At 67.6% G+C, this 111,640-nt stretch carries 113 protein-coding genes, 1 tRNA gene and 1 pseudogene; 45 read left to right on the plus strand and 70 right to left on the minus strand.

Going from position 1 to position 111,640, the window contains the following annotated elements; genetic code table 11:
* From AC3EO7_RS10760 to AC3EO7_RS10770, 3 genes are all read left to right on the plus strand, one after another.
* Positions 1–258 (plus strand): hypothetical protein (locus AC3EO7_RS10760; RefSeq protein ID WP_435591099.1); only part of this gene is annotated, 258 nt, incomplete at its 5' end.
* A gap of 126 nt (positions 259–384) precedes the next feature.
* On the plus strand, positions 385–906 hold the full coding sequence (locus AC3EO7_RS10765; protein ID WP_431968146.1) for an excisionase family DNA-binding protein: 522 nt from the start codon (positions 385–387) through the stop codon (positions 904–906).
* Positions 906–1,475: a PIN domain-containing protein gene (locus tag AC3EO7_RS10770; RefSeq protein ID WP_435591100.1), complete on the plus strand. Its 570-nt coding sequence runs from the start codon at positions 906–908 to the stop codon at positions 1,473–1,475. The genes AC3EO7_RS10765 and AC3EO7_RS10770 overlap by 1 nt, the downstream gene beginning before the upstream one ends.
* Positions 1,476–1,488: 13 nt before the next feature.
* Here AC3EO7_RS10770 and AC3EO7_RS10775 read toward each other — a convergent pair whose 3' ends face one another.
* Both AC3EO7_RS10775 and AC3EO7_RS10780 read right to left on the minus strand, forming a co-directional pair.
* Positions 1,489–2,637, minus strand: coding sequence for an acyl-CoA dehydrogenase family protein (locus AC3EO7_RS10775; protein WP_435591101.1), 1,149 nt, complete (start codon positions 2,635–2,637; stop codon positions 1,489–1,491).
* Positions 2,637–3,866: an acyl-CoA dehydrogenase family protein gene (locus tag AC3EO7_RS10780; RefSeq protein ID WP_435591102.1), complete on the minus strand. Its 1,230-nt coding sequence runs from the start codon at positions 3,864–3,866 to the stop codon at positions 2,637–2,639. Before AC3EO7_RS10780 ends, AC3EO7_RS10775 begins: the two co-directional genes overlap by 1 nt.
* A 224-nt stretch (positions 3,867–4,090) precedes the next feature.
* On the opposite strand from AC3EO7_RS10780, the gene AC3EO7_RS10785 reads away from it, so the two are divergent.
* Complete coding sequence (locus AC3EO7_RS10785) at positions 4,091–4,399, plus strand: hypothetical protein (protein WP_435591103.1); 309 nt, start codon at positions 4,091–4,093, stop codon at positions 4,397–4,399.
* Here AC3EO7_RS10785 and AC3EO7_RS10790 read toward each other — a convergent pair.
* The 3 genes from AC3EO7_RS10790 to AC3EO7_RS10800 form a co-directional block, all read right to left on the minus strand.
* A complete protein-coding gene (locus AC3EO7_RS10790; RefSeq protein ID WP_431968154.1) occupies positions 4,386–4,793 on the minus strand; it encodes a type II toxin-antitoxin system VapC family toxin in 408 nt (135 codons plus the stop codon). The genes AC3EO7_RS10785 and AC3EO7_RS10790 overlap by 14 nt on opposite strands.
* A complete protein-coding gene (locus tag AC3EO7_RS10795) occupies positions 4,790–5,047 on the minus strand; it encodes a hypothetical protein (protein ID WP_431968156.1) in 258 nt (85 codons plus the stop codon). The genes AC3EO7_RS10790 and AC3EO7_RS10795 overlap by 4 nt, the downstream gene beginning before the upstream one ends.
* A 129-nt stretch (positions 5,048–5,176) precedes the next feature.
* Entirely contained in the window at positions 5,177–5,713 is a 537-nt protein-coding gene (locus AC3EO7_RS10800; RefSeq protein ID WP_431968158.1) for a YdcF family protein, read from the minus strand.
* Positions 5,714–5,854: 141 nt separating this feature from the next.
* Here AC3EO7_RS10800 and AC3EO7_RS10805 point away from each other — a divergent pair, with 141 nt between their 5' ends.
* Both AC3EO7_RS10805 and AC3EO7_RS10810 read left to right on the plus strand, forming a co-directional pair.
* Positions 5,855–7,177, plus strand: coding sequence for a UDP-glucose dehydrogenase family protein (locus AC3EO7_RS10805; RefSeq protein ID WP_435591104.1), 1,323 nt, complete (start codon positions 5,855–5,857; stop codon positions 7,175–7,177).
* 146 nt (positions 7,178–7,323) lie between these two features.
* Positions 7,324–8,751: a DUF7159 family protein gene (locus AC3EO7_RS10810; protein ID WP_488186265.1), complete on the plus strand. Its 1,428-nt coding sequence runs from the start codon at positions 7,324–7,326 to the stop codon at positions 8,749–8,751.
* A gap of 207 nt (positions 8,752–8,958) precedes the next feature.
* Here the strand turns inward: AC3EO7_RS10810 and AC3EO7_RS10815 are convergent, their stop codons facing one another.
* The 3 genes from AC3EO7_RS10815 to AC3EO7_RS10825 all read right to left on the minus strand — a co-directional run bounded on the left by AC3EO7_RS10815 (position 8,959) and on the right by AC3EO7_RS10825 (position 13,435).
* Positions 8,959–10,236 (minus strand): YibE/F family protein, encoded by a 1,278-nt coding sequence (locus AC3EO7_RS10815; protein ID WP_431968164.1) that lies wholly within the window; start codon positions 10,234–10,236, stop codon positions 8,959–8,961.
* 570 nt (positions 10,237–10,806) lie between these two features.
* Entirely contained in the window at positions 10,807–12,054 is a 1,248-nt protein-coding gene (locus tag AC3EO7_RS10820) for a pyridoxal phosphate-dependent aminotransferase (protein ID WP_431968166.1), read from the minus strand.
* 43 nt (positions 12,055–12,097) lie between these two features.
* Positions 12,098–13,435 carry a helix-turn-helix domain-containing protein gene (locus AC3EO7_RS10825; RefSeq protein WP_488186266.1) on the minus strand — a complete coding sequence of 446 codons (1,338 nt, stop codon included), beginning with the start codon at positions 13,433–13,435 and terminating at the stop codon, positions 12,098–12,100.
* 277 nt (positions 13,436–13,712) lie between these two features.
* On the opposite strand from AC3EO7_RS10825, the gene AC3EO7_RS10830 reads away from it, so the two are divergent.
* Complete coding sequence (locus AC3EO7_RS10830) at positions 13,713–14,162, plus strand: hypothetical protein (protein ID WP_431968170.1); 450 nt, start codon at positions 13,713–13,715, stop codon at positions 14,160–14,162.
* Between the two features lie 115 nt (positions 14,163–14,277).
* Here AC3EO7_RS10830 and dcd read toward each other — a convergent pair whose 3' ends face one another.
* Positions 14,278–14,877, minus strand: coding sequence for a dCTP deaminase (gene dcd, locus AC3EO7_RS10835; protein WP_431968172.1), 600 nt, complete (start codon positions 14,875–14,877; stop codon positions 14,278–14,280).
* Positions 14,878–14,997: 120 nt separating this feature from the next.
* On the opposite strand from dcd, the gene AC3EO7_RS10840 reads away from it, so the two are divergent.
* Both AC3EO7_RS10840 and AC3EO7_RS10845 read left to right on the plus strand, forming a co-directional pair.
* A complete protein-coding gene (locus tag AC3EO7_RS10840; RefSeq protein ID WP_435591106.1) occupies positions 14,998–15,726 on the plus strand; it encodes a phosphatase PAP2 family protein in 729 nt (242 codons plus the stop codon).
* Positions 15,672–16,175 carry an SRPBCC family protein gene (locus tag AC3EO7_RS10845; RefSeq protein ID WP_435591107.1) on the plus strand — a complete coding sequence of 168 codons (504 nt, stop codon included), beginning with the start codon at positions 15,672–15,674 and terminating at the stop codon, positions 16,173–16,175. The genes AC3EO7_RS10840 and AC3EO7_RS10845 overlap by 55 nt, the downstream gene beginning before the upstream one ends.
* A gap of 12 nt (positions 16,176–16,187) precedes the next feature.
* Here the strand turns inward: AC3EO7_RS10845 and AC3EO7_RS10850 are convergent, their stop codons facing one another.
* Positions 16,188–16,859: a TetR/AcrR family transcriptional regulator C-terminal domain-containing protein gene (locus AC3EO7_RS10850; protein ID WP_435591108.1), complete on the minus strand. Its 672-nt coding sequence runs from the start codon at positions 16,857–16,859 to the stop codon at positions 16,188–16,190.
* A gap of 69 nt (positions 16,860–16,928) precedes the next feature.
* On the opposite strand from AC3EO7_RS10850, the gene AC3EO7_RS10855 reads away from it, so the two are divergent.
* Both AC3EO7_RS10855 and AC3EO7_RS10860 read left to right on the plus strand, forming a co-directional pair.
* A complete protein-coding gene (locus AC3EO7_RS10855; RefSeq protein ID WP_431968180.1) occupies positions 16,929–18,413 on the plus strand; it encodes an FAD-dependent monooxygenase in 1,485 nt (494 codons plus the stop codon).
* Positions 18,414–18,539: 126 nt separating this feature from the next.
* Positions 18,540–18,610 (plus strand) — tRNA-Gly (locus AC3EO7_RS10860).
* A gap of 564 nt (positions 18,611–19,174) precedes the next feature.
* Here AC3EO7_RS10860 and AC3EO7_RS10865 read toward each other — a convergent pair.
* Genes AC3EO7_RS10865 through AC3EO7_RS10875 form a run of 3 tightly spaced genes read right to left on the minus strand, consistent with a single transcriptional unit; the run spans position 19,175 to position 20,845 of the window.
* Positions 19,175–20,014, minus strand: coding sequence for a helix-turn-helix domain-containing protein (locus AC3EO7_RS10865; RefSeq protein WP_431968182.1), 840 nt, complete (start codon positions 20,012–20,014; stop codon positions 19,175–19,177).
* A complete protein-coding gene (locus AC3EO7_RS10870; RefSeq protein WP_431968184.1) occupies positions 20,011–20,535 on the minus strand; it encodes a DUF6879 family protein in 525 nt (174 codons plus the stop codon). The genes AC3EO7_RS10865 and AC3EO7_RS10870 overlap by 4 nt, the downstream gene beginning before the upstream one ends.
* Entirely contained in the window at positions 20,513–20,845 is a 333-nt protein-coding gene (locus AC3EO7_RS10875) for a hypothetical protein (RefSeq protein WP_431968186.1), read from the minus strand. The genes AC3EO7_RS10870 and AC3EO7_RS10875 overlap by 23 nt, the downstream gene beginning before the upstream one ends.
* Positions 20,846–21,102: 257 nt before the next feature.
* Here AC3EO7_RS10875 and AC3EO7_RS10880 point away from each other — a divergent pair, with 257 nt between their 5' ends.
* Positions 21,103–21,351: a MarR family transcriptional regulator gene (locus AC3EO7_RS10880; protein WP_431968188.1), complete on the plus strand. Its 249-nt coding sequence runs from the start codon at positions 21,103–21,105 to the stop codon at positions 21,349–21,351.
* Positions 21,351–21,557: a hypothetical protein gene (locus AC3EO7_RS10885; protein WP_431968190.1), complete on the plus strand. Its 207-nt coding sequence runs from the start codon at positions 21,351–21,353 to the stop codon at positions 21,555–21,557. Before AC3EO7_RS10880 ends, AC3EO7_RS10885 begins: the two co-directional genes overlap by 1 nt.
* Before the next feature lie 30 nt (positions 21,558–21,587).
* On the opposite strand, the gene AC3EO7_RS10890 is transcribed toward AC3EO7_RS10885, so the two are convergent.
* Together AC3EO7_RS10890 and AC3EO7_RS10895 are read right to left on the minus strand one after the other, a co-directional pair.
* Positions 21,588–22,112: a flavin reductase family protein gene (locus AC3EO7_RS10890; RefSeq protein ID WP_431968192.1), complete on the minus strand. Its 525-nt coding sequence runs from the start codon at positions 22,110–22,112 to the stop codon at positions 21,588–21,590.
* A 133-nt stretch (positions 22,113–22,245) separates the two neighbouring features.
* A pseudogene (locus AC3EO7_RS10895) lies at positions 22,246–22,737 on the minus strand (NADPH-dependent FMN reductase); the annotation flags it as partial.
* A gap of 312 nt (positions 22,738–23,049) precedes the next feature.
* Here AC3EO7_RS10895 and AC3EO7_RS10900 point away from each other — a divergent pair.
* Positions 23,050–23,352 carry a DUF1905 domain-containing protein gene (locus AC3EO7_RS10900; protein ID WP_431968194.1) on the plus strand — a complete coding sequence of 101 codons (303 nt, stop codon included), beginning with the start codon at positions 23,050–23,052 and terminating at the stop codon, positions 23,350–23,352.
* A 230-nt stretch (positions 23,353–23,582) separates the two neighbouring features.
* Here AC3EO7_RS10900 and AC3EO7_RS10905 read toward each other — a convergent pair whose 3' ends face one another.
* The 3 genes from AC3EO7_RS10905 to AC3EO7_RS10915 all read right to left on the minus strand — a co-directional run bounded on the left by AC3EO7_RS10905 (position 23,583) and on the right by AC3EO7_RS10915 (position 24,560).
* Complete coding sequence (locus AC3EO7_RS10905) at positions 23,583–23,987, minus strand: hypothetical protein (protein WP_431968196.1); 405 nt, start codon at positions 23,985–23,987, stop codon at positions 23,583–23,585.
* A 65-nt stretch (positions 23,988–24,052) separates the two neighbouring features.
* Positions 24,053–24,349: a hypothetical protein gene (locus tag AC3EO7_RS10910; protein WP_431968198.1), complete on the minus strand. Its 297-nt coding sequence runs from the start codon at positions 24,347–24,349 to the stop codon at positions 24,053–24,055.
* Positions 24,336–24,560, minus strand: coding sequence for a hypothetical protein (locus tag AC3EO7_RS10915; protein WP_435591109.1), 225 nt, complete (start codon positions 24,558–24,560; stop codon positions 24,336–24,338). Before AC3EO7_RS10915 ends, AC3EO7_RS10910 begins: the two co-directional genes overlap by 14 nt.
* 96 nt (positions 24,561–24,656) lie before the next feature.
* Between AC3EO7_RS10915 and AC3EO7_RS10920 the strand changes: the two genes are divergently transcribed.
* On the plus strand, positions 24,657–25,448 hold the full coding sequence (locus tag AC3EO7_RS10920; protein ID WP_431968202.1) for an alpha/beta fold hydrolase: 792 nt from the start codon (positions 24,657–24,659) through the stop codon (positions 25,446–25,448).
* A 265-nt stretch (positions 25,449–25,713) separates the two neighbouring features.
* Here AC3EO7_RS10920 and AC3EO7_RS10925 read toward each other — a convergent pair whose 3' ends face one another.
* From AC3EO7_RS10925 to AC3EO7_RS10935, 3 genes are read right to left on the minus strand one after another with little or no spacing between them, the layout of a single operon-like run.
* Positions 25,714–26,355: a TetR/AcrR family transcriptional regulator gene (locus AC3EO7_RS10925; RefSeq protein ID WP_431968204.1), complete on the minus strand. Its 642-nt coding sequence runs from the start codon at positions 26,353–26,355 to the stop codon at positions 25,714–25,716.
* A 4-nt stretch (positions 26,356–26,359) separates the two neighbouring features.
* Complete coding sequence (locus AC3EO7_RS10930; protein ID WP_431968206.1) at positions 26,360–27,124, minus strand: crotonase/enoyl-CoA hydratase family protein; 765 nt, start codon at positions 27,122–27,124, stop codon at positions 26,360–26,362.
* The gene (locus AC3EO7_RS10935; protein WP_435591110.1) at positions 27,121–28,653 is read right to left on the minus strand and encodes an acetyl-CoA acetyltransferase; all 1,533 of its coding nucleotides are present in this window, start codon (positions 28,651–28,653) and stop codon (positions 27,121–27,123) included. Before AC3EO7_RS10935 ends, AC3EO7_RS10930 begins: the two co-directional genes overlap by 4 nt.
* Positions 28,654–28,774: 121 nt before the next feature.
* Between AC3EO7_RS10935 and AC3EO7_RS10940 the strand changes: the two genes are divergently transcribed.
* The 4 genes from AC3EO7_RS10940 (at position 28,775) to AC3EO7_RS10955 (ending at position 32,990) form a co-directional block, all read left to right on the plus strand.
* The gene (locus tag AC3EO7_RS10940) at positions 28,775–29,551 is read left to right on the plus strand and encodes a crotonase/enoyl-CoA hydratase family protein (RefSeq protein WP_435591111.1); all 777 of its coding nucleotides are present in this window, start codon (positions 28,775–28,777) and stop codon (positions 29,549–29,551) included.
* A 194-nt stretch (positions 29,552–29,745) separates the two neighbouring features.
* On the plus strand, positions 29,746–30,801 hold the full coding sequence (locus AC3EO7_RS10945) for a glycoside hydrolase family 183 protein (RefSeq protein ID WP_431968212.1): 1,056 nt from the start codon (positions 29,746–29,748) through the stop codon (positions 30,799–30,801).
* A 132-nt stretch (positions 30,802–30,933) separates the two neighbouring features.
* Positions 30,934–32,169 carry an erythromycin esterase family protein gene (locus tag AC3EO7_RS10950; RefSeq protein ID WP_435591112.1) on the plus strand — a complete coding sequence of 412 codons (1,236 nt, stop codon included), beginning with the start codon at positions 30,934–30,936 and terminating at the stop codon, positions 32,167–32,169.
* 125 nt (positions 32,170–32,294) lie between these two features.
* The gene (locus AC3EO7_RS10955; RefSeq protein WP_431968216.1) at positions 32,295–32,990 is read left to right on the plus strand and encodes a class I SAM-dependent methyltransferase; all 696 of its coding nucleotides are present in this window, start codon (positions 32,295–32,297) and stop codon (positions 32,988–32,990) included.
* Positions 32,991–33,046: 56 nt separating this feature from the next.
* On the opposite strand, the gene AC3EO7_RS10960 is transcribed toward AC3EO7_RS10955, so the two are convergent.
* Positions 33,047–33,643: an alpha/beta hydrolase family protein gene (locus AC3EO7_RS10960; RefSeq protein WP_435591113.1), complete on the minus strand. Its 597-nt coding sequence runs from the start codon at positions 33,641–33,643 to the stop codon at positions 33,047–33,049.
* A gap of 231 nt (positions 33,644–33,874) precedes the next feature.
* Here AC3EO7_RS10960 and AC3EO7_RS10965 point away from each other — a divergent pair, with 231 nt between their 5' ends.
* Entirely contained in the window at positions 33,875–35,710 is a 1,836-nt protein-coding gene (locus tag AC3EO7_RS10965) for an acyl-CoA dehydrogenase (RefSeq protein ID WP_431968220.1), read from the plus strand.
* A gap of 167 nt (positions 35,711–35,877) precedes the next feature.
* Positions 35,878–36,963, plus strand: a complete 1,086-nt coding sequence (locus tag AC3EO7_RS10970) for a glycoside hydrolase family 183 protein (RefSeq protein ID WP_431968222.1) — start codon at positions 35,878–35,880, stop codon at positions 36,961–36,963.
* A gap of 159 nt (positions 36,964–37,122) precedes the next feature.
* On the opposite strand, the gene AC3EO7_RS10975 is transcribed toward AC3EO7_RS10970, so the two are convergent.
* The 6 genes from AC3EO7_RS10975 to AC3EO7_RS11000 all read right to left on the minus strand — a co-directional run bounded on the left by AC3EO7_RS10975 (position 37,123) and on the right by AC3EO7_RS11000 (position 40,749).
* The gene (locus AC3EO7_RS10975) at positions 37,123–37,500 is read right to left on the minus strand and encodes a hypothetical protein (protein WP_431968224.1); all 378 of its coding nucleotides are present in this window, start codon (positions 37,498–37,500) and stop codon (positions 37,123–37,125) included.
* A 420-nt stretch (positions 37,501–37,920) separates the two neighbouring features.
* Entirely contained in the window at positions 37,921–38,247 is a 327-nt protein-coding gene (locus AC3EO7_RS10980; protein ID WP_431968226.1) for a hypothetical protein, read from the minus strand.
* 714 nt (positions 38,248–38,961) lie between these two features.
* Complete coding sequence (locus AC3EO7_RS10985) at positions 38,962–39,261, minus strand: hypothetical protein (RefSeq protein ID WP_357411214.1); 300 nt, start codon at positions 39,259–39,261, stop codon at positions 38,962–38,964.
* Positions 39,262–39,471 carry a hypothetical protein gene (locus AC3EO7_RS10990; RefSeq protein WP_431968228.1) on the minus strand — a complete coding sequence of 70 codons (210 nt, stop codon included), beginning with the start codon at positions 39,469–39,471 and terminating at the stop codon, positions 39,262–39,264.
* Positions 39,471–40,244, minus strand: a complete 774-nt coding sequence (locus tag AC3EO7_RS10995; protein ID WP_435591114.1) for an N-acetylmuramoyl-L-alanine amidase — start codon at positions 40,242–40,244, stop codon at positions 39,471–39,473. The genes AC3EO7_RS10990 and AC3EO7_RS10995 overlap by 1 nt, the downstream gene beginning before the upstream one ends.
* 133 nt (positions 40,245–40,377) lie before the next feature.
* Positions 40,378–40,749 carry a hypothetical protein gene (locus AC3EO7_RS11000; protein WP_431968232.1) on the minus strand — a complete coding sequence of 124 codons (372 nt, stop codon included), beginning with the start codon at positions 40,747–40,749 and terminating at the stop codon, positions 40,378–40,380.
* 393 nt (positions 40,750–41,142) lie between these two features.
* Between AC3EO7_RS11000 and AC3EO7_RS11005 the strand changes: the two genes are divergently transcribed.
* Entirely contained in the window at positions 41,143–41,532 is a 390-nt protein-coding gene (locus AC3EO7_RS11005) for a hypothetical protein (protein WP_435591115.1), read from the plus strand.
* Between the two features lie 97 nt (positions 41,533–41,629).
* Here the strand turns inward: AC3EO7_RS11005 and AC3EO7_RS11010 are convergent, their stop codons facing one another.
* From AC3EO7_RS11010 to AC3EO7_RS11070, 13 genes are all read right to left on the minus strand, one after another.
* A complete protein-coding gene (locus AC3EO7_RS11010) occupies positions 41,630–42,376 on the minus strand; it encodes a hypothetical protein (protein WP_435591116.1) in 747 nt (248 codons plus the stop codon).
* Positions 42,276–42,740: a DUF6630 family protein gene (locus AC3EO7_RS11015; protein WP_431968238.1), complete on the minus strand. Its 465-nt coding sequence runs from the start codon at positions 42,738–42,740 to the stop codon at positions 42,276–42,278. Before AC3EO7_RS11015 ends, AC3EO7_RS11010 begins: the two co-directional genes overlap by 101 nt.
* A 315-nt stretch (positions 42,741–43,055) precedes the next feature.
* Positions 43,056–43,802: a hypothetical protein gene (locus AC3EO7_RS11020; protein ID WP_435591117.1), complete on the minus strand. Its 747-nt coding sequence runs from the start codon at positions 43,800–43,802 to the stop codon at positions 43,056–43,058.
* A gap of 182 nt (positions 43,803–43,984) precedes the next feature.
* On the minus strand, positions 43,985–46,504 hold the full coding sequence (locus tag AC3EO7_RS11025; protein ID WP_435591118.1) for a hypothetical protein: 2,520 nt from the start codon (positions 46,502–46,504) through the stop codon (positions 43,985–43,987).
* Between the two features lie 447 nt (positions 46,505–46,951).
* Positions 46,952–47,803 carry a hypothetical protein gene (locus AC3EO7_RS11030; RefSeq protein WP_435591119.1) on the minus strand — a complete coding sequence of 284 codons (852 nt, stop codon included), beginning with the start codon at positions 47,801–47,803 and terminating at the stop codon, positions 46,952–46,954.
* A 288-nt stretch (positions 47,804–48,091) separates the two neighbouring features.
* Complete coding sequence (locus AC3EO7_RS11035) at positions 48,092–48,592, minus strand: hypothetical protein (protein WP_431968246.1); 501 nt, start codon at positions 48,590–48,592, stop codon at positions 48,092–48,094.
* A 22-nt stretch (positions 48,593–48,614) separates the two neighbouring features.
* A complete protein-coding gene (locus AC3EO7_RS11040; RefSeq protein WP_431968248.1) occupies positions 48,615–48,965 on the minus strand; it encodes a phage tail fiber protein in 351 nt (116 codons plus the stop codon).
* Between the two features lie 78 nt (positions 48,966–49,043).
* On the minus strand, positions 49,044–49,379 hold the full coding sequence (locus AC3EO7_RS11045) for an LtfC-like domain-containing protein (RefSeq protein ID WP_435591120.1): 336 nt from the start codon (positions 49,377–49,379) through the stop codon (positions 49,044–49,046).
* Between the two features lie 146 nt (positions 49,380–49,525).
* On the minus strand, positions 49,526–50,911 hold the full coding sequence (locus AC3EO7_RS11050; RefSeq protein ID WP_435591121.1) for a hypothetical protein: 1,386 nt from the start codon (positions 50,909–50,911) through the stop codon (positions 49,526–49,528).
* A complete protein-coding gene (locus tag AC3EO7_RS11055; protein ID WP_431968254.1) occupies positions 50,908–51,345 on the minus strand; it encodes a phage gene 29 protein family protein in 438 nt (145 codons plus the stop codon). Before AC3EO7_RS11055 ends, AC3EO7_RS11050 begins: the two co-directional genes overlap by 4 nt.
* A gap of 86 nt (positions 51,346–51,431) precedes the next feature.
* On the minus strand, positions 51,432–53,111 hold the full coding sequence (locus AC3EO7_RS11060; RefSeq protein ID WP_431968256.1) for a Gp37-like protein: 1,680 nt from the start codon (positions 53,109–53,111) through the stop codon (positions 51,432–51,434).
* On the minus strand, positions 53,108–53,992 hold the full coding sequence (locus tag AC3EO7_RS11065) for a phage tail protein (RefSeq protein ID WP_435591122.1): 885 nt from the start codon (positions 53,990–53,992) through the stop codon (positions 53,108–53,110). The genes AC3EO7_RS11060 and AC3EO7_RS11065 overlap by 4 nt, the downstream gene beginning before the upstream one ends.
* Before the next feature lie 78 nt (positions 53,993–54,070).
* Positions 54,071–55,933, minus strand: coding sequence for an amidase domain-containing protein (locus AC3EO7_RS11070; protein WP_435591123.1), 1,863 nt, complete (start codon positions 55,931–55,933; stop codon positions 54,071–54,073).
* A gap of 85 nt (positions 55,934–56,018) precedes the next feature.
* On the opposite strand from AC3EO7_RS11070, the gene AC3EO7_RS11075 reads away from it, so the two are divergent.
* Positions 56,019–56,792, plus strand: a complete 774-nt coding sequence (locus tag AC3EO7_RS11075; RefSeq protein ID WP_435591124.1) for a hypothetical protein — start codon at positions 56,019–56,021, stop codon at positions 56,790–56,792.
* A gap of 68 nt (positions 56,793–56,860) precedes the next feature.
* Here the strand turns inward: AC3EO7_RS11075 and AC3EO7_RS11080 are convergent, their stop codons facing one another.
* From AC3EO7_RS11080 to AC3EO7_RS11115, 8 genes are all read right to left on the minus strand, one after another.
* On the minus strand, positions 56,861–57,250 hold the full coding sequence (locus AC3EO7_RS11080) for a hypothetical protein (RefSeq protein ID WP_435591125.1): 390 nt from the start codon (positions 57,248–57,250) through the stop codon (positions 56,861–56,863).
* Positions 57,250–57,687 carry a hypothetical protein gene (locus AC3EO7_RS11085; RefSeq protein WP_435591126.1) on the minus strand — a complete coding sequence of 146 codons (438 nt, stop codon included), beginning with the start codon at positions 57,685–57,687 and terminating at the stop codon, positions 57,250–57,252. The genes AC3EO7_RS11080 and AC3EO7_RS11085 overlap by 1 nt, the downstream gene beginning before the upstream one ends.
* Before the next feature lie 38 nt (positions 57,688–57,725).
* Positions 57,726–58,058 (minus strand): hypothetical protein, encoded by a 333-nt coding sequence (locus AC3EO7_RS11090; RefSeq protein ID WP_431968267.1) that lies wholly within the window; start codon positions 58,056–58,058, stop codon positions 57,726–57,728.
* Between the two features lie 25 nt (positions 58,059–58,083).
* Positions 58,084–58,245, minus strand: a complete 162-nt coding sequence (locus AC3EO7_RS11095) for a hypothetical protein (RefSeq protein WP_431968269.1) — start codon at positions 58,243–58,245, stop codon at positions 58,084–58,086.
* Between the two features lie 138 nt (positions 58,246–58,383).
* The gene (locus AC3EO7_RS11100; protein ID WP_431968271.1) at positions 58,384–59,046 is read right to left on the minus strand and encodes a phage tail tube protein; all 663 of its coding nucleotides are present in this window, start codon (positions 59,044–59,046) and stop codon (positions 58,384–58,386) included.
* A gap of 101 nt (positions 59,047–59,147) precedes the next feature.
* On the minus strand, positions 59,148–59,597 hold the full coding sequence (locus AC3EO7_RS11105; protein WP_067835979.1) for a hypothetical protein: 450 nt from the start codon (positions 59,595–59,597) through the stop codon (positions 59,148–59,150).
* Positions 59,597–59,821, minus strand: coding sequence for a hypothetical protein (locus AC3EO7_RS11110; protein WP_431968275.1), 225 nt, complete (start codon positions 59,819–59,821; stop codon positions 59,597–59,599). The genes AC3EO7_RS11105 and AC3EO7_RS11110 overlap by 1 nt, the downstream gene beginning before the upstream one ends.
* A 292-nt stretch (positions 59,822–60,113) precedes the next feature.
* Positions 60,114–60,758 carry a hypothetical protein gene (locus tag AC3EO7_RS11115; RefSeq protein ID WP_431968277.1) on the minus strand — a complete coding sequence of 215 codons (645 nt, stop codon included), beginning with the start codon at positions 60,756–60,758 and terminating at the stop codon, positions 60,114–60,116.
* A 1,127-nt stretch (positions 60,759–61,885) separates the two neighbouring features.
* Here AC3EO7_RS11115 and AC3EO7_RS11120 point away from each other — a divergent pair.
* Positions 61,886–62,359 carry a hypothetical protein gene (locus AC3EO7_RS11120; RefSeq protein WP_435591127.1) on the plus strand — a complete coding sequence of 158 codons (474 nt, stop codon included), beginning with the start codon at positions 61,886–61,888 and terminating at the stop codon, positions 62,357–62,359.
* Between the two features lie 320 nt (positions 62,360–62,679).
* On the opposite strand, the gene AC3EO7_RS11125 is transcribed toward AC3EO7_RS11120, so the two are convergent.
* From AC3EO7_RS11125 to AC3EO7_RS11140, 4 genes are all read right to left on the minus strand, one after another.
* Entirely contained in the window at positions 62,680–62,877 is a 198-nt protein-coding gene (locus AC3EO7_RS11125) for a hypothetical protein (protein ID WP_431968281.1), read from the minus strand.
* Positions 62,878–63,732: 855 nt separating this feature from the next.
* Positions 63,733–64,437: a hypothetical protein gene (locus AC3EO7_RS11130; RefSeq protein ID WP_435591129.1), complete on the minus strand. Its 705-nt coding sequence runs from the start codon at positions 64,435–64,437 to the stop codon at positions 63,733–63,735.
* The gene (locus AC3EO7_RS11135) at positions 64,434–65,225 is read right to left on the minus strand and encodes a hypothetical protein (protein WP_435591130.1); all 792 of its coding nucleotides are present in this window, start codon (positions 65,223–65,225) and stop codon (positions 64,434–64,436) included. The genes AC3EO7_RS11130 and AC3EO7_RS11135 overlap by 4 nt, the downstream gene beginning before the upstream one ends.
* A gap of 283 nt (positions 65,226–65,508) precedes the next feature.
* Positions 65,509–65,730 carry a helix-turn-helix domain-containing protein gene (locus AC3EO7_RS11140; protein ID WP_431968287.1) on the minus strand — a complete coding sequence of 74 codons (222 nt, stop codon included), beginning with the start codon at positions 65,728–65,730 and terminating at the stop codon, positions 65,509–65,511.
* 141 nt (positions 65,731–65,871) lie between these two features.
* On the opposite strand from AC3EO7_RS11140, the gene AC3EO7_RS11145 reads away from it, so the two are divergent.
* A complete protein-coding gene (locus AC3EO7_RS11145; protein WP_431954146.1) occupies positions 65,872–66,126 on the plus strand; it encodes a helix-turn-helix domain-containing protein in 255 nt (84 codons plus the stop codon).
* Between the two features lie 107 nt (positions 66,127–66,233).
* Here the strand turns inward: AC3EO7_RS11145 and AC3EO7_RS11150 are convergent, their stop codons facing one another.
* Together AC3EO7_RS11150 and AC3EO7_RS11155 are read right to left on the minus strand one after the other, a co-directional pair.
* Positions 66,234–66,476: a hypothetical protein gene (locus tag AC3EO7_RS11150; protein ID WP_431968289.1), complete on the minus strand. Its 243-nt coding sequence runs from the start codon at positions 66,474–66,476 to the stop codon at positions 66,234–66,236.
* Positions 66,477–67,634: 1,158 nt separating this feature from the next.
* Positions 67,635–69,185, minus strand: coding sequence for a VanW family protein (locus tag AC3EO7_RS11155; protein ID WP_431968291.1), 1,551 nt, complete (start codon positions 69,183–69,185; stop codon positions 67,635–67,637).
* A gap of 103 nt (positions 69,186–69,288) precedes the next feature.
* Here AC3EO7_RS11155 and AC3EO7_RS11160 point away from each other — a divergent pair, with 103 nt between their 5' ends.
* From AC3EO7_RS11160 to AC3EO7_RS11185, 6 genes are all read left to right on the plus strand, one after another.
* Positions 69,289–69,459, plus strand: a complete 171-nt coding sequence (locus AC3EO7_RS11160; RefSeq protein WP_435591131.1) for a hypothetical protein — start codon at positions 69,289–69,291, stop codon at positions 69,457–69,459.
* Complete coding sequence (locus AC3EO7_RS11165) at positions 69,456–70,190, plus strand: hypothetical protein (protein WP_435591132.1); 735 nt, start codon at positions 69,456–69,458, stop codon at positions 70,188–70,190. The genes AC3EO7_RS11160 and AC3EO7_RS11165 overlap by 4 nt, the downstream gene beginning before the upstream one ends.
* Positions 70,191–70,551: 361 nt before the next feature.
* Entirely contained in the window at positions 70,552–71,580 is a 1,029-nt protein-coding gene (gene gnd, locus AC3EO7_RS11170; protein ID WP_435591133.1) for a phosphogluconate dehydrogenase (NAD(+)-dependent, decarboxylating), read from the plus strand.
* 283 nt (positions 71,581–71,863) lie between these two features.
* The gene (locus AC3EO7_RS11175; RefSeq protein ID WP_431968299.1) at positions 71,864–72,064 is read left to right on the plus strand and encodes a helix-turn-helix transcriptional regulator; all 201 of its coding nucleotides are present in this window, start codon (positions 71,864–71,866) and stop codon (positions 72,062–72,064) included.
* Positions 72,061–72,420: a HipA N-terminal domain-containing protein gene (locus AC3EO7_RS11180; RefSeq protein ID WP_435591134.1), complete on the plus strand. Its 360-nt coding sequence runs from the start codon at positions 72,061–72,063 to the stop codon at positions 72,418–72,420. Before AC3EO7_RS11175 ends, AC3EO7_RS11180 begins: the two co-directional genes overlap by 4 nt.
* 136 nt (positions 72,421–72,556) lie before the next feature.
* A complete protein-coding gene (locus AC3EO7_RS11185) occupies positions 72,557–73,162 on the plus strand; it encodes a type II toxin-antitoxin system HipA family toxin (RefSeq protein ID WP_488186267.1) in 606 nt (201 codons plus the stop codon).
* A 73-nt stretch (positions 73,163–73,235) separates the two neighbouring features.
* On the opposite strand, the gene AC3EO7_RS11190 is transcribed toward AC3EO7_RS11185, so the two are convergent.
* Positions 73,236–74,558: an acetyl-CoA C-acetyltransferase gene (locus AC3EO7_RS11190; protein WP_431968303.1), complete on the minus strand. Its 1,323-nt coding sequence runs from the start codon at positions 74,556–74,558 to the stop codon at positions 73,236–73,238.
* A 249-nt stretch (positions 74,559–74,807) separates the two neighbouring features.
* Here AC3EO7_RS11190 and AC3EO7_RS11195 point away from each other — a divergent pair, with 249 nt between their 5' ends.
* Both AC3EO7_RS11195 and AC3EO7_RS11200 read left to right on the plus strand, forming a co-directional pair.
* Positions 74,808–76,205 carry a 3-oxoacyl-ACP reductase gene (locus tag AC3EO7_RS11195; RefSeq protein ID WP_435591136.1) on the plus strand — a complete coding sequence of 466 codons (1,398 nt, stop codon included), beginning with the start codon at positions 74,808–74,810 and terminating at the stop codon, positions 76,203–76,205.
* Positions 76,205–77,071: a MaoC/PaaZ C-terminal domain-containing protein gene (locus AC3EO7_RS11200; protein WP_431968307.1), complete on the plus strand. Its 867-nt coding sequence runs from the start codon at positions 76,205–76,207 to the stop codon at positions 77,069–77,071. Before AC3EO7_RS11195 ends, AC3EO7_RS11200 begins: the two co-directional genes overlap by 1 nt.
* 61 nt (positions 77,072–77,132) lie before the next feature.
* On the opposite strand, the gene AC3EO7_RS11205 is transcribed toward AC3EO7_RS11200, so the two are convergent.
* The 4 genes from AC3EO7_RS11205 to AC3EO7_RS11220 form a co-directional block, all read right to left on the minus strand.
* Positions 77,133–78,362 carry a DUF5685 family protein gene (locus AC3EO7_RS11205; RefSeq protein ID WP_435591137.1) on the minus strand — a complete coding sequence of 410 codons (1,230 nt, stop codon included), beginning with the start codon at positions 78,360–78,362 and terminating at the stop codon, positions 77,133–77,135.
* A 102-nt stretch (positions 78,363–78,464) separates the two neighbouring features.
* Positions 78,465–79,064: a TetR/AcrR family transcriptional regulator gene (locus tag AC3EO7_RS11210; RefSeq protein WP_141808227.1), complete on the minus strand. Its 600-nt coding sequence runs from the start codon at positions 79,062–79,064 to the stop codon at positions 78,465–78,467.
* Positions 79,065–79,370: 306 nt separating this feature from the next.
* The gene (locus tag AC3EO7_RS11215) at positions 79,371–80,531 is read right to left on the minus strand and encodes a glycoside hydrolase family 3 N-terminal domain-containing protein (protein ID WP_435591138.1); all 1,161 of its coding nucleotides are present in this window, start codon (positions 80,529–80,531) and stop codon (positions 79,371–79,373) included.
* 152 nt (positions 80,532–80,683) lie between these two features.
* The gene (locus AC3EO7_RS11220; RefSeq protein WP_435591139.1) at positions 80,684–82,150 is read right to left on the minus strand and encodes an ADP-ribosylglycohydrolase family protein; all 1,467 of its coding nucleotides are present in this window, start codon (positions 82,148–82,150) and stop codon (positions 80,684–80,686) included.
* 130 nt (positions 82,151–82,280) lie between these two features.
* On the opposite strand from AC3EO7_RS11220, the gene AC3EO7_RS11225 reads away from it, so the two are divergent.
* The 4 genes from AC3EO7_RS11225 to AC3EO7_RS11240 all read left to right on the plus strand — a co-directional run bounded on the left by AC3EO7_RS11225 (position 82,281) and on the right by AC3EO7_RS11240 (position 88,551).
* The gene (locus AC3EO7_RS11225) at positions 82,281–82,766 is read left to right on the plus strand and encodes a universal stress protein (protein WP_431968316.1); all 486 of its coding nucleotides are present in this window, start codon (positions 82,281–82,283) and stop codon (positions 82,764–82,766) included.
* A 63-nt stretch (positions 82,767–82,829) separates the two neighbouring features.
* On the plus strand, positions 82,830–83,918 hold the full coding sequence (locus AC3EO7_RS11230; protein ID WP_431968318.1) for an isochorismate synthase: 1,089 nt from the start codon (positions 82,830–82,832) through the stop codon (positions 83,916–83,918).
* Positions 83,919–84,032: 114 nt separating this feature from the next.
* Positions 84,033–84,203, plus strand: a complete 171-nt coding sequence (locus AC3EO7_RS11235) for a DUF2613 domain-containing protein (protein ID WP_084501446.1) — start codon at positions 84,033–84,035, stop codon at positions 84,201–84,203.
* Positions 84,204–84,249: 46 nt separating this feature from the next.
* Positions 84,250–88,551, plus strand: coding sequence for an alpha-(1->3)-arabinofuranosyltransferase domain-containing protein (locus tag AC3EO7_RS11240; RefSeq protein ID WP_435591140.1), 4,302 nt, complete (start codon positions 84,250–84,252; stop codon positions 88,549–88,551).
* 296 nt (positions 88,552–88,847) lie between these two features.
* Here the strand turns inward: AC3EO7_RS11240 and AC3EO7_RS11245 are convergent, their stop codons facing one another.
* Positions 88,848–90,080, minus strand: coding sequence for an acyltransferase family protein (locus AC3EO7_RS11245; RefSeq protein WP_431968322.1), 1,233 nt, complete (start codon positions 90,078–90,080; stop codon positions 88,848–88,850).
* Between the two features lie 205 nt (positions 90,081–90,285).
* On the opposite strand from AC3EO7_RS11245, the gene pgfA reads away from it, so the two are divergent.
* Positions 90,286–91,440 carry a cell envelope lipid trafficking protein PgfA gene (gene pgfA / locus AC3EO7_RS11250; protein WP_431968324.1) on the plus strand — a complete coding sequence of 385 codons (1,155 nt, stop codon included), beginning with the start codon at positions 90,286–90,288 and terminating at the stop codon, positions 91,438–91,440.
* Between the two features lie 431 nt (positions 91,441–91,871).
* Here pgfA and AC3EO7_RS11255 read toward each other — a convergent pair whose 3' ends face one another.
* A complete protein-coding gene (locus AC3EO7_RS11255; RefSeq protein ID WP_435591141.1) occupies positions 91,872–93,089 on the minus strand; it encodes a polysaccharide biosynthesis protein in 1,218 nt (405 codons plus the stop codon).
* Between the two features lie 223 nt (positions 93,090–93,312).
* Here AC3EO7_RS11255 and AC3EO7_RS11260 point away from each other — a divergent pair, with 223 nt between their 5' ends.
* Positions 93,313–95,217: an MmpA family trehalose lipid delivery protein gene (locus tag AC3EO7_RS11260; protein ID WP_431968328.1), complete on the plus strand. Its 1,905-nt coding sequence runs from the start codon at positions 93,313–93,315 to the stop codon at positions 95,215–95,217.
* A gap of 402 nt (positions 95,218–95,619) precedes the next feature.
* On the opposite strand, the gene AC3EO7_RS11265 is transcribed toward AC3EO7_RS11260, so the two are convergent.
* Positions 95,620–96,789 carry a glycosyltransferase family 4 protein gene (locus AC3EO7_RS11265; protein WP_431968330.1) on the minus strand — a complete coding sequence of 390 codons (1,170 nt, stop codon included), beginning with the start codon at positions 96,787–96,789 and terminating at the stop codon, positions 95,620–95,622.
* 245 nt (positions 96,790–97,034) lie between these two features.
* Here AC3EO7_RS11265 and AC3EO7_RS11270 point away from each other — a divergent pair, with 245 nt between their 5' ends.
* Both AC3EO7_RS11270 and AC3EO7_RS11275 read left to right on the plus strand, forming a co-directional pair.
* Positions 97,035–97,169 carry a hypothetical protein gene (locus tag AC3EO7_RS11270; RefSeq protein WP_431968332.1) on the plus strand — a complete coding sequence of 45 codons (135 nt, stop codon included), beginning with the start codon at positions 97,035–97,037 and terminating at the stop codon, positions 97,167–97,169.
* A gap of 140 nt (positions 97,170–97,309) precedes the next feature.
* The gene (locus AC3EO7_RS11275; RefSeq protein WP_431968547.1) at positions 97,310–98,074 is read left to right on the plus strand and encodes a class I SAM-dependent methyltransferase; all 765 of its coding nucleotides are present in this window, start codon (positions 97,310–97,312) and stop codon (positions 98,072–98,074) included.
* 7 nt (positions 98,075–98,081) lie between these two features.
* On the opposite strand, the gene AC3EO7_RS11280 is transcribed toward AC3EO7_RS11275, so the two are convergent.
* Positions 98,082–98,375, minus strand: a complete 294-nt coding sequence (locus AC3EO7_RS11280; RefSeq protein ID WP_431968334.1) for a hypothetical protein — start codon at positions 98,373–98,375, stop codon at positions 98,082–98,084.
* 239 nt (positions 98,376–98,614) lie between these two features.
* Between AC3EO7_RS11280 and AC3EO7_RS11285 the strand changes: the two genes are divergently transcribed.
* Positions 98,615–100,060 carry an aldehyde dehydrogenase gene (locus AC3EO7_RS11285; RefSeq protein ID WP_435591142.1) on the plus strand — a complete coding sequence of 482 codons (1,446 nt, stop codon included), beginning with the start codon at positions 98,615–98,617 and terminating at the stop codon, positions 100,058–100,060.
* Positions 100,061–101,051: 991 nt separating this feature from the next.
* On the opposite strand, the gene AC3EO7_RS11290 is transcribed toward AC3EO7_RS11285, so the two are convergent.
* Positions 101,052–101,255, minus strand: a complete 204-nt coding sequence (locus AC3EO7_RS11290; protein ID WP_431968338.1) for a hypothetical protein — start codon at positions 101,253–101,255, stop codon at positions 101,052–101,054.
* Between the two features lie 179 nt (positions 101,256–101,434).
* Positions 101,435–102,388 (minus strand): GlxA family transcriptional regulator, encoded by a 954-nt coding sequence (locus AC3EO7_RS11295; protein WP_435591143.1) that lies wholly within the window; start codon positions 102,386–102,388, stop codon positions 101,435–101,437.
* A 247-nt stretch (positions 102,389–102,635) separates the two neighbouring features.
* Between AC3EO7_RS11295 and AC3EO7_RS11300 the strand changes: the two genes are divergently transcribed.
* Positions 102,636–103,370: an HD domain-containing protein gene (locus tag AC3EO7_RS11300; RefSeq protein ID WP_435591144.1), complete on the plus strand. Its 735-nt coding sequence runs from the start codon at positions 102,636–102,638 to the stop codon at positions 103,368–103,370.
* 203 nt (positions 103,371–103,573) lie between these two features.
* Here the strand turns inward: AC3EO7_RS11300 and AC3EO7_RS11305 are convergent, their stop codons facing one another.
* The 4 genes from AC3EO7_RS11305 to AC3EO7_RS11320 all read right to left on the minus strand — a co-directional run bounded on the left by AC3EO7_RS11305 (position 103,574) and on the right by AC3EO7_RS11320 (position 109,168).
* The gene (locus AC3EO7_RS11305; RefSeq protein WP_431968344.1) at positions 103,574–105,406 is read right to left on the minus strand and encodes a phosphoenolpyruvate carboxykinase (GTP); all 1,833 of its coding nucleotides are present in this window, start codon (positions 105,404–105,406) and stop codon (positions 103,574–103,576) included.
* Between the two features lie 242 nt (positions 105,407–105,648).
* Positions 105,649–107,193 carry a hypothetical protein gene (locus AC3EO7_RS11310; protein WP_435591145.1) on the minus strand — a complete coding sequence of 515 codons (1,545 nt, stop codon included), beginning with the start codon at positions 107,191–107,193 and terminating at the stop codon, positions 105,649–105,651.
* Positions 107,180–108,319 (minus strand): hypothetical protein, encoded by a 1,140-nt coding sequence (locus AC3EO7_RS11315; protein WP_435591146.1) that lies wholly within the window; start codon positions 108,317–108,319, stop codon positions 107,180–107,182. Before AC3EO7_RS11315 ends, AC3EO7_RS11310 begins: the two co-directional genes overlap by 14 nt.
* Before the next feature lie 66 nt (positions 108,320–108,385).
* Entirely contained in the window at positions 108,386–109,168 is a 783-nt protein-coding gene (locus AC3EO7_RS11320) for an SDR family oxidoreductase (RefSeq protein ID WP_435591147.1), read from the minus strand.
* Positions 109,169–109,315: 147 nt separating this feature from the next.
* Between AC3EO7_RS11320 and AC3EO7_RS11325 the strand changes: the two genes are divergently transcribed.
* Positions 109,316–110,698, plus strand: coding sequence for a lipase family protein (locus AC3EO7_RS11325; RefSeq protein WP_431968352.1), 1,383 nt, complete (start codon positions 109,316–109,318; stop codon positions 110,696–110,698).
* A gap of 59 nt (positions 110,699–110,757) precedes the next feature.
* Positions 110,758–111,567, plus strand: coding sequence for a tRNA (guanosine(46)-N7)-methyltransferase TrmB (trmB, locus tag AC3EO7_RS11330; protein ID WP_431968354.1), 810 nt, complete (start codon positions 110,758–110,760; stop codon positions 111,565–111,567).
* Positions 111,568–111,640: the final 73 nt, after the last annotated feature.

Raw genomic sequence — 111,640 nt, forward strand, 5'->3', positions numbered from 1 at the left:
GTCGCCGCCAAGGGCCTGGCCATGAAGTCCGGCTTCAAACGCCCCGGCCCCAAGGCCCCCGGCGCCGCCGCGACCTCGACCCCCGCCGAGCCGGCTCCGGCCGACCCGGCCCCCGCCGCGGAAGCCCCCGCCGAACCCGCACCGGAGCAGCCCACCAACGGCACCTCCGGCAACGGCTCCGTCGCCGCACCCCCGGCCGCCAAGCCGGGCGGCCTCGGCTTCAAATCGGGTGCGAAGGCCCCCGGCCGCAAGAACTGACGCGGCTCCCAACTGAACACAAGCCTCGGCCCGGGTTCGATCAGAACCCGGGCCGAGTGCTTTCGAAGAGTTGCTATGCGAAAAATTCGAAACGCGTTACGCTTCCTTTGAAAGGAGGCCACGTAGATGTCGTCCGAAGCCTTGCAACAGCACACCTACCTGCCTGAGCCGACTGAGGAACTAGCCCCCGTCGTGAGCTTCCTCGCGGCCCACGAATCGCGTCGCGGCGACCGCATTCGCCCCCGGTATCTGCTGGTCGGCGCGGACGAGCACGACCAGGTCGAGGTGCCTGAATCGGTGCACCGCGTCCTGGTCCAGGTCGTCGCGGCACTTCGCGAGGGCAAGGCCGTCACCGTCGCGCCGCAGAGCATGACGCTGACCACTCAACAAGCCGCCGACCTGCTCAGCGTGAGTCGGCCGACCGTGGTGCGTCTCATCGATGCGAACGAAATCCCAGCGGAGCGAACCGGATCCCGCCGCCGCGTCCTGCTGACCGATGTCCTCGCCTACCGAGACGAGCGCCGAAAGCGGCAGTACGAGGCTCTCGCCGCGAGCTCGGTCGAGCTCGACGACGAAGACGATCCGGATGCCGTGCGCGCTCAGCTACGCGAGATTCGCAAGGAGGTCGCGCGAAGACGGCGCGGCTGATGTTCGGCGCGGTGCTGGACACCTGCGTCCTCTGGCCGAGCCTGCAGCGCGACTTCCTGCTGTCGTTGGCCGTGGAGAACCTCTACCGGCCGCTCTGGAACGACGCCATCCTGGCCGAACTCGAACTTCACGAGGAGCGCAAGCTCGTCCGCCGCGGCACGGATCCGCAGACCGCGAAACGGCGAGCATCCGGTCTTCTCGCGGTGATGACGCGCGCCTTCGACGACGCGCTGGTATGCGGTTGGGAACCGCTCGAAGGCTCGTTCGGTCTGCCCGATCCGGACGACGAGCACGTCGCCGCGGCGGCGGTCGTCAGCAATGCCGGAGCCCTCGTCACCGAGAACGTGCGCCATTTCCCGTCGCACCTGATGCCGACCGGCTTGCAGGTCGGCGGCGCCGCCGAGTTCGCCGCGAACACTTGCGCTGTCGACCCGGTCCGCGCCCTGGCCGCCATCCGACAGATCTCATCGCGTCACCGCGACCCACCGCAGACGGTCGATCAACTTCTCGACATCCTCGCCACCCGCTACAAGATGCACGAGGCCGTCGAACTGATGCTCGGCGCTTGATCCGCGCCGCCGACTACGGCCTGGTCAGCTGCGCGTACCGGGCGCGGTGGTAGTCGGTGGTGCCGAATTCGCGTTCCAGGGCGGTGAGGCGTTTGAAGTAGTGGCCGATGGCGAGTTCTTCGGTCATGCCCATGGCGCCGTGGAGTTGGACGGCGTTCTGGCCGATGAAGCGGGCAGCGCGGCCGACGGTGACCTTGGCGGCGGAGAGGGCGCGGGCGCGGTCGGCGGGGGCGGCGGAGAGGGCGTGGGCGGCGAGGTGGGATGCCGCGATGGCCTGCTCCAGTTCCATGTACATGTCGACCATGCGGTGTTGCAGCGCCTGGAAACTGCCGATGGGCACGCCGAATTGCTGGCGCTGCTTGGCGTATTCGACGGTGTCGGCGAGCACCTTGCGCAGGCAACCGACCGCTTCGGCGCAGATCGCGGCGATCGCCGCGTCCACGGTGGGTTCGATGACGTCCCATGCCGCGCCCTCGGCGCCGAGCAGCGCGTCGGCGGGGAGCCGGAATTCGGTGAGGACGAGATCGGATCCGACACGGTCGTCGATGGTGCGGTAGGAGTGCACCTCGACTCCGGCGGGCGGGTTCGCCGCATCGAATTCGGTGAGGAACAACGAGATTCCGGCCCGATCGCGCCGCTCACCCGAGGTGCGGGCGGCGACGAGCAGGTGCGTCGCGAGCGGCGCACTGGTCACCACGCACTTGGCGCCGTCGAGCACCCAGGAATCGCCGTCGCGTCGCGCCAGGGTGCCGACATCGTGCAGCGTCTGCCCCGAGCTGGGTTCCAGCGCCGCGAACGCGGTGCGGACGTCGCCCGCGACGATGCCGCGCAGCACCTCGTCGGCGCGTGAACCACCTGACCGTTCCAGCAGACCGGCCCCCACGACGACGGTGTCGACGAACGGCTCGATCACCAGCGCCCGGCCGAGCTCCTCGGCGATGACCATCAATTCGACTGCGCTACCGCCCATCCCGTCGACCCGTTCGGGCAGGGTCGCGCCGAGAATCCCGAGCTCGTCGGCGAATCCGCGCCAGACGGCGGGCTGCCAGCCCTGCGCCGATTTGGCGGCGGCCCTGCTCTTCTCCAAGTCGTAGCGGACGCCGAGGAATCCGGCGACCGCATCGCGCAGCAGCTGCTGCTCCTCGGTGAGTGTGAAGTCCATCAGAGCCCCAATGCTGCTTTGGCGAGGATGTTTCGCTGAATTTCGTTGCTGCCCGCGTAGATCGATCCCGCGCGGTCGTTGAAGTAGCGCAGCGGCGCGACGGCCTGCCAGTCCGCTCCGCTGTGGTAACCGTCTGCGGGAGCGGCGAATTCGGCGATCGGCCCGCCCGGCGCGGTGGCGTGCGGCTGGTAGACGCGTCCGGCCGGACCCGCCGCATCCAGCGCGAGTTCGGTGAGCTGCTGGCTGAGTTCGGTCGCCAGGATCTTCAGCATCGAGGACGCCGGGCCCGGGTCCTTGCCCTGCGCCATCGCCGAAATCGTCCGGTACTCCAGCACTTCCAGCACCTCGGTGCGAATCCGCGCGTCGGCCAATCGGGTGGCGAAGCTCGGGTCGTCGATCAGCGGGTTGCCGTCCGGGCCCGGCTGCCGCGCCGCCGCCTCGGCCAGCTCCTGGCCCATGACCTGCAACATCGGCGCCGCCGCGCCGCCGCGTTCGTGCACGAGCAGGTACTTCGCGACGGTCCAGCCGTCATCGACGCGGCCGAGCACATTGCTCTTCGGCACCCGCACATTGTCGAAGAACACCTGGTTCTGCACCTGTTCGCCGGAGGTCATCACCAGCGGGCGGATCTCGATGCCCGGGGTCGTCATGTCGATGAGCAGGAAGGTGATGCCCTGCTGCTTCTTTCCCGTGCGCGAGGTGCGCACCAGGCAGAAGATCCAGTTCGCCTCGGTGGCGTGGGTGGTCCAGATCTTGCTTCCGGTGCAGACGAAATCGTCGCCGTCGTCGACGGCCGCCATGCTGAGCGAGGCGAGGTCCGAGCCCGCCTCCGGTTCCGAATATCCCTGGCAGAAGAAGATCTCACCGGTCAGGATGCGCGGCAGATAGAAAGCCTTCTGCTCCGGCGTGCCGAACGCGATGATCGCGGGCGCGACCATCCTGATCCCCATCGGCGAGAGCGTCGGCGCGCCCGCGAGCGTCGACTCCCTGCTGAAGATGTAGTGCTGGGTCAGGCTCCAATCACACCCGCCGTGCTCCACCGGCCAGTGCGGCGCGGCCCATCCGCGCTCGTGCAGAATCCGCTGCCACTCCGTGCTGGCCTCGTGGTCCGGGTACACGCTCGTCGCCAGCCGCCCCGCTCGCCGCAACTCCGGCGTCAGCTTCGCGTCCAGAAACCCCCGCACCTCGTCCCGAAAGGCCAGATCGGCCGCTGACCAGTCGTAATCCATCTGTCCTCCCGGCGGGGTATGCCACGGTGCACCACTATTGGCCACCGGCCAACACGCCCCCAATGTAAGCCCACCCACATCCCGAAATCAAACTGAAGCAACCCGCCCGCAGTTGCCCCACCCGCGTCCCCGCAGAGGTTCCACACGCCTCACAAGAGATATGACGTCTGCGAACCGTGCGACGGGTCTGCGGCAACTGGATCGCATCCTCGGAACGGACGCGCATGATGCATCGCCTCCGCCGCGCAGATATCAATGATCTGCTCTACCTGGCGGCTCGGCGTGCCCGAGTCCGGCGCTTTCGCGCCCATCGTTCGACCCTGGACGAGCCATCAGCGTGGATTGCTCCGACCGCCACATTCGCCCTGGACGACGGACACCGGGAGGCGTTGGACCTGACCACCGCCGACACCGGCCTCGACGGCCATATCGGCTCCGACACAATCGATTCCGTAGTCGATGAATTCGGTCTGATCGATGATCCAGCGGGTACGGTGACCCGTCGATCGCCCAACTCGGTCACACTTTCATGACCGTGACCTTCGCTCCACACAAGGCGGTGAGGTCGTCCGGATCGGACGTGAGGATTGTGGTTGGCCCTGGAGCGGAGAGGGCAGTAGCGCAGAGCATCGCGTCGATGGCGTGCTTGTGGCCATGTAGACCCGCCTGACCCAGGAGGGTGGCCGCGTGGCGAGCGATTTCCTCGGTGATCGGCTCGACAACCAGGCGGGACAGTATCCATTCCAAGGCCGGGCGCTTTATGCGCGGATGGATCACTTCGACGATCGTCGCCGCCGAAGTGATCACACGCAGGTCGTCTGCCCGGGCCAGCGCGAGCCAGCTGGTTATCGCACGGTCCCGCAGAACAGCTTTGGACAGACCCTCACTGTCCAGAACGAGCGTTCCGCCAGGCGCCGCCGCACTCATGCCACGTTCGTCTCACGCTGCGCTGCTCGCACTTGCCGAAGCTGATCGCGGAGTGCCTGGACCTCTTCCTCCGTGACAGGCCCGTGTTCCGCCTCGGCGACCGCGATGATCTCGTTAAGGTTGTCCCGTTCGATCTGCCGGGCCACAGCGGCGGCCACATAGCTGGAGAACCCGGAAGGCCCACTGCGAGCACGGGCGGCGTCCGCGATGTCGCGCGGCATGGTGATCGAATACTTCCCGGTATTCTCACTCATAAGACTTATCCTACCAGCGATCCTCCTCGCAAAGGCCTACAGGGAAACAGCGTGATCGACTGGCTGACCTCCGCTCGGAATCAGAGGTGTTCGGCAGCTGACCTCGCACGGTCCGGGTTCATCAGTCAGCTAGCAGTCTTCGAAGAATGCCCGCGTGTACCCCGCCGATTGGTAGGCGTAGTCGTACGCCCAGCGGGCGACGGAGAGGTCGGGTTGGGGGTCGACGAAGAGAAGTTCTCCGTCCCAGCACTTTCCGATGATGTAGCGGGCGCGGGAGACGTGCGGGGTGAAGGTGACGACGATGACGCGGCGCCACCCTTCGGCGCGCGCCCTGCGGGCGAGTTCGCGTCCCTCGCCGCGGGTGGTGCGCGGGGACGGGTCGAAGCAGATGACCTCGAAGCGGTACCCGCCGTGACAGATGCGGTTCATCGTCGCGCTGTACTCGTAGGGGTCGGAGAAGAGCACCCGCGGCGCGTAGCCCTCCGCGGCAAGGCGCAGGCCGAGCTGCTCGCGGCCGTCGCGCGCGCCGCCGAGGACCAGGATCGCGTCGGCCGTCGCGGGCTGGTCGGTGCGAGGCCGGACGTAGACCGGCCACAGCGCGACCACCACGAGGACGAGCACCGCGGCAAGGCCGATCACGGCACGGGTCACCGAACGTCGTCGCACGACTTCCGATGGTATGCGGGCACCGCATCACCGCAGGTCACGGCCGTCGGCCCGGGGCTGTTTCCACCTGTACACCTGCTGTTGCCGTGACCCTTGCCTCGCTGACGTGGCGTGGCCATCGTCGGGGCTTACCAATCGATCATGCGATGCACAGTCTTCGGAACCGGGTACCTGGGGGCCACGCACGCCGCGTGTATGGCCGAGCTCGGGCACGACGTGATCGGGGTGGACGTCGATCCGGGCAAGGTGGCGAAGCTGTCCGACGGCGTGGTGCCGTTCTACGAGCCCGGCCTCGAGGAGGTGCTGCGCCGGAATCTGGATGCGGGCAGGCTGCGGTTCACCACCTCCTATCCGGAGGCCGCCGCCCACGCCGAGGTGCACTTCCTCGGCGTCGGCACGCCGCAGAAGAAGGGGGAGTACGCCGCGGACCTGAAATACGTGCACGCCGTGGTGGATACGCTCGCGCCGATGCTGGAGCGCCCCTCCGTGCTCGTCGGCAAGTCGACCGTTCCGGTGGGCACGGCCGTGGCGCTGGGCGCGCGGGCACGGAAGCTGGCAGGCGCCGAGGTCGAGGTGGCGTGGAATCCGGAGTTCCTGCGCGAGGGTTTCGCCGTACAGGACACGCTGCGTCCCGACCGGTTGGTGCTGGGCGTGGACCGCGCTCGCGAGAATGCCGACTGGGTCGAGGATTTGGTCCGCGAGATCTACGCCGATCTCATCGCCGCGGAAGTCCCTTTCCTGCTGACCGATTTGGCCACGGCCGAATTGGTGAAGGTCTCCGCGAATGCTTTTCTCGCGACGAAGATCTCGTTCATCAACGCGGTCTCCGAGGTGTGCGAGGCGACCGGTGCCGACGTCACTGTGCTCGCCGACGCGCTCGGTTACGACGCGCGCATCGGTCGCCGATTCCTCAACGCGGGCTTGGGTTTCGGCGGCGGATGTCTGCCCAAGGACATCCGGGCCTTCATGGCCCGCTCCGGTGAGCTGGGCGCCGATCACGCCGTCGCGTTCCTGCGCGAGGTCGACAACATCAACATGCGCCGTCGCACCAAGGTGGTCGACATGGCGGCCAAGGCGTGCGGCGGCTCGCTGCTCGGCGCCAATGTCGCGGTGCTCGGCGCGGCCTTCAAACCGGAGTCCGACGACGTGCGCGATTCCCCCGCGTTGAACGTCGCGGGCATGATCCAGTTGCACGGGGCGGTGGTGACCGTGTACGACCCGAAGGCGCTGGAGAATTCGCGCCGCGTCTTCCCCACCCTCAACTACGCGACTTCGGTGGCCGAGGCGTGCGACCGCGCCGACGTGGTGCTGGTGCTCACAGAGTGGGACGAGTTCACCGCGCTGCGCCCCGAGGATCTGGATCGGGTGGTGCGCGGCAGGTCGATCATCGACGGCCGAAACTGTCTCAATCGTGCCACCTGGAGAGAGGCGGGATGGGTGTACGCCGGACTCGGCACACCGTAGAGTTGCCTGGCGAGGCCGCGCTGGATCACCCGATCCCGCCTGCCTCGTGTGCGACTGAGCGCCGCCGGTAGGGTCCCGGGAGCGGTTCGCGTCGATGACGACGCGAGCTCGCTTTGTCGTGAAGCGTGAAACGAGATGGGCAGCTGATGAGTTCGGTACTGGGGGTTTCGGTGGGGGCCGGCGCTGTCCGTATGGCGCGACCACACCCCGGAAATCCCCCCGGTCATGTCACGCCTGATGCCTACGATCTCCAGACCGTCCCGGTGACCGAGCACCGCGCGGAGGAGCTGGTCGCCGAGGCGATCGGCGTCACCCTGGCGACCGATCAGATCGGCGCCACCGCGATCGCCTACCGCAGCGAACAGCAGGCCAGGGCGGTGCGCGCCGCGATGGCGCGACAGCAGGTCACCAACTACGAGCTGGTGCCCGAGATCTTCGCCGCGCTCGAATTCGCCCAGGCCACCGGCGATATCCGCGGCATCTCCTCGCTGGTCGTCTACGACCTCGGCAGCACCGGGCTCTCGGTCAGCGTGGTCGACACCCAGACCAGGGAGGTCAGGCACAGCGAGCGCACCAGCGATATCAGCGGTGACTACCTGGATTCGCTGATCCGCGAACAGCAGATCGCCTCGGGCCGCATCGCGCACCCGCAGGACCCGGCGGGCTTGGCCGCGCTGGACGCGCTGTGCCGCGAGGCCAAGGAACAGCTGTCGAGCAATACCGCGGTTGCGCTGCCCAGCGAACAGGGCCTGGTGCTGTTGGCGCAGGAGAACTTCGAATCGCTGATCATGCTGGCCATCGAGTCGTCGGCACGGATGACACGCGATGTGATCGTGCGCTCCGACCGCCCGGTGCACGGTGTGCTCGCGATCGGCGGTTGCGCGCGAATCCCGCTGATCGGGAAGGTGCTCGAGCGCTGGATGGGCGTGCCGGTCATCGTGCCGGAAAGCCCCGAGACGGTGATCGCCCGCGGCGCCGCGCTGCTCGCCCGGCCGGTCCGCCCCGCGGCTCCGGTCGCTCATCCCGTCCCGGCCCCGAGCCAGGCACCCGCCGGCGGCTACGGCGACGAGGATCTCTCGCCCGCTTGGCTGTCCGCGCCGCCCAAGCGTCGGCCGAAGCGGCCGAAGGCGGCGCAGCCGGACGACTTCGACGACATCGACGGTCTCGCGCCGGACTGGCTGGCCGCCAACCCGCGCCGCCGCGAGAAGCGCGAACTGAACGGCGCCGTGCTGACCGTCAGCGCACTGACCGTGGTCGCCGCGATCGGCCTCGGCCTCGGCTACGGACCCCAGGTGCTGGAACGGGATTCACACAGCAGCGAGGGCTCGCCGTCGATCTCGCCGACCGGCTTGCCGCGCACCACCACCCTCGATCCGCAGATCGCGGTGGCGCCCGCCACCACGACGGAGACCGAGGAGTCGGTCGCCGCCCCGCCGCCGCGCAGGCAGACGACCAGCTCGCAGCCGCCGCCCAGCCAGGGCCCGAACACCTTTGTGGTCCCCGGTCTCCCACCGATCGTGGTGCCGACCATCCCGCCCGAGGTCTTCCCCTTCCCACCGCCGCCTCAGCGCTGACGAGCACTCCTGGTGCAGCTGGTCGAGCATCGGCCCGATCTCAGCGGCGCTCGGCGTCGCTGCGGGAACAGAACGGACCCCGGCACGACGTCCACCCGCAACTGCCACCGGAGGCATGCCGACCGCCGAGACGCGAGTCGGCCCACGCAGGCCACCCCTCGCGAGGCGCGGACAGTGTCACCGCGCCCGCGACGAGCACGATCGCCGTCAACCGCGCGAGTGCCGCCCATGGCGAGGCGCGGGCGCCGGGGGCTTGTGACTGCCGAACGGCCGGGCGAGCAGCACCGCGATGCCGGTGGTCAAGGGCACCGAGAGGGCGAGCGCGATACCGCCGACCGCCGACCGCGCGATCTCGATGGCGACCGCGTCACCGGCGAGCACGTCGCGAATCGAGCGTCCCGCCACGCTGAACAACAGCAGCAACGGCAGCGCGCCACCCGCGTAGGCGAGCACCAGTGTGTAGACGGTGCTGGCGATGTGGTCCCGGCCGACCCGCATGGTCGCGGCGAAAACATGTCGGCGCGACGCGGTTTCGTCCAGGGCGGCCAGCTCGAAGGCGGCCGAGGCCTGGGTGATCGTGACGTCGTTGAGCACACCGAGCGAGCCGATGATGAAGCCTGCCAGCAGCAGGCCGGTGATGCTGACGTGCTCTAGATACGTGGCGACGTTGGTGTTCTGCTCCTCGGAAAGGCCGGTGAGCTGGGTCATCTCGATCGCCAGCCAGGACAGCGCCGCGGCGAGCAGCATCGCGGTCAGCGTGCCGAGCAGCGCCGAACTGGTGCGGAGATTGACACCGTGCGCCAGATACAGCACGGCGTAGAGGATCAGCGACCCGGACACCAGCGCGACCGGGATCGCGGGCTTGCCGTCCAGCAGCGCGGGCAGCAGGAACATCACCAGCACCGCGAACGCGAACCCGAGACCGAGCAGCGCGCGTAGGCCGCGCCAGCGCGCCACCGCGATGATCACCACGACGAAGGCGATCACGATCAGGGTCAGCGGCAGTCCGCGCGCGTAGTCCTCGAAGGAGTACAGCGGGGTGCCGGTCGGATCGGTCTGCCGGACCAGACGGATGTCGTCACCGGCGCGCAGATCGGGTTGTCCTGGGCCGGGGGCGATTTCGAGCAGCGTCTTGTTGCCCTGGTGCGGACCGGTTTCGATGGTGATCAGGCTGCGCTGACAGGTGTAGGCGTTGGTGCGCGGCGGCTCGGGTTTGTCGGCGAACACCTTGCCGATGGAGGGACTGCCGCACGGCCCGACGTCCTGCGCGACGACCGTGCCCGCTTCGGTCTCCACCGCGCCGCCGCCCGCGCTCTGCATCGGCAGCGGGATCGCGACGTGCTGACTGCTCGGCCACAGCGCGATGGTGGCGACGACGGTGAGCACACCGATGACGGTGAGCAACCCGACCACGACGCGGGCGGCGGTGGCGCCGATCGCGATCGGTCCGGAGTGATCGTGATGATGATGATGGTGGTCGGTCACCGGGCTCCTACTTCTCCGTCGTGGCCCCGGGTGCTCGTGCCGGACGACAGGAGCGGCTGACCCGCGGCAGCTACGCGGTGCCGAGCTTAAAGGATGTCGTTTTCAAGATCAGGTCGCCAAGCACCACGGGCACACAACTGCCCATCAAGCACCACCGGTACACAACGGACGGGACCATCGAGACGCAACAACTGATCTCGCAAGAGCCGGGTAACTCACCGGGTACGGGCTGACTCCACCCAGGTACCTACCGCCGGCCGCCAACGCAAATCACCACACACCTGAGTCTGGCCTGAAACGCGGAGAGGCGGGCCGGGGGGCGGCGGAGAGCAGGGGGATGTCTCCGCCGCCCGCAGGCCGGCGGCCCAGGGGGGTAGGCGGCCGAACCCGAGGCCAGGTTGCCCAGGGGGGGTAGGCAACCCGACCGGGCACTCGAAGTGCCAAGAGCCACTGTACACAAAAGTTGCACTTTTGCGCTAGCGGGTCTTCAAAACTCGCCTCTATCCATACATTCGGTATGTTTTAGGCCCAGAAGCAGGGCGATTAGGGCTCAGAGTCCCGCGACGCACATCACTGTCGGTAGCTCGCCAGGAAATTGCCGAAGCGCTCGATCGCGACCGCGAGGTCCCTGGCCCACGGCAGCGTGACGATTCGCAGGTGGTCGTGATCGGGCCAGTTGAAACCGGTCCCCTGCACCATCAGGATCTTCTCCTGCAACAGCAGATCCAGGACCAGCTTCGAATCGTCGTAGATCTCGTACACATTCGGATCCAGCCGCGGGAACGCGTACAACGCACCCTTCGGCTTCACGCACGACACACCCGGGATCATGTTCAGCCGCTCCCACGCCACATCGCGCTGTTCGAGCAGCCGCCCGCCGGGCAGGATCAGATCCTCGATGCTCTGATGTCCGCCCAGTGCGACCTGAATCGCGTGCTGCGCGGGCACATTCGGACACAGTCGGGAGGAGGCGAGCAGATCGATGCCCTCCAGGAACCCCGCGGCGTGATCCTTCGGGCCGGTGATGGCCAGCCAGCCCGAGCGGTATCCGGCGACCCGGTAGGCCTTGGACAGTCCGTTGAAGGTCAGGCACAGCAGGTCGGGCGCGAGGGTGGCCAGCGAGATGTGCTTGGCATCGTCGTAGAGGATCTTGTCGTAGATCTCGTCGGCGAGCAGCAGCAGATGGTGCTTGCGAGCCAGGTCGACCAGCTGCTGGAGCACCTCGGCCGAGTAGACCGCGCCGGTCGGGTTGTTCGGGTTGATCACCAGCAGCGCCTTGGTCTTGCTGGTGATCTTGGCTTCGATGTCGGCGACGTCGGGCTGCCAGCCGTTGGACTCGTCACACAGGTAGTGCACCGGAGTGCCGCCCGCCAGGCTGGTCATCGCCGTCCACAGCGGATAGTCCGGCGCCGGGATCAGCACCTCGTCGCCATTGTCCAGCAGCGCCTGCATGGTGATCGTGATCAGCTCGGAGACGCCGTTGCCCAGGTAGACGTAGTCCACGTCCAGTTCGGGGAAGCCGGGCACCAGCTCGTAGCGGGTCACGATGGCGCGCCGGGCCGACAGGATGCCCTTCGATTCGGAGTAGCCCTGGGCATAGGGCAGCGCCGCGATGATGTCGCGCATGATCACGTCGGGCGCCTCGAAACCGAACGGCGCCGGATTGCCGATGTTCAGCTTCAGGATGCGGTGGCCCTCCGCCTCCAGCCGTGCCGCGTGCGCGTGTACCGGTCCACGGATCTCGTAGACGACGTTCTGTAGCTTCGTGGACTGCTCCAGAACGCGCGGCGGGCGGTGGGGTAGATGGCTTGGGCTCACCGTCCCATGGTGCCATCCCCCCACAAGGGGTCGATCGATCGCGTCAGGGTGCGGAATGCCCAGGCGGGATGCCCTTGGCTGCGGTCGCCCCGCAGAACTCCTCGATGCGTTCGTCCAGGAAACGGGCCTCGACGGCGTCGCGGAACGCGGGCTGGGCGATCCGTCGGCGCACGCCGGTGAGCCGCTCCTCGAGCTGGGCGATGCGCTTGTCCTCGGCCAAGCCGAGCACCGGGTTCAGCGCCTCGGTCGCGCCGTCCAGGCTGCCGTTGATCAGATGCGCGGCCGCGCAGTCCACCCGCGCCAGCGCCTCGGCGCCGTAGGAGCGTTTCTCGGACGGGCCGTTGGCATAGATATGGATGGCGCGTTCGGTGGCGGCCAGCGCGGGCTCGGCCTGGCCGAGATGGATGTAGGTGGCGCCCGCGTAGTACTGGGCCTTCGCGTCGGGGAAACCGAAGACGCCGCCGACCTCGTCGTGCAGGTTGTCGGTCGTGGCCAGCTCGCGCGCGTCGTCGGCGGCCCGGATGCAGCGATCGGTGTCGGCGTCGCTGCCGATCTTGGACCAGATCCTGGCCTCGATATTGAGCAACCGCACCTTCGCGGTCGCCGAATCGGCGAAATCCTGCCCGCTCTGCGCGAGCAGCACCGCCCTGCGCGGGCGCTCCGACCAGTATTCGATCAGCGCGTGCATGCCGCGGGTCCAGGCACGTAGCCCGTTGTGGCCACATAGCTCGGCGTAGGCCCAGGCCGCTCTGGCCTGCTCACCCGCCGCGTCGAGGTAGCCGAGGTCGGTGCTCGCGTTCGCGAGCAGGCCGGACAGCGTGCCCGCGAGCAGATAGAGGTGACTGGTGTCGGTCGGCCGCTGATGACCCTCCAGCAGTCGATACACCCGGCGCCGAACCCGAAGCATCTCCACCATCATCGGAACCGGCGGGATGTGCACGTAATCGTTCGCAATGCGCGTGACATCGGCGTCGAGCTGTTCCAACGTGGTCGCACCCACATTGGTGCTCTCGGCCCGGCCTGCGTGTTCGCTGGCCTCGTGGGCAGCCGCCATGATCAGATCCCTCTCCGAAATCGCTGCTAACGCATCACCTCTCATCGCACCGGCGTCTATGAGAGCAAGAAGGTCCGCGTCGCTCGAATAACTGGCACGCGTCCCCGCAGCGGAACGCGTGTCGAAACCGGCGGCAGGTCCATCGATCGGCGGATCGCCGATCAGCGCCGAAAACCGTGCCCGCACAACATCGTCGGACCTGGCAAGGGATGTATCGAGCGCGGCTTGGTTGACGGGGCGCGGATGAACTCGGTTGCCCCCCGCCTCCCATTTGGACACCAGGCGTTCGTGGACACCGAGATGCGCCGCGAATTCCCGGATGCTCATCCGCTTGGCATCGCGAAGGGCGCGGGTCTCTTTACCTGACCAGTGCCGGACCACGATGTCATCCCTTCCGCACGAACCTTCATCCAGGGTACGAGGGCTTTGTGGCTACGGCCACACACAATTCGCAGTTGCTATTGGCTTTTCGCGCCTCGCGCACCCGCGCGAGCGAGCTTCCCTCGGTCAAAGGCAGCGGATTGGCAGTGGAAGGCGCGCATGGGGGCGATGCCGCGTCGCGGTCATTGGCCCGACCCTGGTAGCAGGAGGCAAGGAGTTGGCCGTGAACGTGGAGAAACTCAGGACAGTCGAGGATTGGGTGTCCTTCTACCGGTACGAGTACGGGCTACCCGTCACCGAGCGTGGCGGTTTCGTGATGCTGCCGATCAGCGGCCGGGTCTGTGTCGTTCACCTGCCGACGGCCCGGGCCGAAAAGGTCAGGGCGGCACTGGAACAGCAGGGGACGAGGGGTCCCATGCTGGCCAGGCAGATCCGCTGGAGCTTCCTGGCCGAGCCGGACAGCCGTCCCGGCGCGCAGGTACTGGAGGTGCTGAATCGTCTCGATATCGGGATACCTGCCATCGGCAGTGCAGTGATGTTGCCGACGGGGCTCGGCCGGTGGACCCGGGAAGGGTGCTTCTGGGTTACTCCGCCGAGCCGCGGCGACACGCTCCCACCGCTGTCCGCCGTGGTGACGACGGCGCTCGCGGTCGGAGCGGGCGGCGGGGACTGAATGCGTCGTCGGTCCCCGTCGCCGACAGTGCGACCGAATCCGCCCCTATTTCCTGGCAGTCGGCGGGGCGGATTCGGTCGTGGGTCGTCGTGCGCGCCAGGCGAACCCGCGTCGGCTACCGCGATTCGGCGGCGTCCACCACGTCGGCGGGCAGCGGGAAGTTCAGGTAGGAGCGCGAGGGAGTCGGTCCGCGCTGACCTTGGTATTTGGAGCCCGCGACGGCGCTGCCGTACGGGTGCTCGGCGGGGCTGGTCAACCGGATCAGGCACAGCTGGCCGATCTTCATCCCCGGCCACAGGGTGATCGGCAGGTTCGCGACGTTCGACAGTTCCAGCGTGATGTGGCCGCTGAAACCGGGATCGATGAAGCCCGCCGTCGAATGCGTGAGCAGGCCGAGACGGCCGAGGCTCGACTTGCCTTCCAGTCGCCCGGCCAGATCGTCCGGCAGCGTGCACACCTCCAGCGTCGAGCCGAGCACGAACTCGCCGGGGTGCAGCACGAACGGCTCGCCCGGCGCGGGCTCGACCAGGCTGGTCAGTTCGTCCTGGCGCTGCGCGGGATCGATGTGGGTGTAGCGGGTGTTGTCGAAGACGCGGAACATCCGGTCCAGGCGAACGTCGATACTCGACGGCTGGATCAGGCTCTCCAGCAACGGCTCGACCCCGAGACGCCCAGCGGCGATCTCCGCGCGGAGGTCACGATCGGAAAGCAACACGGCACGAGCGTAGCGTCCGGCCGATCGGGCCGTTCGGGCGCACGGGGGAGGGCCGGATCGGCGACGCATTCTTCGCTGGTCTTCAGTTAATTCTCAGCGCAAGCGGGCAACCTAGGACCAGTGACCTCGAATCCCCGCAGGACGGTGCCAACGGTGCCGTCGCTCGCCGCGCTCGGCGTGCTCCTCGCGGCATTCATCACCGTGCTGACCCGCAATGTTCTCGACAGCAGCGGGCTGGCCACGATGGATCCCGAGGTCTCCGGCTGGGCGGTCGAGAACCGCAACGGGGTGCTCACGCCCGCCGCGCGGATGGTCAGCAACTGCGGGGACACCCTGTCCATGACGATCCTCACCGTGATCGTCTGCGCGGCGCTGCTGCGCGTGCGCGACCGGATGCGCGCCGCGCTCGTCGCCGTGACCGCCCTCGGCGCCGGTCTCATCGTCGTGATCGCGAAGCGACTGGTCGGCCGGGAACGCCCGCCGGTGGCCGATCACCTCGCCGTCGAGAACAGCCTGTCCTATCCCTCCGGGCACAGCACCGGCACGTTCGTGGTCGTCGGGATCGTGGCCATCGTGCTCATCCCCTTGATCCGGCGGCCGATCGTCCGAGCGGGCGTGGCACTGGTCGCCGTCCTGTTCGTCGCCGCGGTCGGCGCCTCCCGCGTCTACCTGGGCGTGCACTGGCCCACCGACGTGCTCGCGGGCTGGTCCCTCGGAGCGCTGTGGATCCTGCTGTGCCTGGCCGTCTTCCGCTACCCGACCTGGCGTTCGCGGGCCGCCGCTACAGTCGATTCGTGCCGCGAACAAAGCAAGTCTCCGACAGCATCGTCGTCGCGATCGACCCGGTGACGGCCTACGACCGGGTCAGCGACGTCACCCGGATCCACCGCTGGAGTCCGGAGAACACCGGCGCGGTACTGGCCGAGCCCGGCGCACCGGTCCGCGTCGGCCTGCGGTTCGTCGGCACCAATCTGCGCCGCGGCGTGCGCTGGTCGACGGGCTGCGAGATCACCGCCGCCGACCGCGGCGCGCGCTTCGCCTTCAAGGTCCGGCGCTACGGTCTGCGCAAGCCGGTCCTCCCGGTCGCCGTCGCCAGCTGGGAGTACCGCTTCGAGGCTGTTCCCGAGGGCACCAGGATCACCGAGATCTGGACCGACGACCGCCGCGGCTGGCCCGACCGGCCCACGCTGTGGTTCGACCGCATCGCCACCGGCAAGCCGGGGTTCGCCGAGTTCCAGCGAGGGAACATCCGCCGGACGCTGGAGCGGTTGAAAGCGGACCTCGAAAGCGAATCCTGACCCCCGAGGCGGTCAGTCGGCGGCATCCGCTCGCGCGGCGTCGATACCCGCGAGGATGACGCGTAGGCCCTCGGTGAACTCGGTATCGGTGTCGCCGGAGAAGACGTCGGTCACCAGTTGCGCGGTGAGAGGGTAGCGGTGGGCGTCGATGACATCGGCGAGGCGTTCGGGGAGGTACGGGTTGCGGTCGCCGTACGCGTCGTCGGAGCGCGCCTGCTCCTCGATGACGAAGCCGACGGTGTAGTGCAGCAGGATCGGGAAGACCCGGGCCGCTCGGGTTTTCGAGAACCCCGCGTCCTCCAGCGTCCGCAGCGTCAATTCGACTGTGCGCCACATTGATTCGTCGTCGATATAGGTTCCTGCCAGCACCTTCGCCCCATCCCGGTAGCCGAGCATCGCCCGCCGCAACCGGCTCGCCAACGCGATGAGCCAGTCCCGCCAGTCCTCGTCGCGACGCGGCGCCTCGATGCCGTCGACCGCGGAAACGAAGACGGCCCGCGCCATCGCGTCGAGCAACTCGCGCTTGTTCGCGAGATGCCAGTACAACGCGGGCGCTTGCACATTCAGCGCCGCGGCGACCTTCCGCATGGTCAGGCCGTCGAGCCCGACCTCGTCCAGCAGGGCGAGCGCGGCCACGGCGATCACTTCGGCGTCCAGCTTGGTCTGACCGGATTTGTTCGACACCTTGACAGCTTAACAATGTTCCTGGTCTCCTTAACAACGTTAAGGATTTAACGTTGTTAAGGAGATGACATGGACACGACCGATGTGGTGATCGCGGGCGCCGGCCCGACCGGCCTGATGCTGGCGTGCGAACTGCGCGTCCTCGGTCTCGAGGTCGTCGTGCTCGACGCACTGCCCGCGCGGACCGGCGAATCCCGGGCGGGCGGCATCCACGCCAGGACCATGGAGGTCCTCGATCAGCGCGGCCTGCTCGACGGGCTGCTCGAGCAAGGCCATCCGCGGCAGGTCGGGCACTTCGCCGCGATTCCCTTGGACTTCAGCGATTACGCGACCCGCTACCCGTTCACGCTCGTCATCCCGCAGTCCCTGATCGAGCGCGAACTGGAAAGCCGCGCAGCGGAACTCGGCGTCACCGTGCGGTGGGATGCGCCGATCACCGGATACCGGCAGGACGCGTCCGGCGTCGAGATCGAGATCGGCGGCTCGAACGGAATCCGTCGCATGCGCGCCGCGTATCTCGTCGGCTGCGACGGCGGGCGCAGCGCGGTCCGCAAGCTCGCCGGGATCGATTTCGCCGGCACCGAGGCGACCATGACCGGCATGATCGCCGACGTGGAGCTGGCCGACCCGCCCGCCGAACCATTCTTCGGCCACCGCCGCGGGATGGGCGATTTCTCCGCCGTGCAGCTGCAACCCGGCTGGTACCGGCTCGTCGTGCAACGGCACGACCGGGTCCTCGAGCGCGGCGCGACGCTCTCCTTCGACGACTTCCGCGCCAACTTCACCGAGATCGCGGGCACCGACCTCGGCATGCACAGCCCCCGCTGGGTATCGCACTACGGCGACGCCGCACGGCACGCCGACCGCTACCGCGCCGGACGCGTGTTCCTCGCGGGCGACGCCGCCCACATCCACTACCCCGCCGGCGGACAGGGTCTCAACCTCGGCGTGCAGGACGCCGTCAACCTGGGCTGGAAGCTGGCGGCCGCGCTGCGCGATGACGCCGCCGACGATCTGCTCGACACCTACGAGGCCGAACGCCGCCCGGTCGCCGCCCGCGTTCTGCACAACACCCGCGCGCAGACCGCGCTCTCCCGCCCCGGCCCGCACACCGACGCCCTGCGCGACATCATGGGCGACCTGATCACCTTGGACGACGTCCGTCATCGACTCGGCCACATGATCACCGCCCTCGACATCCGCTACGACACGGGCTCCGACCACCCGCTCGCCGGACGCCGCGTCCCGGACGTCGACCTCGTCACCGCCGACGGCCCCACCCGCGTCCACGAACTGCTCCGCCCCGCCCGCCCGGTCCTGCTCCGCCTCGACGACACGTCGCCGACCGCGTCCGAAAGCAACGGTCACCTCGACTCCGTCCTGGCTCGCAGCCACGCCACGCACTGGTCGGTCCCTGGAGTCGGCGACATCCCCCGCCCCACGGCCCTCCTCATCCGCCCCGACGGCTACACGGCCTGGGCGACCGACGACCGAACCACCGACGGCCTCGCCGAAGCCCTCCGAAACTGGACCACCCCGATCGCCACCCACTGACCCGCCACCGTCCGGGCGGCGCGTACCTGGATCGCGGCCGCCCATGGACGTAGCCGAAGAGGCAGAATGGAAGTTGACCGGCCCAGGGCTCGGTCTGATAGAGTCGCGGACGCGTCTACGCGCGGTGCCGATGTAGTTCAATGGTAGAACTTCTGCTTCCCAAGCAGACAGCGCGGGTTCGATTCCCGTCATCGGCTCAGCAAAATAAGGCCCTGACCAGCAGGTTGTCTGGTCGGGGCCTTTCTCGACTCCAATGCTGTGTAGCCAAGGGTGTAGCCCTGACCCTTTGCCGGCGGCCTTCAGTCTGTCGACCATGGGCGTCGATCGCACTCGTCAGGCACGGCGCATGACGCAGCTACTGTCCGAATCCCGTTGCACCCGAGTCACTCTCGACTGTCACGACAACCACCACATCCGCCGCCGCGACGCACAGATCCGCTGGACCGACGGTCCTACGTGGCATCAGATACTCACGCTCGCAGCGGCACTCGCCGGGCAGGCGCCGGGCATCGGCCCCGGCCGAGGTGCGGCCATCGACGGCATAGCGGTGCTCACCGCCGCGCTGATCCCTACGCGAGTCGACACCGGCGCCGGAAGCAGGAGGCGCGTCTGCACGCCGAGAAGGAGCACCGCGGACGCGCGAGCTGCACACCCTAGAAGGAGTGGCGCCAACGGGCGCACCCCCACAGCGAAGTAGTCGTGCCGCCTGCCACGTACTGCGGAGCGATCCGCACCTTCCGTCCGCGTCAGGTGCGACAGGGTCAGTTCCCGCGCGCCTCGATCGCACGACCGATGAGCGCGCGGGCGCCCTCGCCGTAGAGCGCCTGCTCGGCGAGCACCGTGAACATCTTCTCGTACAGGGTGATCTCGCGCGGTTGTGTGACTGCAAGCTCGGCGCTGATCGTCTCGACTTGGACGAGCCTGCTGTCGAAGATGGCGAACCCGTTCGTGGCGGGCGCCGCGTAGGCCGAGGCCGCGGGAATGATGCCGAACGCGATGCTCGGCAGCATCATGACGTTGAGCAAGCGGTCGAGCTGGCCACGCATCACCTCGTCGTCGCCGACGGTGGTGTGCAGCACCTGCTCGGCGACAACGAAATTGAACCGGCGCCGCCCGCGGTAGAGCACGTGCTGCCGTTCGATGCGCGCCGCGACACCCTCCTCGAGGTCATCGGGGATGTCGTAGAACGAGATGACCTTGCGGAGGATGCCCTCGGCGTAGGCGGGAGTCTGCAACAGCCCTGGAAAGACGTACGGCTCGTACCATCGCATCGAGTTCGTCTCGGCCTCGACGCGCACGCGCGCCTTCTGCGGGCGGCGCATGCCGGTACCGAGGATGCGCCGCCATTCGAGGTAGGCGGCCTCGATGTTGCGCAACGTGGCGACGAGGTCGGCGAGCTGATCGCCGGTGCCGGTGCGCTCGCACCAGGCGCGTAGATCCGCCTCCGACGGCGTCTGCTTGCCGTGCTCGATACGCGACACCTTGGACTCGTGCCAGCTCGCGAGCTCGGCGAGGCGGCGCGCGGTCAGGTCCGCGTCGCGGCGAAGCTCTCGGAGCCGCAGGCCGAGAGCCTCCCGGGCCTCGTGAACGGCGCTCGTCACCGCTGACCGGCCATCGCGTACTCGGCGTGCGGAATGGCACGCTGCCACACGAGATTCCACACCGCCCGGCACCGGTCGACGATCTGCCAATCGGTTGTCACCGCGACGCCCGCCCACCGCCCGTCCGGCTCGAACACAGTGAACGCGGCGCGGTCGTCGAGCAGCCACCAGTCGTCGGCGGTGAGCTCGTCGGGCGAAACGAGATGTCGCGGTAGATAACGGACCTCCTCGCCCGCGGCGATATTGACCCGCGACACTTCCAAGGTCCACCGTTGGTAGTCGACGTGTGGCACGGTGACGACGCGGGCTCGCCGCACCGCGACGCCGCGGCCGGTGGTCTCCCGGACCAGCGCCGCCCAATCGGCCATCCACGCGTAATCGTCCGGCTCGCCCGCGAGGAACCGAGCGAAAGGCTCGGACTCCTCGGGAGTCTCGTAGGTGTCCTGTACCTCGAGATGCAGGGCCGCACGCTTGCACTCGCCCACTGCGTCGGCGAACTCACCGGCCGTGATCAACAGCACCGTAGAACGTCCTCTCTCGCTTCGGCACCTCGATGGCGGTCTCGTCGGGGGTGAAGCTCATGTGTGCCAGCGCCTCTGGGTCGCCGAGTGGCTCGCCCGACAGGGTGAACGTGCCGCGGCCCGTGTCCGCCATCGTCGCGCCGACAAAGGTGTCCGGCTCGACGAAACCGAGTAGCGCGTGCGGGATCTCCACCGTCGCCTCGTCGTTGGTCCGCCACCCCTGCACGACGTAGGTGCCGCGGTCGGTCGCGTACAGCGTCGGGCATCCGCCCTGGTTCGATCCGCCTTTGCCCAGGAACCTCAGACGCATCGTGCTGTCCTCTTCCAACGGTGTGCGACGGCTTGCGCAACTCCTCCAATAGTCCATCAACTAGGGCGTTTTCGTCACCGTTTGAAAACAGGGATGCAAGTTCGCGCAAGTTTGTGGCAGCGCAGGCCACTCGGTTCGTACTGTCCGTTACAGCACTCGATGCGGAGGCGGTCGGTCCCGACCCTGCGCCGGTCGGCGAGCCACCACATCCTCGGCATCGGAGGCGACCGCACACGCCGACGCGGAGGGCTACCGCGATGGAGATGAACGAGGGCCGCGTGATGGCCGCGCTACACGATCACGGGCCGCTCACCACTGCGGAACTCGCGCGCGAGACGCGCATGAAGGAGTCGTCGGTTCGATCGGTGGTCCGAGAACTCGTCGACCGGAGCTTGGTCGAGACGGCGGCGCGGGGATGGACGCTGTCGGCTCGCGGCCAGGCATTCACCAACACCCCACGCGGGCGCAACGCGCTCGACGTGCCGACAATGCCGAGGCGGTCATGATGTCCTGTTTCGACGACGCGCTGCTGATCAACCATCTCAGCTGCGCCAACACCGCCTACCCCGCATCGAGTCTCCGTGCCGCGCACCGGACGATGCAGGTTCACCTCGAATGCCTCGTCGGCCAATGTCCGGCGAAGACCGCCGCGCACCACGCCCTCGAAGAGGCGGGGCACCTGAGGCCCGACTCGGGCAGGCAGCGACGATGACCGGCAGCGAAAGGTAAGTCGTAGGGGCCGTCAGCTCGGCACGTTGGTGATCTCGCTCGGTTCGGCGTGCAGGCGGCGAAAGCGGCTGCCGTGGAAGACGAGCGGGTCGATGTCGTGGCGGGTGGCCAGGCGGTGGATGCGGAGGATGACGACGAGGTGATCGCCCGCGGGGACCTGGGCCTCGATGACGCCCTCGATCCAGGCGGACGCACCGTGGATGAAGACGGCCTCACCGGTGCCTCGGTGCAGTTCGCTGGCGCGGAAGCGGTCGCCGTCCCGTGCGCCGAGCGCACGCGCGGCGTCGGTTTGGTCGGTGCCGAGCAGGCTCAGGCCGAGGTGGGTCGCGCGCTCCAGGCGCGGCCAGGTCGAGGAGCTGTTCTGCACGCAGAAGGAGACCAGCGGCGGATCGAGCGAGACGGGCACGAAGGTGCTCACCGCGAGGCCGTGCGGCACGCCGTCGACCTCGGCGCAGACCGCGACGACGCCGCTGGGGAAGTTGGCGAAGGCACGGCGCAATCCCGTTCCGTCGGCCGGTGTTTCGAAGAGTTCATGCATGGTCCACCGCCTTGCTCGCGTTCGCGTAGGAATCGGCGTCGGATCGAAGCGAATCACCTGCGCTGGGATCCCTCGATTCACTCGCGCTCGAAAGTCGTTCCCCCGAATCACGGACGTTCGGCTGCTCGGTGCTCGTACGACCCAGTGCTTGCACCACGGGCCGCCACCGGTCGGCGTACGCGCCGATCACTCCGTCCTCGGTGAAGGTCCGATCGGCCAGGTACAGACCCGGCAGCGCCGCGGTCGCGCCGAGTTCCGCCAGCACGGGCTTGAGCAGCAGGTCGGGAGCGAGCGCGTGCGCCGGTCCTGCGCCGAGCATCACCGGGACGGCCAGCACTCCCGCCAATCCCGTTCCGCCGTCGAATTGTTCGAGGAAGAGTTTGAGCAGCCCGGTGTAGGTCGCCTTGAAGGTCGGGCTGGCGAACACCACCAGCTCGGACTCCGCCACGGTGCGCACGGCGTCCGCCACCGCGGGATCACCCCAGCTGAGCAGCGCGGGCCCATAGGAAGCGAGCTCGAGCACGGTGGGTTCGACGTCGGGCCGCAGACCGCGGGCCACCAGGATGCCCGCGGCCAGCGTGCGGGACGCGGGTTTCGGATTGCCGACCACGACGGTGACTGTCACTGCTGTGTCCTTCCTTTCGCGTGCACGCGGCTGTCCCCAGTGCAACACCGGCCGCGAGGCGAAACGAGGGTTTGAATCTGTGCGATCGCATCGCGAGACGCGCGCGCACGGGTTCGGTCCGGCCGCCTACGAGCGGACTACCGACAACCGCGCCCGGAGCTCGGCTCAGTTACTGGATGAACGATCCGAACGAGCATCTCGGTCGACTCCGAGGAGCCCATGTGAACCCGATCGGGGGCGGACTCACGGGTTGCGCGCACCGGGATCGACATGCGAGCGCGACCTGTCGGTGCTCGGCATTAGGGTCGGCGCGTGGCTGGTTCGCGATATTCGTTCACGGCACGGGTGTGGGAGCACTCCGGCGAAGGCTCCTGGCATTTCGTGTCGCTGCCAGAGGAGATCGCCGACGACATCGAGGAGCGCTACGGGCATCGGTCCGGTGGGTTCGGAGCGATCCGCGTGCACGTCAGGATCGGCGCGAGCAGCTGGTCCACCTCGCTGTTTCCGGACAAGAAACGCGCCACCTACGTCCTGCCGGTGAAGAAGCCGGTGCGGGTCGCCGAGAACCTCGTCGCGGGTTCGGATGCCGAGATCGATCTGACGATCGCTCTCTGAGCGAGAGACGGTCATGGGCGACGCGCGCCACGCACTGGAGCATGCGGCGACCCCGACGGATCACGCCCACCAACTGCCGTCGGCCACACCCACAACCCAGATCCGACCCAGTCGCCCCACCACTGGATGCGAGCCACACCGGCCGGCAGGCGGTCAGCGGCCACCAGAGCCGCAGGCCGGTCATTCGACGAGGTAGGTCGCAGCGCCGACTCCTGCCCAGCCCATACCCGTCAGAAAATGCACTCCTGCACCATTCGCCGGGTAGCGACACCGACTCGCGTCTGGTCTTCCGCGCTCAGCCCGAGCAAGACGGGGTCGACGGGACCGGACAGATCCGCACCGAGAACCCTGCGCAATCCGTCCTGAGAGATCTTCTCCTCCACATAGATTCGCGCGACGCACTCGGATTGCTTCGGGGGAAGTCCCTTCCCCGCCAGCACCGTGGTGACGTCGGCCTGGCTCAAATCCCCGGCGGGCAGCGGGACGGTGGTGGTCGACGCCGCCGCCACGGTGGTCGACGCGGCAGTGGTCGACGCGGCCACGGTGGTCGACGAACCGGATGCCGTGCTCGAATCGTCCCCGCACCCCGCGAGCAGCGGCACCGCGATACACGCCACCGCGATCGTTCTTCTCATCCGAATTCCCTCGCTTCCAACGGTTCCCGTATGGCCGGGACCGTACCCGCAGCGAGGGGTCCGCGTCACAAGTCCATCGCGGCGCGCAGCGCGGTGTCCAACCGTTCCAGCACGTCGGACTCCATGTCATCGATGCGCTCGGCGAGCCAGCCGCGATAGATGCGGCCGATATTGCCCGCGTGCACCCAGCCGCGCCCTGGCACCTGGACCGCGAGGATGTCCTGCGGATCCTGGTCGAGCAGTTCGGCGGCGATCAGCCACTGACGCGGCGATTCGTTGATGCCGTCGCTACTGATGAGCACGACGGTACGACGCCGAAGCGAACCGTGCGGGTGATAGCTCCACAGTTCACCCCTGCGCACGCATCGCCTCCTCGGCGGCGGCCAGCTCCGCCTCGTCGGCCGCGGCCTCGGCCGCCACATCGACCACGGGACCGACGCCCGTGCGCACCGCTTCCCGGCGCGCGGCCTTGGATATCCACGCCGACGGTGACATACCGGCCCGTGCCGCCGCCTGTTCCGCGAACGACCAGGCCGCCTCGTCCAGCGAGAGAGTGACCTTACGCGTTGCCATACCATTTATCGTACCCGCGAGCGAGCACTCTGCCAGCGGGAACGCGGACGTACTGATACTATTGGCGCACTGCCAACAGAGAATCCGGGGACGAGCATGACGACGTGGAACCATCATCGGGTCGGCACGGGCGAACCGTTGGTGCTGGTGCACGGGGTCGGCAGCCGCTGGCAGATATGGGAGCCGATCATCGACACCCTGGCCGCCTCCTTCGAGGTGATCGCCGTCGATCTGCCCGGCTTCGGCGGCTCGGATCCGTTGCCGCACACGACCGTCGACGAACTCACCGACGCGCTCGCCGACTGGCTGGCCGCGGAAAACATCGAACGCCCGCACCTCGCAGGCAACTCGATGGGCGGCCTGATCACCCTGAAGCTGGGCGCGCGCGGATCGGCCCGCTCGGTCACCGCGTACTCCCCGATCGGGTTCTGGGACACCCCGGGCCGGGTGTGGTGCCAGCAGTCGCTCGGTAAGTCGGTCACCCTCGCTCGCGCGATGCGTCCGCAGCTGCCCAAGATTCTCGGCACCGCGGCGGGCCGCACGGCGTTCCTGTCCCTGATCTTCGGCAAGCCGTGGGCGTTGGACGCGGAGTTCGCGATCGGCACCGCCGAGGGAGCGATCGACTCGACCGGATTCCGAGAAGCGCTGGCCTCTTTCGCCGACGCGCGGCTGCCCGAGATCGGCGCGCTCGCCGACATTCCCGTCACCATCGCCTGGGGCAGCCGCGACGTCCTGCTCACCTACGCCACCCAGCACCGCAAGGCCCGCGCGGAACTGCCCAACGCTCGTCACGTCACCCTGCACGGCAGCGGGCACTCGCCATTTCCGGACGATCCCGAGGCTTGCGCCCGGGTGCTGCTCGACCAGCTGGATCCGAACCGCCGGTAGCGCGCGCTCGCCCCCCGGGACTTCGCGCGGAAATCCCGCAACAGCCACCGCAACCGAAACCGGCCGCGTCGATCGACCGGCCGCACGCCCCCGGCGAGAACAGTCGCGTCGGCACGACAGCTACAAGGCCGCTGTCGCGCACGTCACCCTCCGCCACAGCGCCCCGGCGAGAACAGCCGCGTCGGCACGACAGCTACGAAGCCGCCGTCGCGCACGTCACCCTCCCCCGCAGTGCGCCCGCGAGAACAGCCGCGTCGGCCACGCCTCACACGGGCCGAGGGTCCAACAACGTGTCCGCCGGTGCCGTCCCGAGCAACACCCGAACCGAATTTCCCCAGCGCTGCTGGAGGATTCGGTTGCGCTCCACGTTCCCGGTCAGCAGCGCCCGCATGGCCAGCCCGGTCATGATCTCGATGGTGAACTCGGTGATCGTCGGCACCCGTGGGTCATCGGGGAACTCGGCACGGAAGATGTCGCGAATGCTGGTGTGCATCAGCTCGAAGAGACGCTGCTCCAGCGGCAGGAAGGCGGCGCGCAACTCGGGATCGGTGCGCGCGCCGACCCAGATCTCCAGCGCGGCAAGGAAAGATTCCCCGCTGAACATGCGCATGGTGAGATCGACCGCGGTGGTGAGCCGGTCGGCATCGTCGGGTATCGCCGCGAATTCCGTTGTCAGCTGCTCCAATCGGCGCGCGGCGAGATGCTCGACGGCGCCGGCGAGCAGATCCGGTTTGGTCGGGAAGTGGTGCTGCAACGTGCCGCGCGGTACCCCGGCGCGGTTCTGCACCTCGAGCGTCGTCGTCCCTGCGTAGCCGACCTCGACCAGACTCTCGATCGCCGCGTCCAGGAGCCGCGTGCGCATTCGCGCGCGGCGCTGCGCCTGCGTCTCCCGGACGCGTTCCGGCATCGGGTCAGCGCCCCTGCCACTGCGGTTCACGCTTCTGCGCGAACGCGAGGGCGCCCTCGGCGGCGTCCTTGGAGAACAGCGCGGGCAGCGCGATCTCGCCCTGCTTGGCGAAGGACTCCGCCACCGACCAGTCCGGCGACTCGTCGATGATGCGCTTGCTCGCGGCGACCGAAAGCGGTGCGGCCGCGACGATTTCGGCGGCCAGCTCCAGTGCGCTCGCCAGCGCGGCGCCCGGCTCGGTGACCCGGTTGACCAGGCCGAGCTGGTAGAGTCGCTCGGCGCCGATGCGTCCGCCGGTCAACGCCAGCTCGGCCGCGATGGGCCGCGGCAGGCGCTGGGTCAGCCGCAGCACGCCGCCGCCCGCGGCCACCAAACCGCGCTTCACCTCGGGGATTCCGAATTGCGCGTCGCGCGCGGCGACGATCAGGTCACCCGCGAGCGCCAGCTCGAAACCACCCGCGAGCGCGAAACCCTCGACGGCCGAGATCATCGGCTTGGCGGGCGGTTTCGCCGCGATACCGAGCGGACCCCGCCGCTGCGTCATCGGCATCTCCCCTTTGGAGGCGGCGACGAGATCCATTCCGGCGCTGAAGGTTCCGCCCGCGCCGGTGAGTACGAGCACGCGCGCGCCGGCGTCGGCCTCGAATGCGTCGACGGCCGCCTCGATGGCCTGCGCGGTGGCCAGATCGATGGCGTTGCGGGCCTCGGGGCGGTTGACGGTCAGCAGCGTGATCGCGTCGCGGCGTTCGACGAGTACCTGATCGGTCATCGGGGGGTCCTCTCGGTGCGCAGGGTGAGCTGGTCGGCGGCGGTGATCTCGGCGGCCGCGCCGATCGGGTCGCCGTCGGTGAACGCCGCGATGGTCTCGGCGTCGGAAACCCGAACCAGTATGCGTGCACCCGCCGGGTTCAGCGCGCTGATCACCACCGCCTCGGGCTCGTCGGCGCGCTCCGGCGCGGGCCCCTTGCGGTAGGCGACGGTGTAGGCCTCGACGGTCGCCGGGCCGGTGTAGCCGGGCGCGGTGTCGCGGCGCGCGGCGGGCACCACGGCCTCGGCCGCGCGAAAGAGCTCGGCGGGCGGGCGCGCCGAGTACACGCCGACGCCGTGTTTGGTGATGTACCAGCCGAGCGCGGTCGCCAGGCCGTAGGACTCGGGGTCCTCGCGCAGCCGCGTGGCGAGGGTGGCGATCGAGTGGGTGGTGTAGTTGTTGCCCGGCCCGCCCGCGAAGGTCAGCCCGCCGGTGACCGAGAGCGGCCGTGCCGGATCGTCGATCGGCAGGCCGAGCGCCTCCGCCGCGACCTGCACCGCGACCGGGAAGCAGGAATACAGATCGATGTGGGCGACATCGTCGATGCCGATACCCGCTGCGCCGAGCGCGGACTCGCCCGCCGCCGCGATCGCGGGCGAGACGCTCATATCCGCGCGCTCGGAGACGAACCAGACGTCCGTGGCGGTCGCGCCGCCGTGCGGGAAGACCCACCGATCGCGCGGCACACCGGCGGCGTCGGCGGCGGCCGCGCTGCACACGATCAGGCCGGCGCCGAGATCCACCGAGAGGTTCGCGACGAGCAGCTTCGGGTACGGGGTCGACACCAGCCGGTTGTGCGATGAGGGCGTCGCCAGGTCGGCGGCGGACTGCGCCGCGGGCAGCCACGCGTACGGGTTGTCCTCGGCGACCGACGACAGCCGCGACCACAGCCCGCCGATGCGCTCGCGATGCGCGGCCTCGCTCAGGCCGAGCCTGCCGCGCAGCGCGGTTTCCATCAGCGCGTAGAAGTAGACCGGGCCCCACAGTCCGGCCGCGGTCTCCATCTCCGAGTTGGGCGCCTTGTCCGAACCGATCAGCTCGGTGGGCGCGGCATCCTCTGGCTGCTCGGGCCATTCGAGCCCGGCGCCCGCGCGAGTCGCCGCGTTCCACGAGGCCACCGACTCGGCTCCGGTGATGAGGGCGATCTCGGACTTTCCGTCGGCGATGGCCTGCGCGACCGTGTTCAGCAGCCGCTGCGGCGCGTCGCCGCCGAATCGCACGGACTGCACAGTGCGCTTCGGCGCGGCCCCCAGCTCGGCGGCGACCAGCGCGCCGAGATCCGGATACGGCTTGCTGACCGGGGCGACGGCGGCCACCAGATCGGCGGCCCGCAGCAGCCGATCTCCTGCGCCGCTGTCCGCCCCCGCGCGGCGCAGCGATTCGGTGGCGAGTTCGACGGGGCCGGGCAGCCCCGGATCGCCGGTTCTGTGCACGACCTGCCCGACGCCGACGAGCACCGGCGTCCGCGGATCCATTCCGGCTGGCAGCATTCTTCCTCCGCTCCGAATATTTACCGTCAGCATTGACGGTAATTTGGTTCGATTGAAGCAGACCGTCCCGACCAGGGCAATAGCCCGTGGACAAGAACTGACTCGAGAGTAAGATCCGGGCATGGGATCCCCTATCGCACTGCGGTTCGACGGCGACCGCGCCTACGTCAGCCTGGACCGCCCGGACAAGCACAACGGCCTGACCATCGAGATGCTCGGTGACCTGGTCGATGCCGCGCGAACCGTCGCGAAGCGCAAGGACGTGCGCGCGGTGATCCTGTCCGGCAACGGCCCCAGCTTCAGCAGCGGCCTCGATGTCGCCAAGGCGACCCGCGATCCGCTCGCGGCTGTGCGCAACTTCGTGCCGCTGCCGTGGCGCGGCACCAACACCTTCCAGGAGGCCTGCTGGGCCTGGCGGCGGTTGGAGGTCCCGGTCATCGCCGCGGTGCGCGGCCGCTGTTTCGGTGGCGGACTCCAGATCGCGCTGGCCGCCGACGTCCGCTTCGCGACACCCGACGCGGAGTTCTCGGTCATGGAGGCCAAGCACGGCCTCGTCCCGGATATGACCGGCGCGGCCACGCTCTCGCGATTGATCGGCATCGATAAAGCACTGCTGCTGACCATGACCGCCGACGTGGTCGACGCCGCCTACGCCGAACGCATCGGCCTGGTCACCGAGGTGACCGACGACCCGATCGGCGCCGCCGAGAAACTCGCCGAACGCATCGCGTCCCGCTCCCCGCACGCGGTGGCGGGCGCCAAGCGACTGTTCGAGCGGTCCTGGCACGCATCGGCGCGGCGCACCTTCGGAATCGAGCGCGCGACACAGCTGCCGCTGATCCTGCGTCTGGCCGCGAACCGAGATGGAAGATCACACAAAGAGGGCTTCATTTCGTAGAGACAAGATCGCAAGCCACCAATTTCCCCGGTTCGACTGCTAGCATTTCCGTCGATTTGCCAGCCATTCGAAATGTGCTTCGGTTCACATCGGGGGGTGGTGTATCGAGGCCCGTTTCGGCGAGACCCGGAGGGCCCACGACCTTGAACAAGACCGCAAAAATCCTGCTTTCGGCTCTAGCGGGTGGCACGGCCTTGCTTCTCACGGCAACTACCCCCGCCACGGCAAACCCAAACGCGATCAACCCGATTCCGGTGCTCAACGGCACCACCGGTCTGCCGAATCTGGCCGGTCGCAGCCGCGCGATGTTCCAGGTGACCGGCATGGCGAGCCCCAACAACACCCAGACCTACAACGTGCTCGGCACCGATCTGGGCATCATGTGGGACAACGGCCATGGCGAGATGCTCACCGCGTTCGGCGACACCGCCGGACTCGGCTTCCCCAACCTGCTCGCCGGCAGCATGTGGGCCTGGCGTAGCAACATCCTGGTCCGCAGCAACACCAAGGACCCGGCCAACGGCATCTACTTCGACAGCGTGGTGCGCGACGTCTTCGGACAGGCGCGCGATCTCATTCCGAGCCCGAAGATTCCGTTCATCGAAATCAGCCGCATCCCCACCGCGGGCATCGCGGTCGACGGCGTGCAGTACATGAGCACGATGTCGGTGAAGACCTGGGACAACGTCGGCGAGTGGACCACGAACTACTCGGGCCTGGCCGCCTCCGCCGACAACGGGGAGACCTGGGCGGATCTCGGGCACACCCGGCGCCCGAACGAGGGCGGCAACGCCAACTTCCAGATGAACGCCTTCCTGAAGAGCGGCGGGTATGTCTACGAGTACGGCACCCCCTCCGGGCGCGACAACATCGCGTTCATCGCGCGGGTGCGCGAGCACGACATCCAGAACTTGGGCGAGTACGAGTACTGGGACGGCGGCGGCTGGCGCAAGAACGACGTCAACGCCGCGGCGCCGATCATGTGGGGCGTCGGCGAACTGTCGGTCATGTGGAACGACTATCTCGGCCAGTTCATCTCGCTGACGACGGACGCGTTCAACTCGGTCGTGATGCGGCGGGCTTCCTCGCCCGAGGGTCCGTGGAGCGATCCGGAAGTCCTGATCGACACCAGGGAGTTGCCGTCGGCCTACGCCCCCTCGATCTTCCCGTACCAGACCGGGCGCGACCTGTACTTCATGACCACCGTGCACAGCCAGTACAACGTCGTCCTGATGCGCACCACGCTGTGATCATCGCGCCGTGACGCGTTCGGGGTGTCCGCGATTCAGCGGGCACCCCCTTTTTTCCTTCCCGGATCACTTGACCTCAACAAAGCTTCATGTACGAGGCTGGCCGCAGCACGCGACCGATCCGGAGGAACAATGACTTCTGCATCCAGCATCGCCCGCCCATCCGCCGACGTGACGGCATGGGTGCGGTCCGCTGCGCGCCCCGTGGTCGACACCGAACCGGACTATGTGGGAAAGGATCTCGACGAGCTCGTCGAGACACTCGGATCGGCGACGATCGTCGGGCTCGGCGAGTCGACCAGGTTCTCGCGGCAGACCTACGGCGTGCGGGAACGGCTCTTCCGCGCCTTGGTCGGCAGGCACGGGTTCCGCGGGCTCGCGATCCAGGACAGCGCGCGGTCCGGCGAGCGCATCGACGAGTACGTCCGCACCGGGGCGGGCGATCCGGAATCCGCGCTGGCCGGAGCGTGGCGCCCGCTGCGGACCGCCGAGATGGTCGACACGCTGGCCTGGATCCGGCTGTTCAACCAGCAGCACCCGGACGACCCGATCCGCGTCCTCGGCGTGGAACCGCCGCGCGCCGAACCCTCCGACTACGACGCGGTGCTGGACTACCTCCGCCAAGCCGCGCCGGACCGGCTGGCGCGCGCCGAAACCCATCTGAACCCGATCCGCACCGCACACCGAATCGACGAGCACGTCCAGCGCCATCAGGGCATTCACCCAGGACGCCCGTTCGCCGAGCACGCCCGCGACGCGCTCGCCCTGCTCGACGAGCTGCCCGACACCGCGGAGCACCGGCGGGCCCGCGCCCACGCCCGGCTGATCGCCGATTTCCACGAGCAGAGCGTCGCCGGGCAAGGCGGCTTCGCCCGCGACGAGCGGCCATCGGCCGAACGCGTCATCGAATGGCAGCGCGCGACCGGCGTGAAGATCGCGTTCTGGGACGGCATCGCCCACGTCAGCGCTCAGGCGCTCGGCGTCGGCTCGGCCGCGGGCGAGTTCCGCGGCACGGGCTCCCACCTGCGCGACCACTTCGGCACGGACTACGTCACTGTGGCCATCGGCTTTCACCACGGTGATCTCGGCATGGCCGAGGCGCCCAGGCCGCGGCCGGAGCTGGTCGACGCGGTGCTCGGCGAAGTGGATTTTCCCGCGTTCTTCGTCGACTTGCGCACGGCCGCAACGGAATCGGTGGACACCTGGCGTCGCGCACCGGCCGAGCTGCGCACCATCAGCGGGATCTACGACCCGAGCAAGGACGCCGAAGCACACATGGGCGTCCCCTCCCTGACGGGGGCGTTCGACATCCTCGTGCACATCCGCGAGACCTCGCCCGTGCACTGGCTTCCCGCGCCCTCCGAGTGAGCACCGGCGCGGTGCGTGCGGTGCCGCGCGGGAGCGGGCTTGTGCGGCTCAGACTCCGCACCTCCGGTGCTTTCCAGCGCGGTGCCGACGGTCCGCCCGAACACGGCGGTTCCTAGACTCGCCCTATGGATGCGGCCGATTGGGACGAGCGCTACGCGCAGAGTGAATTGGTCTGGGGCGCACCGCCGAACAGCACCGTGGTGGAGCACGTCTACGGGCTGGACCGGCGCGCGCCTGTGGGGCCCGACTCCGCCGAAGGCGAGGATCTCGGTCTGCCGCGGGCGCTCGACCTGGCCTGCGGCGAGGGACGCAACGCCGTCTGGTTGGCCACGCACGGCTGGCAGGTGCACGCCGTCGACTATTCGCAGGTCGGCATCGACAAGGGGCGGACCGTGGCCACGCGGCTGTCCCGATCGGTGCGCGGACGAATCACCTGGCAGTGCGCCGACGTCACCGATCTCGACGCCGCCGGGATCGCAGGCCCCTACGAGCTGGTGCTGATGGTCTTCCTGCATCTGCCCGCCGAGCAGCGCCGCGCCGTGGTGCGCCGCGCCGCGGAACTACTCACACCGGCGGGCACGCTGCTGATCCTCGGGCACGACACACTGAACCTGACGGAGGGCTTCGGCGGACCGCAGGACCCGTCGATCCTCTTCACCCCCGACGACATCATCGCCGACCTCGGTTCGGATTCGGGTCTCGAGATCCACATCGCGGACCGGGTGCTGCGCCCCACCGAGGGCCGCGACGCGATCGACGCGCTGGTCATCGCGACCAAACCCGCGCCGGAACCCTCGGAAACCGAAGCCTCGGCCTCCTGATCCAGCACAGCTGCACGCCGACCGCGAGACACAGGCCGACCCGGCGACCGACATACCTACTCCGACCAGCGCCGCAACCACGGCTGCACGGTCGCCGCGATGGTGTCGAATCCGGCGCGGAACGAGTGCGGCTGACCGGGGATCACGCGCACTTCGGCGGCGTCGGCCGCCTCGGGCACGCCGAACGGGTCGTTCGCCCCGTTGATCACCACGACCTCGATGCCGTCCGCCGCGAGCAGCTCCTCGCGCCGCGACTTCTCCGGCTTACCCGGCGGATGCAGCGGAAACGAGAGCGCGAGCACGCCGCGGGCCCGCGCGGCGACCGCCGTACGGCAGGCGACCCGCGCCCCGTTGCTGCGCCCGCCGAGGATGACGGGGACGCCGCGAACTTTCTTGCGCAAAGCCGCCACGATCTCCAGCCAGGCTTGATCCTGCTTGTCCGCCGAGCCCGGCGCCCGCCGCCCCGCGACGCGATAAGGCTGCACCACCCTGGCCACCGCGCCGCCCAGCTCCAACGCCGAATCGCGCACCACCAAAAGATCTTTCGCGTCCACCCCACCGCCCGCACCGTGGGTGAGCAGCAGCAGGAAGGCCGGTTTGCGCGGCCGGTCGAGCTCGATCTCGGCGGGACCCGCGCTCGTCTCGATCTGCACACCTCACCGTAGCCGCCTACCAGCGGAGAGCGCAGATGCAGCGCTCAGGGGCTGTTTATCGCGTCACATTGCTGGCCGCCGTCTTTGCCTGCCCCTTACCGGCCGGTAATATGGCGCATAAGTTACCCGCGAGTAGCATGCGGAAATCCGGAAAACTACCCCGGTGGCGACAACGGGCGGGAACGGCAACCAAACCGACCGCACCAACTCAACGGAGAGTGAGTACAGACCATGGGTCACTACAAGAGCAACGTCCGCGACCTGGAGTTCAACCTCTTCGAGGTCCTCGGACTCGGCTCCCTGCTCGACGCAGGCGCCTACGGCGACCTGGACAGCGACACTGTCAAGGAGATGCTCAACGAGGTGCGTCGCCTGGCCGAGGGCCCGCTGGCCGAGTCGTTCGTCGAGGGCGACCGCAACCCGCCGACCTTCGACCCCGAGACTCACGTCGTCACCCTGCCGGAAGCGTTCAAGAAGTCCTACCGCGCCCTCGAAGAGGGTGAGTGGATGAAGGTCGGCGTCCGCGAGGAGCTGGGCGGCCTCGGCGCTCCCGCAAGCGTCGTCTGGGCACTGAGCGAAATGATCCTCGGCGCCAACCCGCCCGCTCAGATGTACGGCGCAGGCCCCGGCTTCGCGCAGGTGTTCTACAACAACGGCACCGACGAGCAGAAGAAGTGGGCCCAGATCATCGCCGAGCGCAACTGGGGCGCCACCATGGTGCTGACCGAGCCGGACGCCGGCTCCGACGTCGGCGCCGGCCGCACCAAGGCGATCAAGCAGGAAGACGGCACCTGGCACATCGAGGGCGTCAAGCGCTTCATCACCTCGGGTGACTCCGACGACCTGTTCGAGAACATCATGCACCTGGTGCTGGCTCGCCCCGAGGGCGCGGGCCCGGGCACCAAGGGTCTGTCGCTGTTCTACGTGCCGAAGTACCACTTCGACTTCGAGACCCAGACCCTGGGCGACCGCAACGGTGCTTTCGTCACCAACGTCGAGCACAAGATGGGCATCAAGGTCTCGGCCACCTGTGAGGTCACCTTCGGCGGCCACGGCGTGCCCGCCAAGGGCTGGCTGGTCGGCGAGGTGCACAACGGCATCGCGCAGATGTTCGACGTCATCGAGAACGCCCGCATGATGGTCGGCACCAAGGCCATCGCCACCCTGTCGACGGGTTACCTGAACGCGCTCGACTACGCCAAGCAGCGCGTGCAGGGTGCGGACCTGACCCAGATGACCGACAAGGCCGCGCCGCGCGTCACCATCACCCACCACCCGGACGTGCGTCGTTCGCTGGCCCTGCAGAAGGCGTACGCCGAGGGCCTGCGCGCCATCTACCTCTACACCGCCGCGCACCAGAACGCCGACGTGGCGAACCTGGTCTCCGGCGCCGACTCCGACGTGGCCTTCCGGGTCAACGACCTGCTGCTGCCGATCGTCAAGGGTGTCGGTTCCGAGCGGGCCTACCAGTACCTGACCGAGTCGCTGCAGACCTTCGGTGGTTCGGGCTTCCTGCAGGACTACCCGGTCGAGCAGTACATCCGCGACGCCAAGATCGACTCGCTGTACGAGGGCACCACCGCCATCCAGGCGCAGGACTTCTTCTTCCGCAAGATCGCCCGTGACCGCGGTGTCGCGCTGGCGCACGTGGCGGGCCAGGTGCAGAAGTTCATCGACTCGGAGGCGGGCAACGGCCGCCTGAAGGGCGAGCGCAAGCTGCTGGCCACCGCGCTCGAGGACGTCCAGACCATGGCGGCGACCCTGACCGGCCACCTGATGGGCGCTCAGGAGCAGCCGTCCGAGCTGTACAAGGTCGGCCTGGGTTCGGTGCGCTTCCTGCTCTCCGTCGGCGACCTGCTCATCGGCTGGCAGCTGCTGCGCCAGGCCGAGGTCGCCATCGCGGCGCTCGACGCGGGCGCCTCCGGCTCGGATGTGGCCTTCTACAACGGCAAGATCGGTGTCGCGCAGTTCTTCGCGCGCAACGTCCTGCCCGAGTTGACCGCCACCCGCGCCGTCCTGGCCAACCTGGACAACGACATCATGGAGCTGGACGAGGCCGCCTTCTAAGGTCTCGCCGACACCGTCGAAACACCGCGAGAGCGGCCCGGATTCGTCCGGGCCGCTCTTTCGCGTTCGGGACATGGCGGGTCCCACAAGGTCAACCTCGCCCGAAACCGCAACGGGCAGGCAGAATGTTCGAGGCAGACCGCGCGCCACAGAAGGGACCCGTCCGGATGAACCGATCGCTGTCCGCACTCGCCAGAGCCGGGGCCGTCGCCGCGGCCTGCACGGTCGTGTTGGCAGGCCCCGCCGCCGCCGACCCGAACAACGTGAATCCCATTCCGGTGCTGAACGGCTGGCGCGGACTGCCGCAGCTGCCCGGGCCGACCAAGGCGGTCTTCCAGATGACCGGCATGGACAGCCCGAACCGCACGCAGAACGTGAACGTGCTCGGCACCGACCTCGGCATCATGTGGGACGACGGCAGCGGCCGGATGATCACCGCCTTCGGCGACAGCGCCGGGCTCGGCATCCCCAACCTGCTCGCGGGCAGCATGTGGGCCTGGACCTCGAACGTGCTGTTCCGCAGCACCACCAAGGATCCGTCGGGCGGCATCTTCTTCGACAGCGTCGTCCCGAATCCGTTGCCGAGCCCCAAGATTCCCGGCATCGAGATCAGTCTCATCCCCACCGCGGGCATTTCGGTGGGCGGAGTGCAGTACATGAGCCTGATGTCGGTGCGGGAGTGGGGCGATCACGGCAGGTGGAACACCAACTTCTCCACCCTGGCCACGTCCGGTGACGGCGGCCAGACCTGGGCGCCGCTCACCACCACCCGCCGCGCGAACGTGGACGGGCACGAGCGCTTCCAGCAGAACGCCTTCCTGAAGCACGACGGCTACGTCTACCGCTACGGCACCGCCCCTGGCCGCAACAACCCCGGATTCGTCTCGCGGACAAGGGAAGCCGACATCGCGAACATCGACTCCTACGAGTACTGGGACGGCGGCGCGTGGAAGCCGAACGATCCCTTGGCCTCGGCGCCGATCGTGGACGGCGTCGCCGAGTTGTCGGTGATGTGGAACGACTACCTCGGCCAGTTCGTCATGCTGACAACGGATCCGGCGAATTCCGTCGTCCTGCGGACGGCTTCGTCGCCGCAGGGGCCGTGGAGCGCGCCGCGGGTGCTGATCGAGGCCGCGTCGCTGCCGACCGCTTACGCGCCGATGATCTTCCCGTATCAGACCGGGTCGGATCTGTACTTTCTGCTGACGGTGCACACGCAGTACAACGTGGTGCTGATGAAGACGCCGCTGTAGGTACCGCGAATACGAGAACGGCCCGGGGTGTTCCCGGGCCGTTCTCGTATGCAGGAATGCGCCCGTCGCCTCCGACCTCCACCCGACACTGGCAGCCCGCGGCGCTGACAGCCTCGTGGCGGCACGGCCGTGCCGCGCCTACCGCGATCAGGGCAGCGACTAGCGACCGCTGGAGCCGGTGCCGATCAGGTTGCCGAGGCCGACGAGCAGGTTGGAGGAACCTGCGCTCCAGCCGTCGAGGTAGGGGTTGACGTAGCCGTCCGCGACCGGAAGCGGCTTCACACCGCCGGAGCCGGTGACAAGCAGGTTGGTCAGGCCGGTGCCGAAGTTCGAAGAACCGGCGCCCGAACCGGTGGTCTCGCCCGCGGTCGGCAGGGGCTTCACGCCACCCGAACCGGTCGCCAGCAGGTTGGTCAGACCGGTGGCGAAGTTGGACGAACCAGCGGCCGAACCGGTCTCCGCCGACGCCACACCGGAACCACCAAGGACGATACCGGCGGCGACCACAGCGATGCCGAGCACGCGAATCTTGCTCATGGAATTCTTCTCTTCCTCGAAAATCTTGGTCGACAACACAGTGCGGTCGACGCGCCTATGTCTATCACGCAATATTTTCGGGCCACGACGTGATGATGAACGCATCGCAAATGATCAGTTACGAGTAGTTCACCTTCGCGGGTTCCGACGCGTGAACTCGGCCCTCGGCACTCCTGCCTGAATCTCCGCGCTGACGTGCGGCGATGGCGAACCTTACGCGACATCGGGTTCGCGCCGATTGCCAGCCGTGCGGCAAATACTTCCGCGCAGAAGGGATTTCGAAGCTGCTGATATCCGATCGCGCTGATTGGATGGGTTGTTCAGCGCGGTATCGCGAGTAGTGTTTCAGCAAACTCGAGGACTTCCCGAAACGAAAAAATGCCCCGCCTCGATGAGGCGGGGCGTATTCGAGCTATGCGCTCACTTCGTCAGGTCGAGGTTCGCCGAACCGGTGATGAGCGTCTCCAGCAGCTTGGTCGTCGACTCCGAGGAACCGGCGTCCGAGGCGGTGGGCTTCGTGGCGGAACCGGTCGCCAGGTTCTCGGCCAGCGCGGTCAGCGCCTCCGACGAACCAGTCTCCGCCGCGGTCGACTTCGTGGCGCCGGCCGAGCCGGTCGCCAATGCCTCGACCAACTGGGTCGTGAACTCGGCCGAACCGGTGGTCTCGGCGCCGGCCAGCCCGGAGCCTGCCAGCACGATTCCGGCAGCGGCGGCGAAAGCGAAACCGAACGAACGAATGATCTTCATCTTCGAAATATCCCCTTGGAAGTTATCCTCCGTCGGCAACCCGTTGGCGGCCGACGGGATTGTTCTATCACAGGGGTTCGAGTGTTAACGATGAACCGGTTGCAATTCAAACGGTGGGGAGTAACCCCGATTTTGCGAGCAACTCGGGATGAAAGGTTCGCAATCGGACGGCTCACGCTTTACCGCGGTCGATATCGCCCTCCGAACGGCTAAATCCGCAGCGCGAGCGCATCGCCGCGCCACGCCGTCCTACCAGGGCAGATACCTTGCAATCCGGACGCAAGCCGCCAGCTTGCCGAACGGAGCATCCTCGTCGCCGACCATCGACGCCAGACCTTCAGCCGACCACAAGCCCGCGAAGTTACTGACGGGTCGAAGCCCAAATCCGGTAGTGAGATCTATTTCACAAAATCGATATGTAACGTTTCACCTGGGCGAATACTGGGAACAATTCCGGCAAGCCTTTCGACAGCATTCCCACGGTTTGCAAGACTCAGTCCGAGGTTTGCAAATCAATTCCTCCGCGATCACTACTCGATCGAGCCCCCGGTACACGATTCCGGAATAGGTCCTCGCAACGACTTCGCACGCCTCGCAGCGGTTGCGGCCACCGCGAGGCGTGCGGGCGCGTTGCGAAGAGGTCGCCTGGAAACGACAAAACGCCCCGCCTCCACAGCGGGGAGACGGGGCAGTCCAGGTCAGGCGGGGAGGCGCTCAGAGTTCCTCTTGCAACGAGGGTGGGATCTCGTAGCGGGCCGCCGGAGGTTCCTGGCCGGGAACGTGCAGGCGCAGGAAGCCGCGCAGCTCGTCGATGTGCTGTTGGAGAGCGCGGATCAGGCGGATGGCGTCACGGAAGCGCTTCTTGTCATCGACCGCCTGGCTCTCCAGAGTCTCTATGCGAGCGCGCAGTTTCGCGACTTCACGCGCCTGCCAGGCGGTGACGGCGCCGATCACCGTGGCCGCGGCGGCGCCGAACGCCTGCACGAATTCCGGACTCAACCAGCTCTGCGCCATTCATCGTCCGCCGTCCTGCCGATCGACCGGCGTGACCGCAGGCCGAATGACTGCGCCCGCGATCACCGGAGTGAGCAGGCCGTAGATCGTCAGTACCGACTCGATCCACGAGACATCGATCCGATGGCCGACGACGAAGGCGATCACCCCGGTGATCGCGACGAGCACCGAGCGGATCAGCGCGGGCTCGGGAAGTTTGGTGAGGAACATCAGATCTTTCCTTCCATGGCGTCGAGCAGACGGTCGACCTTGAGTTCGAGCGCCTTCAGACGCTGCTCGTTGCGATAGTCGGCGGCGTCGGAATTGAGCACATAGCCGGCCACCGTGTCCCGGTACTCGGAATCGGCCACCCGAGACTGGAATCCGTAGGTCAGCTCGAAGTGCACCCGGCGCAGCTTGTCGAGCAGTTCGCGCTGTTCCAAGTCGGAAAGTGCCACCAGCACACCGCCTTTCAATCGTTCCGCGACATCGGCGCGGAATTGGTCCATATCCATACCGCCCGGATCCCACTTGCCTTGTTTGGATCCGGCCCATTCCTTGTGGCCGATCACCCGATCGGCCCCGTGGCCGAGCCTGCGCAGAATCGCCGCGCAGCAGCCCACATACGCGTCGTATTGCTCGCGCGACCAGCCCTCGGTGCCGTTGTTCACGGCTTCGATGCCGATGGTGTGGAAATTCGCGTCGTCCTCGGGCAGCCCCGGCCAGCGGCCTACCCCGGCGTGCCAGGCAACACCTGCGGCGACGACCGTGACGGTGCCATCCCGGTCGAGATGCAATTGCGACAACGGCCCCTCCAAATGCGCAAAGCCGTAAGCGATTTCGGATGTCGGCGTATTGGAACCGCCGGTGTGATGGGCGATGACGCCCCAGATCTCACCGAAATCGCCGTGCCCGCGCTCGCGCCAGCCGGGGAATTCGACCACACGCAAACCCTCCTCACGGAGGACGTCCGCCAACCAGACGGGATCACCGGTCCAAGACATGGCTGTCCTGCCTTTCCAATAGTTCGATGGACGAATAAGTCGCCGCGGGCATCGAAATAGCTGTGCGGACGCGATATTCGCGTCGGCGAAGGCGCCGACGGCCCAGCACGCCGACGCCTTCGACTCGGGCTTGTTACTCGCCCGATCCCGCGTTCGGCGGGAAGGCGTCGTACATGCTCTTCTTCCACCACAGGAGGTAGTCGGTGTTCATGAACGGGATCGCGCCCTGAAGGCCGGATTCGACGTACTCGAACTCACTGGGTTCCTCTCCCGGCGACGTCGGATCAGTCCGGGAACCCTGGCGGATCAGACACCGCTCGATGCCGAACGTGAAGTCCTCGGTACGCCAGTAGGTGGCGATACCGCTGGGGACACCGCCGCCGGGGAAACCGCCGACAACTAGCCCGCCGCCCGGCTCGGCCCACACGAGCTGGCCACCCGCGGGCACCTCGATGCTGGTCCACTCCGTGCTCGGGACGATGGGGATGCGAACAATTCTTGTCATGGAACAACTCCCATGATCAGGGCAGGTGCGAAACGCTCCCTGCCGAACCCACCACCGCGCGGTCGCGCGTGGTGCTCCGTCGGTGCACCCGTTCCACCGCACATGGCGGTGCTTCGGGGCATGCCGTTGAAGTTCGTAGATGTGGTCCCGGGGATGCCCGCTCGGGACTTTCGCAGAGTCGGCTCGGCCGAGGCCCCGCTGATCGCCGAGGCGATCCTGTCGAGCACTTCGACTAACTTCTCCCTTATGGGATCTATGCTCTCCTGGGTTGCTGTGCGAAGCGGGACACCGCAGGCCGTACTAGATCAACTGGGTCTTCACGACACCGGAATCCACCACACTCCCGGCACTTCACAGTTCGCAGGGGCGACTATGCGCAATGGGTGGTACGTGGTGATCGACTACGAAGTCGAACCGCCCGGCTACCTCGCCAAGATGCATGCACTCCAACACCTTTCGAGCGGGATAGCCGAGTCGGAGGTAATCGCCTGCTACGAATCGTCCTACGGATCCACCAGCGGTGTCGCGGCATGGACTGGCGGGCAGCGAATTTGGAGCGTGATCCACGATCCGGCACAGGCAGAGGGGCCGAATCACGTTCTCGGGGAGGGCGAACCTCCAGTAGAGTTCGCCGCTCTTCTCGCAAAGGCGTGGGACGACAACAGTCGCAGCGACGGCATCGACTACGTGTTCGACGCCCCAATTACCCTCGCAGACAATCTCACCGGGTTCTATGAGAACCGTAAACTTCCCCGCGGTTCCAAGATCACCGTGCTCGCTTGACTCGCCCGTTCGTGACTTTTCCGGGACAGACGGATTCGAGAGCGAAGCCAACGTACGTAACCGCGCCGACGTCCCTGCCCGTCGCGCTGCGAGACGGTTACGACAACTGTCGTCGAACCCAGTCCGGGATCGCACTGCCCGGACGGCTGAAGGCTGTGAACTCCGCACGCAAATCATCGACGGATGGCGAGGGCATCCACTCGGAAATCTCCGAGTTCGAAAACGCCGCCCGATAGCGGTCCGGATCAGCGATCGAAATCTGGCCGCTCAACCAAGTTCCGGTCTCCGCGTCATACGAAGCACGCTTGTGCTCGGTCAGCAACTGAAGCAGACCCTCGGACGGGCGCACGTTGTCCACCGTCCCGTCGACCCGCCGCACCTGCACGCCCGCTGCGCCCGAAGCACCAACCAGCGTCACCCACAGGAGCGCGAAATCCCAGCCGTCGCCGATCATTTCGACGGCCTCGGTAACCAGGGCACGCTCGATGACATCGATACCGACCGCGTCGGGCGCCCAAGACTCCCACCGCGCGGCGATCCCTTCATCGGACAGTTCGCGATTCACCAGGCCGATTATCTGTTCCACTACCGCAGGTGGCTGCGTATCACAGAACAGGATGATATCCACCCCGGCGACCTCAGCCAGCCCACGCTCCCGGGCCAACTGTTCCGCATAACCCGACCGAACCGCGTGAACATAACTGTTCATCTTCCGACGAAAGTCCTCGCTCAACACCGCGACATCACCATCGCGATACGACCGCTCCTCCACCATCACCAACGCCAACCGGCCATCCGGCCCAACTGAGACCTGGTCGATACGATCGTGCTCGTTCACCGTCATCGGTATACCTCCGCGTCCCGCCGACCGGCCAGGACGTCTTCGTTTCCATCCGCGCGAATACGGGGTGCGCAGAAGCTGGTTGTGATGTGGTTACGTCGAATCCGTCCGACTCATATGCTCCGTACCAACTCCACGAGAGGTTGTCAGGGTATGAAGGCAGCGCTTCCAGCAAGGATCGAATCTCACCCGGATCCTCTTCCCAATCGAACACAGCAGCGAGCCCTCGCGCCGAGAGCGCACGGATCAAGGCACTCCAGGGATCTCCATCCGTAGCAGCCCGAACTCCCCGCACCACATCCGGTTCGTCAGGTGCCAGCAGCTTCGCGATCGAGACCATGGACTCCTGCGCGTTCCCGGGACTCATATCGTCCTCCTCATCTCCAAATTGGCACTGCAGTTAGCAGCGGCCTCACAACCGCAATGTCGTCAGCAGCGCAAACTCCGCTACAGACTTACTACTTCACTCCGTGTCAACTTCTGAGGTCTGCATACCGGGGAAACTGCGTGTCACAGAAGAGGACGATATCCACCCCTGCGATCTCAGCCAGCCCATGCTTTCGGGCCAGCTGTTCCGCATTTGCCGGGATCGTCCGGTCGTAGGGCCCACACGCCACTCCGCAACCGCCTGCGCCACCTGGATCGCGCAGGCGATATCTACTCGCCTCAGCCGGTCTGGGCGCTAGTTGCTTCCCTTGGCGGCCGAGTAGTCAGGCAACAGGTTACCCAACTCTTGCTCGAAAAGCGTTGCACGATCTATTGAGTCCAGGCGCCCGACCTTCTCTCTATCGAGGTACCAGCCGAGCAATTCGACTGCTTGACGCGGGCGCCCGCTCAGCACCGCAAGGACCGCCACACCACGCAGCAGACGAGGGCTGGGATTGAATCTGTCCTGATGAGTTGGTTCTCGCGCGACAATAAGTAGCTGATCGACACTGATACGCTGATCGAACCAGTCGCGGACCTTACCCCGTACGTAGCGAACGAATTCGTCGACGCCGTCACCACCAACATCGAACATGTGAAATGTTCGATCGATCTTCCGTGGCGTATCGAGCGATCCGAAACCCACCATTTGGAGGTAATTGAAGTTCAAGTACTCCGCAGGCTTGTAGCTGCTGTCCAAAGCAGTGACGGGCAGCTGTTTCACAATCTCCGCAACGGCGTCCGACAGCAGATAGGCATACCCTGAAATTCTAACGCCTTCGCTGGAAGGATCGTCGACCACCAGCGCTTCGATAGCCCCCTTGGTCATGCCCGGAATACCGATTCCGTCATTGACGAACCAGACTTTATGCGCAGCCGGCGAACCGCGCTGACCGTCGCCGACTTCGAAGGTCGCGTATAAGACGTACCCCTCGACGGCTATCGCCTGCCGCAACTTATCGATAATCATCGCAGCAGCGTTCGGGCGTCCACGCTGGGCCATCTACCCCACCTTCCTATGGATCCAACTCCGACCGTTACGGATAGGACCAAGACAGTCATGGCATTTTGCTATCACCTTGTCGTGACAGCCCGATGTCGCCACCCGTCAAACCGGCAGAACCGAGCCTCTCAGGCCGATCTGGGGCCCAATCCTACAGCGCCACCCCATCGGGCTACGCACCATCAAGCCGCAGCATAGGTCAAGGAGTGGAGTTCCTCTGCCCGTACAGCATTACCCGGGCGGTCATTTCCGTCGTGGATATTTACCGTCAGAGACTGATTCGCCCACCGGCGGCGACCGGAGTAAGCGCCGCGAAACGGATTGACTGACCCCACAGGCGGAGACAGGGGAACGACTGTTGTGGCAGCGAGGCCGAGGTCGCTACGAGCAACAATTCCTCCATTCGCCAACGCGTCCGTAGCATCCGGAACAACCTGCCCCGTTGCGCGAAGTATGAAATCGGTGGCGGCCTGGCGGGCTCGAGTGATCATTGCCTGAACATGCCGCCCTTGAGCCGCATCTCGCAGAGCGAGTTCCTCGGCAAGAGCATTCCATGCAAGGAGCTTGGAATTCGTCAGCTCCAACTGTTTGGTTTTCTTGTTCTTACGAACAAAGGGACTGTAGTTTTCGCTGAACTCCTCTGCCGCCTTGGCCAGCACTGCGTCGGTGGGCCGGTATGCGACCTCACCTGGCCACTGCTTCCCGGTGCCGTTCCATCGAATCGTTTCGACCCTGTCGACTACGACATCGTCAGGATCGAAGCCCGCGTCCTCGAGCCTCTTTCTCAACTCCACATTCTTTGGGTCGAACTGGAGCCTCTGATCGCCGCTCTGATAGTGTGTATATCCGGGACGCTGGTTCGGCTGATAGTCGGCATTCCATCCCTTGGACTCCACAAATACGAGTTTGCCGTCCGGAGTTCTCGCGATGAAGTCCGGTTTGAATCCATCCTTACCGACACCGGGCGCGATGATGTTTACTTCGTTGCCTGTCGCAATGATTTCGTATCCATCGAGCTCGAGCTTTGCTCGGGTAAGCGCATCACCGACGAAGCCCTTGGCACCAGAAGATTCCCGGCCCGTTAGATTCGAGTCATCCCACCGGTTCGATCCGTCCGGCGAGATCGGCTCCATGCCAGAGTGCGAGGCCGGTGGCGTGGCCAGTTCCAGCCTACGATTCCACTCAGCTTTCGAAATCCCTGGTGGATGGATGTCGACCACCGAAACGGGCCAATGCCGCCCTGGCTCACCAGGCAGATCAGTGCCTGCACGGTCGTCCAAATGCGAGCCTTCACTCGCGTTCGGATCACCCTCGCGCCTGCTAGCACCGTCGAGGCCGCCGGTTCTCGGGGTTCGAGCATTGTCGATCGCCGCGAGGACTTCCTCAGCCGTCAGCCACTCGCCCTCGCCGCTCCTCCTGGGATTCAGCGTCTCTTGTAGCGCCCGTAATTCTCTGAGAGCGTCGATGATCTCGGCTTCGCTCTTGCCGGCCCCGACCATCTTGTTGATCAGTTGTTCTTCGCCGGCGCGCCCGCCGCGCTTGAACGCACCCAAACCTTTTGGGCCAGGGATGAGGAAAGTGGCGGCGGTCAGGACGCCTTTGGTTATCGATACTGTGCTGTCTTCGGCTAACTCATCGGTGTTCGTTCCCGCCACCATCGCCTGAAGTGCTTGCCAACGTTCATGGCCATCGCCCTTGAACAAGGGCTTCAACGATTCGACGGTCTCTCCGGCGATGTCGTCCGAGGTCACCAGAGGATCGCCAGGTAGTAGAACGTTGGCAGCGGCACCCAGGTCGGTCAACCCGAAGAATGCCCGACCCGCTCCGTAGACGACCTCGTAGGTTGTGTCGACAATCTTCTCGGTACGGGTCCGTTTGTCGGCCGGCTTCTGGCGGCTGAGGACGTTGCCGTCGATGTCATAGACCGTGACCCCGAGGTGGACATCGAGGCGGGAAATGGTGGTCTTGCCTTCGGCGTCGGTGGTGATTGTGTCGCGGTACCACTCACCAGGCTTGTTGCCACGGAATTCGTCGGTGAGCTTGCCGCTCTCATCCATGCGGAGTAGGTGCACACCCGTATCGGTCGGCTGGGTGCGCGTCAGGACCGGCTTGCCCTGGCTGTCCGGTGCGACTTCCCACCTATTGCCGTCTACTGTCCGCCAGCCATAACCGTCGCTGTCGATCTGACCAGTGAATGTGCTGACCAGCCCGCCATTTCCGTCTCGGGTGGTGGCCGAGAACGTCTTGTTGCCGTAGTTGTCGACGTGGACGTTGTCGTAGAGGCCGTTCTTGTTCGCGACACCTAGGTCGGTGCCGATCCTGTTGCCCTGCTGGTCGTAGGACGCGGTGGCCGTAGTCTTGTAGTCGGATGACATCCCGAATTCGTGACTCGGCCTGCCCGAGGTCGATGCTCCTGGATTGAAGTGCTGGCCGTAGACCTCGCTACCTTGCGTGTCTTTGCCTGCATATGAGGATGTGCCGGACGAGTCGTCGTTCCACCGTTGCCACCCTCCCAGTCCGTTGCCCGCGACCCGCGAGTTCGTAGTGCTGCCATCAGGATTGGTAATGACTTGGTCGACAGTCTGATTACCATTACCTGCAGGGATCGTGTTCACTACGGTTCGCCCGTCGGGCAACGTGGTGGTCCACGTATCGCCTTCCTTGCGGCCAGTGGTGTCGGGCAGGCCGTAGATATCTGTCACGGCTCATCGCCTCCTCAAAGGTTTCAGGCGCGCCGAATCCGACTCGAAATGCCGTAAGAGCCAGCCGATCTCAGATGGGCGGCCGCAGTGCGCAATTCGGCCTGACGATTACGACGGAAAGGACAATTGACCGGCCCTGTCACGAGCCGGAAAGTGGCGTGCTCGCGGCCGTTCGCCGACTTCGGGCGCACCCGGTTTCCAGCTGAGTGCGTCGAAGCTCGATACCCCGGGCGCAGAACGATGGCGGGGCAGCGAGCTCCGGTGTGTCCGATACCGACAGTTCGGCAGTATTTGGAAGCGGTCGTCGGACACGGCTCATCGCCTCCGATCAAGGGGCGTCGAATCCGCCGAGCAGACATCGGCCGCCGAAACCGTCGAGCAGCTGCGCAGTTGCGTCGTTCGGGAGAACGGCCGCACGCCTAGAGTGGGTGGGAGCGGCCAGGGTGATCAGGTGATCCGCAGATAGGTATTGGCCGCGTTGATCGTGGCCGTCGAGAATGAGGGCCACTGACTGGTATCGGTGACCTCGAGCGTGATCCGATCGCCCGCGGCTACCGCGACCGTGGCGCTCGCGGTGGCCGGATTGGCCGATGTGCCGGTGGCGATGACCGTGCCATTCTTTCTGAGGCGCACGGCAATCACGTTCGCAAACGTTCCGACCGTCCAGCCGACACTGCCGACGATCGTGGCCGAGGCGTGCGCGCCCTGGCTCACCAAAGCATTGGTATCCACGGTCGAGCCGGGATAGTTCGCGGTGTCCGCGGTCCAGTTGATCACCTGCACCCAGGCGTTCTGGGTGGCGGGCCCGGGCTGGGTCCCGCTCTTGTTCATTCCCGACGGCCGGAAACCGGGCACGGCGGTCGCCGTCAGGCTGCCGCCACCTGTCAATGGCGCGGAAACCGACACGGGCGGAAGGACGAGCACACCGATCATGGTGGCCGTGCCGTGGAACGCCGACACCGCACCGGAATGCGGTACGACGGTGGCCGACAACTCGCCCGCGCCACGCGCGATCGCGTTGATCGCCGCTGCGCGACCAGCACTACCGAATCCGGCGGTAACCAGCACCTTCGCCGAAAGCCCCGCCGCGACTTGCGCACGCGCCGAACCACCGCTCTCGAAGCCGACGGCACCGGACTGGCTCGGGGCGTACTGGGCCGCCAATTGCCCTGACGCACTGCTGATTCCCTGTGCCGTGACAGATGCCGTCGTCGGCGCGAGCAGCGTGCCGGCACCCGTCGTGTCCGCACGGATGAAGGGAACGACCACGGGAATGTACTTGCCCGCGATGAAAGCCACCGGCGCCGAGGGCAACGCCGAGCTGCTGGCGGGCGACGCGGGGATAGCTGGAGTAGCCGATGGCGACACAGGCAGTCTCGCCGATTTCAATGCAGGGTCCGCCACAGCGACCTCCTTCAAAACGATTGGTATCCAATAATTCGCGTCCCGAGTGCGGCGATCTCCGGGTATCGGCCGAGGCGCGGAACGATGACCTCGGAGAAGCAAAGTGCCGCGCTCGACCATCGATCGAGCGCGGCACAATGTCAGGCGGCAAGTGCCACCCCGATTCGCCTGGCGAGGGGCTGACTATCCGCTGGAGACAGCTGCCGTAGCGGTGCCCAGGGCAAAGAACGACGGCAACGCGTCGCAGTGCGTCGCAGTCACCGACGTGAGCTCACCGGTACCGGGGAAGGCGGCATCGGCTGCCACAGCACGGGTGTCGGCGTCGAACCACGCGTTCAGCACCACAGACGCACCGGAACCGACGACCACACGCGCCGTGGGAGACGCGGTGTCGCCGAAACCAGGGACGACCGATTGCGACGACCGCGTCACGGCCGTCAGCAGACCGGCTCCACTAGCGGCGGCCGCTGCTCTCGCGGACGGAGTGGACGGCGCGGCCGGACCGGCGACGCCCGCGAAAGTCGCGTACACGAAGGCGGGAACGACTGGGACCCGCGTCCCGTCGATGACGGTGACCGGTGTCTTCGGTAGCGCCCCCGCGCGGGCGGACGTCGCCGGAACGGTAAGGGCGACTGTCGGCGGAGCAGGCAGAGCCGCCGTGATCACCTGACCTGGTGGTGTCATCGAACTCTCCGATTCGCGGCGATCAGCTCATGGTGAAGGTCGGGGTGATGAGCAGTGTGCCCTGGGCGCCGAGGGTGGTGGAGGCGATGGCGACCTTGTCGATGAAGGTGCCGCCGTTGAGGGCGCTCCACAGACCCGCGTGGGTGTAGGTGCCCGCGGGCAGGTCGATGGTGACCTGGCTGCCGGTGATCTGGCCGTTGGCGGGGGCGGACCAGGTGGTGGCGACCCGCTTGTAGGCGGGCGAACCGCCGGACGCCTCGTTGGCGCCGTTGGTGCCCGGGTCCGCGGTGTGGACCGAGATGTAGACGGTGGTGGCGATGTTGGCGTAGGCGGTGCACAGCGCGTTCTTGGTCGAGGTGACGGCGATAGCCATGGTCGAGCTCCTTGTCGATGAAGGTGGAAACAGCGATTCGTCGAATCCCGCAGGCCGGGAATGACTTCGGATTCGGATCTAGATGCGGATGACGGTGCCCGCGTACCAGGCGTACGTAGTCGCAGGCGAGGTCGGGTAGGTGACCAGCATCGTGTAACGCGAGTTGGTCGGGATCTGGTCGCAGGTCGCGGCGGGCACGGTCCACGTCGCGGTGGTCGAGCCGACGACCGCCGACCATGCGCCGAGCGACGCGCCTCCCGGCGCGGTCAGCACGATGGAAATGATTGTGCCCGCGGGAAATACGGCTCCATCGGAGGGCTGAATGGTCTGCACGAAGCTGGCGCCCGTGGTCAGTTTCAGCGGTTGGAGGGTGGGCTGATAGCCCAGGTATCCGGGATCGTTCGGTGTGCTCATAGAGTTCCTCTGTTTTGTTCGACCTCGTCCACGAGTTCGCTGGACAGGTTCGGTCAGGGATTCGGCCAAGCTGCGGCCGATTCGATGCGGATCGCACACGGCGGCGCGCCGCAGTCGGGCAGGCGCTTCGCGCAGACGGACCGGACTCAGGAGAAGGAGCTGAGCGCCCCGTCGAAATAGGTGTGGGTACCAGACGGATCGCCGTACATTTGATTTGCGCCGGCAATGTAATACCCCGGCGCCCAGACACTCCCCGCGCCCGCGAAGACAACGAATGTTCCCGAAACGCGATAGACCGCAGATCCTGCGGTCTCACCGCTGTTGCGAACGACCTTCCACTGCCCCTCGGGACTCGGCGCGGACCACAACGAGACGTTGTAGTTGTATCCCTCTCCGCACGCTTGAGCCCATTGCGCGCCAACGCTCATCACGTACCAGCCGGGTTTGGTGATCTGGATCTGGCCCGAAGAAAGGTTGAGCACGTTGACCTTGTTCGCCTGCCGCACCGTGTCGAAAATGGTTCCGTAACGTGCATTTCCCGCGCTTTGCGCGACTGTCGTCGCGCTCTGGCGATACAGCGACCAGCCGGTACCGACAACAGGCGGCGACGAGGTGTCGGCCGCAGCGAAAGATTCGATGTCGAAACCGAAGTACTGGGTGGTGCCGGACCAGTCGGAATCCACGTGGCACGCGCTGTAGAACCCGACCCACCGGTTGCCTGCGCCGACCGGGGACGAGACAGCAGTGTCTTGATAGCCGAGTCTGCTGACGCCGTTGACGAGGACCTCGTAGGACGAGCCGGTCGCACCGACGGTGACCGTATCACCGGTATTAAGTGACAGATTCGTTCTTTCGGCCCAGATCGTGACAGTCATCTGACCGTTGATCAACGTTGCCCGCTGGAGTGAGATCTTGGAGGTCCCGAGCTGTACCAGAACGAAAGTCGACAGGTCCACAGCCGCACGGATGAGAACACCGCTGCCGGTGAAATAGCCCGCCTGATTGGCGCGACCCAACACCAACGACACCGACTGGGAGTCGGTCATGAGCGGTGTCTTGTACAGTGCGAAATCGCCACCCGTGCCGGTGTTTCCGCTCTTCGCGATACCGGCTTGGTTAGTGACGACGACCATGTCGGGGACGGTGTGACTGCCGTCGACCCACTTGAGGACCGACCACTTCGTGGTGTCCCAGGACTCGAAGCTGTCGGTGACCGCCGCTCCGCCGACCTCGTTCTGCGTCCTGTCGGTTTGCAGATTGGCGATGGCCGCCGCGTTGGACGCCGACGTGCTCTGAGCCGCATTCGCTGTCACCTGCGCGTCGGAAGCATCGGTCTGTGCCGAACTCGCCGCGTTGAGCGCACGGTTGGTAGCCGAGTTCAGGTTCGCGCCGATCGCATCCACGCCGGCGAAGGACTGCATGACATTGGACATGATCGAGGCCTGCGCCGACGCCCAGGTGACCTTCTGCAGGTTGCGGATCGAGCTTCCGGTGTAGGCGCCGGGAGGAATCTTCTTCTCGGGATTCGTCATCGGTCACCACCGGACGCGATGCTCTCGGCATCGCCGACCTGCGCGTGGTTGAGGTTCAGCTCGCGCGGATCGACCAGATGCTTGAGCTCACCCGACTCGCGCAGCTGCTCCACCAGGTTCGCTCGTTCGTCCGGGGTCAGCTGGGCCACGTCGGGCGCCGATGTTTCCGGCGGCCGCGCTGCGCCCTTCTCGGCCCACTGGCCTGCACCGTTGAGCCAATGGGTGACGCCACGAGCGGGCGGGATGTATTCCTTGGTCTGCTCGTCGGCGTAGTGTCGAAAACCGAGATCCCAGAGGTGTTTCGACCACTGCCGCAGCACGTCCGGGTGCACCAGCAAGGGCGAGTTGCGCGGGCCGGGCAAGCCGACGAGGGCCCACACGAACGCGTCGTACGGATCGTTGGGATCGCAGTCCTCGTGCGAGGGAATAGGCATAGTTCTCTCCGGCAATAGAAATGAGATTTGGCGAAACCGCCCTGTTCGACCTTTCCGAGCCCGCGGTGCGGCGAGCTCGGTCGGGATCACATCTGGACGGCGAGAGCGTGAATGTCGTCGACGATGTCGGCGACCACCCGCATGGACTTGGCGAACGGCATGTCGTGATCGCGGTCCGAACCGATGGTGACCTGCCAGGCGGGGCTGGCCGTGCGCGACCATGCGAGCTCGAGCTCGGTGACCTGGTCGACGTAGATCGAACCCTCGGGCATGCCCTTGACGGTGGAACCGACGCGGTCGCCGAGGAAGAAGTGCCCCTGGCCCTGATCGCCGATCAGGTACGGTTCGCCGTTCGCGACGGTGAACTTGTGGGTGAAGTGGCGTCGCGTCTTCCACAGACCCTCACCGAGGGTGAGCAGCGAGCCGAGTGTGTACGCGCGATCGGCGCTGTTCTCGAAATGCTCGTAGTAATGCGACCAGCCCGAATTATTCTCCCGCTGCGGCGATTTGAACTCCATCCAGGCCAACAGCGTGTCGGAGAGCAGCGCCATCGCGATGGTGTCCACCACTGCGGTCGTACCGTTGGCGACACCCGCCAGGATGGGACCGACGAACGGCACCTCGCCGAGCGCACCGGCGGTGACCATGCCGACGAACTGGATCGCCGAGGAGATCGCCTCGTTCACGCCGGGCATCGAGTGACCGCCGGTGAGGATCTGCACCGCCGACGACGGATTGACCACGAACTGCGAAGTCTGGATACCGGTGTGCTCGTTCTGCCGATACACCACCCAGGGATTCGACGGCAGCGTGCCCATCCATCCCGGATTCTTGTACAGCTCAGGTGCATTCAGGTCAGGCAGCACATCGGGGCTGTAGTCGAGCAGGGTGTTGTCGAGCACCTGCATGGTGTGCTGCAGGCCGTCCCACATGTTTCCGCCGGTGCTGGTGCCGGTCCAGAATCCGGACTTGTCGACGATGTCGACCACCAGGCAGCCGTGCCGCAGGTTCGCACCCGGCCACGGCGCCGGGTCGCCGCGGAGCCAACGCCGGGTCACGACGGCCAGCTGCGCGGTCTCCAAGGTGCCTGCCGCGGCCTCGTGAAAGTTCCGGAACCGGGAGCCGAAGATCGTCCACACCGACGTATCGGAGACGAAGTCGCCGGGCTTCACGACCACGGCCCAGTTCGATTGGTCGAGGTTCCCCCAGCTGCTGACGTCCATGGGATCGTCGGGCAGTGTCCACCCCGCGGTTTCCAATCGCAGCAGGTTCAGGTGCAGTGCCGTCTTGAGCACCCACACACCGGGCCCGGCCAGCAGGAACTCGCGCGGGAACTGCACCGCCGCAGGCAGAAACGGATTCGACCAGCAATAGATGTGCTTGAGTTCCTGATAGGAGTGCATGAACAGCAGCTCCACCGTCGTGACGCCGTGGTCGTCGGTCTTGATGACCGCCTTCTCCAACCGGCCGTCCCAGCGCGCACCGTCCTTGTCGACGGTGATGTGCACGTTCTGCTTCGTGCGGCCGTTGATGTCCACGGCCCACTTGGCCAGGTAGTAGTCGTAAGGCAGCACCAGCAAGCCGGTGCCGGACTGGTTGAGCACCCACCGGAAGTCGGCGCTGATCTCCGCGCCGCAGACGCCGCGCAGATTCCAGTCACCGTCCCACAGCCGCACCAGCGGTCGCGCGTAACGCTGCTGCTTGCGAGTCGATTTGGCCAGCTGCGCGTCCGCGTAGAGTACGGGCAGATCGAGCGCGGTGGTCACTGCAACCCCCACGGACGCGACCAGTTCCGCGGCTGCACGACCATCACCGAAGCGCCGGTCGGCGCGCCGGACACTTTCACCGGAATATCCGTGGCGGGGGTGTACGCGGGCACCGGGTAGAGGAAGCTGACACCGTTCATCAACGCCCAGATCTGCGAACTGTTCGCCGCGACGATCATCTCCTCCATCGGATCGGTGTCGACCGTCAAGTCTTGCCCGGCGCTGGTCATCGGCAGCGTGATGACGCGCGCCTCGTCACGATCGACCGCGCCCCACGAGAAGTCGGGCAGCGTCCATTTGCCCGGCGCCGAGCACACCCACTTCAGCCACATCGGCTGATCGGTCGGGTTGGCGATGCTGACCGTGCCTTGCTGGCTCACGTTCGCGCCCGTGGTGTTCATGGTCGACGTCCACCCGCTCGTCACATCGGACTCCACCCACCAGGGATTGCCCGCGACACAGGTCATCACAACCTTGCCCTGGCTCCTCAGGTGCGGGTCCTTGTCCGGCTTGAAGTCCGGCTGCTCGGACATCCGCAACTTCAGCGACCGGGTTCCGAAGTCGGTCGTGATCGTCAGCGTCGAATCCCGGTCGTAGGCCCATGCTTTGCGCCATGCGGAGTCCACTCCCTCCCACGACCGCCCTGCGGCTTCGAAGACATTGACCGCGAATACGACATCGCGCTTGTTGGTCCGGTAACCACCGAACGACGAGCCGATCTGGAAGGCCGACTGGTTCCAGATCGTCGTCACCGGAGCGTCGTACAGCCCGCTCGGCGACGTAGCCAAATCCACACCCTCACGACCACTGCCCTGGCCGGCGATCGTCCATACCGATCCGTCGACTCCGGTCACCGTGATCATCGCGGCATTCGACGCCACAACCTCACCTCAATTCTCTTGAAAATCTGTAATAGACTCGCCAACAGGCGATCTCGAACCAGGCGGCGTCGATACCGCCTACCGGGAATTCATCAGCTCCCATTGCGTCGACAGCACTTTCAACCGCGCCACAATGTCCTCGGAACTCGACATGGAGATGTTCACGGTCGCGGGCCCACCGCCGGCCGCCGGCGCGTACCCGCCCGCATTCGCATCGGCTCTCGCCGCCGCAGCAGCATCCCGCTGCTCGAGCATCTTCTGCAGGAAGAACGGGTCAGCGTTGAGTGCCTGCAGGAATGGACGGTTCACCGATGTCGAGCGTGCGTTCATGACGAACTCGCCGTCGGACAGCCACGCCGGAATCTTGTCGCCGATGGACGAACCGGGACCTCTGATGTCGCCGCCCGCCGCTCGCTGGACGGGATATTGCGCGTCGCCAGGGTAGTTCATGCGCACGGGGTAGTAAGTGACGGTCCGGTCCGAAACGACCTTCTCCGTGTCCTCATCGACCTTGGGGATGGCCCAGAACCCGTGGTAGACATTGCTGCTGTGGTAGTCGACGAAATCGGCGTCCTCGAAGTACTGGTACCTCGGATTGCCGTTTTCATCCTCACCGATACGCTGCCGCGCATTGCCATGGCCGGCGTAGACCATGGTGTGGCTGAGGACCGGGGACCCGTCCTCGTTCTTCTCGCCGAAACTGACGAATACCAGGTCGCCGGGACGCAGTCCGGCATTGGTCAACGCGTTGGGATCGGGATTCCCGGTGATCGGGTTGACGCTGATCGGCGCCAGCCGCGTTCCCGTCGGCCCACCCTTCGCATTCCCGTTTCCGTTGGCGATGTAGCTGTACAACGCTTGAACATTCAGCCAGGGACGCGGCGCCGAATCACCTGCTTCATGCGGCGCCTCATTGCCGATGTGGTTGTATTTCCGGTTGTAGGGATGCCAGCGGTCGGTCACCGCGAAACTGTCGTCGGCCCGCGAGGGATCGAATTGAAAACCTCCGGCGTGCAAAACCTGTGACGCGAAGCTCGTGCAGTCGCCGCCGCTCGCATCGTAGTTCGGATACTCCCAGTTGCTCATGATCGCCCAGTCATCGGCGTATTTCACCGCCGTCTGACGATTCGGGTTCGGGTCCATGCCACCAGCAATCGGCACGGCGCCCTGCGCGGGGCGCAGAATCGAATCGAGGATCGAAGAACCGGCATTCAGCCACGAGTTCAGCAGCGCGGCAGGTTGATCCGGCGAATCCAGCGTTGCGCTGATCGGCCGGATGCCAGAGTGGTCCTTCCAAGTCCACATCGTCGATAGCAAGGACTCGGCACGCTGCCACTGCTTGTCCCTGACGCGATCTCGATAGCCCCTCGAATCCCCTTGCCCGAGGTCCTTGTTCTTGACCCACTCCAACACATTGTTATCGCCATCGGCATCGAACTCCGCATTGTACGCCGAGGCCAAGAATTGATTCAGGGTATAGTTCCGCTTGATTTCGTCCGGCATCGCGCCGGCATACGTTTCCTGCAAGTACTTGAGATAGTAGGCGGTAGTACGAACAGCCAGAGCGTCGTCGTTCGCGAGGTCGGACCATTCGTGATCATGAAATACGCTGGGATATTTCTCTTTGACTTTTTCGAAGGTGCGCTCTTTGACGTTGGTAATGCCCAGAGAATAGCCGGCCGGGTTATTCATCCTGCCGATCCACGGGATCCGGCCCCTCTGCCACTGATCCAAATCGTGCAGCGCTCCATCGTCATCGTGCTGGTCTGCTGCTTCCTCCAGCGCAATAGCCAGCACCAAGCGCGGATCGACCCCAGCCATCGAACCGCTGATCACCGAATCCCAGACCAGCGCGCGCTGCCCCGGCCGGAGCCTGTCCACCTTGCTCTGGTCCGGCTTCTTGTCGAAACTCGGCGGCGGCGTGTCCCACGTACTACTCATAGCTTTCCTCCTCACGGAATCCACCGCGCAACAACGAGATTCAGTCAGATGGGCGGTCGAATGCGGCTGCGGCTATGCTGGCCGCGTGGAACGACTGGTCTTTGTCATTCCGTTGGTGTGCTGGCTGCTGGCGGCGCGGTCGCCGCGGTATCGCCTAGGGGTGGGTGTCGCACTAGCGGCGATCGCGGCGACACAGCTGGTGGTGTCATTCCTCGCTTGGACGCTGCGCGAGGTGCAGTACAGCGTCGAGGTGTTGCTGACCTTGGCTAGCGTGGGCATCCTGGTGGTGGGTTTGATCACCGACCGGGCAGCGGGTGGTATGGCTTCACTTCGGACCGCGCTCGGTGGCGTTCTCGTCGTTCTCTACTGTGTGGCAAGCCCACTCGGTGTTTTGCTCATGCTGTCGTTCTGGTCGGACTACTTTCCGTCCTATGGCGGGAAGCCGGTTCCGGTGCCAGCCGCCGATCAGGTGCTGCCACTACCCGATGGCCTTGTGGTGCTCGCGGATTCGTCCTGGTGCTCGGAATCGCGACGAGGCCCGTGGTGCCACCGTGTGCTGTCCATCGGCAGTACCGACGGCACGCCCGATAGCGGGGTCGCCGACCGCCTGCTGCAGCATCTGCGCGACTCCCGCGGATTGCCACTCGAGTTGTATTCGAGCGGTAGCGACGGCCGCGGATGGGACATGTGCAGGAACACGGGATGGTGGCTCGACCGTGCAGTCGAAACCATTGATCTCACAACGAGAACGCCCGGTCCGCAGCACGGGGCTTCAGCCACCGGCTGGCCCGAGGGCGCACCGGAAGGCTCGGTCACCGTGGTGACAATCGGTATGACCCATCAGCGATGCGAAGCATGATGCCCCCTCATCGCGACGCTGGCGCGGCATGGTAATCGGACCAGTCCTCGGCGTTTCCAATCCTCTGTTCAGCTGATGAATACGTAGACGGTGAGTCCGGTTCCGACTGCCTGGCCGGCCCCGTTCTGGTGCATCCGCACGTCGATCACGTCACCCATCAGCAGGACCGGCTGCGCCGTGATCGGGATGGAGATCGGAGATTCGGGGACCAGGTTGGTGCCCTCTGTTGTGGTAACGGCAGCGAAAGTCTGCAGGACCGTGCCATTGCGAATGTGGCGAGCCGAGACGGTCACATTGTTGGTTGCCGCTCCGGTGATGGCCGAATAGCCCGGTGGGGCAACGAGTTCGACGTCGGTGACGGTGTCGCCACTGTAAAAGCCGGGGGAATAGACGCCGGCCAGGACCGTGGCGTCCGCGGCACCGGCCGCCTGAGCGGGCAAGATTGCCGAGAAGATCATCAGTCCTCCCAGGTGTATGCGGTGAATTGGTCAATGAGGTTTTGCATAGAGCGATCGCGATGTTCGTCGCGTACCTGATCCGCCGCGGTGACGGGGCGGGGCATGGGGCGGATGGCCGGCGGGTCGCCGCCTGCAGCTGCGATAATCGCGGCTTGCACGCCTTGCAGGGCATCGATGATCGACAGCAGCAGGTAGGTATCGATCGTGTAGCCCTCGGGCGTAGGTCCAGCAGGCCTCGCCGATTCGTCCTCGTAGAGGTTGGCCGCTTCTTCGGCGGTGACCATCTGTTCGGCAAGTTCGCGGTCCATCGACAGCGCCGAACGATACTGTGAACCGTGCGGGAGCCGGTCTTTGAACGCCCAGATGGTGCGCCAGTCGCGCGTGCGAATCGTGTCGGGCCCGAAGCAGTCCCGGACGTCGATGCCGCGCTCGAGCAAGTCGTAGTCGAGCGCGGCACCGAAACGTTCCCAGAACTCTACGAGCCCGACGATCCCCCCGGCAGCTCCGCGGCGCCCTGGCCGAAAAGGTGGGCGTAGAGATCGCGTTGGAAGGCCAACCACTCATCCAGCGGCCGCTCGGCGAAGAGCGCTTCGACGGTTTCGTACTGGTCGCCCAGCACGATGGCCATCTGCTCGTCGTCGTTGTCGGTCCGGCGCAGGGCCAGCAGCTGGCCCCGGGTTACGGGCGGGATAGCGATGTCGTCGGTCAGGCGGTAGGGCGCGCGTCTGCGCGGGGCGAGTTCCTGCTGGAGCTCGTAGAATCGTCCGCCGACCTCGGCCTTGTCGGCCGCTTCGTGAGTGGTGGTCATGTCAGATCTCCGGGAATGTGTTGTGTTACTTGGACTTCGAATTGCTACGACGCGAAGCGGCCTCTTCGACCTTGACCGCGTGGCCAAGCTTGTAGACGGCGTTGACGTACTCGGTGGCGCTGGAGACGACGTAGTCGTTCTCGCCGTCGGTCATCGTGACGGGGAATTCGGTGGGGATGGCGGACACTGGTGGACCCGCTTTCTTCTCCGGAAATATGGACAGGAAATGGTGTGGGGCGTGCCATGACCGGAGACACATGACACGCCCCACGCCCAGGCCGGAACCTGGGTGATCAGGGGAGAATTCGCGCTGCGACGAGCGGCGTCACGCCGCGGGGGCGATGCCGGTCTGGGCGACGATCTTCTTCCAGCCGAGGCCGCCGAAGCCGTGCGCGACGGCGTAGCCGGCGGTGTCGTCCTTGAACGCGACCATGGTCAGCTTCTGCGCCAGCACCTCGGTGGGGGTCCACTGCTCGCCGCCGAACTTGCTGACGGCGACCTTCGGCAGCACCTTGAACACGTAGATCGGGTCGGCGTCATTGCCGTCCTTGCCGATGATGATCGCCGAGTAGTAGGTGATCTGCTCCGAGGCGGGCTGCGGGAAGAACACCTCACCGGAGGCGGCGTTCGACTTGACCTGGGCCAGGTTCGCGCTGGTGGTCAGCTCGAGGGTCAGCGCGGTGGTCTGCTGCGGCTGGAACTCGATGGTGGTGATGTCGCTGGTGATGTCGTTGCGCACCGGCTGCAGTTCACCGTAGGCCTCGATCGGCGCGGCGGTGATACCGCGGGCGAAGGCCACACCGGTCTTCTTGTCGATCAGGCCGACCGGCTTGAAAGCCGCGGGTAGCGTCTGCAGCGCGCCGCTGGCGTCGGTGAACGCCGTCGGCGCGGCGGTGTACCAGGGCGCGAGGAACACCGCGGCGTCGAGCGGCTTGAGCAGCAGCGAACGCTGAGCGTTCTTGAGGGCCGTGAGGTTGGTGGCAGGCATGTGTCTCCATTCGAACGCCCGCGAATGCGGGCAGGGATTGACGGAAACGGCACCGCGTGGTGCCGGTGAAAAGCCCTATCCGCGACAGGGTTTCGGTCCGCCTATTGGCGGCGGGCTTCGATCGAGAAGGCGATCTCGACCATCTGATTGAGCGGATCGAGGTCGGGGACCTCGGTCAGACCGCGGCTGCGCCGCAGGATCGGCGGATGGAACTTCTGCTCCTCGGCCGCGATTTCCTCGACGTAGTCGACGAGGACACCGTTGACACGGCTGGCGGGCGCACTCAGGATCGCTTCACGGATTTGCACCGACAGTTGCTGTGCTGCGACGCGGCTGGTGCCGAACGCGACGGCACTCACCTTCGCCTTGTAGGTGACCGCATTGATATCGAGGGTTCCGCCGGTTGTGCGCACCCAGATCAGCGGCAGCGACGACTGCAGCGCGGCCGAGGTCGCCGGCAGGGTGGTCACGGTGGTGGCGATCGGGGTGAACAGATCGACCATGAACTGCTCGAAATCGGGGAACTCCCCCGGCACGGGATAGGTTGCCATCACGCCGCTTCCGAAGGCGCACCGACGGACACTACCGCTTCGAGCGTGCCGGAGGTGTCCGGCGCCGAGGCCGGAACGGCCGCATCGACAGTCATCGACACGCCCTGGGCGAGATTGAGCAGCACCTCGATATCCGCCCGCAGGGTGACCAACCGGGAAACCACGGCGTGTATATCGGTCGTGATGCGTTCGGCGAGGCCGAGGGATTCATCGGGAGTAGGCATGATCTTCTCCATCATCAGGTTCACGGGTAATCCGTGGAAACGAATACGTACAGATAGGAGCCAGGCACCGCCTGACACTCGGCGGCATGACCGCCCGGATTTCCGGGACACGCGGCACCCGGCTTGCCCGCCCCGCGAATCCTGCTCTGGCACTACGGTTACAGTCCGAACAGCGGCAGCAGCAGCGGAACGAGATCGCTGATCAATTCGAGGACATCTTGGATGACAACGAGCATTCCCATCACCCCCTCTCGAGTTCTCGGCAGAGCAACGGGATGAAACCCACAGCGCGTCAGCGCAAATGGGACAGATATGTTGCCGAACGGTCGATCAGTGGATCCCTCACCTTTACGGCGTTCTCCGCGGACTTGATCACGTTGATCGTCGTGGTGCGGTCGATACTCGGACCGAACGACCGGCGATCGAGCACGTCGTTGTTCAACGGTAGGACCTGCGGCAACGGAGTCGCTCTCGGCAACGCGGCGCCCGGCTGTGTCTGCGACGGTGCGGTGAACTGCTGCAGCACATTCTGCACCGAAGAGGTCAACGTACTCACCGCCGCAGTGGCCGCGGCACCGGCAGGACCGGCGACCGCACCGGCCAGTGCGGAGATTCCTGCCTGCGTGACCTGGTCGCGGGTGCTCTTGAAGATGTTGTACCAGCTCGGCCACTGCAGGAATCCGAATATCCGACCCGGTCGCGTCGTCGAGAGGAAACCATCGTCGTAATCCGGCCGCCGCCCTTCGGGCTCACCGCCTTCGGCGAGCCCGGCCGCGCCGACGAACGACTTACCGATAGCACTCCCTAAACCGCTTGCGACAGTGGGCCATTGCAGAAATGATCCGATGGTTCCCACGGGAGTAGTGGACAGCAGGCCGTCACCCGAATTCGGGCGACTTTCCTCCTCGGAGTTGATGCGCATTCCTTCATAGAACATAACGACCACCCATTAGCTGTGAATTATTGAAGTGCACGTCATCGTGTGCGTTGACGACCTCGGCCAACCGGTCGCTTGTTCGTCGGTGCCCCGAGTGGCTCGCCGGTGCCGCGGCACGTCAGAACGGCGATCACGAGATTGTGCCTTCCTGGATGAGGAGACGGTGCCGGTGAGAACGGGCAACGTATGGCTGGGGAGGCGACCCCACCCGCGTCCGCATGGCGGTACGGGTGGCGCCGCGTGCGCCCCGGCGTTCGGCCGGCCTGCAACCGTACGGACCAATCGACGGGAGTGCTGGCGGGCGGGGCGAGCTCGGTAGGGCAGAGGGCTTCGGGCGGGTGCATGACGAGTTCGGCGGGCACCCGCCCGGGGCTGTTCACTTGTGCGCGCGGCGAATTGGTGACCCGGCGCAGCACCGGGAGTCGTTTGGACGTCGTTCCGCCCCCGTCCGGGGGAGCGACCAGGACAGAACGATTCGCCCGCACCGCAGTTGCACAGCACGTCCATGGTGATGTGGACGAACGGGACACGGCTGGGTTGTCTGTGCGGTGGTCCCACTCCGGGATTCGAGGGGTCGACCGGAGTGGGGCCACCGTGCCCCTACGCTGCGACAACGTCTGTGACCGCGAACCACCCGCGGGAGACGGGAGCGATAGGGGCGTGCATGCGGCGTGCTCTGAACCCGCGTTCTACCGTGTTCTCGGTGTTCGGGGGCGTGCCGCATGAGCGGACCGACGGACGATTGACCGCCGTCAGCTATATGCCGTTCCTGGGCATTTCGGCCGGTGGCACGGCCAGGGCGATGGCGCCGTTGAGAGATCGGTCGCCCCTTGGTGCGCGGCGTCGGCTCGGCGGGTCCAGATGTCGTAGCCGAAGAACCGCTCCTTGCTGGTGCGAACATGAGCGAGCACCAATCACTCTGTCGTCGAACACAATTCCGGCGCGTTGGCACAACCGCACTAGGACTTGATTCGGCAACCAGGATCGGATAGAACTTCACCGTTGTAATTCGCTCCGCGAAACATGCAGCACGCCAACCGGTTTGCAGCGTTCGCGGGGTCGGGAGGATAGGAAAAATCATGCGTCTGACTACCAGAAAATTCGGCCGTAAAGCTCTCATCGCGGCGTTGCCGCTCGCGATCGCGGTGACCTTCGCGGGCGCAGGAGCAGCTTCTGCCGACGCCTCTGGCGTCGCCCCACAGTCGGTCCCCGTCGTGAAGACAGTCGAGGCTGCGCAGGCTCCGGGAACGGTTCAGCAGGTGATCCCGGTCATCGTGCAGCCCGCCGCCGCGGCCGTCGAGCAGCCCGCCGACGCGGATGTCGCACAGCCCGCCACTGCGGAGGTCCTGCAGCCGGTAGCGGCTGCGGTGCCGCAGGACATCGCGACCAATCCCAATGCGGCCAACCATGATCCGCTGGCCAATGGCGCGGCAGCGGGCGGAATTGCCGGGGCCGTGTTCGGAGCCGTGGTCTGCGCCGCCACCATCATCGGGATTCCCTTCATGCCGCTGTGCGCCCTCGGCTCCGGTTTCCAGGGCGCCTTGGTCGGTTTGATCGTCGGCGCGATCGCCCCGGACGTCATTCCGCAGGTCCTGCCCTGATCCCCCCGCCACCAAACAGTATTCGGTGCCGGAGTTTCCGGACCGATGCGGCGTGGATGGCGCGTCCTCTCCTTCGATGAAGCCTGCACATCAGCACGGAACTCGTCCATGTCGATGCCGGCACCTGCGGCGATGATTCCCAATCCCGGTTTGCCGACCACGCTGCTCGCGAGACTCGACCTCGCCGACCCGAGGGATGAGGTGCCCCACCCCCGGCTCGTAGCAAAACCGGGGGTGGGGCGGGCGCCCCGCGGCTCGGACCGTCTTCGACCGCGATTGTGTTGCGGGAGAAGGGAGCCGGGCGGGGCGGGCTGGTGGGGTCAGCGGGTGCGCGAGGAGTCGGGGATGATGCGGCCTTCGGCTATCAGGGCGCGCAGCGCTTGGTCCTTGCGGCGGCAGTAGTCGGGGGCGCATTCGCGGTGGACGCGCATGATCTGGTGCGCCAGATCGATGGTCGGCGTCGTCGGAAGTGCGCTGTGCGCGTCGAGCTCCAGCAGTGCGCGGATGGCTTCGTCCATGGCTGTCTCCTCGCTGATGACCTGGCCGAGTCACGGCCGGCGGGACGAGTGCCCCACCCCCGGCCTGGAGGAGCACGCCGGGGGTGGGGCGGAGGCCCGAACGTCCGCGCTCGTCTACGACCGCGCACCGGAGTGACGGGGACGGGCGGCGTTCGGGCTTATGCGGCAAGCTCTGCCCCGCTTGTCAATCGACATCGAGAGGGTTTCGGGGGCGTGCCGCATGTTCGGGGGGTGGGAAGTCTCCGGAAACAACCGTGGCACTGTACGTCCGCGGTTTTCAGACGCACAGTGCCACGAGTAGATCTGGGAGAGTGGAGGTTTCCCGGCAGATTCCGGGATGAAGGCGCAGCTCTGGCGCTGCACCAATCTTCACCTAACGCGATGCGAATGTCAACACCTGAATTTTTGATGCCTTCGAAATACCTGGTGAGAGCACATATTTCAGCATTGCGCGGTGCGTTCCGTACTTCCGTTCGGCAGGCCCGAATCGGTGCACATTGCTCCCCAGGATGGTGTCCGCAGCGGGATATGTTGCGACGATGTCCCTGTCGCGAACCGGGGAGGCGGCCGCCGTTCGCGATTACAGGAAGGGCACCCAGAGGTGGCGCGGACAGAAACCGCTGGCGCGACCATGAAGCGGGCGAGAGGTTTCGCGCGCGAGTGGCTGAACCCGCAGAGAAAGAAGAAGCCGCCCAACCGGTACTGGTAACCAGTTGGACGGCGATGGTTTTCAACGGCGTCGATGACGGAGCGATCGTCAGGTTCCCACCACTGACCTCGCGAGAATTCCCGCGCAATGCGATTCGGTCCAGCAGCAGGCGCGGTTCGCCGCCAGTAAGCACCGCTTCGGAAACGCTATGCAGCGCGACTCCGCGCGGCACTGGCCGCCTTGCGCCGCGACCTTCTTGGATGGGCAAGGTGTTGGTCGAGAACCTCTCCCGCGACGAACATCTCGGGCCAATCGGGAGCCCACGGCCCCGGCACCGGGGCGATCTTTCCCGCGTCGCGCAGCGTTTGCACGCGGCGGACAGTCAGATTTCGATACTCGTCTCCGAGCTCCTTCGCCAAAGTGGCGATGCCCGAAGCGTTGAGGCGGCGGGAACGTGCCTGGTCGATCATCGAAGGGTCGAGGTTCACCTCGACCGCCGGTGGGCAGACGACCCTTGTCGCGGCCCGCACCGCCTCGCCGATTTCCCGCGACGCGCTCTCGACCCCCGGGGTCATCGCGAGCGCGATCAGGTTCTTGTCCAGCCATCGCGACAATCCGGCGGTCGTGGTCGAACTCGTGTAGCCGAGACCGCGTTGCTCGCAGACCAACCGGACCCAGCCGACCAGGACAGCGTGCAGATGGTCGGCCGCGTGGGCGGCGGCCGGGTTGTACGGCAGCGGTTGCTCGCTGGGACGGCGTCGCATGCGGTAGTCGCCGCGGCTGCCGAGCTTGCCCTGACGAGTCCGCGCAATCGCGAGATCCTCTGCTAGATCGGGGATTTCGCGAACCAACTCGACGAGTTCGCGTACTTCGGCGCGGCTCAGGTACAGGTGGTTCGGTTCGTCGTTCACACTCGCCCCCGGAGCGCGCCGTCGGCGACTTCGGCGTTGAGCTGCTGGGCAAGTCGCTCGGCGTGGCCATGCCGGATGTAGTCGTCGGTGTGCCTGCCGTCGACGAGATATCCGCGTGCGAAGGCCACCGCGCCGGACCAGCTGCGCCAATACTGCGGCGACCACCAGCGTTGCAGCTGCCGCCGCCCAGCCACATCGATCAAGCTCTGCCCCCACCGCAGCGCCGCCTGCGGCGAGGAGAGGCTGAAATACCCGCTGAGGTCGGCGATCGAACGAAGCGGATTGCCCGCGGGCAGCGCGGTGATCGGATCACCGGGCGCTGCTACCCAATAGGTCGGGACGTTCGGTACGTCGCGTTGGCCCGCGATCCCATAGCCGCCCGGATCGACGCCGAGGCACTTACCCTCCGGGCGGAGCGGATCGGCGATGAGGGCGCATGCGATGACCTGCGCCAACTCGCCTCGCCCGACCGAGGCCGCGATGTCACCCGCGATGGCGGCGCCCTGGGAGTAGCCCGCCAGCACCACGCGCCGGTTCGAAGCCTCGATCGCGGCGATCAGCGCCTTCCGTCCCACCACCAGGCTGTCCGCATACGGCATCGTGCGGCCGTAGTCGGCTGGATAGGGGACGATTCGCGGACTGAAGCGATCCGGGTCGAGGGATGCGGCGAACGCGGCGCTGATCCCGTCGCCGTGCGGATGCCACGTGCCGGGCATGATCAGGACATCGATCGGCTCGGGCGGCGCGGCGGAGTTCCACAGTGCACGAAAACTTCTGGGGCTTGCCATATTCAGACCTGCGACCTTTCATCGCTCGTGAGTGTGTCGGAGTAGTGATCCGGATCGGCGGTGCGCACCGCACGCCGCGATCTCGCTGCGCCTCCGGGGTCGGGCGACGCCCGCTCGCCGCATCCGACCAATCGCGGCGACGCACCGGCGACGTACGCGAGCGCGACCGTCGCGATAGCTGATCGATCGCCCGCAGCGTCGAATTTCGAGGTCGAGCGGAAGTGATTCCAGTCACAAAAGGTTTGAGACACGTTCGGCGCGAGGCCCTTATCCCGCCATGTGGTCACTTCTCCCCCGCCTGCGGGATCAGCTCGGCGGTCCGGCAGCCGACGAACGCGGCGATACGGGCAAGTTCGCAAAGTGTGAAGGACCCACGTGCAGCTAACCGCCGCCGCAGTGCCGTCGCGGGCATCCCGGTGTGCTTGACCAGGTCATTCAGTCCGATCCCCCGCTTCGCAAGAACGTGTTGCACACGCTCCGCAACCATGACATCCAAATGATCCATACGGATTACCATAAGGTCCGTTTGGACCTTTCACAAGCCCGATCGGCCTTCGGGTCGGGCCGCGAGCTTTCGCGGCGCAACCCGGCGATGCCAGCGGCATGTCGTTTGCGAGGTAGCCATTCGGACCTCAGAATGGTCCATATGGGTGCGAAAGAGACGGCTTCGGGCATCAATCGTGCGGTGGGGAACGAGTTGCGAGCGGCGCGAGCACGCCGCGATCTGACCCGTCAGCAACTGTCGGAACTGACCGGCCTCGCCGTCAGCACGATTCAGCGCTTCGAGAACGGTGAGCGATCCCCTGACATGCAACAACTGCACGCACTTTGCGAGGCGCTGGAGATTCCCATGCGCGAGTTCGTCACCATGGCGCTGAAAGACATCGAGCGCACGGACTGATCACCACCCACATCGATTACTGCCCGGGACCGAACCTACGGTCCCGGGCAGTCGACCCCGACAATGAACGGTGCGTCTCGCGGGTCGATCGACCCGCGCGCGATGGTTCACGCGCAGCGCGAACCGGTGACTCCCTTGACGGCGGATTCGATGGCCACTTCGGCGTATTCGACAACGGCCTGAACCGTATCGACACCCATCACCCAAGAAGCCAGCACGACATCGCACAATGTCGCGGTGCCGTGCAGAATCCGATGCGCAGCGTCGTCACCGATCGCCGCGCCAAGTGCCGCAGCAGCGCCCGCGCCCCGCCCCACTGCCAACTCCGTTACCGAGCCGATCTGGTCCACGACCTCAGTTCCCCTTCATCTCAGTGCTCAACCCTCGAGCGCGAGCCTGGAACGAAATTTCCACTGTCGTCCCAGAATCACGGTAGTTATATCCCATCGCCGCGCACGCGGCTCGCCAAAGTTGCCCCGCTACACAACGATTCGCAGGTCCAGCACGACCATGTGATTCTTCCAGCCGATAGCTGAAGGTTCGCGGCATTGCCCCATCCAACGGGGCCGCGCAACTTGCACCGATGGATAAACCCGTCCATACCAACGACATCCGACGTTCGAACCTCGGAATGTCAAGTGCGCCGCCAGCACGACTGTGTCGTTTCCGAACCATCCACCCGCGCCTGGTCGCGACCCGACTCCGGCTCTCGTCGCTCGTGTCCGCGTCCGCCGATACATACTGAGCGTCATAGTATTTCGCGTACACCCACCGCACGCGCTCCGCGACGCAAACGGCGTCTGTTGCGCGGTCGGATCACACGAATCGTGACCGAAATTCCCCACCCGACAACACACCCCAGCCTTCCTCGAACAGCATCACCACAAAGATGTGCACGCCGGTGCGGCTCCCCGATGAACCCCACACCCGCCGCGGCCGCACGCAAGGGCCCGGTATCCGTACCGCACCAGCCCGAGAGACCGGAATCCGCCGCCGGAACCACCTGTCCAACCTTGCAGGCGACCATACTCGCACATATTTTCGAATATCAAGGGCGTACGATAGTCTTCGAGGATTCACTGATGAGCATGCCGCGCCGACAACCGGGCGCACCGGAGGCGCGGACTCGATCACCCACCCACCGGCCATGAGGCGACATGCGGACAGCCACGCTCACCGACTCTCACCAGTTGTTCTGCGGGAAAAGGCAATTCGCGGCTGGGCTCGAACCTGCCAGCGATGCAGGTCGCCGTCTACATCACTCTGGTTGATCCGTAGCACTGCGGAAGGGGACTATTACGGTCCAAGAGGCGCACCGAGTGGACTACCTGTCGGGCTTCGAGGACTACGAGGTGGTTGCCGATCAGGTCGTCGCTGCACTACGCGAAATCCTGAAGATCGGTGTGCCGACGGAGCTTTCGGTGAATTCTTGGGTGAATTCTTCCCCCGGCACGATAGACGTCAGCGCGCCTGCTCCTCAGCGGCATCCGCCGCCCGGTATCGACAGCTCACTCGCACTTCACGACCGGGATCGGGTCGTACTTCACCGTCCTGGTCGCCCGTGACACTTCGCGCCCGGTCTTGCGATCCTTGATCACGCGGGTATCGGAGATGGTGAAGCCCGGTGCGCCTTCGGACGCGATGCAGTCCTTCCCCTTGGGGAGGGTGACGGTGTTGGGTTCGGTGGGCTTGGTCTTGTCGCCGGTGATGGACTCGACGTCGACCGTCTTGGTGCCCCAGAGGCGGACGGTGATCTCCGAGGCGGTGGCGAAAGTCTCAATGTAGACGCCGCTTTGGGTGTTGTTGCGGAATTTGAGGTCGATGGCGCCGTCGAAAACGGTGGCCTCGCGGGCGGCCGGGTAGCGGGAGATGTAGTAGCTGTGTTCGGTGTGGCCCGCGTCTTCGAGGCCGGCGAAGTAGGCGGCGTTGTAGAGGGTGGTCGCGAACTGGCTGATGCCGCCGCCGACTGCGGTGCTCGGGCGGCCGTGGTCGATGATCCCGGATTCGACGTAGCCTTCCGCGGTGCCGCGCGGACCGGTGAAATCGTTGAGCGAGAACGTTTCTCCCGGCCGGACGACGGCGCCGTTCACCTTCAGAGCCACGGTGCGGATGTTGACGCCGGACGGTCCGCTGAAGCCGCTGGTGGTGAACGAGCCCATCTGTTCGACGATGCCGAGCCCCTGGGCGGCCTCGGTGGTGAGCTTGGGTTCGACCTTCTCGTAGACGGCGGCCGCGCTGCGCTGCTGAGAGGCCGCGAGCAGCGTGGACAACTGTTCGAGGGTCTTCGGCCAGTCGATCTTCTCGCCGACCACCGCGGGCACGACCCGCGGCGCTCCGCCACCCACCGCGAAAGTCGCGTCCTTGGGCTCCACCTCGGATTTCGCCAGCTGCGGGGCGAGGATGGCGGTCGCGGCGTTCAGGTCGTAGTTCGCGGCGAGACCGCCCTGCCCGTCCGGAGCGAAACTCAGTACGGTCGTGATCTGTTCGGGAGTGAGTCTCGCGTCGCCGTCTCTGCCCGTGAACACCACGTCGCCGCGCACAGCGGGTTCGGCGATCTCGTGCAGCGCTCGCTCGACCGCCTCCGGCCGAACGGTGAGCGGCGCTGGGACGACGGGCAATTCGAGGGTGCCGCCCTCGATCCAGTTGTCGATCAACTCGTTTCGCGCGGCGGGCGTGTCCAGCACACGGCCGAGTACGGGCGGGACGGCGACCGGTTTGCCGTTCTGGAACTGAATGGTGCCCTCGACGGTCGGGCGATCGTGCACCCGCAGCGCGGTCAGCTGACGGTCCAGCGCGGCGTCGTCTACGGTGCTGGCGACCGAGACCTCGCGGGTGCCGAAGAAAGAGACCAGGCGGGCGAAGGGGTTGAGTGGCTGGCCGCCGATGCGGTCCCAGGTGCCCTCCCAGTCGACGGCGAGGCCTGCGGCGGAGGGGGTGAGTTCGGCTCGTACGTCACCGATCTGGAGCGGCAGTTGCTGCCCGGCGCGGCCGTCCAGGGTGGTGCGGAGCTTGGCATCGGCTTCGTCGACGTCCATCCCCCCGATGTCGATCCCGGCCACGACCACTCCGCGCGGTACGTCGCCGGAAGAGAGCACGGCGTCCACGGCGTAGCCGAGGCCGCCGACTGCGATCAGGGCTCCCGCGGCGATTCCGGCGCGACGGATGGCGGGGGTCCGCCACCACGACCCGGAACCGGCGGGTCCCGGTCTCGGTCTGGATCTGCGCGCGTTCTCCCAGCGCTGCCGTCCCGTACCCGACTGCTCGGCGCTGGACGGGTGGGCACTGTCGGTTGCCTGGAATGCCTCGGTCTCCTGGTGGGAGTCGGCCGCATGAGTCGCCCATCCGGCGTCGGAGGGACGACCGTGGTCGGGTGCGCCGGTACCGGGCGCGAGGTTGCCAGGCGCGTGTACGGCGCCACCGGGAGCGTGGCCACCACCACCACCAGGCACTTGTGCGGCACCACCAAGCGCGTATGCGCCGCCACCGGGAGCGTGCGCGCCGCCACCAGGCGCTTGCGCGGCACTACCGGGCGCGTGGCCGCCACCACCGGGTACGTGCGCGGCACCACCAGGCGCATGGCCGCCACCACCGGGTACATGCGCGGCACCACCAGGCGCATGGCCGCCACCACCGGGTACATGCGCGGCACCACCAGGCGCATGGCCGCCACCACCGGGTACATGCGCGGCACCACCAGGCGCGTGACCCGGCGCGTGTGCGGCGCCACCGGGAGCGTGCGCGTGTGCGGCGCTACCGGGCGCGTGGCCAGGCGCGAATGCAGCACCACCCGGAGCGTGGCCACCACCAGACGCATGCGCAGCACCACTGGGCGCATGGCCAAGCGCGAATGCAGCACCACCCGGAGCGTGCAGGGCCCCACCGGACGCGTGCGCGCCGCTACCGGGCCCAGGCTGGGCACCAGCACCATCGGGCGCGTGTCCGGTGACTCGCAGCGGCTCGGTGGGGGTGGAGTCGGACCGCCACTGAGGCGCCTGTCCGGGCTGCGTCACCGGAAGAAATGTGGTCTTCGCCTCATCTGGCGATTCGCGGTTCGATTCGAGTAGATGACGGAGTCCGACCTCGCCGTCTCGATGTCGGTCGCGGCCGTGGTGTCCGGTGCTCGACTCGGTGGTCACGAACCGTCCTCCCAGATGAAGATGTGTTTCCGTGCCGCGCACGGTGCGGGTCACCATCCCACGATAGTTGCCCGCGCCGGGGACGTCCGTTCAGCTCGGACGCGCAGCAAACCTTGTGCAATGAACCGTCTTGAACGCGGAAGAGCCCCGCGCAGTTGCCGGGTCGGGGGTCTGGCAACTGCGCGGAGCCGATCTGTTTATCGGAGCAGCGCACCCCGCGTTACACACTTCCCGGGGACAATCGAGGACGACCCGCCAGACAGCTCGCACACACGAGGAGATGGACGGAATGCAGCTGGGAATGATCGGCCTCGGGCGGATGGGCGCCAACATCGTCCGCCGCATCGTCCGGGACGGGCACACCGCAGTCGGCTACGAACGCAAGCCCCACAACATCGACGAACTACGCGCCGATCTGGGCGAAAATTTCCGAGGAACGCACGATCTGCCGGAATTCGTGGGCATGCTGGAGACGCCGCGGGTGGTGTGGGTGATGATCCCGGCCGGCGCGACCGGCGCGGTGATCGACCAGGTCGCCGAGCTGCTCGAACCCGGCGACATCATCATCGATGGCGGCAACAGCCGGTACCACGAGGACATCAGACGGGCCGAGAAGCTGACCCCGAAAGGCCTCCACTACCTGGACATCGGCACCTCGGGCGGCGTCTTCGGCCTGACCCGCGGTTACTGCCTGATGATCGGCGGCGAGGCCGAGCAGGTGAAGTATCTGGATCCGCTGCTGAAGTCGATCGCGCCCGGCGTCGACGCCGCACCGCGCACCCCCGGCCGGACGGGCGACCCCTCCACCGCCGAGCAGGGTTACCTGCACTGCGGCCCCGCAGGCGCGGGTCACTTCGTGAAGATGGTGCACAACGGCATCGAGTACGGCGCCATGGCCGCCTACGCGGAGGGCCTGAACATCCTGCACAAGGCCGATTACGGCGCGGCGCACAAGGGTGAGTTCTCGGCGGAGGAGACGCCGCTGGAGCACCCCGAGTACTACCAGTACGACATCGATGTGCCGGAAGTCACAGAAGTGTGGCGACGGGGTTCGGTGGTCGCCTCGTGGTTGCTGGATCTCACCGCCGGCGCGCTGTTCGCGGACCCGAACCTCGACTCGTTCGGCGGGCGCGTCTCGGACTCCGGCGAGGGCCGCTGGACCCTGGACGCCGCGATCGACACCGGAGTGCCCGCACCGGTGCTCTCGGCCGCCTTGTTCGCGCGATTCTCCTCGCGCGGCGAGTCGCTGTACGCGGACAAACTGCTCTCCGCCATGCGCCAGGCGTTCGGCGGGCATTACGAATTGCCGCCGAAGTAAGCTCCCATCACCCGTTTTACGCTGCGCAGGAACTGATTCCGCTTGTGATTCGAACTTGCTATCCATCCACCCGAAACCCCCGTCTTCGCAAACGATTTCGACTCTTCGCAGATAGTGCAGCACCTGCGAGGAGCCGAAATGGTCTGCGAAGACGTTTTGCGTCGTGGAGTCGAGTCCTCGAAGGGCAGCATTCGGCAGCATCCTGCCGAATACTGCGATCAGCCGCGTTACCAGCGGCCGAGCCAGATCCTTTCGGCAGAATACTGCCGATCGAAAGGACGCGATGTCGGAAGCCACGATCATCGGACATGCGATCCGGACCGCAAGGCGTCGGCATCGCTTGACACAGGAGCAACTTGCCGAGCTGGCGGGCACCTCGACCCGAACAATCCGCGAAATCGAGCACGGCAGTGGCGGGACGGGCATTGCGACCGTCGCCGCCGTCGCGAACGCGGTCGGCCTCACCCTCGGGGTCACCGCATGACGAGTCCAGCCGATTTTCGCCGAGTCCCCCGGGCCGACATCTACAAAGCGGGCCGACCGGCGGCCACCCTTGTCCGTACCCCCAACGGCGGCATCGAATTTCGATACCGGAGCGACTATCTCGCGGCGGACGGTGAGCCGATTGCGACGACGCTCCCGGTCCGGTCGGATCCGGTCTTCACCGTGAACGGCGCGGTACCGCCGTTCTTCGCAGGACTCCTTCCCGAAGGCCATCGGCTGACCGTGCTGCGCCGCGCCGTGAAGACCAGCCCGAACGACGAACTGACCTTGCTGCTCGCCGTCGGCGGAGATGTACCTGGCGACGTGCAGATCATTCCCGAGGGCCAGATTGCGTGAGGCACTCCCGCGCTGCTCGAGGACGACGAACCCGAGCACGTCGATTTCGCCCGACTGGTCGATCCTCGAACTGCCGCAGCCGGAGTATCCGCACCTGATCGAGAACGAGGCTGCGCACCTGCACGCCGCTCGGGCGATGAAACTTCCCGTGGCCGAAGCGAGTCTCGTCGCCGATCGAACCGGCGAGCCAGGGCTGCTCATGCGACGCTTCGATCGATTCTTCGACAACGAATCCTGGGAGAGGCTGGCTTTCGAGGACGGGACGCAGGTGCTGGGCCTGCCACCGGCGGCGAAGTATCAAGCGGATACCGCGACGGTGGTCGCCGCCCTCGCTGGGCTGACGAGTGCGCCACTCGTCACGATCAGGAACCTGTATATGCAGTTCCTTTTCGCATGGCTGACAGGAAACGGCGATCTACACGCCAAGAACGTTGGCGTGCTGAAGGATAAGCGGGGGCGGTGGGCGATCGCGCCGATCTATGACATCCCGTGCACGCTGCTGTACGACGACGACTCCATGGCGTTGCCGATCGCCGGGCGGACGCGGAAGCTGCGCGACCGAGACTGGGCCGCGTTCGCCGCCGAGATCGGGCTGCCTGACCGCGCTGCCGCTTCGGCGGGCGAGATCGCATTACGGGCGGCGGCGGGCGGCGACTACCCGAGACTTCCTTTCTCGGGATCACCGCTGCGGCGGACCGAGCGAGAGTTGCGTTCACGTCGCATGGAGATCGAAAAGTACTGAGGCCGAGGATATTCGTCGCGTACGCGAAAGGCGGCATCCGGAAGACCGGATGCCGCCTTCGTGGCGTGACGGGTCAGCGCTCCAGGATGGCGACGACGCCCTGTCCACCCGCGGCGCAGATGGAGATCAGCGCACGCCCGGAGCCCTTCTCGGCCAGCATCTTCGCGGTGGAGGCGACGATGCGGCCGCCGGTGGCGGCGAACGGGTGACCCGCGGCGAGCGAGGAGCCGTTGACGTTGAGCTTGCTGCGGTCGATCGAGCCGAGCGCGCCGTCGAGGCCGAGGCGCTCCTTGCAGTACTGGTCGGATTCCCACGCCTGCAGGGTCGCGAGCACCACGGAGGCGAAGGCCTCGTGGATCTCGTAGTAGTCGAAGTCCTGCAGGGTCAGGCCGTTTCGAGCGAGCATGCGCGGCACCGCGTAGGTGGGCGCCATGAGCAGGCCGTCGGGGCCGTGGATGTAGTCGACCGCGGCGACCTCGGAGTCCACCAGGTGGGCGAGCACGGGCAGGTTGCGCTCGGCGGCCCACTCATCGCTGGACAGCAGCACCGCGGACGCGCCGTCGGTGAGCGGGGTGGAGTTGCCCGCGGTCATGGTGGCGTCGCCCAGCTTGTTGCCGAAGACCGGCTTCAGGGTGGCGAGCTTCTCGATCGAGGAGTTCGGGCGCAGGTTGTCGTCGCGGGTCAGCCCGAGGAACGGGGTGACCAGGTCGTCGAAGAAGCCGCGGTCGTAGGCGGCGGCCATGTTCTTGTGCGACAGGTAGGCCAGTTCGTCCTGCGCCTCGCGCGCGATGCCGAATTCCTTGGCGGTGATAGCGGCGTGCTCACCCATGGACAGGCCGGTGCGCGGCTCGGCGTTGCGCGGGATCTCGATGCCGACCATGCTCGGGCGCAGCTGGCCTACCAGCTTCAGACGGTCCTTGTTGCTCTTGGCGCGGTTCGCGTCGAGCATCCACTCGCGCATGCCTTCGCTGACGCCGATCGGCGCGTCGGAGGTGGTGTCGGTGCCGCCGCCGACGCCCGCCTCGATGCGGCCCGCCGCGATCGCGTCACCGACGGTGACGATCGCCTGCAGACCGGTGCCACACGCGAGCTGCAGGTCGTGCGCCGGGGTGTAAGGCGAAAGCTTGCTGCCCAGAATGCTTTCGCGGATCATGCCGTGCTCGCCGACCCGCTTGAGCACCGCGCCGCCGACCACCATGCCGAGCCGCTCGCCCTGCAGGTTGAACCGGCTCACCAGACCGTCCAGCGCGGCGGTGAACATGTCCTGGTTGGAGGCGTGGGCGTACGCCTTGTCGGAGCGAGCGAACGGGATCCGGTTGCCGCCCACGATCGCGACCGGACGCGTCGTCTTCGCGGTCTTGGCCGTGCTCTTGGTTGAACGGGCTTTGTTTGTCACTCGAGTCTCCAAGGTCTCGTCGGGTGGTCCGGCGCCCGGGTGCGGCTCTTCGCAGATCGGCGCCCCGCGCGTTGGTTTACTTTAAACTTACTCTGGAGTAAGTTTGTTGTCGACACTGTACCCCGCAAATGTGCGCTGACACGCCCACCGCGCGGTGCCTGCCACGCAGACCAGGCCCTCGCGGAAACGTGCGGAACACCAGGGGCGAACCAGACATCCGCGAAATTCGAGACAGAAAAGGTAGGAACAGTGGCAGCCAAGAGCAAGGGTGCACCCAACCTCTACGGATCGTTCGTCCACTCCGCCCCCGGCCAGTTCCTGGCGAGCAAGCTGGGTCTGCCGCAGCCGGAGCACCTGCGCCGCTACGTCAAGGGCGAGCCGCCGCTGGCGGGCCCGGTGCTCATCGGCGGCAAGGGCCGCGTCGCCGAGCCCGTGCGTGCACTGCTGTCCGACTACACCTTCGCCGACTCGCCTGCGGGGTCGGCAGTCGGCGGAGCCGACGGGGTGGGTAAGCCCAGCCAGGGGACCAAGTACGGCGCGCTCGTCTTCGACGCGACCGGCATCGGCTCGATCGAGGATCTCTCCCAGCTGTTCGAGTTCTTCCAGCCCGCGATGCGCAGCATCACCGCGTCGGGCCGCGTCGTGGTCATCGGCACCTCCCCGGAGCTGGCGGGCACCGTCGACGGGCAGATCGCCCAGCGCGCGCTCGAGGGCTTCACCCGTTCGATCGCCAAGGAACTGCTGCGCGGCTCCACCGCCCAGCTGGTGTACCTGCACCCGGAGGCCTCGGCCGCCGCGACCGGCCTCGAGTCCACCCTGCGCTTCCTGCTGTCGGCCAAGTCGGCGTTCGTCGACGGCCAGGTGATCCGGGTCGGCAAGGACGACGCCACCGCGCCTGCCGACTGGGACCGCCCGCTGGAGGGCAAGGTCGCCGTGGTCACCGGCGCCGCGCGCGGCATCGGCGCGACCATCGCCGAGGTGTTCGCCCGTGACGGCGCGAAGGTGATCGTCGCCGACATCCCGGCCGCGGGCGAGGCGCTCTCGCAGACCGCCAACAAGGTCGGCGGCACCGCGCTCGCGCTGGACGTGACCGCGCCCGACGCCGCGGACAAGCTCGCCGAGTTCGCCACCGAGCGCTTCGGCGGCATCGACATCATCGTGCACAACGCGGGCATCACCCGCGACAAGCTGCTCGCCAACATGGACGAGGGCCGCTGGAACTCGGTCATCAACGTGAATCTCGCCGCACCGCACCGCATCACCGAGGGCCTGGTGGCCAAGGGCGTGCTGAAGGAGGGCGGCCGCGTGATCGACGTGTCCTCCATCGCGGGCATCGCGGGCAACCGCGGCCAGACCAACTACGGCGCCTCCAAGGCCGGCGTCATCGGCATGGTCAACGCGGAAGCTCCGAAGCTGGCGGAGAAGGGCATCACCATCAACGCGGTGGCGCCCGGCTTCATCGAGACCGCGATGACCGCCGCCATCCCGCTCGGCACCCGCGAGGCAGGCCGCCTGATGAGCTCGCTGCTGCAGGGCGGCCAGACCGTCGACGTGGCCGAGACCATCGCGTTCTTCGCCAGCCCGGCCTCGAACGCGGTGAGCGGCAACGTGGTTCGAGTCTGCGGCCAGAGCCTGATCGGAGCATGATGACCGAGACCATCACGCTCACCGAAACGCCCAAGAACAGTAGCCTTTTCGTGAAGGCCGCGCTGGGCGCGGTACCGGTGCCGCTGCTTTCGGCGCGCAAGTCGACGATTCCGGATCGGGTCGTTCGGCTCGACGGAGTGAAGGTGGATCCGGATCATCTGGCCGCCTACTGCCGGGCCACCGGCCTGCGCTTCGGCGACTCGCTGCCGCTGACCTACCCGTTCATCCTGAGCTTCCCGCTGGCCATGCAGCTGGTGGTGGCCCGCGACTTCCCGTTCGTGGCGGTGGGTGCGGTGCACGCGCAGAACCTGATCGAGCGCACCCGCGAGATCTCGGTGAGCGAGCCGCTGGACTTCCGCACCCACATCGAGAACCTGCGCGAGCACCCGAAGGGTCTGCTGGTGGACGCGATAACGGAAGTAAGCGTTGGACGGGAGCGCGTGTGGCGACAGGTCACCACCTTCCTGCACCAGCAGCGCACCTCGCTGTCGGACCAGCCCAAGGGCGAGCCGAAGGAGGAGGAAGTGCCCCCGCCGCCGATGCGCGCCCTGCGGGTGGATCAGAAGATGATCACCAGGTACGCCAACGCATCCGGTGACCACAACCCGATCCACACCTCGGCGTTGGGCGCCAAGGCATTCGGCTTCCCGAAAGCGATCGCGCACGGCATGTGGTCGGCGGCCAACGTTCTCGGCAACATCGAGGGCCGCATTCCCGAGAAGGCCACCTACTCGGTGAAGTTCGGCAAGCCGATTCTGCTGCCCGCCACGGTGAACGTCTACGCCGATCAGGTCGAGGGCGGCTGGGATCTGTCGCTGCTCCACCCGAAGAAGGGCTACCCGCACCTGACGGCGACGCTGCGCTGAGTTCTTCGGTCGACCGAGAACGCCCCCGAATCAGGCCGATTCGGGGGCGTTTTCGTGTGCGTCAGCAGTCGCAGCCACAACCGCAATCACCGCAGCTGCAGCAATCGCCGCAGCCCGAGCAGCAATCGGCGCAGTCGCAGCAGGAACCGCAGTCGCAGCCCTTCCACCACGCGTCCTTGCGTTCGCCAGTGCAGGGACTGGTGTGGTCGGCGCAGCAGGCGTAGCCGGTGCAGTAGACGCCGAGCACCAAGGCGAGCGCCTCGCCGATGCCGGGGCGACGAGTCGGCGGGCGGTGACCGGTGCGGTGGGCGCGGGGGTGGCCGTGGGTGGTCTCGGAGACAGGTGTCGACGGTCGATGATCGCCGAGGTGGGCGTGCGGGTGACCATCGTGAGTTGTATTGCAGACGTGGGCTTTTACCGCACCGACACCCTTGCCGAGCCGGTGCACCAGCGCGTGCAACGGATCCAGCAGCATCCAGCGGATGGTGGGGACGTCGGCCAGGCGGGCCGCGGCGAGTGCCCTGCGCAGCTCCGCGTCGGACTCGCGCACCAGTTCATACGATTCGGCGAGGGTGGTGTCTGTCGCGGCGAGCGGGTTGAAGCGGCCGTGTGCGGTGTCGTCGTCGTAATCCGCGATGGCGTCGGATAGGTGGGCGATGCGGCCGAAATGCTCTCCTGCGGTGCGGAGTCGGTCGGCGTTCTCGGGACGGTTCGCCAGAATCGCGGTGTGGGCGAAGAGTTCGGCCGCGCACAGGGCGGTCGGGGCCGTGAGTTCGTCGAGCGTGACCGGCGGTTCGGCGGAAGCGCCGTTGGACGCTGCGCGGCTTTCCACGAGTTGCTGTGCATCGATCGCGGCGACAAGGGGTTCCACGTCGAAGTCGATCAGCGCCGCCTGTCTGCGGGCGCCGTCGGCCCAGCGCGTCGACATCCTGGTCATGGGTCGTCCGGCGAGCCGTGCGGCGTCACCGTCCGCGACGTGATCGCGCAGCTTGGCCGAACCGAGCAGCAGCGACGCGGTCGAGGCGAGCAGGACGCCGGGCGAATCGGCGGCGGCCACCTGCGCTCGCTGCATGCCACGCAGCGGACAACGACCTGCGGTGGTGCGTGCCGAAGGACCTGGCAGCTGCGCCTCGGTCAGCACGCTGAGCAAGATCGCGTCGGTGTTCGTCGCGGCTCGCGCCAGTTGGCCGTGCCCGTCGCGCAGGCCGAGACACAGCCCGCACATGTGCGACCGCCACTCGGCCGCGTCGATACCGTACTTTTCGGCGCCGTGCGAGCACGGCCTGAGCATCCCGAACACTTTTCCCCGTTTGTCCCCGAGCCGTGGCGGCCCTCCTGCTGTGATCTCGAAGAGAGTGGCAGAGCGCCGCCCGGCTGGCAAACGGGGTGCCGGTTATTCCGGCTTCTTGCGACCGGCCAGACCGCGCCAGGCCAGGTCGTCGAGCAGGTCGACGGCCTCGGCGACCTCGATGCGCCCGCTGGCTACCCGATCGGCGATGGCCTCGCCCGCGCCGATGACGGCGACCGCGACGACATCGAAGTTGGTGCCGGGTTCGGCGTGCTTGGCACTGGATTCGAGCAGCTTGGCGGTGAGTTCGATGACCCGCTCGCGGGCGTTGTCGATCTCGGAGGCGAAGGCTTGCTGACCGATCGCCTGGCGATAGAGCACCTGCCAGGACTTGCGGTTGCGGTCGACGAACCCGAGGAAGCCCTCCAGCGCGGTGCGGACCTGCTCGTGCGGGGTGAGCAGCGGGTTACCCGCGGGCGCGACGGCCTCGATGAAGCGCAAGCCCTCGCGCTGGATGCACGCCCGGAACAGTTCGTCCTTGGAGCCGTAGTAGAGATACAACATCGGCTTGGAGATCTTCGCCTCGGCGGCGATCGCATCCATCGACGTATCGTGGAAACCCTTGCGTGCGAACACCTCGACCGCGGCGTCGAGCATCTGCTGCTCACGAACCGCCCGAGGAAGTCGCTTCGTTCCGCCCGCCATCCACTCTCCTACCACATGGTGAATCTCTTATATTACTCCAAGGTAAGTTCCGCGGGACGGATTTGCTCACCAGTCGCCGGTGTCGGCTGCGCGCTCCGGCCCGTGCGCACGCCGGAGGCGACATCGCCTGACAGCGATCCCCTCAGGTGAGCCGAACCGGTCGACATCGCCGGTGGCGGGACCGTCTACGGAAACTCAGCGATACTACGGGGCGCGGCTGGGAACCCGCCTGTACGTCATACGAGAGGGTGTACCGCCGCCTCCGCTCCGGCCGGGAATCATCCGGCTGCCGGATCGGCTTTCCCCTCAGCAGGACGGCAGCGCCCCCTTGTACACGCCCATCCGCAGCACCGACCGGTCGACCTGGGCGGCGGGCAGCCGACCGCTGGCCATCGCCTGCTCCAGCTGGTTCAACACGCTCGGAACGGCGTCGGTGGTGATCCACAGTGCGTTGTCGGCGCCCGCCACCAATGCCGCCTCGACCGCTTCCTCGATGGTCATCCGGCTGGTGATGGCCGCCATGCCGCCGAGGTCGTCGGTGAAGATCGGGCCGTCGAACGGGGCGGCTCCGTATCCGGTTCCCTCGCGCAGCAGCGACATGGCCTGCGGACTGATGCTGGCGGGCACGTTCGGTTCGGTCAGGCCGGGCACGTCCAGGTGGCCGACCATGACGGCCGCCCCGGAACCGATCAGGTTGCGGTAGGGCACGAGGTCCACCGTCTGGAGCTGATCCAGCGGCGGCGTGCGCACCGCGCCGGTGTGCGAATCGCCCGATCCGGAACCGTGGCCGGGGAAGTGCTTCATCACGGTGCCGACGCCGACCTCGCGCATGGCGCGGATGTACGCGTCGGCGAAACGGGTGACCACCTCGGGGTCGTCCGAGAAGGACCGGTCGCCGATGACGGTGTCGTCGGGCTGGCTGCTCACGTCCACGTCGGGGGCGAAGTTGACCGTCACGCCGAGTTCCTTCAGATCCCGGCCGCGGGACACCGTGGCGTCGTAGAACTGCTCCGGGGTCATGGTCTGCGCGGTGGCGCGGGCCGACGGCACAGGTCCGATGAGATCGCGAACCCGCGAGACCCGGCCACCCTCCTCATCGATCGTCACCATCAGCGGCGTCGTCGCCAACGCCTTCACCTCGTCCAGCGCGGGACCGGAAATCAGCGACCGGTCGGTCCAGCCACCCAGGAAGATGCCGCCGACCTGCTCGTTACGCACCACGTTCGCCGCGTCGCCGCTACCGGTCACGCCGACGGTCAGCAGCTGCGCGAGCTTCTGCCGCGGGGTGAAGCGGGCGAGGTATTCCGCGTTGCAGTCGCGTTTGGGTGGGTTGGTCGGCGATGCGGCCAATGTGGTCGCGGGGGATTCGGCCGGCGAAGTCGTGGCCGGCGTCGGGGTGTCGCCGCCGGAGCAGGCGGTCGCGACCGCGGCGCAGAGTGCGAGCAGGACGAGAGGCGTCTTCCGCATGGGTCAACGGTAGTGCGGGGGTGGGTTGGGGTGGTTGGCGGGGGTGGTTAGGCGGGTGGGGCTGAGCTGGGGTTTTCGGTGGTGGGGTGTGGAGGGGCGGGTCTGGTCGGGTGGTGCGGTGGGGGACGTGGGCGCGGGGGTTCGGGACACTCTCACACCAGGACCCGAGTGCGGCGGGCGAGATCGGAGATATGCACGCCGTCGTAACCGATTACCGCGCTGTGCAGGGTGTCGTGAAAGGGATCAGTCCAGTGAGCTGGAATCTCCTTGGCGCCGACCAGGATCCCGGCGACCGAACCGGCGGTGGCACCGTTGGAGTCGGTATCGGCTCCGCTCTGCACCGTGAGCGCGATGGTTCGGGTGAAATCACCTGCGCCCCAAAGCAGCCCGGCGGCAACTCGGCAGGCGTTGGGGATGGCGTGGACCCAGTTGTACTCACCGTGCCTGGTTTCGATGTTGTGCACAGCCCGTTCCCAAGACAGCCCGTGATCGTGGTCCGCACGCACCTCTGCGAGTGCGACGGCCAGGCGCGAACCGGGTGGGAGCACGTCTTGGGCGGACATGAGCGCGGCGGACGGGCTGGAGGCGGCAAAAGCGGCGGCGATCAAGGCAGCGGCCCACATCGCGGCGTAAATGCCGTTGCCCGTGTGGGATACGGCTGCCTCGCGGGCGGCGAGGGTGGCGGCGCGCTGTGGATCACCCGGGTTGACGTAGCCGAAGATGTCGGCGCGGATCATGGCGCCGATCCACTCGCGGTATGGGTTGCGGACAGTGGCCGTCGCGGGTGGGCGCAGGCCGTCGACGAGATTGCGGTAGGCGACGCGTTCAGCGGTGTAGGTCTGGAGGAAGGGCAGGCGTTCCAGCCATAGGTTCGCGACATCGTCCGCCGTGAAGTTCAGACCGCGCGATTCCAGGAGGTGCAGTCCGAGCACGGTGTAGTCGACGTCGTCGTCGCGCGGAGCGCCGTCGATCCGGCCGCGTACCGACATCGGCCAGCTCGGGTTCAGCGGAAATGGGAGTGGGAGCACGGCGGGGACGTAGTCGGTCAGCGGATAGGCGCCCGCCCGTTCCAGATACGTGCGAATGTGCGCACGCGTCCACACGAATCCGTTCTCCAGCGGCTTCCCGAGCGTGCACCCGACGCATCGCCCCAGCCAACCACCGTGGATACGTTCCAGGAGTTCGTCATCCGGACCGAAGGTGGTCGCCGCGGAATCCGACGCCGCCGGACCGGGAGAGGTGAAGCCAAGGGACGCTGAACCGGTCGACGCAGCACCAGCAGACGTCGGACCGACCTCCGTCCGGGCCGCGGAATGTTCGGCTCCCCGCCGAGGCGCAGTCCCCTCACCGCAAGAACCGACCCCGGTGGACTCGACATCAGCCGACTCCCCCTCCTCGAACCTCCACCCGGGATCGCACGGCGCCGACTCGATCTCCTCCAGCAGCGCCCAGCATGCCTCCGGATCGGCCGGGTCGGCGGTCGCCAGTGCGCGAACCGCGGACTCGAACCGGGCGACGAGGTGTCCGGATTCGAGACGCTGACGCCATTCGAAGTACAGCAGGGCGCGCGGGTCGGCCTCGTGCCTGCCGTAGAACACCGCCTCGATCGTCGGGTCCATCGCACTCCCGGTTTCCGCTGCTCAACCGTGCTCTTGTGCCTGATTATCCCTGCGCGCCGCACCGTCCGCGGGCCTGCGAGCGAGGGTAACCTCGGTTCCATAGCCAGGAGACTCCGACCAGGAGGTCACCGTGCCCTGCGATCTGATGCTCATCGCCTACGACGGGTCCGAGAACGCCAAGCGCGCCATCGAATACGCCGGCCGGTTTCTCTCCGCGAACCGGGCCGTGGTGCTCACGGCCTGGGAACCCATGGTGCGCCAGGCCGCTCGGCTCTCGGGCTTGTCCGGCGTGATGCAGCCCGAGTGGGTGCCCGACGAGGAGCTCGAGGACATCGCCTACGTCGACGCGCGCAACATCAACACCGAGGGCGTGCGGCTGGCCAAGCTCGCGGGCCTGAACGCCGAGGCGCGCACGGCCGAATGCACCACCACCATCTGGAACGCGATCGTGGAATGCGCCGACGACTTGGACGTGGACATCATCGTCGCGGGCACCCGCGGCGCCACCGGCATTCGCGCCCTGCTGCACAGCAGCGTGGCCGACGCCGTGCTCAAGCACTGTCACCGTCCGGTGCTGATGGTTCCGCCCGGCAGAGAACCGCAGCGCGAATTCTGACCCGGTGATCTCGGTCGCTCAGGCGCGCCCGTGACGGTCGCGCGGGTCTATGGTCGAGGAATCATGAACGGATTCCTGCTCGCCCAGCCCAATGGTGTGATGCGCGCGACCGGGACCCGGATGATCTTCGACGACGCGAACCGCGCCCTCTCGGCATTGCGGGACGGCGCGGCGGAGATCGTCGTCGGGGCCTTGCCTTTCGATCCGAGTCGGCCTGCCGCGCTCGCCGCGCCGCAGCGGGCCGAACACACCGCGGGCCCTTGGCGTCCCGCCGCGCTTCCCGAACTGCCGACGGTGCGGGTGGTCACCGAAATACCGAGTCCGGCGGAACACATCGCGCGGGTGACGAAACTGATCGAGCAGATCAACGATCCGGCGCAGCCGCTGCGCAAGGTGGTCGCCGCCCGTTCCGTGCTCGCCGAGGCGGACAGCGAACTCGACCCGGAACTCGTCGCCGCGCAGCTGCTCACCAGGCACCCGCACGCCAACGTCTACGCCGTCGATCTGACGCCCGCCGGTCGCGCGGGGACACTGATCGGCGCGACACCCGAGGTGCTCGTCGCGCGGCACGGTGCCACCGTGACGTTGCGTCCGCTCGCAGGCACCGCGCCGCGCCGCGCCGATCCGGACGCGGACGCCGCACAGGCCGCCGAGCTGCTGACCAGCACCAAGAACCGTGACGAGCACGCGTTCGTCATCGAATGGATCCGGGAGCGACTGGCGCCCGTCTGCGCCGACCTGACCATCCCGGACGGCCCGCAGCTGGTCAACACTCACGACGTGTGGCATCTGGCCACGCCGATCACCGGCACCGTGCGCGATCCCGCGACCACCGCGCTCGACTTGGCGCTGCTGCTGCACCCGACCCCCGCGGTCTGCGGCACGCCCACCGCGCTGGCCCTCGACACCATCAACCACGTCGAGGAGGACCGCGGCTTCTACGGCGGGGCCGTCGGCTGGTGCGACGCGCGGGGCGACGGCGAATGGGTGGTCGCGATCCGCTGCGCGGAACTGTCGGCGGACGGACGCGCGCTGCGAGCCTTCGCGGGCGGCGGCATCGTCGCGGCCTCCGAACCGCGGGCGGAACTGGACGAAACGACGGCCAAGCTGCGCACCTTCCTCGGCGGCCTGCACTGCGCGGTGCCGGAGTAGCCGGGGCCACTCGGAAATTGTGAGACGCCCGATTGTCACCTTGCTCACCCTCCGGGCGCGGCATGCGGTAGGTTGACGCGGAATGTGCCTGTCCCGATGTATTGGAGAGCCGCGATGAAGTTTGCTGTTCCTGGTGTTGCGAGTGCGGTAGCCGGTGCCGTGCTCGGTGCGATCGCGGTGTTCGTCATCACCGCGGCGGTACAGCAGAACACGCGCCCCGAAATCGACCGCAGTGGCGATGCGGATTCCTCGCTGCTCAACAACGTTGAGTACGGCAGCCGCTGAGCCGCTGACTGCCGCTTCATCCGCCGACTCGCTCGGCTCCTCCGGTGTGGCCTCGGATTCGTCCGAGGCCGCGCCGCTCGGTAGACGATGGTTCGCCGCGACGGTTGTCGTGGCGTTCCTGCTGACCTTCCTGCAGGCGCCCGGACAGACGGTCGCCGACACGAAGTACGACCTGGCGCAGAATCCGCTGGGTTTCCTCGACCGCGCCGCGCACCTATGGAGCAGCCAGGCCCCGATGGGCCAGGTGCAGAACCAGGCGTACGGGTACTTCTTCCCGCACGGCGCGTTCTTCTCGGCCGGAGATCTGCTCGGCCTGCCCGCCTGGGTGACGCAGCGGATCTGGTGGGCGCTGCTGCTGCTCGCCGGGTTCTGGGGCATCGTCCGGCTCTGCGAGGCGCTCGGCCTCGGCAGCCGCGGGTCCAGGATCATCGCGGCGGTCGCGTACACACTGTCTCCGCGCGTGCTCACCACGCTCGGCTCGATCTCCTCGGAGACCCTGCCGATGGTGCTCGCGCCGTGGGTCTTGCTCGCGCCCGCCGCCCTCGGCGCCGCGTACCGCCGTCACAAGCGTGGCGGCGCCGCCTCGCCCGCGGGCAGCGCGCTGGCGCTCGCGTTGATGGGCGCGGTGAACGCCGTGGCCACGGTCGCCGCGTTCCTGCCCGCCCTGATCTGGTGGGCTTCGTACAAGCCGAACAAGCGCTGGTGGCGTTTCACGGCGGCCTGGATTCCGCTGCTCGTGCTCGCCACGTTCTGGTGGGCCGTGCCGCTGCTGCTGCTCGGCAGGGTGAGCCCGCCGTTTCTGGACTACATCGAATCCTCCGGGGTGACCACGCAGTGGGCGTCGCTGGCCGAGGTGCTGCGCGGCACCGACAGCTGGACCCCGTTCGTCTCGCCGGAACGCATCGCGGGCGCGGTCCTGGTGACCCAGCCCGCGGCGGTGCTGGCCACCGGTCTGCTCGCGGCGGCGGGCATGGCCGGACTCGCCATGCGGTCGATGCCGTACCGCGGGCGGCTGGCGCTGATCCTGCTGGTCGGGCTGGTCGGGATCTGTGCGGGTTACGTGGGCGAGCTCAGCGGGCCGTTCGCGGACTCGGTGCGGATCTTCCTGGATTCGAGCGGCGCGCCGCTGCGCAACGTGCACAAGCTCGAGCCGCTGATCCGCATTCCGTTGATGCTGGGTCTGGCTCATCTGCTGGCTCGGGTGCCGCTGCCCGCCTCGGTGCCGCTGCCGGTGTGGCGCAGCGCGTTCGCGCATCCGGAACGCAATCGGATGGTCGCGGTCGCCGGGTTGATCCTCACCGCGCTCGCGCTGTCCACCTCGCTGGCCTGGACCGGCAAGCTGGCCCCGCGCGGGTCCTACGACGAGGTGCCCGCCTACTGGCAGCAGACGGCGGACTGGTTGGCCGAGCACGCCGCCGACACGCGCGCGCTGGTGGTGCCGGGCGCGCCCTTCGGCAGCCAGGTATGGGGACTGACTCGCGACGAGCCGCTGCAAGCGCTGGCGAGCACGCCGTGGGCGGTGCGCGACGCGGTGCCGCTGAACCCCCCGGGCACCATCCGCGCGATGGACTCGGTGCAGCGGCTCATCGCGGACGGCCGCCCGTCGACCGGTTTGGCCGCGACGCTCGCCGACCAGGGCATCGGAATCCTGGTGCTGCGCAACGACCTCGACCCGGAGACCTCGCGGTCGACCAGGCCGCTGCTCGCGCACCAGGCGATCGAAGGTTCCCCCGGCCTGACCAAAGTGGCCGAATTCGGAGGGCCGATCGAGACCAACGTCGTCGCCGACGGCCTGGTCGCCGACGGTGATCTGCGACCGGCGTATCCGGCGGTCGAGATCTACCGAGTCGAACCGCAGCCGCCTGTCGACGGGATCGAGATCCGTTCCGGCACAGGGGCTCCCGAATCCTTCCCCGGCGCGTACACGGTTCCGCTCGACTCCGTCCCGATGGTGCAGGGCGGGCCGGAGGTGCTCGAGCGGTTGTACCGCGACGGCTCGCCGCCGCACACGACGCTGTTCGCGGCCGACGCCGCGCGCGCCGGTCTGCCGATCGGACCGCTCACCGTCACCGATACGCCGATGGACCGGGAGGCCGATTTCGGCCGGGTCGACAACCACAATTCGGCGCTGCGTACTCCCGACGACGCTCGTCGCACCCACAATCTGGTGCCCGATTACCCGGTGCCGGGTGCGGAACTGGTGCGGGGTGAATGGTCCGGCGCGACGGTGACCGCGTCCAGTTCGGCCGCCGACGCCACCCAGCTCGGCGGCGCGGCCCCCGGCAGCTCGACCGCAGCGGTGGTGGACGGCGATCCCTCGACGGCGTGGATCAGCAACGGCACGGAACGCGCTGTGGGCCAATGGCTCCGGCTGGATCTGGACCGGCCGATCAGCTCCGGCCTGCTGCGGTTGACCACCAGTTCGGCGGCGATCGGCGATCCGGTGAAATGGGTCGAGGTGCGCACCGCGCACGGAAGCGTCTCGGCGCGGATCATCGAACCCGGTGAGCCGGTGTCGATTTCGCTGCCCGCAGGCAGCACCGACTGGCTCAAGATCACCGCCATCCGCACCGAAGGCGGCTCCGGCGGTGGACAATTCGGCATCAGCGAACTGACCCTCGATGACTACACCGTCCGCGATGCTCCGGTCCGATTGGACATCCGGCACCGCACGGTGCTGCCCGCCACGCCCGACCAGGCGCAGGTGACGGCCTGGGATCTCGGCCAGGAATTCCCCGGGCGCGGTGCGTGTTTCGACGCGCCCGATCGGGTCAGGTGCAGCAAGGGGCTGGCGCTGGCTCCGGAGGAGCCCGGCCTGTTCGAACGAACCCTCAGTTCTCCCGAACCCATGACGGTCGCTCCCGAACTCACCGTGCGCACCAGGCAAGGCCCCGCCCTGGAGGCGCTGCTCACCGACAACAGCAGGCCGGTGGCGCGCGGTAAGGCCGACGTCGGCGATCTGCGCGGCTCCGCGTTCGCCGCGACCGACGGCGATATGCGCACCAGCTGGACGGCGCCCGAGGACTCGGTGCGCAACCTCACCGGACCCAAACCGACACTCACCATCGAACTGCCCGAACCCGCGTTGGTGAACGGACTCGACATCACCGCGTCGCTGGGCGGGCTGCCCGCGGCTCCCCTTTCGGTGTCGGTGAACCTCGGCAACGGTCCGCAGGTCCGCGAGCTCGACGACCGTGTGCCGGGTGAAGCGGCGCGAATTCCGTTGCACCCGACGGTCACCGACCGCATCGAACTCAGCGTGCAGAGCTGGAAGCCGGTGCTGGACAGGACCGCTCTCGGCTTCGCCATGAGCCAACCGCCGGGCATCGCCGAGGTCACCGTGCTCGGGCCCGACTATCCCGAGCAGGCCGGGGTGGACCGTGAGGTCACCGTGCCCTGCGAGCTCGGCCCGACGATCGCTCTCGGCGGACGTACCCTGCGCACGTCCGTGACGGCGACCGTCGCGGAGTTGCGTTCCAGCGCACCGGTTCCCGCGCGCGTCTGCGATGCCGGGGACGCGACTCTCGCCGTGCCGGAGGGCCGGGCGGACGTGGTCGTAGCGCCCACCGAACTGTTCTCCGTCGACCGGCTGCGCCTGAACCGCACGAACTTCGAGCCCACCGCTCCGGCCACGGACCTCCGTCTGCTGGTACTGCCACTGAGCACGAATGTCGGCTGGGAGGCGCATACCGCCGACGGGCGCACACTCGAGCCGATCGTGGTGGACGGGTGGCAGCAGGCGTGGTTGCTGCCCGCGGACGCTCACGGACCCATCACCATCTCGTTCCCGGTCGATCGGTGGTATCGCCTGGGCATTTTCGGCGGATTGCTGCTGCTCGTGCCGTTGGCGTTGCTCGCGATACCGCGGCGGATCCGGCTGCGGGGCAGTCGCGTTCGCGAGGGTGAATCGGGTGTGCCGACCGGTTCCGAGGCACGTGCGGATTCTCGTCGCGCGACCGACGCGGACCGGACCGACTCGCCCTTGCCGGGCGTGCCCGAACCTCCGGTGACCGATTTCGCCGCCGAGGCCGCTCCACCACGCCCTTGGCGCAGCCGCATCCTGGGCGCGCTCGGCCTCACCGCCGCCGCGACGATCATCGCCGGACCAGTCGGCGCCGCGCTGACGGTGGCGGGCCTCGCCGCAACCCATTTCGCCGCCCACCAGTACGCGCGGTACCTCGCCGCGATAGCAGGGCTCGGCACCGCCCTCTCCGCCGCCGCCCTGTCCACCGGCCCGTGGCGCGCACCCGACGGATATATGGGCCACTCGCTCTGGGTGCAGCTACCCGCACTGATCGCGGTGATCGCCGTCGGCCTCGCAGCGCTGCCCACGCGTCGGCGGGGGTGAGGCCGAGTGTCGGCGGGTGCGAGGCCGAGCTGCACAGCCCTTGGCGCTCTGGGCGCGCCACGCGCACTCAGCGCGGCAATGGCCGTCGGACTCGCCGCCTCGGCGACGGGCTGAGCGCCGCCACACATCCGTCTGATGCGAGAGCGGAAATCGACGGGAGAGAAATGGCGGTTGGTGGACCTCGGCTGCGGCGGCGAAGGGCAGTCGGTGTGTGCGCTGGGGCCCTACTCCGCGGGGAGCCGTCGGCCCCGGAGAACACGGTCACCGGAGCGCAGACGCGTGCCGGTACGGCCGACTCAGGCCGCTCCCGCCTCCGCCGAATCCGGCACACCCCGCGGACTGATCGACTCCGGCTCCGCGGCCGCCGCAGCCTTCCGCTCACTCTTCCTACGATCCATCCGCCGCGCCAGCTTCCGCGCCGGCTCCTCGACCAGCGCGTAGCTCGCTGCCGCGACGGGCAGCGTGATGGCGACGGTCAGTATGAGGACGTAGACGAAGTTCCCCTGGAACGGCAGGATGCCGAACACCGGAAAGACTATCGACAGCACCCCGAGGTGCCAGAGGAAGATGCCGTAGGACCAGCGGCCGAGGGTTGCCGCGACCGAGGATTCCAGCCAGCGGTGCTTTCGATCGCCGAGCACCAGCGGGGCGAGCAGGCCGAAGCCGACGATCGCGCCGAGGGCCATCTTCGCGGCGTACTGCCACGGCTCGGCCCTGGTGAGTCCGGCGGGCCCGCCGAAATCGGTGGACGAGAGCAGGAAGGCGATCAGCGCGACGGTCCACATGAGGAGCTGGTTGCCCGCGATACGCCGCCAGAGTGATAGCGGATGCACATCATCGACGAGTTCGGCGAGCAGTATTCCCGCCGCGAACCACGGCAGATATGCGGGCAGCCAGTTGTCGGCATGAATCGCGTCCGGAGTCGGCACCGGAAGGAAATTCCAACTCAGGCTCACCAGCGCCAGCGCGAGCACCACGGGCACCCGCCAGCGCGCCGACTTCCCGCGCAGCCGGACCACCGCGAACGCCAGCAGCGGCAGCACCAGATAGAACGCCACTTCGACCGACAGACTCCACATCTGGGTGAGCCCGTCGGTCAGGGTCAGCGGCACGAAGACCTGGAGCAGCGCCAGGTTGGACCCCCATACCCGCAGGCCCGCGGTGTCGGCCGCACTGGGCAGCAGCAACAGCACGGCACAAACCACCGCCCAGTAGGCGGGCAGGATGCGCGCCGCACGATGTCGCAGGTAGTTGCCGGTCGGCGGCGCGGTTCCGAGACCGCGGGCCGATTGGGCGTGCGGGCGCCACAGCAGGAATCCGGAGAGCGCGAAGAAGACCGCGACCGCCATATCGAAGCGTTCCCAGATGCGGCCGAGCACCGGCATTCCCGTCGCTCCGGTCTGGAACGCGACGTGGGTGAGCAGAACGCCGAGCGCCGCCATCCCGCGCATACCTTCCAACGCGGGCACGAAACCGCGCGACCGCGCCGAAGTCGTGGCCGCGGTGTCGGCGGCGAGAGTGGCGGTCATCGGGCTCCAGTCTGCCAGGGAATTTTCCAGGTGAGAACTACACGTTTCACTTTTCGCGCTAAACTCGGGCGATTTCTGGTCGGATTCCGGCCTCGGCACGGCATGGTACGCCAATGGACTGTTAGTGTCGGGGCTCACGTGGTGCCGTGGGTTACTCCGCGGTACTAGCCGGACCGACCTGTGTTCTACGACGAGGAGTGTTTGCATGGCACTAAGTGCCGGTACCAGAAGGACGGTGGCCTGCCTGCTCGTAGGTCTCGGCGCGTTGCTGATCGTCATGGCGCTGCTGATCCCGACCTACACCGTCGACAAACTGGCCAAGACTCCTCTCGACCTCGAGATCACCACCATCGCGAACAATCAGCCGGGCGAAGAGAGCCTGGTGCTCGACTCGAGGTCGCTCACCGCGCCCGAGGGTTCGGCAAAGGTGGACACCAACGTTCCGCTGATCTCGCAGCGGTTCCTCACGGTCGAAGAGCCTTCTGATGCCACCGAGATGACGGTCCAGGCTGGTCAGACCCTGCGTCGCATCGACAAGCAGGGCGACACCGGCCTGCTCACGGCGCTCGTCGACCGGGTCACCATCGACCGCAAGACCGGCATGCCGGTCGACAAGGACCCGAACGGCTCGATCGCGGTCTCGGTCAACAGGGAAGGCGAGAGCATCGCCGACCCCGTGCATCGCAACGGCCTGCAGTACCGCTTCCCGATCGGCACCGAGAAGAAGTCGTACCCGTACTTCGACGTCAACGCGCGCAAGACCTTCGACATCAACTTCGTCGAAGAGACCGAGATCAACAGCTTGAAGGTTTACCACTTCCAGCAGACGATCCCGGTCACCAACCTGTGGGACGTCGTGCAGGTGCCGACCAACCGCCTGTCGCTGCCCGCCGCCAAGTGGGGCCTCGAGGGCGAGGAGCCGGTCACCATGACCCGCTTCTACACCAACACCCGCGACCTATGGGTCGAGCCGCAGACCGGCACCGTGATCAAGGGCGGCGAGCAGCTTCACCTCTTCTACGCGCGCAGCGGCGACAAGCCGGACGTCACCGCGCTGAAGTCGCATATCGTCTTCGACGAGAACACCATCGAATCGCAGTCGTCGGTGGCTCAGGACAACATCGACCGGCTCTCGCTGTACGGCCGCATCATGCCGATCGTGCTCGGTGTGCTCGGCGTGATCCTGGCGATCGTCGGCGCGATCCTCGGTGTTCGCGGCGGCGGCACGCCCGCCCCGGCCCGTCCGGTGCGCGGCGGCAACCTGCCCCCGAGCGGTGCGGCCACCCCGCCGCGCAGCCCGGCTCCGCGCGGTGCGGACGACGCTCCGACCGAGCAGATCAATGTGAAGAAGAACCTCTAGGCGCTAGCGGTTCCGAGACAACGGCTCCCCGGCCATTCGGTCGGGGAGCCGTTGTCGTTTGCCAGGGCGTCTCGGCGGTTCCGCAGCTGGCTCTCCGCTCGGGTCGCGATCGGTCAACCGGCCAGGGTCCTGTTTTCGGCCACATGGGGTCGTCGCCCGGCGTCGACACAAGGCCGTCCAGGAATGGTTCGACCTGGTCTCCGGCGGTGAGAACGCAGGCGTCTACCAGCTGATCAACCTGTTCTGATGGTGCGCTGCTGCAGTTGCCGGTCGATCAGCCCCGATGAATCGTCAGTAGGCGCTGTACTCGAACCTGGGTTGTTCGCATCGGTGATGTGTGTTCGTTCGGCCGGTCGCGGTCCGCGGCCATCGCGCGCTCAGGCCCCATTGGCGCACTCACCCCTCGGCCTTCGAAGGCTTTGCCCTCGCGCTCAATCCGCCGCGGGTTGGGTTTCTGCTGGTTCGGTGTGGTCGGCGGTGCGCAGGACGACGACCGCGACCAGGATCGTGGTCGCGGCGGCGACGGAGACGGCGGTGGTGATGAGGGCCGGGACCGACCGGGCGAAGGAGACCATGAGGGTGACCTCGACGACGAGGCCGATCCAGGTGACGGCGGCCAGCGCCGTGCGGTCGACCGCGATCGCGGAGAGCACGGCGCCCTGGAGCACCGCGAGGATCGCGCCGTGCAGGGCGAACAACCAGAGCAGATCCTGAATCGGCGCGTAGTCCTGTCCTGCGAGCACAGGGGCGATGGGTGCGGCGAGGGCGGCGCAGAGCACCGCGACGATGCCGATGGCCGACAGCACCGCGAGGGCGTCGCGGATGGCGCGCGCGGAGTGGGTCGGCTGGGCCATCCGCGGGTAGAGGACGACGCCCACCGCCTGCGGCAGCCAGAAGGCGATCTTGGCGGCGATGGCGCCGAGGGCGTAGCGGCTGGCGTCGACCTCGTCGAGGACCATCCGCACCACGATCAGGTCGGCGGACGACAGCGCCATCAGCGCGGCCTGCACCTGCGCGGCCCGCAGCACGGGCAGAACGCCGACGATGTGCCCGCCGGGTTCGCCCTCCGGCGCGGGCCTACCCGCCAGGACGCGCGCGAAGACCGCCGCCGCGACCAACCCGAGCGCCGCCGCCCACAGCGCCGCCCCGGCCCCGCCGCCGACCGCGAGCACGACCAGCGCGGGCGCCACCCGGACCACACCGGCCGAGCCGAGGACCACCGCGAGGTCGCGGAACCGCCGACCGCCCTGCAAAATCCCCTGCTCGCCGGAGAGAAGAACCAGCGCGGGCGCGGCGCACAGCGCACCGGCACACGCCAGCACGCCGACGTTCAACGCGACCGTCACCACCGGAACGAGCACGGCCGCCACCGCCGCGACGATCAGCGCGCACCGCCACTGCAAGCCGCGCAGCGCCGCCACTTCGGCGCCACGCACTCGCTCGCGCGCGACTACGTTCTGCAACGCCAGCGCAGGAACCGCGCACAGCAGTTGCACCGCGAGCAGGCTCGCGAACTCGCTGTATCCCGTGACGCCGAGCCATCGCCCGGCCAGCAATTGCAGCAGGTATCCGGCCACGTTGGCGGTCATCGCCCCGGCCGTCACCAACGTCAGATCCGCCACCACAGGAGGACGACGAACCACAGACATCCCGCAATAGTCCCACCCAATCCGAAACACGCGCGCGCGGCCCTGGTCGGAGAGCTCTCGTGGTCGTCCGAAGGCGCCGTAATGCGGCGGTCGGAGTACTCCGACGGCTCGGGCGATCCACACCGCGACGGACCGGACTGCCGCTGGCACGAGCCCGAGCCGGATCGTCGCCTCGGGCCGCTCTCCGAACATCAGCACGATCCGCGCCGTAGGGTTCTCATCCGTGAGTGACGGCGGTGCGGGTCTGCGGACGCGGGTAGTCGCGGGCGCGTACAGCGCGGTGCTCGCGGCGGTGGTGGTCGGGCCACTGCTCGGTCCCGGCTATCTGCTGCTGCGCGACGCGGTGAGCACGCCGCGTTCGTATCTCACGGGCTCCGCGCTCGGACTCGGGGACTCCGCGCCGCGGGCCGTGCCGCAGGACGCGCTGCTCGCGGCGGTGTCGCCGCTGGTGGACGGCGGGTTGGTCGTGAAGGCCATTCTCGTGCTCGCGCTCTGGGCGGCCGGGTACGGCTCCGCGGCGCTGGTGCGGGAGTTGTTGCGCGCCCCTCTCGCCGCGCAACTGGTCGCGGTGACAGTGGCGCTGTGGAATCCGTACGTGGCCGAACGGCTGCTGCAGGGGCACTGGAGCCTGCTGGCCGGATATGCGGCGCTGCCGTGGACAGCACTCGCCGCCTACCGTTTACGGGGCTCCGCACACGCGGCTCACAGAGGCAGCGCCCGTGTGAGACCCGTGTGGGGACTGCGGACGCGGCGCGCTTCGAAGGACGAGGTCCGCGACAGCGCGGAAACGCCGCAGGCCACGCCTCGGCGGGCCAGCATGGAAACGCTGGGTGCCTGGGCGACGCTCGCGGGGTGTTTCGCCGCCGCGGGGCTGACGCCGACCGGCGCTCTCCTCGCGGGCATCACCGCGGCGGTGACAGTCCGCCGCCGACATCTCCCCGGCACGCTCGCGCTGCTGGTGGCGGCGTCGGCGCCTTGGCTGACCGCGACGCTGTTGTCGGGCGCCGGAGCGGAGCCGTCGGATCCCGCGGGCATTCCCGCGTTCGCCGCGCGCGCCGAACCCGGCCTCGCCACTCTGGGTTCGCTGGCCGGGCTCGGCGGCATCTGGAACGCCGACGCGGTGCCGGATTCACGCACCACGCCGTTGGCGCTGCTCGCCACCCTCCTGCTGCTCGCGATCGTCGTCTCCGGCATCCGCGCGGTCGCCACCGACCGGACCGGCGGGCGAGAGAGCCTGCGCGTCCGTCGCGCCCTGCTGGCGCTGGCCGCGGCGGCGGTCGTGCTGCCCGCGCTCGCCGCGACCGGCTGGGGCATGGAGGCGATGGAGTGGCTTGTGGTGAACGTGCCGGGCGCGGGCCTGCTCCGCGACACCCAGAAGTACGTCGCGCTGGCCGTGCCCGCCTACGCGCTGTGCGCCGCCGCCGGATGCTGTGCGCTGGCCGCCCTCTTCCGCCGAACGGCAACTGCCGCAACGAAGTCCACAGCGACAACCACTACCGCGCTGGCCGCGACGGCATTCATCGCCTTCCTCGTTCTCCCCCTGTTCGATCTCGCGTGGGGCGTCGGCGGCGCGATGCGCGCGGTCCACTACCCGCCGGGCTGGCAGCACGTCGCCGAACGCATCGACGCCCCGGGCGATGTCGCGGTGCTGCCCGCAGGCATGTTCCGCAGGTTCCCGTACAGCGGCGCCGCCCCGGTGCTCGACCCCGCGCCGCGCATGCTGCCCAACGACGTGCTGCAAACCGGAGAGCTTCCCGTCCGCGGCCGCACGGTCGCGGGCGAAGGAACGCGCGCCCGCGATGTGGAAACGCTTCTGCTCCAAGGCGGTTCGGCGCGGGATCTGTCACGCCTCGGCGTCGAATGGGTGCTGGTCGAGCGCACCACCCGCGGCCCGCTCGGCGAATCGAAAACCACACTCGCCCAACTCGAACCGGTCTACGCCGACGACCACCTCGCGCTGTACCGAGTCCCGGGCCCAGACCCTGTCGTCGCGGCACCGGACCACCGTGGGCTCGCAGTCGCCGCGCACCTCCTCTGGGCGATGATGCTGATCGGCGGCCCGGCGCTGACGGTGGTAGCGCGACGCATTTCCCGTGCCGAAGATCGTCTGTACGATGTCGAAAACTGATACAGCGCAGCAAGTTCCGTGATGCTGCGGCAGATCAGCCGATGGGCCGCGCGACTGGGCGGCGACCCGGAACTCGCTCGCAGCTCCCGCACCGACCCGCCAGCGGCTCGACATCCAAAACTGAGACAGCGTGGCAAGTTCCGCGATGACGCGACAGATCGGCCAATTGGCCGCTCGACATCCAAACCGATTCAGCGCGGCAAGTTCGGCGATGACGCAACACGGCAGATCGGCCGATGGGCGCGCGGTCCGGCGCTCACGCGACGCAGCTCCCGCAGTCGCCCGCCGTCGAAACCGAGACGGCGCAGCAAGTTCCGCCGATGTCGCAACAACGGACCCGCGGTGGTTACGCCGGGCGGCCTTGTTCATCACCGGCGAAGTGAAAGCCGCACGCCCTCAGTTTCAATCCGCGGGCGCGGCGACCAACCCTGAGACGTGCTCGCCGCGCGACACCGCCGCGAGCACCTCGTACACGCCGTTGCCGGTCTGCTCCCACGAGAACTCCCTGGCCCTCGCGCGCGCCTTCTCTCCCATCACGCCGCGCACGGCGGATTCCTCGAGCAGGTCGCCGACGGCGGTGGTGAGCTGGGTGACGTCGTCGACGAGCAGTCCGGTGACGCCGTCCACGATCGAGTCGGTGAGGCCGCGGGAGCTGCGGTAGCCGACGGTCGGCACGCCGTGCTGGGCGGCCTCGATCACGGCAAGCCCCCAGCCCTCCTTGCGCGAGGGCAGCACGTGTACCCAGGCGCGGGCGAGCAGTTCGTGCTTGCGGCGTTCGTCGACGTGCCCGTGGAAGGTGACGGCGTCGGCGATATCCAGCTCGCGGGCGGTGGCCTGGAGATTCTCGGCCCACCACCCGCCGCCGACGACGTCGAGGCGCAGGCCGGGGATCCGGTCGCGCAGCCGGGCGACCGCGGTGAGCGCGTCTTCGATCTGCTTGTGCGGCACGAGCCGGGACAGCACCACGACGCGCGGCTCGGACGTGCGGGTCGTCGCCGCGCCGGTGGGAGCGTCGGCGGGCACGGGCTCGGCCCCGTTGCGGACGACCGCGATGCGCGAGCGATCCACGCCGAGGGTGGCCAGCTCCTCCGCCGAGGGCAGCGACACGGTCAGGTATTGGTTCTCGCGATGCACGCGCGGGGACAACCGCGATTCGATCCACCAGCCGATCCGGCCGACCAGGCGACCGGCGACCGGCCACTGTTCCCGGTGCCCGTGGTGCACCAGCACCACCGAGGGCGCGTCGCTCGCGGCGGCCGCGAAGAACGGGATGCCGTTCTGCGTGTCGATCACTGCATCGGGACGCACCCCGCGCAGCGGTCCGATGCCGAGCCTGCCGAGAGCGATGGCGGCAAGGGCCCGCGGGTAGACGGTGTAGCGCCCGCCGCCGCGGCTGATGTCGATGCCGTCGACGCGTTCCCGTTTCGGCGCACCCGGGTAGCGGGCAGTGCGCAGCGTGACCTTGACCCCGCGCGCGGCGAGCTGAGCGCCGACCTGTTCCAGGTACCGCTCACTGCCGCCGCCCTGTGGGTGCCCAGTGTCACGCCAGCAGAGCAGGAGGACTTCGCGCACGTGGAGCTTCTCTCGGTCGGTAGGTCCCGGCGGGGACACGGATGGTCGGGCTACACAGTAATAGACGAGGTCCTCGGTCAAGTGCCCTAGCGCACATCCTGGCACGTCACCGCCGATTCGAAGGGATTTCCAGCGAATTGTCTGAAACATCTACATTTCACAGCCCGATCTGGATACCCTCCCGCCAGCCCCGATTTCCAGGGGCAGGCCGGTCGAAGGCCGGCCGTCACGATGAGGAGAACACCATGAAAATGGCACCGACGAGGACGGGCGGTGGCGCCGGGAACGGCGGCGACCTGGACGGCCTGCTCGGCTTGATCCTGGCGCTGATCACGTCGTCCACCTCGACCGGAAGCGGCGCGAGCAGCGGCGTCGGCTGAGCCGACTCGAAGCGGCGGTCCGGTGCGCGCGGCTCCGGACCGCTTTCGCGTGAGCACACCGCGCCCACGGGCACAGCGGCCGGTCGGCGGGCCGAGGACAGGCCTGTGCGAAACTCGGCGCCGTGCTGAGAGCCGAGATCATGTCTTCCGACGCGCCCCGATTCGCGCGACGCGCGACGCTGCGCCGGTCGCTGCGACTGCTCGGCAGCTTCCGTTTCGAACAGTCCGATCCCGGGCGCTTCTACGGCGGCCTCGCCACCGACACCGCCGAGATGATCGGCGACTTCTACGCCGACATCGCCGGAGCCGGCCTCGCGGGCACGACGATTCTGGACGTCGGCGGCGGCCCCGGCTATTTCGCCGACGAGTTCGCCAAGACCGGCGCGCGCTACATTCCCGTCGAACCCGATCCCTCGGAAATGCACGCCGCCGGACTCTCGGTGCCGGGCGCCGTGCGCGGCTCGGGCATGGCACTGCCCTTCCGCGACGACGCCGTCGACATCTGCTTCTCGTCGAACGTCGCCGAGCATGTGCCGCAGCCGTGGGCCATGGCGGACGAGATGGTCAGGGTGACCCGCCCCGGCGGACTGATCGTGCTGTCCTACACGGTGTGGCACGGCCCGTTCGGTGGACACGAGACCGGACCGTGGCACTACCTCGGCGGCGAGTACGCAGCCCGCCGATACCACCGCAAGCACGGCAAGGAACCGAAGAACCGGTACGGCACCTCACTGTTCGCGGTCCGGGCATCCGAGGGATTGCGTTGGGCGGCAACGACTTCGGCCGACGTTCACACCGTCTTCCCGCGCTACCACCCGCGCTGGGCGTGGTGGCTGGTGCGCGTTCCCGCGGTGCGCGAGCTGGCCGTGAGCAACCTCGTGGTCGTCGCGACGAAATCGGCCTGAGCGCCGGTTATTTCGCGAGCCAGCCGCGACGCCACCGGCGACCACAGGACCCGTCCCGTTCCCACGGCGATTCCTGAATGGCCAGCCCGACCGTCTCCAGGGTGGTCAATCCGACTTGATCGGCGAGGATTCCGACGGCGGCGACCGCTTCCGCGGCCTGCATCGCCGCCGTGGCCTGCTCGATGGTCAGCGTGCGTCCCGGTAGGAACGACACCACCCAGCCGCCCGCGCCGACGCTCTTCGCCTGGTGTTCGGTCTGATCGCTGGTCATCAACGACCGGCCGATCACTTGCACCGCCATGACTCGTTCACCCCAATTACGGTCTCTGATCAATGCTGCTCGGCCGATGTTTCGGCCGGAAAACGCGGGAGGGAGCTGATGAGTAGCTACAGCATCCACTGTCCAGCAACAGAACGCAATAGTGCGTTCTCGGAAAAAGCGAACCGACAGGTTGGAATTCGACCTGGTCAGGCGCCTGCGCGAAGAGAAAACTGAAACAGGTTACAGACAAGCGGGCCGTAAAACTGTAACGTGTTCCCATGCATTACGACAGCTTGTTCATCGGCGGCCGCTGGACTGCGCCAGCGGGCACCGAGCGCCTTCAGGTCATCTCACCGGCCACGGTCGAGCCGGTGGGCAGCGTCCCCGTGGTCGAGCGGGCCGACGTCGACGCCGCCGTCGCCGCCGCGCGGCACGCCTTCGATCACGGTCCGTGGCCCGCGACCCCGCCGCTCGAACGCGCCGCGGTGCTCACCAAGGCCGCGCGCCTGATCGAGCAGCGTTCGGCCGATCTGCTCGCGACACTCACCGCGGAAATGGGCGCGCCGCAGATGATCGCCCTGACGCTCAACCAGATACCGGCCACCGCCGCACTGGACGCGTATGCCGCACTCGCGCAGACGTTTCCGTGGCAGGAGACGCGCGTCGGCGGGTTCGGCACCACGCGGGTCACGCGCGAACCGCGCGGCGTCGTCGCCGCCATCACCGCGTGGAACGTGCCGCTGTTCCTCGCGGTCAACAAGCTCGCGCCCGCCCTGCTCGCCGGCTGCACGGTGATCCTCAAGCCCGCGCCGCTCACACCGCTGACCGCCAACATGGTCGCCGACATCTTCACCGAGGCGGGCCTGCCGGAGGGTGTGCTCTCGGTGCTGCCCGCCGACGCCGAGGTCGCCGAATACCTGGTCTCCCACCCCGGCGTCGACAAGCTCACCTTCACCGGCAGCACCGCCGTCGGTCGCAAGATCGGCGCCATCGCCACCGGGCAGCTCAAGAGCGTCTCGCTCGAACTCGGCGGCAAGTCCGCGGCAATCCTGTTGCCCGACATGGATCTCGCGGCGAGCATTCCGGTGCTGGCCTTCTCCGGCCTGATGAACAGCGGCCAGGGTTGCGTCGCGCAGACCAGGATCCTCGCGCCACGCAGCCGCTACGACGAGATCCTCGACGCGCTGGTCGAATACGTCCGCACGCAGAAGACGGGTGATCCCACCGATCCCGCCGTCCAGTACGGCCCGCTCATCTCCGAGCGCCAGCGCGAACGCGTCGAGGGCTATATCGCCAGGGGCAAGGCGGAGGGCGCACGCCTGGTGCTCGGCGGCGGACGGCCCGCCGACCTGGACCGTGGCTGGTTCGTCGAACCGACGATCTTCGCCGACGTCGACAACAAGTCGACCATCGCGCAGGAGGAGATCTTCGGCCCGGTGCTCTCGGTGATCCCCTACGAGACCGAAGACGAGGCGGTGGCCATCGCGAACGACTCGGCCTACGGCCTGGCGGGCTCGGTGTGGACGACCGATATCGAGCACGGCGCGCAGATCGCGGCGCGGGTGCGCACCGGGACCTACGCGATCAACTGGTACGCCTTCGATCCGACGTCACCGTTCGGCGGCTACAAGAACTCCGGGCTCGGCCGCGAGAACGGCCCCGAGGGTCTCGACTCCTTCTGCGAGCAGAAGTCCCTGCTGATGCCGCTCGGCTGGACCGGATAGGAGTACCTCCGGCTGCGCTGGGCCGTGGGCGGCGGCGGATGGGCTCTGTCCAGCGCCTCGGCTCCAGCTGTGCGCGGCGTCGGTCTCGACTCCGTCCGCTGCTCCGCTCCAGCTGTACGCGGCGCCGGTCCAACTCCGTCCGGGGACGCCGCGCTCCGGCCGTGCGCGGCTTCGGATGGGCTCCGTCCGATGCCGCCGCTCAGCGGTACGCGGCGTCGGTCTGAACCAGGGGCGCCGCGCTCCGGCCGCGCGCGGCATCGGATGGCTCTGTCCTGCGCCTCCGCTCCAGCCGTACACAGCGTCGACCCAACTCCACCCAGGCGCGCCGCGCTCCAGCCGTACACGGCATCGGTCCAACTTCGCCCAGGGCCGACGCGCGCTCCAGCCGTACGCGGCATCGGATGGCTCCGTCCGGCACCTCCGCTCCAGCCGTACACAGATCGGTCCGACTCCACCCAGGGGCGCCACGCTCCGGCCGTACCCGGCATCGGATGGCTCCATCCGGCACCTCCGCTCCAGCCGTACACGGCGTCGATCCAACTCCGCACGGGGGCGCCGCACTCCGGCCGTACGCGGGATCGGATAGCTCTGTCCGGTGCCTCCGCTCAGCCGTACACGGCGTCGGTCCGAACCAGGGACGCCGCGGCGGCCGTGCGCGGCATCGGATGGCTCCGTCCGGCACCTCCGCTCCAGCCGTACACGGCGTCGATCCGACTCCGTCCGGGGCCGACGCACTCCAGCCGTACGCGGCATCGGATAGCTCTGTCCGGCGCCTCCGCTCCAGCCGTACACGGCGTCGATCCGACTCCGTCCGGGGCCGACGCGCTCCAGCCGTACGCGGCATCGGATAGCCCTGTCCGGCGCCTCCGCTGCAGCCGTGCCCGGCGTCGGTCTCGACTCCGCCCGGGGGCGACGCGCTCCGGGCCGTCGCGGCTTCGGATGGGCGCCGTACGGTCAGCGCACCGGGCGAGCGGCGCGGCTCGCCCCCGGCTCACTGGTCGGGCATCACGACCCGCAGCGCCGCCGTATCGTCTCGGCCCGGCTGGATCTGTGTGTCCACGACCTCGACCCGCCAACCGGGCGGCAGCGCCTTCTGGAGGCGGCCTGCGTGGCGGTGCAGTGGCGTGCTCACCGGCGCCGACGCGGCCCCGGCCACCACCGGGGATTCGCGGGCGTCGAACTCGAGATCGGTCATGCTCCAACCACCTCTCACGCGTCTCTACGCGCCGCGCCGGGGGCTGCGACGGCGATAGGGCAGTAGTCCCTCCGATCGGCCGGGCCAAGCGTCGAGGCGCCGATCGGTTGTGAAGCCGATATCGAAGTCAGAATAGGACACGGCGTGGCGCGCCTCACAGCCCCGGGTGCGCAGTCGGATCAGCGGCGCAGCGAACGGCGATATCCGGCGGGCGTCGCGCCCGTCGCGGCGCGCAGATGCGTACGCAGCGCGGTGACGCTGCCGAAACCCGATTGCGCCGCAACGACTTCCACCGGTAGGTCGGTGGTCTCCAGCAATTCCCGCGCCCGCGCGGTGCGCTGCGCCTCCAGCCAGCGCCGCGGCGTCGCGCCCACTTCCGCCTTGAAACGCCGGATGAAGGTGCGCTCGCTCATCAGCGCGTGCCGGGCCAGCGCGGAAACATCCGGCGCCGCAGCGGGATTCGCCGCCGCCCAGGCCATCGTCGCGGCCACACCCAGCGAGCCGTCACCCATCCGCCCGAGCGCGTCCGGAATGTATTGCGCCTGACCGCCTTCCCGGTGCGGCGGCGTCACGTTCCAGCGCGCCAGCTCGGCGGCGAATCCGGCGCCGAGCTCGCGGCGCACCAGGTGCAGGCAGAGGTCGAGACCCGCGGAGAGTCCCGCGGAGGTGAGCATGTCACCGTCGTCGACGTACAGCGCGCCGGGGTCGAGCCGGACCGAGGGGAACAGCGTGGCGAACTCCTCGCAATACGCCCAGTGGGTGGTGGCGGGCCGCCCGTCCAGCAGGCCGGCCGCGGCGAGCACGAAAGCTCCGACACAGATGCTCACCATCGTCGCGCCGCGCCCGGCCGCCGCGCGCAGCGCGTCGATCGCCTCGGGCGGGGGCGGCGAGGTGGGCAGCCCGATCCCGGGCACGACCACGATCTCGGCCTCTTCGAGCAGCTCCAAGCCGTATTCGACGTGCAGGTCGAAGCCGTTCGGCGTCCACACCGGCCCCGGCCGCACGCCGCAGGTCCGCATCTCGAACCCGCGGCCTTCCCCGGTCTTGCTCGGCCCGTGCCGGAAGGCCTGGACCGCGCAGGCCAGGTCGTAGGTCATGACGCCGTCCAGCGCGAGGGCGACCACCTGTTTCACGCCTTCAGTTTGGCACGAATCGGAGCCTTACTGGCATTCCCGCCACTGGCCACGACCTCCGGCGGCCGGTTCACTGAGACCACCGAGACGGAGGAGGTCGGGCGTGGGTGCGCCAGCAGACGACAACAGAGCGCCAGCGGAAATCGACCCGGCGCGAACAAAGACCAACCCAGCGCCGCCAACAGCCAACGAAGCGCCGACAAAGATCGACAGAACGCCGGCAACAGCCAACCGCGCTCCGGCAGGCATGGACTGGAAATGGGCCATGGAAACCGGCGGCGCGCTGACCCGCCGCCAGCGCGGGCAACTCACCGGCAAGCTGGTCACCGCGCTGCCGGGCATCGTGGCCGGGCAGGTCCGGCTCGCCCTCGGCCGCCGCGGCGCGGGCCGCGTCGACTTCGCGGCACTGCGACTGCCGGACTCCCGACTCGCCCGCGCCGCGGAAAGCGAAGCGCGAGAATGCCTTACGCCGCACGTCCTCGAACATTCGTATCGCAGCTACTTCTTCGGACGCGCACTCGCCGACCTCGACGGCGTACGATACGACGACGAACTCGCCTACGTGTCCTGCCTGCTGCACGACCTGAATCTCGAACACCCCACGCCGGGAAGGTGTTTCGCGGTGGTCGGGGCCGAACGAGCGGTCGGGTTCGCGACCGCGTCCGGCGCGACGCCCGAACAGGCCCGCACCATCGGCGCGGCCATCGCCGCCCATCTGACCATCGGCGTCGCCGACCGCCCGGACGACCTCGGGTTCGTCTCGGCGGGCGCGGGCGCCGACGTTCTCGGCCTGCGCCTGGCCGACCTGGACCCCGCGTGGGTGACCGAGCTACTGCACCGGCACCCCCGCCACAACTTCAAACGACACATGATCGCGGCTCTGCGCGCCGAGGCAGCCGCCGTCCCCCACGGCCGCGCCCGATGGCTGCTCTCCACAGCGCAATTCGCACCACTGATCCGGCTCGCACCGTTCCCCGAATAACAGGTGTGCGCCACCCGCGCCGCCCCGCCGGGGTGCGCTCGCCCCGGGCACCGCAGCCGAACCCTCCGGCGCACACATCCACCGCACGCCGCACACAGCCGATGGCGCTGTGCGACGTCCGAACGGTGTGTGATCTCCTCGCAGTCGACCAGGAAAACACGATCGCCCGCACCGAAAACGGTGCGGGCGATCGTGAAAGACAATCAGCTCAGGCGCTGCTTGAGGGCCTCGAACTCGTCGCGCACACCCGAAGGCAGCTTGTCGCCGACGAACTCGAACCACTCCTCGATCAGCGGGATCTCCTTGCGCCATTCCTCGGCGTTCACGGCGAGCGCCTCGTCGACGTCCGCCGCGTCGACATCCAGACCCTCCAGGTCCAGCTGCGCCGCGGTCGGCACGTTGCCGATGGCGGTCTGCTCGGCCTGCGCGGAACCCTCGATGCGGCCGATGATCCACTCCAGCACGCGGGAGTTCTCACCGAAGCCGGGCCACAGGAAGCGGCCGTCGGCGCCGCGACGGAACCAGTTCACGTAGAAGATCTTCGGCAGCTTCGCCGCATCGGCGTTCTTGCCGACGTTGACCCAGTGGGCCAGGTAGTCGCCCACGTGGTAGCCCATGAACGGCAGCATGGCCATCGGGTCGCGGCGCACGGTGCCGACCTTGCCCTCGGCCGCTGCGGTCTGCTCCGAGGAGAGCGTCGCGCCCATGAACACGCCGTGCTGCCAGTCGAAGGACTCGGTGACCAGCGGGACGGTGGTCTTGCGGCGGCCGCCGAACAGGATCGCCGAGATCGGCACACCCTGCGGGTCGTCCCACTCGGGGGCCAGGATCGGGCACTGCGACATCGGGGTGCAGTAGCGCGAGTTCGGGTGGGCGGCCAGCGTCTCCGTCTCGCGGTGGTACCAGTCGTTGCCCTTCCAGTCGATCAGGTGATCGGGCTCGCCCTCGAGACCCTCCCACCAGACGTCGTTGTGGTCGGTGCGCGCGACGTTGGTGTAGACGGTGTTGCCCGCCTCCATGGTCGCCATCGCGTTCGGGTTCGACTGGCGGTTGGTGCCGGGCGCGACGCCGAAGAACCCGAACTCCGGGTTCACCGCGTACAGGCGGCCGTCCTTGCCGAAACGCATCCAGGCGATGTCGTCGCCCAGGGTCTCCGCGCGCCAGCCGGGAACGGTCGGCTGGATCATCGCGAGGTTGGTCTTACCGCAGGCGCTGGGGAACGCCGCGGCGATGTAGTAGGCCTTGTTCTCCGGGGAGATCAGCTTGAGGATCAGCATGTGCTCGGCCAGCCAGCCCTCGTCGTGCGCCATCGCCGAGGCGATGCGCAGCGAGTAGCACTTCTTGCCGAGCAGTGCGTTGCCGCCGTAGCCGGAACCGTAGGACCAGATCTCGCGGTCCTCGGGGAAGTGGGTGATGTACTTGGTGTCGTTGCACGGCCACGGAACATCCTGCTGGCCCTCGGCCAGCGGCGCGCCGACGGAGTGCAGCGCCTTCACGAACGGCCGGTCGGCGCCGAGCTTCTCCAGCGCGGCGGTGCCCATGCGGGTCATGACGCGCATCGAGACGACGACGTATTCGGAATCGGTGAGCTCCACGCCCAGCTTGGGGTCCTCGGCGCCGAGCGGGCCCATGCAGAACGGCACCACGTACATGGTGCGGCCCTTCATCGAGCCGCGGTACAGCTCGGTCATGGTGGCGCGCATCTCGGCGGGGTCGACCCAGTTGTTGGTGGGTCCCGCGTCGGCCTCGGTCTTGGAACAGATGTACGTGCGGGACTCGACCCGGGCCACGTCGGACGGATCGGAGAGCGCGAGGAAGGAGTTCGGCTTCTTCTTCTCGTCCAGCTTCTGGAAGGTGCCCGCAGCCACGAGCTGGGCGGTCAGACGCTCCCACTCCTCATCGGAACCGTCCGCCCAGACCACTCGGTCCGGCTGAGTGAGTTCTGCGACTTCTTGTACCCAGGCGAGTAGTTCGCTGTGCTCGGTCGGCGCCTGGCCGTCGGATCCACGAAGACCAGGAATGGTCGCTGAGGTCATGAAAACTCTCCTGAGATGGGCGGCTGTCCGATGTTTCGCCGCCTGGCCCAAGGCCCATGACCAGCGCGAACACACCGAGCGCCACCGTTGGCGGGAAGGCAACCCGCTACGACCAGTCGAAAGCGCGCCCCGGCTGGACGGCGTACAAGGACGAAGCGGACGCCCAGGTTCCTGCTTAGAGGTTAACGCGATGTGACTACCAGTACGGAATCGGGTTCCTAACCATGTACCCATTCGGTTGCCTATTCAACAGGCACGATGTGCCTGTCGAGTATCGCGATATCGCGTTCGCACGCCGCCAGCTGGCCCGGCTGCTCGGCCGCGGCCCGCCGAATCCGGGCCTCCAGTTCCGCTACCCGTCGGTCGGTGTCGACGATCCGCGTGGCGCTCGCGCGCACCACGCGATCGGCCAATTCGGTCTCCGCTTCCACCAGCGCGGTCGCCACCCGTTGCTCTAGCTGGGCTTTCACGTTCACGAGCGCGTCGGCGACCCACTGCCGGACGTGCGCGCGATCGGCGACCTGCCGCCGCGCCCGCACCACCCACCAGGCCACGAGGCCGCCGAGCAGCAATGTGAAGGGGATGCTTGCCACATCCAGCGCGGGCACCAGCGACAACGGCGCGACGAGCAGCCTGCCCAGTCCGACGCCCGCCGAAGCGCCCAGCGCGATCATGAGGTGATCTTCGACACCCCGGTGCCTCGGCTCCGGATCGGGGCCGACCCGGGGCGCCGGGTCCCGTCGGCGATGCGGCGGCGCGAGATCCACGCGGCCCGCGCTGTCCAGGCGATGCATCAGTTCGGCGAGCCTGCGCTCGATGCTCGCGTCCACCGCGCCGGTCAGCTCGGTCACCGACTGCTGCAGGCGGTCCGGATAGTCGCCGAGCTCGGCGGGGTGCAGGCGGTCGAGCTCGGTGCGGGCCGCCGTGTGCAGCGCCCTGACGTGCCCGCCTACCTCGGTCATCAGGTCGACGCGGGCCAGGTGCAGCTGGCCGCGCAGCGTCGACATGGCGGTGGCGCGGCCGCCGTCGCGGCCGGCGAGCAGGGTCGCGCGCTCCTCGCGCCAGCGGGTGGGTTCCACACCCGAGCGCAGCGCGGCGACCTGTTCGACGACCCGCTTCCTGGTGTCGGTGAGCACCCGGGCCAGCACGGCGGACAACCGCTCGTCGCCCGACGCCTCCGCGTCCGCCGCGGTCGCGGTCAGTTCGGCGTGCAACGCAGTCAGCCCGGAGCGGTCGATCAGCCCGGCGTCGCCGCCGGTGCGTCCGGCGACGGCGAGACGCGCCGAGACCGGGATGATGTCCAGGTCGCCGAAACCCTGCGCGGCGAGCAGCTCGAGATTGTGCGAGCGCACGGTGCGCCAGTCCTGGTAGGCGTGCACGCCGTTCATGACGAGCAGGATTCGGGTGCCGTCCGACCGCAGGCGGCGCACCACCCCCAGCGTGTCGGTGCCGAGGCTGGTGCCCGCGTCGAGCAGGATCAGCGCCACGCCGGAGGGCGCGCCGCCCGAGGGGGCGGTGGATTCCACGGCCGCGTTGGCGTCGGTCATCGGATCGGTGAGATCGATGCGAGGTTCGAAACGCGCCAGCTCGGTGCGCAACAGGGTGGTGTTGGCGTCGTCCGGGCCGATCAGCGCGACGGTCGAGGCCGCTCCTGCGCCACGCACCGCCTTCAGCAACGCCATGCCCTGGGGATTCCAGCGCGCGACCACCGCCTCCACGTCCGCCGACAGCGGTTCCGGCGGAGTCGGTCCCCGCAGCGCCGGATCCGGTCGATCAGAGTCCGGCACTGCTCATTCGCTCCCATAGTCGGATGTATCCGTTGTGCACCCGCAGCGCCGCGCGCCGCGCCGCGGGCGGCATGTCGCCGGCGACCACAGCGCGCCAGCGCGCGGCCCTGGTCAACGCGTCGTCGGCGTCGGCGGGCGCGGGCGACGGATAACCCGCGGCGAGATGCGCGACCGCGGGATTCGCCAGTCCGGCGCACAGGGCCAGCCACATGGCGTCGTCGCCGTGCAGGTAGTCCTCGAGGATGTCCCTGGCCTGTCCGGTCTCGCCCGGCAACGCGCGGGCCGCCAGCCGGGCAAGCTCGTCGAGCAGTTCGCCGCCGCGCAGCGCCGAGACCTGCTCGTAGCGGCGGTGCAGCAGCCGGTGCAGCGCGTCGATGCCGCTGGCGGCGTGCAACAGTTGCAGGATCGCGTGCGCGCCGAGCTCGGGATCGTGGCGCAGCGCGCTCAGCGCGCAGGTGATGCCGTAGAGCTCCCAGCGGTGCAGCAGTTGCTCGCGTTCGGTGACGTCGGGGCCCGCGGTCGGTGAGACGAACAAGTCCGGCGAGAGCGTCAGCGCGGGGTCCGCGGCGGCGGCGAGCCTGCGCAACGTGGCCATGTCGGCGTCGGTGACGGCGCCCGCCCGCGTGCGGACCGCCAGCGCGGCGACCACCGGCAGCGTGAGAATGCCCAGCTCCCTGGTGTACTGCTCGGCGGCGGCGACCGCGTCGCCCCAGCGCGAGCCGATGGCGTCGGCCTTGTTCAACACCACCACCGTGCGCTCGGGCGGCAGTTCGGCGAGCACCCTCCGGTCGGCGGGCAGCGGCGCGCCCGCGAGGACGTAGACCACGATGTCGGCGTCGAGCACCGGATCGGGCGCGCCCGGCTCGTCCACCGGACCGGTCTCCGCCGCCGACATCAGCGCCAGCGCGTGCAGCACCGTGGTCCGGCCCGCGTGCGCGCGCCCGGTCACCTGGATGCGCGGCGGCCTGCGCCACGCGTTGACCGCGCTGTTGGCGTGATGACCGATGGCGGCGGCCTGCCCGCCCACCGACTGCAGATCGACGAGAAGCCGATCCAGCTGATCCCCTTCGCGCGTGGGCACACCCCGTTCGCGCAGCTGCCCGTTGAATTCGGTGGCCGTCGGCATGGCTACACACCCCCTTGTCGAGGCGCAATTCTGTCAGACCGAGCGGTCACCGGCAGTGCCGACCGCTCAGGAACCGGAGAAGTATTTGTTGGCCGCGCGGACCGCCCAGCTCGGGGCGTACTTCGCGGCCGTCGCCAGCAACTTCGCCTGCGTACCGATCTCGTAGTGCACCCTGGGCAGCCGGGGGCGCTTGCTGGTCGCCTCCCAGATGCCGTCGGCCACGTCGGCGGCGGTCAGCCGCACGCCGAGCGATTTGGTCGTCGCGGTGTCCATGCCGTCCACCATCGAGGTCGCCACGAACAACGGCCACACCGCGATCACCCGGATGTCGTGCCGTGACCACTCGAGATCCAGTGCCTCCGTGAGGCTTTTGACCGCCGACTTGGTCGCGCCGTAGCTGGCGAGTTCGGGCTGTCCGTAGATCGCCGACGCCGAGCAGAGATTCACCACCTGGGACCGTCTGGTGTCGCGCAGGTACGAGAAGGCGTGGTGGGTGCCCGCGAGTACCCCGCCCAGGTTGACGTCGATGATCGCCTGGTGGGTGGCCAGGTCGATGTCTTCGAAGCGGCCCGAGCGCAGAATTCCCGCGTTGTTGATCAGGATGTCCAGCCGGCCCGTCTCCGCGTAGAACTCGGCGAGCCGCTCTTCCCAGTGAGTGTTGTTCGTCACATCCAATATCCCGGTGCGCACCTTGCCACCTGCGCTGTTGATGTCCGCGGCCAGCCGGGAGAGGCCGACCTCGTCGATGTCATAGGCGCCGATGTGGTACCCGTGCCCAGCGAAAAGCAGTGCCGTAGCCCGGCCGATACCGGCCGCCGCACCGGTGATGAACACGGTCGGTGAACTCATGTCGGCAGTCTAGTGCCGTCGTCGACCCCTGTTACCAGGGTTCACACAGATACCGCGCTTCACTTACTCTGCACTGGTGGTCGGCACCATCGGCGGTGCGCAGCTTCGCTTTTCAAGCAAGCGCTCCGGCCCGTCGAGGAGGTTGCGATGACCGTCGACGCCATCGGTGTTGTCGACAGCGAACCGGAGGCCATCGGCCACCGGCAGGCCCGCGGCGCCCAGGCGCTGCCGCCCGGCGACAAGCCGCTGCTCCCCAGCGCCGATCCGTTCTACCGGCCGCCGCGCGGTTTCGCCTCCAGGCCACCCGGCGCCGTCCTCCGCAGCCGCGCCATCGATCTCGCACTCTTCGGTGTTGTGCCGCAACAGGTTTCGGCCTGGCAGCTGCTCTACCGCAGCAACGATCTGCACGGCGCGCCCGAGGTGGCTGTGACCACCGTGCTGCTGCCCGACGGCGCCGACCCGTCCGAAGACCGGCCGCTGCTGGCCTTCCAGACGGCCATGGACGCGGTCACCGAGAAGTGCTCGCCGTCCTACGCCCTGCGGCGCGGATCCCGCGCGCTCGGCGCGGTCACCCAGGTGGAGTGGCTGCTCGTCGCGAACGCGCTGCGCCGCGGCTGGGCGGTCTCGATCGCCGATCACGAGGGACCGCACGGCAACTTCGGCGCACCGCGCGAACCCGGCTACCGCGTGCTCGACGGCGTCCGCGCGGCGCTCGGCTTCACCCCGCTCGGCCTGCACGCGGGCACACCCGTCGGCGTCTGGGGCTATTCCGGCGGCGGCATGGCCAGCTCCTGGGTGGTGGAGATGGCGCCGACCTACGCGCCGGAGCTGAACATCGCGGGCGCGGTGCTCGGCGCGCCGGTCGGCGATCCCGAGCAGGTGTTCCGCAGGCTGAACGGCGGCAGCTACGCCGGTCTGCCCGCCATCGTGATCGCCGCGCTGCGCAAGCTCTATCCCGCCCTCGGCGCGGTGATCGACGACGAGCTCACGCCCGAAGGGCATCGTTTCGTCGCCACGGCCGAGACCTCGACGCCGCTCGGCGCGATCCTCGCGCTCGCGGGCAAGAAGATGGACGACTTCCTGCAGCGCCCGCTGCAAGAGTTGCTGGCCACACCCGAGTTCCGCGACCTGTTCGACGACCTGCGCCTCGGCCACTCCACCCCCACCTGTCCGCTGCTCGTGCTGCAACCCGTGCACGACCAGGTCATCCACAAGGAGGGCGTGGACGGTCAGGTCGCCCGCTACCGGCAGGGCGGCGCGTCGGTCACCTATGTGCGCGACCGGCTCAGCGAGCACTTCTCGATGCTGCCGCTGGCCACCCCGATCAGCCTGGCGTGGCTGGCCGACCGGCTGGCGGGCGAGCCGCCGACCGCCGACTCCGACTCCACCGTGTGGTCGGTGCTCGCCTCCCCCACCGGCCTGCGCGGACTGCTGGAAATGGCGACCACCACGGTGAAGGTCGTGCTCGGGCGGCCGCTGCGCGGCGAGACCCCGCCCGCGCCGAGGATCGTCGCCGAACGCGCCGCCTGACCTCGCGAAGACCGCGCGGTCGGGGTTCGATTGCCGTGCCGTTCGTCGGATGCTGGACAATGGACGCCGTGAACGACGCCGCCAACCACACTGTCGAGTCGGTTCCGGGCAGGCCGTCCACAGCATCGGCCCCGCTCGAAGCAGGCAGACGATCGCCCACCGGCTCCCGCCTCTACCCGAGGGTGACCAGCTTCCGCTCCCGCCGGGGCGCGCTGACCCCGAACCAGCAGGGCGCCTGGGATCGCATGTGGCCGAAGATCGGCCGCGAGGTCTCCGACGCACCGCTGGACGCCGCCGCCTGGTTCGGTCGCGAAGCCCCGCTGGTCATCGAGATCGGCTGCGGGACAGGCACCGCCACCGCCGAGATGGCGCAGGCCGAGCCGCACCTGAACCTGATCGGCATCGAGGTGTATCAGCCGGGCCTCGCCCAGCTGGTGCAGCGCATCGAGCGCGAGGACATCGGTAACATCCGGCTGCTGCGCGGCGACGCTGTAGATGTGCTCGAGCACATGATTGCCGAAAAGTCGCTGACCGGCGTACGGGTGTTCTTCCCCGATCCGTGGCCGAAGGCAAGGCACCACAAGCGGCGGCTGCTGCAGCCCGCGACCCTCGCGCTCATCGCGAGCCGCCTCCGGCCGGGGGGTGTGTTGCATGTCGCGACCGACCACGCGGGTTACGCCGAACACATCGCCGAAGTCGGCGCCGCGGAACCGCTGCTGATCGGCCTGAACGAGGCGACCGGCGGCGTCAGCGCGGACAACGAGGAGAGCGCCCCGATCGGCTTCGACCGCCCCGTCACCAAATTCGAAGGCAAGGCGCATCGGGCGGGAAGCGCCATCACCGAGTTCATATGGGGCAAGATCGAATGATGAGCGAGCGCAGCGAGCGACCAATTAGCTCGGCCGTCATGAAAGTCGTGGGGTGTGCCTCGCGCATGCCGGA

The sequence above is a fragment of the Nocardia sp. bgisy118 genome, assembly GCF_057708605.1.

What these genes read in the sequence shown, in the direction of transcription:
- AC3EO7_RS10765 (WP_431968146.1), top strand. Translation starts at nt 385, where the DNA reads ATGTCGTCCGAAGCCTTGCAACAGCACACCTACCTGCCTGAGCCGACT.
- AC3EO7_RS10770 (WP_435591100.1), top strand. Translation starts at nt 906, where the DNA reads ATGTTCGGCGCGGTGCTGGACACCTGCGTCCTCTGGCCGAGCCTGCAG.
- AC3EO7_RS10775 (WP_435591101.1), bottom strand. Translation starts at nt 2,637, where the DNA reads ATGGACTTCACACTCACCGAGGAGCAGCAGCTGCTGCGCGATGCGGTC.
- AC3EO7_RS10780 (WP_435591102.1), bottom strand. Translation starts at nt 3,866, where the DNA reads ATGGATTACGACTGGTCAGCGGCCGATCTGGCCTTTCGGGACGAGGTG.
- AC3EO7_RS10785 (WP_435591103.1), top strand. Translation starts at nt 4,091, where the DNA reads ATGATGCATCGCCTCCGCCGCGCAGATATCAATGATCTGCTCTACCTG.
- AC3EO7_RS10790 (WP_431968154.1), bottom strand. Translation starts at nt 4,793, where the DNA reads ATGAGTGCGGCGGCGCCTGGCGGAACGCTCGTTCTGGACAGTGAGGGT.
- AC3EO7_RS10795 (WP_431968156.1), bottom strand. Translation starts at nt 5,047, where the DNA reads ATGAGTGAGAATACCGGGAAGTATTCGATCACCATGCCGCGCGACATC.
- AC3EO7_RS10805 (WP_435591104.1), top strand. Translation starts at nt 5,855, where the DNA reads ATGCGATGCACAGTCTTCGGAACCGGGTACCTGGGGGCCACGCACGCC.
- AC3EO7_RS10810 (WP_488186265.1), top strand. Translation starts at nt 7,324, where the DNA reads ATGAGTTCGGTACTGGGGGTTTCGGTGGGGGCCGGCGCTGTCCGTATG.
- AC3EO7_RS10825 (WP_488186266.1), bottom strand. Translation starts at nt 13,435, where the DNA reads ATGAGCATCCGGGAATTCGCGGCGCATCTCGGTGTCCACGAACGCCTG.
- AC3EO7_RS10855 (WP_431968180.1), top strand. Translation starts at nt 16,929, where the DNA reads ATGGACACGACCGATGTGGTGATCGCGGGCGCCGGCCCGACCGGCCTG.
- AC3EO7_RS10875 (WP_431968186.1), bottom strand. Translation starts at nt 20,845, where the DNA reads ATGCGTCTGAGGTTCCTGGGCAAAGGCGGATCGAACCAGGGCGGATGC.
- AC3EO7_RS10880 (WP_431968188.1), top strand. Translation starts at nt 21,103, where the DNA reads ATGGAGATGAACGAGGGCCGCGTGATGGCCGCGCTACACGATCACGGG.
- AC3EO7_RS10885 (WP_431968190.1), top strand. Translation starts at nt 21,351, where the DNA reads ATGTCCTGTTTCGACGACGCGCTGCTGATCAACCATCTCAGCTGCGCC.
- AC3EO7_RS10890 (WP_431968192.1), bottom strand. Translation starts at nt 22,112, where the DNA reads ATGCATGAACTCTTCGAAACACCGGCCGACGGAACGGGATTGCGCCGT.
- AC3EO7_RS10905 (WP_431968196.1), bottom strand. Translation starts at nt 23,987, where the DNA reads ATGAGAAGAACGATCGCGGTGGCGTGTATCGCGGTGCCGCTGCTCGCG.
- AC3EO7_RS10915 (WP_435591109.1), bottom strand. Translation starts at nt 24,560, where the DNA reads ATGGCAACGCGTAAGGTCACTCTCTCGCTGGACGAGGCGGCCTGGTCG.
- AC3EO7_RS10920 (WP_431968202.1), top strand. Translation starts at nt 24,657, where the DNA reads ATGACGACGTGGAACCATCATCGGGTCGGCACGGGCGAACCGTTGGTG.
- AC3EO7_RS10925 (WP_431968204.1), bottom strand. Translation starts at nt 26,355, where the DNA reads ATGCCGGAACGCGTCCGGGAGACGCAGGCGCAGCGCCGCGCGCGAATG.
- AC3EO7_RS10930 (WP_431968206.1), bottom strand. Translation starts at nt 27,124, where the DNA reads ATGACCGATCAGGTACTCGTCGAACGCCGCGACGCGATCACGCTGCTG.
- AC3EO7_RS10935 (WP_435591110.1), bottom strand. Translation starts at nt 28,653, where the DNA reads ATGCTGCCAGCCGGAATGGATCCGCGGACGCCGGTGCTCGTCGGCGTC.
- AC3EO7_RS10940 (WP_435591111.1), top strand. Translation starts at nt 28,775, where the DNA reads ATGGGATCCCCTATCGCACTGCGGTTCGACGGCGACCGCGCCTACGTC.
- AC3EO7_RS10950 (WP_435591112.1), top strand. Translation starts at nt 30,934, where the DNA reads ATGACTTCTGCATCCAGCATCGCCCGCCCATCCGCCGACGTGACGGCA.
- AC3EO7_RS10955 (WP_431968216.1), top strand. Translation starts at nt 32,295, where the DNA reads ATGGATGCGGCCGATTGGGACGAGCGCTACGCGCAGAGTGAATTGGTC.
- AC3EO7_RS10965 (WP_431968220.1), top strand. Translation starts at nt 33,875, where the DNA reads ATGGGTCACTACAAGAGCAACGTCCGCGACCTGGAGTTCAACCTCTTC.
- AC3EO7_RS10970 (WP_431968222.1), top strand. Translation starts at nt 35,878, where the DNA reads ATGAACCGATCGCTGTCCGCACTCGCCAGAGCCGGGGCCGTCGCCGCG.
- AC3EO7_RS10975 (WP_431968224.1), bottom strand. Translation starts at nt 37,500, where the DNA reads ATGAGCAAGATTCGCGTGCTCGGCATCGCTGTGGTCGCCGCCGGTATC.
- AC3EO7_RS10980 (WP_431968226.1), bottom strand. Translation starts at nt 38,247, where the DNA reads ATGAAGATCATTCGTTCGTTCGGTTTCGCTTTCGCCGCCGCTGCCGGA.
- AC3EO7_RS10985 (WP_357411214.1), bottom strand. Translation starts at nt 39,261, where the DNA reads ATGGCGCAGAGCTGGTTGAGTCCGGAATTCGTGCAGGCGTTCGGCGCC.
- AC3EO7_RS10990 (WP_431968228.1), bottom strand. Translation starts at nt 39,471, where the DNA reads ATGTTCCTCACCAAACTTCCCGAGCCCGCGCTGATCCGCTCGGTGCTC.
- AC3EO7_RS10995 (WP_435591114.1), bottom strand. Translation starts at nt 40,244, where the DNA reads ATGTCTTGGACCGGTGATCCCGTCTGGTTGGCGGACGTCCTCCGTGAG.
- AC3EO7_RS11000 (WP_431968232.1), bottom strand. Translation starts at nt 40,749, where the DNA reads ATGACAAGAATTGTTCGCATCCCCATCGTCCCGAGCACGGAGTGGACC.
- AC3EO7_RS11010 (WP_435591116.1), bottom strand. Translation starts at nt 42,376, where the DNA reads ATGACGGTGAACGAGCACGATCGTATCGACCAGGTCTCAGTTGGGCCG.
- AC3EO7_RS11015 (WP_431968238.1), bottom strand. Translation starts at nt 42,740, where the DNA reads ATGAGTCCCGGGAACGCGCAGGAGTCCATGGTCTCGATCGCGAAGCTG.
- AC3EO7_RS11020 (WP_435591117.1), bottom strand. Translation starts at nt 43,802, where the DNA reads ATGGCCCAGCGTGGACGCCCGAACGCTGCTGCGATGATTATCGATAAG.
- AC3EO7_RS11035 (WP_431968246.1), bottom strand. Translation starts at nt 48,592, where the DNA reads ATGACACCACCAGGTCAGGTGATCACGGCGGCTCTGCCTGCTCCGCCG.
- AC3EO7_RS11040 (WP_431968248.1), bottom strand. Translation starts at nt 48,965, where the DNA reads ATGGCTATCGCCGTCACCTCGACCAAGAACGCGCTGTGCACCGCCTAC.
- AC3EO7_RS11045 (WP_435591120.1), bottom strand. Translation starts at nt 49,379, where the DNA reads ATGAGCACACCGAACGATCCCGGATACCTGGGCTATCAGCCCACCCTC.
- AC3EO7_RS11050 (WP_435591121.1), bottom strand. Translation starts at nt 50,911, where the DNA reads ATGACGAATCCCGAGAAGAAGATTCCTCCCGGCGCCTACACCGGAAGC.
- AC3EO7_RS11055 (WP_431968254.1), bottom strand. Translation starts at nt 51,345, where the DNA reads ATGCCTATTCCCTCGCACGAGGACTGCGATCCCAACGATCCGTACGAC.
- AC3EO7_RS11070 (WP_435591123.1), bottom strand. Translation starts at nt 55,933, where the DNA reads ATGAGTAGTACGTGGGACACGCCGCCGCCGAGTTTCGACAAGAAGCCG.
- AC3EO7_RS11080 (WP_435591125.1), bottom strand. Translation starts at nt 57,250, where the DNA reads ATGATCTTCTCGGCAATCTTGCCCGCTCAGGCGGCCGGTGCCGCGGAC.
- AC3EO7_RS11090 (WP_431968267.1), bottom strand. Translation starts at nt 58,058, where the DNA reads ATGACCACCACTCACGAAGCGGCCGACAAGGCCGAGGTCGGCGGACGA.
- AC3EO7_RS11100 (WP_431968271.1), bottom strand. Translation starts at nt 59,046, where the DNA reads ATGCCTGCCACCAACCTCACGGCCCTCAAGAACGCTCAGCGTTCGCTG.
- AC3EO7_RS11105 (WP_067835979.1), bottom strand. Translation starts at nt 59,597, where the DNA reads ATGGCAACCTATCCCGTGCCGGGGGAGTTCCCCGATTTCGAGCAGTTC.
- AC3EO7_RS11110 (WP_431968275.1), bottom strand. Translation starts at nt 59,821, where the DNA reads ATGCCTACTCCCGATGAATCCCTCGGCCTCGCCGAACGCATCACGACC.
- AC3EO7_RS11115 (WP_431968277.1), bottom strand. Translation starts at nt 60,758, where the DNA reads ATGTTCTATGAAGGAATGCGCATCAACTCCGAGGAGGAAAGTCGCCCG.
- AC3EO7_RS11125 (WP_431968281.1), bottom strand. Translation starts at nt 62,877, where the DNA reads ATGGACGAAGCCATCCGCGCACTGCTGGAGCTCGACGCGCACAGCGCA.
- AC3EO7_RS11135 (WP_435591130.1), bottom strand. Translation starts at nt 65,225, where the DNA reads ATGGCAAGCCCCAGAAGTTTTCGTGCACTGTGGAACTCCGCCGCGCCG.
- AC3EO7_RS11140 (WP_431968287.1), bottom strand. Translation starts at nt 65,730, where the DNA reads ATGGATCATTTGGATGTCATGGTTGCGGAGCGTGTGCAACACGTTCTT.
- AC3EO7_RS11145 (WP_431954146.1), top strand. Translation starts at nt 65,872, where the DNA reads ATGGGTGCGAAAGAGACGGCTTCGGGCATCAATCGTGCGGTGGGGAAC.
- AC3EO7_RS11160 (WP_435591131.1), top strand. Translation starts at nt 69,289, where the DNA reads ATGGCGGGGGTCCGCCACCACGACCCGGAACCGGCGGGTCCCGGTCTC.
- AC3EO7_RS11165 (WP_435591132.1), top strand. Translation starts at nt 69,456, where the DNA reads ATGAGTCGCCCATCCGGCGTCGGAGGGACGACCGTGGTCGGGTGCGCC.
- gnd (WP_435591133.1), top strand. Translation starts at nt 70,552, where the DNA reads ATGCAGCTGGGAATGATCGGCCTCGGGCGGATGGGCGCCAACATCGTC.
- AC3EO7_RS11175 (WP_431968299.1), top strand. Translation starts at nt 71,864, where the DNA reads ATGTCGGAAGCCACGATCATCGGACATGCGATCCGGACCGCAAGGCGT.
- AC3EO7_RS11180 (WP_435591134.1), top strand. Translation starts at nt 72,061, where the DNA reads ATGACGAGTCCAGCCGATTTTCGCCGAGTCCCCCGGGCCGACATCTAC.
- AC3EO7_RS11185 (WP_488186267.1), top strand. Translation starts at nt 72,557, where the DNA reads ATGAAACTTCCCGTGGCCGAAGCGAGTCTCGTCGCCGATCGAACCGGC.
- AC3EO7_RS11200 (WP_431968307.1), top strand. Translation starts at nt 76,205, where the DNA reads ATGACCGAGACCATCACGCTCACCGAAACGCCCAAGAACAGTAGCCTT.
- AC3EO7_RS11205 (WP_435591137.1), bottom strand. Translation starts at nt 78,362, where the DNA reads ATGCTCAGGCCGTGCTCGCACGGCGCCGAAAAGTACGGTATCGACGCG.
- AC3EO7_RS11210 (WP_141808227.1), bottom strand. Translation starts at nt 79,064, where the DNA reads ATGGCGGGCGGAACGAAGCGACTTCCTCGGGCGGTTCGTGAGCAGCAG.
- AC3EO7_RS11215 (WP_435591138.1), bottom strand. Translation starts at nt 80,531, where the DNA reads ATGCGGAAGACGCCTCTCGTCCTGCTCGCACTCTGCGCCGCGGTCGCG.
- AC3EO7_RS11220 (WP_435591139.1), bottom strand. Translation starts at nt 82,150, where the DNA reads ATGGACCCGACGATCGAGGCGGTGTTCTACGGCAGGCACGAGGCCGAC.
- AC3EO7_RS11230 (WP_431968318.1), top strand. Translation starts at nt 82,830, where the DNA reads ATGAACGGATTCCTGCTCGCCCAGCCCAATGGTGTGATGCGCGCGACC.
- AC3EO7_RS11235 (WP_084501446.1), top strand. Translation starts at nt 84,033, where the DNA reads ATGAAGTTTGCTGTTCCTGGTGTTGCGAGTGCGGTAGCCGGTGCCGTG.
- AC3EO7_RS11245 (WP_431968322.1), bottom strand. Translation starts at nt 90,080, where the DNA reads ATGACCGCCACTCTCGCCGCCGACACCGCGGCCACGACTTCGGCGCGG.
- pgfA (WP_431968324.1), top strand. Translation starts at nt 90,286, where the DNA reads ATGGCACTAAGTGCCGGTACCAGAAGGACGGTGGCCTGCCTGCTCGTA.
- AC3EO7_RS11255 (WP_435591141.1), bottom strand. Translation starts at nt 93,089, where the DNA reads ATGTCTGTGGTTCGTCGTCCTCCTGTGGTGGCGGATCTGACGTTGGTG.
- AC3EO7_RS11270 (WP_431968332.1), top strand. Translation starts at nt 97,035, where the DNA reads ATGAAAATGGCACCGACGAGGACGGGCGGTGGCGCCGGGAACGGCGGC.
- AC3EO7_RS11275 (WP_431968547.1), top strand. Translation starts at nt 97,310, where the DNA reads ATGTCTTCCGACGCGCCCCGATTCGCGCGACGCGCGACGCTGCGCCGG.
- AC3EO7_RS11280 (WP_431968334.1), bottom strand. Translation starts at nt 98,375, where the DNA reads ATGGCGGTGCAAGTGATCGGCCGGTCGTTGATGACCAGCGATCAGACC.
- AC3EO7_RS11285 (WP_435591142.1), top strand. Translation starts at nt 98,615, where the DNA reads ATGCATTACGACAGCTTGTTCATCGGCGGCCGCTGGACTGCGCCAGCG.
- AC3EO7_RS11290 (WP_431968338.1), bottom strand. Translation starts at nt 101,255, where the DNA reads ATGACCGATCTCGAGTTCGACGCCCGCGAATCCCCGGTGGTGGCCGGG.
- AC3EO7_RS11300 (WP_435591144.1), top strand. Translation starts at nt 102,636, where the DNA reads ATGGACTGGAAATGGGCCATGGAAACCGGCGGCGCGCTGACCCGCCGC.
- AC3EO7_RS11305 (WP_431968344.1), bottom strand. Translation starts at nt 105,406, where the DNA reads ATGACCTCAGCGACCATTCCTGGTCTTCGTGGATCCGACGGCCAGGCG.
- AC3EO7_RS11315 (WP_435591146.1), bottom strand. Translation starts at nt 108,319, where the DNA reads ATGCCGACGGCCACCGAATTCAACGGGCAGCTGCGCGAACGGGGTGTG.
- AC3EO7_RS11320 (WP_435591147.1), bottom strand. Translation starts at nt 109,168, where the DNA reads ATGAGTTCACCGACCGTGTTCATCACCGGTGCGGCGGCCGGTATCGGC.
- AC3EO7_RS11325 (WP_431968352.1), top strand. Translation starts at nt 109,316, where the DNA reads ATGACCGTCGACGCCATCGGTGTTGTCGACAGCGAACCGGAGGCCATC.
- trmB (WP_431968354.1), top strand. Translation starts at nt 110,758, where the DNA reads ATGGACGCCGTGAACGACGCCGCCAACCACACTGTCGAGTCGGTTCCG.